Origin of the sequence: Streptomyces rapamycinicus NRRL 5491, from assembly GCF_024298965.1 — a bacterium.
Taxonomy (GTDB): domain Bacteria; phylum Actinomycetota; class Actinomycetes; order Streptomycetales; family Streptomycetaceae; genus Streptomyces; species Streptomyces rapamycinicus.
In genome coordinates, this window is sequence record NZ_CP085193.1 from 748,716 (window position 1) to 861,507 (window position 112,792).

General features: G+C 71.0%; 109 protein-coding genes and 3 pseudogenes (2 of these 112 only partly in view). 64 read left to right on the forward strand and 48 right to left on the reverse strand.

Annotated elements, in window-relative coordinates:
• The 3 genes from LIV37_RS03350 to LIV37_RS03360 all read left to right on the forward strand — a co-directional run.
• A protein-coding gene (locus LIV37_RS03350) for an aminotransferase class V-fold PLP-dependent enzyme (RefSeq protein WP_020865682.1) crosses the window boundary here: on the forward strand, positions 1–649 show its 3' portion. Its footprint begins 659 nt before the window's first position; only the last 649 of its 1,308 coding nucleotides appear in the window; its start codon lies off the left edge, out of view; the stop codon is at positions 647–649.
• Between the two features lie 252 nt (positions 650–901).
• Complete coding sequence (locus LIV37_RS03355) at positions 902–3,304, forward strand: MFS transporter (RefSeq protein ID WP_121825860.1); 2,403 nt, start codon at positions 902–904, stop codon at positions 3,302–3,304.
• A gap of 244 nt (positions 3,305–3,548) precedes the next feature.
• Positions 3,549–4,523, forward strand: coding sequence for an Lrp/AsnC family transcriptional regulator (locus LIV37_RS03360; RefSeq protein WP_020865685.1), 975 nt, complete (start codon positions 3,549–3,551; stop codon positions 4,521–4,523).
• Positions 4,524–4,563: 40 nt separating this feature from the next.
• On the opposite strand, the pseudogene LIV37_RS03365 reads toward LIV37_RS03360, so the two are convergent.
• Both LIV37_RS03365 and LIV37_RS03370 read right to left on the reverse strand, forming a co-directional pair.
• Positions 4,564–6,020, reverse strand: a pseudogene (locus LIV37_RS03365) (aminobutyraldehyde dehydrogenase).
• Positions 6,013–7,188, reverse strand: a complete 1,176-nt coding sequence (locus LIV37_RS03370) for a thiamine pyrophosphate-dependent enzyme (protein ID WP_020865687.1) — start codon at positions 7,186–7,188, stop codon at positions 6,013–6,015. The pseudogene LIV37_RS03365 and the gene LIV37_RS03370 overlap by 8 nt, the downstream one beginning before the upstream one ends.
• Before the next feature lie 63 nt (positions 7,189–7,251).
• Here LIV37_RS03370 and LIV37_RS03375 point away from each other — a divergent pair, with 63 nt between their 5' ends.
• Complete coding sequence (locus tag LIV37_RS03375; protein WP_020865688.1) at positions 7,252–7,515, forward strand: helix-turn-helix domain-containing protein; 264 nt, start codon at positions 7,252–7,254, stop codon at positions 7,513–7,515.
• A 222-nt stretch (positions 7,516–7,737) separates the two neighbouring features.
• Here LIV37_RS03375 and LIV37_RS03380 read toward each other — a convergent pair whose 3' ends face one another.
• From LIV37_RS03380 to LIV37_RS03400, 5 genes are all read right to left on the reverse strand, one after another.
• Entirely contained in the window at positions 7,738–9,006 is a 1,269-nt protein-coding gene (locus LIV37_RS03380; RefSeq protein WP_243146414.1) for an alpha/beta hydrolase family protein, read from the reverse strand.
• A gap of 433 nt (positions 9,007–9,439) precedes the next feature.
• Positions 9,440–9,655, reverse strand: coding sequence for a hypothetical protein (locus LIV37_RS03385; protein WP_020865690.1), 216 nt, complete (start codon positions 9,653–9,655; stop codon positions 9,440–9,442).
• On the reverse strand, positions 9,634–9,879 hold the full coding sequence (locus tag LIV37_RS03390) for a hypothetical protein (protein WP_020865691.1): 246 nt from the start codon (positions 9,877–9,879) through the stop codon (positions 9,634–9,636). Before LIV37_RS03390 ends, LIV37_RS03385 begins: the two co-directional genes overlap by 22 nt.
• 28 nt (positions 9,880–9,907) lie before the next feature.
• Positions 9,908–10,060 (reverse strand): hypothetical protein, encoded by a 153-nt coding sequence (locus LIV37_RS03395; protein WP_202979662.1) that lies wholly within the window; start codon positions 10,058–10,060, stop codon positions 9,908–9,910.
• Positions 10,061–10,135: 75 nt separating this feature from the next.
• Positions 10,136–11,080: an NADP-dependent oxidoreductase gene (locus tag LIV37_RS03400; RefSeq protein ID WP_020865693.1), complete on the reverse strand. Its 945-nt coding sequence runs from the start codon at positions 11,078–11,080 to the stop codon at positions 10,136–10,138.
• A 512-nt stretch (positions 11,081–11,592) separates the two neighbouring features.
• Between LIV37_RS03400 and LIV37_RS03405 the strand changes: the two genes are divergently transcribed.
• The 3 genes from LIV37_RS03405 to LIV37_RS03415 all read left to right on the forward strand — a co-directional run bounded on the left by LIV37_RS03405 (position 11,593) and on the right by LIV37_RS03415 (position 13,171).
• Complete coding sequence (locus LIV37_RS03405) at positions 11,593–12,093, forward strand: MarR family winged helix-turn-helix transcriptional regulator (RefSeq protein WP_020865694.1); 501 nt, start codon at positions 11,593–11,595, stop codon at positions 12,091–12,093.
• Positions 11,993–12,355 (forward strand): maleylpyruvate isomerase N-terminal domain-containing protein, encoded by a 363-nt coding sequence (locus LIV37_RS52025; RefSeq protein WP_309471131.1) that lies wholly within the window; start codon positions 11,993–11,995, stop codon positions 12,353–12,355. Before LIV37_RS03405 ends, LIV37_RS52025 begins: the two co-directional genes overlap by 101 nt.
• A gap of 204 nt (positions 12,356–12,559) precedes the next feature.
• Positions 12,560–13,171, forward strand: coding sequence for a YdcF family protein (locus LIV37_RS03415; RefSeq protein WP_121825857.1), 612 nt, complete (start codon positions 12,560–12,562; stop codon positions 13,169–13,171).
• A 615-nt stretch (positions 13,172–13,786) separates the two neighbouring features.
• Here the strand turns inward: LIV37_RS03415 and LIV37_RS03420 are convergent.
• Positions 13,787–14,719, reverse strand: a complete 933-nt coding sequence (locus tag LIV37_RS03420) for an NADP-dependent oxidoreductase (protein WP_020865697.1) — start codon at positions 14,717–14,719, stop codon at positions 13,787–13,789.
• Positions 14,720–14,810: 91 nt separating this feature from the next.
• On the opposite strand from LIV37_RS03420, the gene LIV37_RS03425 reads away from it, so the two are divergent.
• From LIV37_RS03425 to LIV37_RS03440, 4 genes are all read left to right on the forward strand, one after another.
• Positions 14,811–15,197, forward strand: coding sequence for a winged helix-turn-helix transcriptional regulator (locus LIV37_RS03425; RefSeq protein ID WP_121825856.1), 387 nt, complete (start codon positions 14,811–14,813; stop codon positions 15,195–15,197).
• A 187-nt stretch (positions 15,198–15,384) separates the two neighbouring features.
• Positions 15,385–16,215 carry a COG4705 family protein gene (locus LIV37_RS03430; RefSeq protein WP_020865699.1) on the forward strand — a complete coding sequence of 277 codons (831 nt, stop codon included), beginning with the start codon at positions 15,385–15,387 and terminating at the stop codon, positions 16,213–16,215.
• A gap of 156 nt (positions 16,216–16,371) precedes the next feature.
• Entirely contained in the window at positions 16,372–16,638 is a 267-nt protein-coding gene (locus LIV37_RS03435; protein ID WP_243146413.1) for a COG4705 family protein, read from the forward strand.
• A gap of 14 nt (positions 16,639–16,652) precedes the next feature.
• Positions 16,653–17,264: a COG4705 family protein gene (locus LIV37_RS03440; protein WP_243146412.1), complete on the forward strand. Its 612-nt coding sequence runs from the start codon at positions 16,653–16,655 to the stop codon at positions 17,262–17,264.
• Here the strand turns inward: LIV37_RS03440 and LIV37_RS03445 are convergent.
• The 4 genes from LIV37_RS03445 to LIV37_RS51675 are packed head-to-tail and all read right to left on the reverse strand — an operon-like array spanning position 17,245 to position 20,111.
• Entirely contained in the window at positions 17,245–18,636 is a 1,392-nt protein-coding gene (locus tag LIV37_RS03445) for a sensor histidine kinase (protein WP_121825855.1), read from the reverse strand. The two genes, LIV37_RS03440 and LIV37_RS03445, sit on opposite strands and share 20 nt — an antisense overlap.
• Complete coding sequence (locus LIV37_RS03450) at positions 18,633–19,295, reverse strand: response regulator transcription factor (RefSeq protein ID WP_020865701.1); 663 nt, start codon at positions 19,293–19,295, stop codon at positions 18,633–18,635. Before LIV37_RS03450 ends, LIV37_RS03445 begins: the two co-directional genes overlap by 4 nt.
• The gene (locus tag LIV37_RS03455; RefSeq protein WP_020865702.1) at positions 19,264–19,986 is read right to left on the reverse strand and encodes a phosphatase PAP2 family protein; all 723 of its coding nucleotides are present in this window, start codon (positions 19,984–19,986) and stop codon (positions 19,264–19,266) included. Before LIV37_RS03455 ends, LIV37_RS03450 begins: the two co-directional genes overlap by 32 nt.
• Positions 19,983–20,111: a hypothetical protein gene (locus tag LIV37_RS51675; RefSeq protein ID WP_020865703.1), complete on the reverse strand. Its 129-nt coding sequence runs from the start codon at positions 20,109–20,111 to the stop codon at positions 19,983–19,985. The genes LIV37_RS03455 and LIV37_RS51675 overlap by 4 nt, the downstream gene beginning before the upstream one ends.
• 519 nt (positions 20,112–20,630) lie before the next feature.
• On the opposite strand from LIV37_RS51675, the gene LIV37_RS03460 reads away from it, so the two are divergent.
• Together LIV37_RS03460 and LIV37_RS51680 are read left to right on the forward strand one after the other, a co-directional pair.
• A complete protein-coding gene (locus LIV37_RS03460; protein WP_020865704.1) occupies positions 20,631–21,188 on the forward strand; it encodes a nitronate monooxygenase in 558 nt (185 codons plus the stop codon).
• A gap of 66 nt (positions 21,189–21,254) precedes the next feature.
• Positions 21,255–21,386: a hypothetical protein gene (locus LIV37_RS51680; RefSeq protein WP_020865705.1), complete on the forward strand. Its 132-nt coding sequence runs from the start codon at positions 21,255–21,257 to the stop codon at positions 21,384–21,386.
• Between the two features lie 55 nt (positions 21,387–21,441).
• Here LIV37_RS51680 and LIV37_RS03465 read toward each other — a convergent pair whose 3' ends face one another.
• On the reverse strand, positions 21,442–22,608 hold the full coding sequence (locus LIV37_RS03465) for a DSD1 family PLP-dependent enzyme (protein ID WP_020865706.1): 1,167 nt from the start codon (positions 22,606–22,608) through the stop codon (positions 21,442–21,444).
• Positions 22,609–22,824: 216 nt separating this feature from the next.
• Between LIV37_RS03465 and LIV37_RS03470 the strand changes: the two genes are divergently transcribed.
• From LIV37_RS03470 to LIV37_RS03480, 3 genes are read left to right on the forward strand one after another with little or no spacing between them, the layout of a single operon-like run.
• Positions 22,825–23,343 carry a DinB family protein gene (locus tag LIV37_RS03470; RefSeq protein ID WP_020865707.1) on the forward strand — a complete coding sequence of 173 codons (519 nt, stop codon included), beginning with the start codon at positions 22,825–22,827 and terminating at the stop codon, positions 23,341–23,343.
• Positions 23,340–24,542, forward strand: a complete 1,203-nt coding sequence (locus tag LIV37_RS03475) for a MalY/PatB family protein (RefSeq protein WP_020865708.1) — start codon at positions 23,340–23,342, stop codon at positions 24,540–24,542. Before LIV37_RS03470 ends, LIV37_RS03475 begins: the two co-directional genes overlap by 4 nt.
• A gap of 42 nt (positions 24,543–24,584) precedes the next feature.
• The gene (locus LIV37_RS03480; RefSeq protein ID WP_020865709.1) at positions 24,585–25,202 is read left to right on the forward strand and encodes a TOPRIM nucleotidyl transferase/hydrolase domain-containing protein; all 618 of its coding nucleotides are present in this window, start codon (positions 24,585–24,587) and stop codon (positions 25,200–25,202) included.
• A gap of 26 nt (positions 25,203–25,228) precedes the next feature.
• Here the strand turns inward: LIV37_RS03480 and LIV37_RS03485 are convergent, their stop codons facing one another.
• The 5 genes from LIV37_RS03485 to LIV37_RS03505 form a co-directional block, all read right to left on the reverse strand.
• Positions 25,229–26,248: an NADPH:quinone reductase gene (locus tag LIV37_RS03485; RefSeq protein ID WP_020865710.1), complete on the reverse strand. Its 1,020-nt coding sequence runs from the start codon at positions 26,246–26,248 to the stop codon at positions 25,229–25,231.
• A gap of 102 nt (positions 26,249–26,350) precedes the next feature.
• Positions 26,351–27,244 (reverse strand): aldo/keto reductase, encoded by an 894-nt coding sequence (locus tag LIV37_RS03490; RefSeq protein WP_020865711.1) that lies wholly within the window; start codon positions 27,242–27,244, stop codon positions 26,351–26,353.
• Entirely contained in the window at positions 27,241–27,798 is a 558-nt protein-coding gene (locus LIV37_RS03495) for a TetR/AcrR family transcriptional regulator (RefSeq protein ID WP_020865712.1), read from the reverse strand. The genes LIV37_RS03490 and LIV37_RS03495 overlap by 4 nt, the downstream gene beginning before the upstream one ends.
• A 195-nt stretch (positions 27,799–27,993) precedes the next feature.
• Positions 27,994–28,563, reverse strand: a complete 570-nt coding sequence (locus LIV37_RS03500) for a CGNR zinc finger domain-containing protein (RefSeq protein ID WP_020865713.1) — start codon at positions 28,561–28,563, stop codon at positions 27,994–27,996.
• Between the two features lie 149 nt (positions 28,564–28,712).
• Positions 28,713–29,357, reverse strand: a complete 645-nt coding sequence (locus LIV37_RS03505) for a Rossmann-fold NAD(P)-binding domain-containing protein (protein ID WP_020865714.1) — start codon at positions 29,355–29,357, stop codon at positions 28,713–28,715.
• 12 nt (positions 29,358–29,369) lie between these two features.
• Between LIV37_RS03505 and LIV37_RS03510 the strand changes: the two genes are divergently transcribed.
• A complete protein-coding gene (locus tag LIV37_RS03510; RefSeq protein WP_020865715.1) occupies positions 29,370–29,768 on the forward strand; it encodes an acyl carrier protein in 399 nt (132 codons plus the stop codon).
• Entirely contained in the window at positions 29,765–30,553 is a 789-nt protein-coding gene (locus LIV37_RS03515; RefSeq protein ID WP_020865716.1) for a thioesterase II family protein, read from the forward strand. The genes LIV37_RS03510 and LIV37_RS03515 overlap by 4 nt, the downstream gene beginning before the upstream one ends.
• Here LIV37_RS03515 and LIV37_RS03520 read toward each other — a convergent pair.
• Both LIV37_RS03520 and LIV37_RS03525 read right to left on the reverse strand, forming a co-directional pair.
• Positions 30,550–31,535, reverse strand: a pseudogene (locus tag LIV37_RS03520) (amino acid permease). The gene LIV37_RS03515 and the pseudogene LIV37_RS03520 overlap by 4 nt on opposite strands.
• 50 nt (positions 31,536–31,585) lie before the next feature.
• On the reverse strand, positions 31,586–32,584 hold the full coding sequence (locus LIV37_RS03525; RefSeq protein WP_020865718.1) for a LysR family transcriptional regulator: 999 nt from the start codon (positions 32,582–32,584) through the stop codon (positions 31,586–31,588).
• Positions 32,585–32,757: 173 nt separating this feature from the next.
• On the opposite strand from LIV37_RS03525, the gene LIV37_RS03530 reads away from it, so the two are divergent.
• The 5 genes from LIV37_RS03530 to LIV37_RS03550 all read left to right on the forward strand — a co-directional run bounded on the left by LIV37_RS03530 (position 32,758) and on the right by LIV37_RS03550 (position 38,180).
• Positions 32,758–33,930 carry an NAD(P)/FAD-dependent oxidoreductase gene (locus tag LIV37_RS03530; RefSeq protein ID WP_020865719.1) on the forward strand — a complete coding sequence of 391 codons (1,173 nt, stop codon included), beginning with the start codon at positions 32,758–32,760 and terminating at the stop codon, positions 33,928–33,930.
• A gap of 29 nt (positions 33,931–33,959) precedes the next feature.
• Positions 33,960–35,357, forward strand: a complete 1,398-nt coding sequence (gene hglS, locus LIV37_RS03535; RefSeq protein WP_020865720.1) for a 2-oxoadipate dioxygenase/decarboxylase — start codon at positions 33,960–33,962, stop codon at positions 35,355–35,357.
• A gap of 24 nt (positions 35,358–35,381) precedes the next feature.
• Positions 35,382–36,911, forward strand: coding sequence for an L-piperidine-6-carboxylate dehydrogenase (amaB, locus tag LIV37_RS03540; RefSeq protein WP_020865721.1), 1,530 nt, complete (start codon positions 35,382–35,384; stop codon positions 36,909–36,911).
• A 132-nt stretch (positions 36,912–37,043) separates the two neighbouring features.
• Positions 37,044–37,661, forward strand: coding sequence for an MPN domain-containing protein (locus LIV37_RS03545; protein WP_121825853.1), 618 nt, complete (start codon positions 37,044–37,046; stop codon positions 37,659–37,661).
• 108 nt (positions 37,662–37,769) lie between these two features.
• On the forward strand, positions 37,770–38,180 hold the full coding sequence (locus LIV37_RS03550) for a VOC family protein (protein ID WP_020865723.1): 411 nt from the start codon (positions 37,770–37,772) through the stop codon (positions 38,178–38,180).
• Between the two features lie 44 nt (positions 38,181–38,224).
• On the opposite strand, the gene LIV37_RS03555 is transcribed toward LIV37_RS03550, so the two are convergent.
• Complete coding sequence (locus LIV37_RS03555; RefSeq protein WP_020865724.1) at positions 38,225–38,755, reverse strand: GNAT family N-acetyltransferase; 531 nt, start codon at positions 38,753–38,755, stop codon at positions 38,225–38,227.
• 256 nt (positions 38,756–39,011) lie between these two features.
• On the opposite strand from LIV37_RS03555, the gene LIV37_RS03560 reads away from it, so the two are divergent.
• From LIV37_RS03560 to LIV37_RS52475, 6 genes are all read left to right on the forward strand, one after another.
• Positions 39,012–42,086 (forward strand): AfsR/SARP family transcriptional regulator, encoded by a 3,075-nt coding sequence (locus LIV37_RS03560; RefSeq protein ID WP_020865725.1) that lies wholly within the window; start codon positions 39,012–39,014, stop codon positions 42,084–42,086.
• Positions 42,087–42,283: 197 nt separating this feature from the next.
• Positions 42,284–43,882 (forward strand): FAD-binding oxidoreductase, encoded by a 1,599-nt coding sequence (locus LIV37_RS03565; protein ID WP_121826251.1) that lies wholly within the window; start codon positions 42,284–42,286, stop codon positions 43,880–43,882.
• Positions 43,883–43,997: 115 nt separating this feature from the next.
• A complete protein-coding gene (locus LIV37_RS03570; RefSeq protein WP_158634945.1) occupies positions 43,998–44,978 on the forward strand; it encodes an MFS transporter in 981 nt (326 codons plus the stop codon).
• Positions 44,927–45,274, forward strand: coding sequence for an MFS transporter (locus LIV37_RS03575; RefSeq protein ID WP_121825851.1), 348 nt, complete (start codon positions 44,927–44,929; stop codon positions 45,272–45,274). The genes LIV37_RS03570 and LIV37_RS03575 overlap by 52 nt, the downstream gene beginning before the upstream one ends.
• Before the next feature lie 120 nt (positions 45,275–45,394).
• Complete coding sequence (locus tag LIV37_RS03580) at positions 45,395–45,727, forward strand: Glu/Leu/Phe/Val dehydrogenase dimerization domain-containing protein (RefSeq protein WP_020865727.1); 333 nt, start codon at positions 45,395–45,397, stop codon at positions 45,725–45,727.
• On the forward strand, positions 45,694–46,134 hold the full coding sequence (locus tag LIV37_RS52475; RefSeq protein ID WP_373920766.1) for a Rossmann-fold NAD(P)-binding domain-containing protein: 441 nt from the start codon (positions 45,694–45,696) through the stop codon (positions 46,132–46,134). The genes LIV37_RS03580 and LIV37_RS52475 overlap by 34 nt, the downstream gene beginning before the upstream one ends.
• Here the strand turns inward: LIV37_RS52475 and LIV37_RS03585 are convergent.
• From LIV37_RS03585 to LIV37_RS03600, 4 genes are all read right to left on the reverse strand, one after another.
• Positions 46,070–46,510 carry a DUF7919 family protein gene (locus LIV37_RS03585; protein WP_020865728.1) on the reverse strand — a complete coding sequence of 147 codons (441 nt, stop codon included), beginning with the start codon at positions 46,508–46,510 and terminating at the stop codon, positions 46,070–46,072. The two genes, LIV37_RS52475 and LIV37_RS03585, sit on opposite strands and share 65 nt — an antisense overlap.
• Positions 46,511–46,598: 88 nt before the next feature.
• Positions 46,599–47,468: an ABC transporter permease gene (locus LIV37_RS03590; protein ID WP_020865729.1), complete on the reverse strand. Its 870-nt coding sequence runs from the start codon at positions 47,466–47,468 to the stop codon at positions 46,599–46,601.
• Positions 47,428–48,282 carry an ABC transporter ATP-binding protein gene (locus tag LIV37_RS03595; RefSeq protein WP_020865730.1) on the reverse strand — a complete coding sequence of 285 codons (855 nt, stop codon included), beginning with the start codon at positions 48,280–48,282 and terminating at the stop codon, positions 47,428–47,430. Before LIV37_RS03595 ends, LIV37_RS03590 begins: the two co-directional genes overlap by 41 nt.
• Complete coding sequence (locus tag LIV37_RS03600; protein WP_020865731.1) at positions 48,279–48,734, reverse strand: MarR family winged helix-turn-helix transcriptional regulator; 456 nt, start codon at positions 48,732–48,734, stop codon at positions 48,279–48,281. The genes LIV37_RS03595 and LIV37_RS03600 overlap by 4 nt, the downstream gene beginning before the upstream one ends.
• 151 nt (positions 48,735–48,885) lie before the next feature.
• On the opposite strand from LIV37_RS03600, the gene LIV37_RS03605 reads away from it, so the two are divergent.
• Positions 48,886–50,856 (forward strand): alpha-L-arabinofuranosidase C-terminal domain-containing protein, encoded by a 1,971-nt coding sequence (locus tag LIV37_RS03605; protein ID WP_020865732.1) that lies wholly within the window; start codon positions 48,886–48,888, stop codon positions 50,854–50,856.
• 101 nt (positions 50,857–50,957) lie between these two features.
• On the opposite strand, the gene LIV37_RS03610 is transcribed toward LIV37_RS03605, so the two are convergent.
• The 4 genes from LIV37_RS03610 to LIV37_RS03625 form a co-directional block, all read right to left on the reverse strand.
• Positions 50,958–51,830, reverse strand: a complete 873-nt coding sequence (locus LIV37_RS03610; protein ID WP_020865733.1) for an ABC transporter permease — start codon at positions 51,828–51,830, stop codon at positions 50,958–50,960.
• Positions 51,831–51,832: 2 nt separating this feature from the next.
• Complete coding sequence (locus LIV37_RS03615; protein ID WP_020865734.1) at positions 51,833–52,777, reverse strand: ABC transporter permease; 945 nt, start codon at positions 52,775–52,777, stop codon at positions 51,833–51,835.
• Between the two features lie 10 nt (positions 52,778–52,787).
• Positions 52,788–54,350: an ABC transporter substrate-binding protein gene (locus LIV37_RS03620; protein WP_158634944.1), complete on the reverse strand. Its 1,563-nt coding sequence runs from the start codon at positions 54,348–54,350 to the stop codon at positions 52,788–52,790.
• Between the two features lie 124 nt (positions 54,351–54,474).
• Positions 54,475–55,731, reverse strand: a complete 1,257-nt coding sequence (locus LIV37_RS03625; protein ID WP_020865736.1) for an ROK family transcriptional regulator — start codon at positions 55,729–55,731, stop codon at positions 54,475–54,477.
• 244 nt (positions 55,732–55,975) lie between these two features.
• Between LIV37_RS03625 and LIV37_RS03630 the strand changes: the two genes are divergently transcribed.
• The 12 genes from LIV37_RS03630 (at position 55,976) to LIV37_RS03685 (ending at position 66,837) form a co-directional block, all read left to right on the forward strand.
• Positions 55,976–57,412, forward strand: a complete 1,437-nt coding sequence (locus LIV37_RS03630) for a sulfatase family protein (protein ID WP_020865737.1) — start codon at positions 55,976–55,978, stop codon at positions 57,410–57,412.
• A 118-nt stretch (positions 57,413–57,530) separates the two neighbouring features.
• The gene (locus tag LIV37_RS03635; protein ID WP_121825849.1) at positions 57,531–57,689 is read left to right on the forward strand and encodes a twin-arginine translocation signal domain-containing protein; all 159 of its coding nucleotides are present in this window, start codon (positions 57,531–57,533) and stop codon (positions 57,687–57,689) included.
• 8 nt (positions 57,690–57,697) lie between these two features.
• Complete coding sequence (locus tag LIV37_RS03640; RefSeq protein ID WP_020865738.1) at positions 57,698–58,435, forward strand: hypothetical protein; 738 nt, start codon at positions 57,698–57,700, stop codon at positions 58,433–58,435.
• Positions 58,420–58,782 (forward strand): alpha-L-arabinofuranosidase C-terminal domain-containing protein, encoded by a 363-nt coding sequence (locus tag LIV37_RS03645; RefSeq protein WP_158634943.1) that lies wholly within the window; start codon positions 58,420–58,422, stop codon positions 58,780–58,782. Before LIV37_RS03640 ends, LIV37_RS03645 begins: the two co-directional genes overlap by 16 nt.
• Before the next feature lie 10 nt (positions 58,783–58,792).
• Complete coding sequence (locus LIV37_RS03650) at positions 58,793–59,260, forward strand: DUF6924 domain-containing protein (protein ID WP_020865740.1); 468 nt, start codon at positions 58,793–58,795, stop codon at positions 59,258–59,260.
• A 48-nt stretch (positions 59,261–59,308) separates the two neighbouring features.
• Positions 59,309–60,703, forward strand: a complete 1,395-nt coding sequence (locus LIV37_RS03655) for an FAD-binding oxidoreductase (RefSeq protein ID WP_020865741.1) — start codon at positions 59,309–59,311, stop codon at positions 60,701–60,703.
• Positions 60,704–60,774: 71 nt separating this feature from the next.
• On the forward strand, positions 60,775–61,500 hold the full coding sequence (locus LIV37_RS03660) for a GntR family transcriptional regulator (protein ID WP_020865742.1): 726 nt from the start codon (positions 60,775–60,777) through the stop codon (positions 61,498–61,500).
• 127 nt (positions 61,501–61,627) lie between these two features.
• Entirely contained in the window at positions 61,628–62,707 is a 1,080-nt protein-coding gene (locus LIV37_RS03665; protein WP_020865743.1) for an ABC transporter substrate-binding protein, read from the forward strand.
• The gene (locus LIV37_RS03670; protein WP_020865744.1) at positions 62,704–63,897 is read left to right on the forward strand and encodes an ABC transporter ATP-binding protein; all 1,194 of its coding nucleotides are present in this window, start codon (positions 62,704–62,706) and stop codon (positions 63,895–63,897) included. The genes LIV37_RS03665 and LIV37_RS03670 overlap by 4 nt, the downstream gene beginning before the upstream one ends.
• A complete protein-coding gene (locus LIV37_RS03675) occupies positions 63,858–64,781 on the forward strand; it encodes an ABC transporter permease (RefSeq protein WP_020865745.1) in 924 nt (307 codons plus the stop codon). Before LIV37_RS03670 ends, LIV37_RS03675 begins: the two co-directional genes overlap by 40 nt.
• The gene (locus LIV37_RS03680; RefSeq protein WP_020865746.1) at positions 64,778–65,656 is read left to right on the forward strand and encodes an ABC transporter permease; all 879 of its coding nucleotides are present in this window, start codon (positions 64,778–64,780) and stop codon (positions 65,654–65,656) included. The genes LIV37_RS03675 and LIV37_RS03680 overlap by 4 nt, the downstream gene beginning before the upstream one ends.
• A gap of 23 nt (positions 65,657–65,679) precedes the next feature.
• Positions 65,680–66,837: an NAD(P)/FAD-dependent oxidoreductase gene (locus LIV37_RS03685; protein ID WP_121825845.1), complete on the forward strand. Its 1,158-nt coding sequence runs from the start codon at positions 65,680–65,682 to the stop codon at positions 66,835–66,837.
• A gap of 210 nt (positions 66,838–67,047) precedes the next feature.
• On the opposite strand, the gene LIV37_RS03690 is transcribed toward LIV37_RS03685, so the two are convergent.
• The 4 genes from LIV37_RS03690 to LIV37_RS03705 form a co-directional block, all read right to left on the reverse strand.
• Complete coding sequence (locus LIV37_RS03690) at positions 67,048–68,250, reverse strand: SGNH/GDSL hydrolase family protein (protein ID WP_020865749.1); 1,203 nt, start codon at positions 68,248–68,250, stop codon at positions 67,048–67,050.
• Complete coding sequence (locus tag LIV37_RS03695) at positions 68,247–70,670, reverse strand: glycosyl hydrolase family 95 catalytic domain-containing protein (protein ID WP_020865750.1); 2,424 nt, start codon at positions 70,668–70,670, stop codon at positions 68,247–68,249. The genes LIV37_RS03690 and LIV37_RS03695 overlap by 4 nt, the downstream gene beginning before the upstream one ends.
• Positions 70,671–70,739: 69 nt before the next feature.
• The gene (locus LIV37_RS03700) at positions 70,740–72,560 is read right to left on the reverse strand and encodes an alpha-galactosidase D (protein ID WP_020865751.1); all 1,821 of its coding nucleotides are present in this window, start codon (positions 72,558–72,560) and stop codon (positions 70,740–70,742) included.
• Between the two features lie 133 nt (positions 72,561–72,693).
• A complete protein-coding gene (locus LIV37_RS03705) occupies positions 72,694–73,869 on the reverse strand; it encodes an ROK family transcriptional regulator (protein ID WP_020865752.1) in 1,176 nt (391 codons plus the stop codon).
• 233 nt (positions 73,870–74,102) lie between these two features.
• On the opposite strand from LIV37_RS03705, the gene LIV37_RS03710 reads away from it, so the two are divergent.
• Entirely contained in the window at positions 74,103–76,238 is a 2,136-nt protein-coding gene (locus LIV37_RS03710) for an alpha-galactosidase (protein ID WP_020865753.1), read from the forward strand.
• On the opposite strand, the gene LIV37_RS03715 is transcribed toward LIV37_RS03710, so the two are convergent.
• On the reverse strand, positions 76,213–77,097 hold the full coding sequence (locus tag LIV37_RS03715; protein WP_020865754.1) for a LysR family transcriptional regulator: 885 nt from the start codon (positions 77,095–77,097) through the stop codon (positions 76,213–76,215). The two genes, LIV37_RS03710 and LIV37_RS03715, sit on opposite strands and share 26 nt — an antisense overlap.
• A 95-nt stretch (positions 77,098–77,192) precedes the next feature.
• Here LIV37_RS03715 and LIV37_RS03720 point away from each other — a divergent pair, with 95 nt between their 5' ends.
• From LIV37_RS03720 to menE, 4 genes are all read left to right on the forward strand, one after another.
• Positions 77,193–77,555: a DoxX family protein gene (locus LIV37_RS03720; RefSeq protein WP_020865755.1), complete on the forward strand. Its 363-nt coding sequence runs from the start codon at positions 77,193–77,195 to the stop codon at positions 77,553–77,555.
• An 87-nt stretch (positions 77,556–77,642) separates the two neighbouring features.
• Complete coding sequence (locus tag LIV37_RS03725; RefSeq protein WP_020865756.1) at positions 77,643–78,620, forward strand: hypothetical protein; 978 nt, start codon at positions 77,643–77,645, stop codon at positions 78,618–78,620.
• Between the two features lie 96 nt (positions 78,621–78,716).
• Positions 78,717–79,211, forward strand: a complete 495-nt coding sequence (locus LIV37_RS03730; protein ID WP_020865757.1) for a DUF5709 domain-containing protein — start codon at positions 78,717–78,719, stop codon at positions 79,209–79,211.
• 177 nt (positions 79,212–79,388) lie between these two features.
• Positions 79,389–80,546, forward strand: a complete 1,158-nt coding sequence (menE, locus tag LIV37_RS03735; RefSeq protein ID WP_121825844.1) for an o-succinylbenzoate--CoA ligase — start codon at positions 79,389–79,391, stop codon at positions 80,544–80,546.
• Between the two features lie 82 nt (positions 80,547–80,628).
• Here menE and menC read toward each other — a convergent pair whose 3' ends face one another.
• The 8 genes from menC to LIV37_RS03775 form a co-directional block, all read right to left on the reverse strand.
• Positions 80,629–81,741 carry an o-succinylbenzoate synthase gene (gene menC, locus LIV37_RS03740; RefSeq protein WP_020865759.1) on the reverse strand — a complete coding sequence of 371 codons (1,113 nt, stop codon included), beginning with the start codon at positions 81,739–81,741 and terminating at the stop codon, positions 80,629–80,631.
• A gap of 61 nt (positions 81,742–81,802) precedes the next feature.
• The gene (locus LIV37_RS03745; protein WP_020865760.1) at positions 81,803–82,582 is read right to left on the reverse strand and encodes an SDR family oxidoreductase; all 780 of its coding nucleotides are present in this window, start codon (positions 82,580–82,582) and stop codon (positions 81,803–81,805) included.
• Positions 82,579–83,340, reverse strand: a complete 762-nt coding sequence (locus LIV37_RS03750; RefSeq protein WP_020865761.1) for an enoyl-CoA hydratase/isomerase family protein — start codon at positions 83,338–83,340, stop codon at positions 82,579–82,581. The genes LIV37_RS03745 and LIV37_RS03750 overlap by 4 nt, the downstream gene beginning before the upstream one ends.
• Positions 83,325–85,091: a 2-succinyl-5-enolpyruvyl-6-hydroxy-3-cyclohexene-1-carboxylic-acid synthase gene (gene menD / locus LIV37_RS03755; RefSeq protein ID WP_020865762.1), complete on the reverse strand. Its 1,767-nt coding sequence runs from the start codon at positions 85,089–85,091 to the stop codon at positions 83,325–83,327. The genes LIV37_RS03750 and menD overlap by 16 nt, the downstream gene beginning before the upstream one ends.
• A complete protein-coding gene (locus tag LIV37_RS03760; protein ID WP_148717873.1) occupies positions 85,091–86,533 on the reverse strand; it encodes a glycoside hydrolase family 88 protein in 1,443 nt (480 codons plus the stop codon). Before LIV37_RS03760 ends, menD begins: the two co-directional genes overlap by 1 nt.
• 18 nt (positions 86,534–86,551) lie before the next feature.
• Positions 86,552–87,679 carry an isochorismate synthase gene (locus LIV37_RS03765; protein ID WP_158634942.1) on the reverse strand — a complete coding sequence of 376 codons (1,128 nt, stop codon included), beginning with the start codon at positions 87,677–87,679 and terminating at the stop codon, positions 86,552–86,554.
• Between the two features lie 157 nt (positions 87,680–87,836).
• Positions 87,837–88,328 (reverse strand): LamG-like jellyroll fold domain-containing protein, encoded by a 492-nt coding sequence (locus LIV37_RS03770; RefSeq protein ID WP_020865765.1) that lies wholly within the window; start codon positions 88,326–88,328, stop codon positions 87,837–87,839.
• 160 nt (positions 88,329–88,488) lie between these two features.
• Entirely contained in the window at positions 88,489–89,856 is a 1,368-nt protein-coding gene (locus tag LIV37_RS03775; RefSeq protein ID WP_202979659.1) for an MFS transporter, read from the reverse strand.
• 127 nt (positions 89,857–89,983) lie between these two features.
• Here LIV37_RS03775 and LIV37_RS03780 point away from each other — a divergent pair.
• The 12 genes and pseudogenes from LIV37_RS03780 to LIV37_RS03830 all read left to right on the forward strand — a co-directional run.
• Positions 89,984–90,184 (forward strand): annotated as a pseudogene (locus tag LIV37_RS03780) (hypothetical protein); the annotation flags it as partial.
• A gap of 198 nt (positions 90,185–90,382) precedes the next feature.
• On the forward strand, positions 90,383–91,246 hold the full coding sequence (locus tag LIV37_RS03785; RefSeq protein WP_121825841.1) for an IclR family transcriptional regulator: 864 nt from the start codon (positions 90,383–90,385) through the stop codon (positions 91,244–91,246).
• Between the two features lie 253 nt (positions 91,247–91,499).
• Positions 91,500–92,498 carry an agmatinase gene (gene speB / locus LIV37_RS03790; protein ID WP_020865769.1) on the forward strand — a complete coding sequence of 333 codons (999 nt, stop codon included), beginning with the start codon at positions 91,500–91,502 and terminating at the stop codon, positions 92,496–92,498.
• A gap of 180 nt (positions 92,499–92,678) precedes the next feature.
• A complete protein-coding gene (locus tag LIV37_RS03795; protein ID WP_020865770.1) occupies positions 92,679–93,326 on the forward strand; it encodes an HD domain-containing protein in 648 nt (215 codons plus the stop codon).
• On the forward strand, positions 93,323–94,342 hold the full coding sequence (locus tag LIV37_RS03800) for a GlxA family transcriptional regulator (RefSeq protein WP_243146484.1): 1,020 nt from the start codon (positions 93,323–93,325) through the stop codon (positions 94,340–94,342). The genes LIV37_RS03795 and LIV37_RS03800 overlap by 4 nt, the downstream gene beginning before the upstream one ends.
• 326 nt (positions 94,343–94,668) lie before the next feature.
• A complete protein-coding gene (locus tag LIV37_RS52480; RefSeq protein WP_369293940.1) occupies positions 94,669–94,728 on the forward strand; it encodes a putative leader peptide in 60 nt (19 codons plus the stop codon).
• A 277-nt stretch (positions 94,729–95,005) separates the two neighbouring features.
• On the forward strand, positions 95,006–96,046 hold the full coding sequence (locus LIV37_RS03805) for an ABC transporter substrate-binding protein (protein ID WP_020865772.1): 1,041 nt from the start codon (positions 95,006–95,008) through the stop codon (positions 96,044–96,046).
• Positions 96,047–96,050: 4 nt separating this feature from the next.
• A complete protein-coding gene (locus LIV37_RS03810) occupies positions 96,051–96,875 on the forward strand; it encodes an ABC transporter ATP-binding protein (RefSeq protein ID WP_020865773.1) in 825 nt (274 codons plus the stop codon).
• Positions 96,872–97,807 (forward strand): ABC transporter permease, encoded by a 936-nt coding sequence (locus LIV37_RS03815; protein WP_020865774.1) that lies wholly within the window; start codon positions 96,872–96,874, stop codon positions 97,805–97,807. Before LIV37_RS03810 ends, LIV37_RS03815 begins: the two co-directional genes overlap by 4 nt.
• A gap of 27 nt (positions 97,808–97,834) precedes the next feature.
• Positions 97,835–99,427: an FAD-dependent oxidoreductase gene (locus LIV37_RS03820; RefSeq protein ID WP_020865775.1), complete on the forward strand. Its 1,593-nt coding sequence runs from the start codon at positions 97,835–97,837 to the stop codon at positions 99,425–99,427.
• The gene (locus tag LIV37_RS03825) at positions 99,427–99,795 is read left to right on the forward strand and encodes a 4Fe-4S dicluster domain-containing protein (protein WP_020865776.1); all 369 of its coding nucleotides are present in this window, start codon (positions 99,427–99,429) and stop codon (positions 99,793–99,795) included. Before LIV37_RS03820 ends, LIV37_RS03825 begins: the two co-directional genes overlap by 1 nt.
• 34 nt (positions 99,796–99,829) lie before the next feature.
• On the forward strand, positions 99,830–100,732 hold the full coding sequence (locus LIV37_RS03830; protein ID WP_020865777.1) for a TauD/TfdA dioxygenase family protein: 903 nt from the start codon (positions 99,830–99,832) through the stop codon (positions 100,730–100,732).
• 79 nt (positions 100,733–100,811) lie between these two features.
• Here LIV37_RS03830 and LIV37_RS03835 read toward each other — a convergent pair whose 3' ends face one another.
• The 3 genes from LIV37_RS03835 to LIV37_RS03845 all read right to left on the reverse strand — a co-directional run bounded on the left by LIV37_RS03835 (position 100,812) and on the right by LIV37_RS03845 (position 104,736).
• Positions 100,812–102,176 (reverse strand): MFS transporter, encoded by a 1,365-nt coding sequence (locus tag LIV37_RS03835; RefSeq protein ID WP_121825839.1) that lies wholly within the window; start codon positions 102,174–102,176, stop codon positions 100,812–100,814.
• 35 nt (positions 102,177–102,211) lie between these two features.
• A complete protein-coding gene (locus LIV37_RS03840) occupies positions 102,212–103,690 on the reverse strand; it encodes an NAD-dependent succinate-semialdehyde dehydrogenase (protein ID WP_020865779.1) in 1,479 nt (492 codons plus the stop codon).
• Positions 103,691–103,863: 173 nt separating this feature from the next.
• Positions 103,864–104,736, reverse strand: a complete 873-nt coding sequence (locus LIV37_RS03845; RefSeq protein ID WP_020865780.1) for an IclR family transcriptional regulator — start codon at positions 104,734–104,736, stop codon at positions 103,864–103,866.
• Positions 104,737–104,946: 210 nt separating this feature from the next.
• Here LIV37_RS03845 and fae point away from each other — a divergent pair, with 210 nt between their 5' ends.
• The 5 genes from fae to LIV37_RS03870 all read left to right on the forward strand — a co-directional run bounded on the left by fae (position 104,947) and on the right by LIV37_RS03870 (position 110,342).
• Complete coding sequence (gene fae, locus LIV37_RS03850) at positions 104,947–105,486, forward strand: formaldehyde-activating enzyme (RefSeq protein ID WP_020865781.1); 540 nt, start codon at positions 104,947–104,949, stop codon at positions 105,484–105,486.
• Complete coding sequence (locus LIV37_RS03855; RefSeq protein ID WP_020865782.1) at positions 105,483–106,595, forward strand: mandelate racemase/muconate lactonizing enzyme family protein; 1,113 nt, start codon at positions 105,483–105,485, stop codon at positions 106,593–106,595. The genes fae and LIV37_RS03855 overlap by 4 nt, the downstream gene beginning before the upstream one ends.
• Positions 106,592–108,112: an aldehyde dehydrogenase gene (locus LIV37_RS03860; protein ID WP_020865783.1), complete on the forward strand. Its 1,521-nt coding sequence runs from the start codon at positions 106,592–106,594 to the stop codon at positions 108,110–108,112. Before LIV37_RS03855 ends, LIV37_RS03860 begins: the two co-directional genes overlap by 4 nt.
• 78 nt (positions 108,113–108,190) lie before the next feature.
• Positions 108,191–109,126 (forward strand): NAD(P)-dependent oxidoreductase, encoded by a 936-nt coding sequence (locus tag LIV37_RS03865; protein ID WP_020865784.1) that lies wholly within the window; start codon positions 108,191–108,193, stop codon positions 109,124–109,126.
• A gap of 46 nt (positions 109,127–109,172) precedes the next feature.
• Complete coding sequence (locus tag LIV37_RS03870; protein ID WP_020865785.1) at positions 109,173–110,342, forward strand: iron-containing alcohol dehydrogenase family protein; 1,170 nt, start codon at positions 109,173–109,175, stop codon at positions 110,340–110,342.
• Between the two features lie 86 nt (positions 110,343–110,428).
• Here the strand turns inward: LIV37_RS03870 and LIV37_RS03875 are convergent, their stop codons facing one another.
• The 3 genes from LIV37_RS03875 to LIV37_RS03885 all read right to left on the reverse strand — a co-directional run.
• Positions 110,429–110,887 (reverse strand): MarR family winged helix-turn-helix transcriptional regulator, encoded by a 459-nt coding sequence (locus LIV37_RS03875; protein ID WP_020865786.1) that lies wholly within the window; start codon positions 110,885–110,887, stop codon positions 110,429–110,431.
• 102 nt (positions 110,888–110,989) lie between these two features.
• The gene (locus tag LIV37_RS03880; RefSeq protein WP_020865787.1) at positions 110,990–111,853 is read right to left on the reverse strand and encodes an SAM-dependent methyltransferase; all 864 of its coding nucleotides are present in this window, start codon (positions 111,851–111,853) and stop codon (positions 110,990–110,992) included.
• Between the two features lie 88 nt (positions 111,854–111,941).
• Positions 111,942–112,792 carry the 3' portion of an amidohydrolase family protein gene (locus tag LIV37_RS03885; protein WP_243146411.1) on the reverse strand. It continues 406 nt past the right edge of the window, so the window shows 851 of its 1,257 coding nt (coding positions 407–1,257); its start codon lies beyond the right edge, outside the window; it ends in the stop codon at positions 111,942–111,944.

The following is a 112,792-nucleotide window of genomic DNA, read 5'->3' on the forward strand; positions in this document are numbered from 1 at the left end:
GCACGGCGTGCTGGACGTGCGGGCCTGGGGCGTGGACGCGGCCAATATCGCCCCGTACAAGATGTTCGGGGACCGCGGGAACGCGTTCACCTACCTCTCCCCCCGCCTCGCCCGGCTCGACCACGAACAGTTCGCCGGGACAAGCGCGCGGACCTGGGCTGTTGGCAGCGCGGCGCCCGCCGTCTACGCGGGCTTCAGCGCGATCATGGACTACCTGGCCTCGATCGGCGGTACCCCCGCCGGATCCGACCGGCGCACCGCCATCACCGATGGCCTGCGCGCAATCCAGCAGCACGAGCAGACCCTGCTGCGAGCCCTGCTCGGCGGCACGGACAACCAGTCGGGCCTCATGGCGACACCGGGAGTGAGAGTGCACTTCGCGGACCAGACCGTCACCGCGCGGCCGCGCGATCTGATCGTGGCGCTCACCTTCGACGACCTCGAGTGCGCCGAAGCCGTCCGCGCGTACGAGGAGCGCGGCATCGTCGTTTACGAGCGCGTCGCCACCAGCCACTACTCCGAGCGGATCCTGCGCTCACTCGGCCTGGAGGGCGTGGTCCGCGTCTCTCCCCTGCACTGCCACACGCTCACCGAGGTCGACGCCTTCCTCGCCGCCACCCGGGCCATCGCGGAGCGCGCGGCCGGGTAGTCCGTGAGACCGCGGTCATCTCCCGCGCACCCGCACGGTGCAGTCGCGCGGCACCGTGCGGGTGTCGGAAAACCGTCGAAACAGCCGCCTCGATGTCGGTTCTCCGAGCTCCGCGGGCTGTGGCTGGCTCCTGGACGGGACTGGCTGGAAAGTGATCGCCGTGTCGGCGACCGGCCGCACCGAAAGGGAGGATTTGTGAACGTCGGAGCAACTGCGACCGGGCCACGGCAGAGTCCGAAAGCCACGCTCGTCATGGCCTGCGTCGGGGTGTTCGTCGCCTATCTGCCGGTCACCAGCGTCTCGGTGAGCCTGCCCGCCATCCAACGGGCCCTGCACGCGTCGACATCCCAGCTGTCGTGGATCACCGATGCGTTCGTCCTGCCCATGGCGGCCCTCATCCTGAGCGCCGGTGTCTTCGGAGACGTACACGGCCGCAAGAAGGTCTTCCAGGCGGGCTTGTCGTTCGCCGTCATCGGAGCGGCCGTCGCCCTGAGCGCGCAGTCGGTCCAGGTGCTGTGGGCCGGGCAGGCTCTGGCCGGGCTGGGCGCGGCCGCGCTGCTGCCCACCACACTGGCGCTGATCAGCCACGTGGTGCCCGATCCGCACCAGCGCGCGAAGTTCGTCGGGCTGTGGGCGGCGGCCCTCATGACGGCACTGGCCGTCGGCCCCCTGATGGCAGGGGTCATCCTCGACCACGCCGCCTGGCGCTGGATCTACCTGCCGACCATACCCGTGGCCGTCCTCACCATGATGATCGCGGCGCCGCTGGTGGCCGACTCCCGGGCGCCCGGCTCCCGCCGGCTGGACTGGCCCGGCCAGATCACCGCCGCGTTGGCGATCACCTCGCTCGTCTACGGCGTGATCGAGGGCGGCGCCGACTCCTTCTCCGAGCCCCGGGTGATCGTCGCGCTGGCGCTCGCTGCCGTCAGCGCCCTCGCCTTCGTCCTGGCCGAGCGGCGCAGTGCCAGCCCGATGCTGGACCTGGCGCTCTTTCGCAGCCCGGCGTTCAGCGCCACCACGCTGATCGCGATGATCAGCTTCCTGGGGCTGATCGGTTTCTTCTTCGTTCTCAGCCTCTACTTCGGCATGGTGCAGCGGCTCGACACCCTCGACGCGGGGTACCGGCTGCTGGCGGTGACGGCGGTGTGCCTGCTCGTCGGGGTGGTGGTCGGGCCGTTGATGCGCCGGATTTCGGCGCGCGTCCTGATCACCATCGGCCTGTTGATCACCTCGGGGGCCCTGGTGTCCCTGACCGCGCTCGACGCGCACACGGTGTTCGGTGCGCTGGCCTGGCGACTGGCTCTACTGGGCCTCGGCCTGGGCCTGGTCGTCACGCCCATGACCGCCACCGCCGTCGCCTCCGTGCCGCACCGCCTGGCCGGTATGGCGGCGGCGGGCAACAACGCCTTCCGTCAGGTCGGCGGCGCCCTCGGCCCGGCCGTTCTGGGCGTGCTGCTGACCACCAGGACCACCGACACCCTCCCCGGCCATCTCGCGGCCGCCGGTGTCGACGGCGCGACCGCGCGGCGCATCACCGCGGCCGTGGACGCCGGCGGGCTGGGGACAGTGGCCCGGATGGACCTGGGAGCGGACACCGGCCGCGCCCTGGGCGCCCTGTCCGCGGCCTTCCTCGACGGCCTCCAGCTGTGCCTGATCGTGGCCGCGGCCCTCGCGCTGCTCGCCGCCATCGTCGGGGCGGTGCTGCTGCGCACCCCGCGGGCCCCGGTCCCGGCGGCACCCGAGGAGGCGAAACCCTCGCCCGCGGTGGAGCCGGAGCCGGTGTTGGCCGGCGCGGCCGCCGCGCACGGTGCGGCGCGGGCCCCACTCCCTCAGCCGGGCGGACGCGGCTCCGCGAGCGACACCGCCGGCGTCTCGACCGGGGCCCGTCCCGGACCACTTCTGAACGGCCGGGTCCGTGACGCCGCCGGCGATGGCATGGCGGGCGCCACACTCACGCTGATCTCGCCGACCGGGCGCCAGGTCGGCCGGACGGTGGCCCACAGCGCCGGCCGCTACGAGCTGACCGCCCCGGCAGTGGGGTCGTACGTGCTGATCGCGGCGGCGGATGGCCACCAGCCCCAGGCGACCACGGTGGTGCTCCACGAGGAGCCGCTGCCCCACGACGTCGTCCTGGCCGGGGCCGGCAGGCTCGCCGGCAACGTGGTCTCGGCCGGTGACGGGGTGCCTGTGGAGGGCGCCATGGTCATGGTCACGGACGTACGCGGCGACGTACTGGCCAGCGGCATGACCGAGGCCTCCGGCGGGTTCGGCTTCGACGAGCTGCCGGCCGGCGACCTCACCATCACGGTGAACGCCCCCGGGTTCCGGCCCGTCGCGCTCCCGGTTCAGCTGTCCGGCTCCGGAGTCACCGCGCTGGAAGTGCCCCTGCGGCCGGGCTCGCGGCTGCGGGGCGTCGTGCGGGCGGGAGCCAGCCGCCTGGCCCTCACCGACGCGCGGGTGACGCTGGTGGACGCGGCCGGAAACGTGGTGGGCACCACGACCACCGGCTCCGACGGCGCCTACTCCTTCACCGACCTGGACGCGGGCAGCTACTCGCTGATCACCGCCGGATACCCGCCGGTGGCCACCACGGTCACCCTGCACGGCCAGGGCATGGACAACGTCCACCTGGAGCTGGCTCACCCGGACAACTGAAGCGACGGCCCAACCGGCCGCTCACACACTTACCGGATACGGTCACACCAGGGCATGCGACGGCCGGGCGCGGTACAGGGCGCCACACTTGAGACAGGAGCGCGCCCGGTCGAGGTCCAGGTCCACCCCGAAGACCCCCCACAGTCACCGGTCACCGGTCACCGCTCACCGGTCACCGCTCACGGAGGAGCACCCGCTGGACAGATCGTTTCACTGACATCCGCCCCAACAGCAGGAGAAGCCAGTGCAGTCCCAAGCGCCCGACCCACTCGACCTGAAGCTGCTGCAGGCGCTGCAGCTCGACGGTCGGGCGCCGTTCAACCGGATCGCGCACGCCCTGGGCGTCTCCGATCAGACCGTCGCCCGCCGCTACCGCCGGCTGCGCACCACTGTGCAGCTGCGCGTGCTCGGCATCACCGACGAAAGCCGACTCGGCCGCAGCACCTGGCTCCTCCGCCTGCGCTGCACGCCGGACGCCGCCGAACAGCTGGCGGGCGCACTCGCCCGGCGCCCGGACACCTCCTACGTCAGCGTGATCTCGGGCGGCACGGAAGTGATGTGCGCGATGAAGCCACGCACCCGGCAGGCCAGGGACGAACTCCTCCTCGACCGCCTCCAGCGCACCCCCCGCGTCATCTCGGTCAGCGCCCACTGCCTGCTGCACCACTTCTACGGAGGCCCCGTCGGCTGGCTCAGCAAGATCAACGCCCTCAGCCCCGGCGAACGGACCGCCCTCAGCCCGCCACCCACCGAACCCGCCCCCACCCCCGTCGTCCTGGAGGACGCCGACGAAGCGCTGCTCGCCATCCTCAGTCGCGACGGACGGGCCCCGCTCACCGAACTCCAGGCGAGCACCGGCCTGCCGGAATCCGCGGTCAAACGGCGCCTGGACCGCCTGCGCTCCACCGGAATCCTCTATCTGGACGTGCAGTTCGACCACGAGCACCTCGGCAACGACGTCGTCGCCATGCTCTGGCTCACCGTCGCCCCGGCCGCCCTCGCCGACGTCGGCCACGCCCTCGCGACCCATCCCGAAGTGCGCTTCGCAGCAGCCACCACCGGCCAGGCCAACATCGTCGCCGCCACGCTCCACGCCGACGCCGGCGGCCTGTACACCTATCTGAGCAACAAGATCGGAGCCCTCGACGGAGTCCACTCCATCGAGACAGCCCTCACCGTGCGCGAGGTCAAGCAACTCACCTACGAACCTGGCCGCTGACACCAACCGCACCAGCCCCGCGTCATGACGTCTCCCCGCGCTATCGGATCTCAGTGCCGGCCGGGGGACCGAGCGGGCTCCGGTGCGCGGCCATGACGTGCTTGACGCGGGTGTAGTCGTCGAATCCGTAGCGGCCCAGATCGCGGCCGACACCGGACTGCTTGTAGCCACCGTGCGGCAGTTCGGCGAGGATCACCTGGTGGCAGTTGAGCCAGACGCAGCCGAAGTCCAGTTCGGCGCTGAGCCGCGTCGCGCGGCCCAGATCGGCGGTCCAGACACTGGAGGCCAGCCCGAAGTCGACGCCGTTGGCCAGCTCCACGGCTTCCGTCTCGGTGTCGAACGGCTGCACCGTGACCACCGGGCCGAAGGTCTCCTGCTGGACCACCGCGTCGTCCTGGCGCACACCGGAGATGGCGGTGGGCTCGAAGAAGTAGCCCGGGGCTCGAGCCGCTTGCCGCCGGTCTCGACCACGGCGTGGTCCGGCAGCCCGGCCAGGACGGAACTCACCCTGTCGGCCTGGGCGGCACTGTTGAGGGGGCCGAAGAACGCCTCCCCGGACGGAGGCCCGGTACGGGTGGTCCGGGCCGCTTCGACGAGCGCCGCGAGCACCGCGTCGTAGGCAGGACGTTCGGCCAGTACCCGGGTGACGGCGGTGCAGTCCTGGCCCGCGTTGAAGAAGGCCGCGTCGGCGAGGGCGCGGGCCGTGCGCCGCGGATCGACGTCGGCGAAGACGACGGCCGGGGCCTTGCCGCCCAGCTCCAGATGGACGTTCTTGACCTCCGCGGAGGCCGCGGCCATCACCTCGGAACCGGCCCGGGTCGAGCCGGTGATGGCGACCATGTCGACGCCCGCGTGCCCGGCCAGGGCGCGCCCGGTGTCCCGGTCGCCGCAGACGACGTTGACGACGCCGGGAGGGAGGACCCGGGCCGCGAGCTCGCCGAGCAGCACCGTGGACCACGGGGTGGTGTCGGAGGGCTTCAGCACGACCGTGTTGCCCGCCGCGAGGGCCGGTCCGAGCTTCCATACGGCCATCATGAAGGGGTAGTTCCAGGGGGTGACCTGGGCGACCACTCCCACCGGCTCGCGGCGGACGTACGAGGTGTGGCCCTCGGTGTACTCGCCCGCCGCCACGCCCTCCAGGACCCGGGCGGCTCCGGCGAAGAAGCGCAACTGGTCGGCGCCCCGGAGGATTTCGAGGGCCCGGGTGGTCTCGCGCGGCTTGCCGGTGGCGCGTACCTCGGCGTCCAGCAGCCGGTCCGCGTGCTCGGCCACGAGATCGGCGAGGCGCAGCAGCGCCTCCTGACGCTCGCCCGGGGTGGAGCGGCGCCACGAGGCGAAGGCCCGGCGGGCGGCGGCGACGGCGGTGTCCACGTCGGCGGCGGAGGAGCGCGGCGCGGTGCCGTAGACCTCGCCGGTCGCGGGGTCGGTCAGCTCCATGCGCGCGGCCACCATCGCCGGTTCGCCGTCGATGATGTTGTGCAGGGCCAGATCAGACATGCTGGTGTTCCTCACGGAGGGAGTCGACGGTGACACCGGGAGCCAGGAGGCCGTCGGTGACCTTCAGTTCGATCAGCGCCGCGGTGCCGGAGGCCAGCGACCGCTCCAGGGCCGCCGGGAACGCGTCGAAGGTGGTGACCGTCTCGCCGTGGGCGCCGAAGGCCCGGGCGAGGGCGGCGAAGTCCGGGTTGACCAGGCCGGTGCCGCTGACCCGCCCCGGGTAGCTCTGCTCCTGGTGCTGGCGGATCGTGCCGTAGGTCGAGTTGTTGAGGACGAGGACGAGCGGGGCCGCGCCCTCCGCGACGGCGGTGGCCAGCTCCTGGCCGTTCATCAGGAAGCAGCCGTCACCGGCGACCGAGACCACCTGCCGGCCGGGTTCGGCGATCGCGGCGGCGACGGCGGCGGCGGGGATGCCGTAGCCCATGGAGCCGTTGCGCGGGGCGAGTTGGCGCCATCCGTCGCGGTAGGTGAGAAAGCGCTGGGCCCAGACCGCGTGGTTCCCGGCGCCGAAGGTGACCACGGTGTCATGGGGCAACCGTGCGTCCAGGTGGGCGAACACGGCGCCGAGGTTCAGCGGGTCGTCGTCCGGCACCGGGGTACGGAACTCCAGGTGCGCGGCGCGGTCCTGCTCGGTCCGTGGGCCCCAGGGCACCGCGGCGTCTGGGTGCAGACCGCGTACCGCCACGCCGAAGGCCTCGGGGACGGCGAGCAGTGCGAGGTCGGCCGGATAGAGCGGGGCGGGCGGCTGCGGTGCGGGCAGGGCCTGAACCAGGCGCGGGCCGGTCCCGTCGGTGGGGAGCAGGGTGAAGCCGTCGGTGCACACGTCGCCGGGCGCGGTGCCGACGCAGATCAGCAGGTCGGCCACGCGTACCCGCTCGGCGACGGCGTCGGCCCGTCCGTAGCCCAGCGCCCCGATGTAACTCTCGCTGTCGTTGACGACGAGGTCCTGGCAGCGGAAGTCGACGGTGACGGGCAGCGACCACGCCTCGGCCCACTCCCGTACGTCGGCGCGGGCCCGGCCGGTCCAGCGGCTGCCGCCGAGCAGCAGCAGCGGGCGCTCGGCGGCGCCCAGCAGTGCGGCCAGCCGGTCGCGCTCGGCGGCGGAGACCGCTCCGGCGGGCACGGGCAGCGGGGTGGCGTCGGGCACCTGGACGGTGTCGGTGAGCATGTCCTCCGGCAGGCCCAGGACGACCGGTCCCGGGCGCCCGCTGCCGGCGATGGCGAAGACGACGTGCTCGGCGGACTCGACCGACCGGACGTCACCGACGCCGAGAAGGACCGGCTGCTGCGCACCGTGCGCGTCCACCTGGCAGGGAACGGCTCGATAGCGGACACGGCCAAGGCCGTCTACTGCCACCGCAACACCGTGCAGCACCGCTTCGCCCGCTTCTGCGAGCTCACCGGTCACGACATCCGCCATCCCGAGGACGCAGCCCTCATCGCCCTGGCCCTGCGGGCCACGGACCGGCGCGACCGGACAGAGGAAACCGGCTGACCCAAGCGGCCTGCTGCGTGAGCGGGAGGCATACTTCCAGCTCATGCAGCAGGGCCTGGGCAACAGCAAGGCATGCCAGGTCGTCGGCATCAACCCGAGCGCCTGCACAAACTGCTCGCTGCCTGACCAACACGACCAGGTGTTCCGACGCTCCCTGGGCGCCCTCACACCCGAGGGGCGGGCACCGGCCTCCGAGGTCGGAACACCCGGTAGCCGGCTTGCCTACCGCAGGGAACGGAACCACCGCACCACGGCGGCGGTTCCCGCCTGCTGGGATCCCAGATGGCGCGAGCCGCCATAGTCAGGAGTGCCGAGGCCGATCAGCGGAGCATGGATGCCGCGGGAGCGCAGGGCGGCGTGGCAGTGGTCGGTGTTCGCGGTGACGGCCTGCTCGTCCCCATCGGCGTAGTAGAGCCGGATCGGAGCCCGCGGCGTCCAGTCGGCGCACACGCCGTCGGCGATCCGCAGGGCCGCCGCAAGCCCTCCGGTGGGGTGGGCCAGCATCGCCCGGCCGCGGGGGGTGAGGAGCGCGTCGATGGAGTCGGGGGTGCCGGCCACGGCCTCCTGACCGGTGTGTGTGCCGTCCAGCAGACCCTCGATCGTCTGGTCATACGGCGCCTGGAACACCTGGGCCGGCGTGTCGTACAGGTGGTGCAGGCGGTTGAAGGCGACGAGGGCCAGCGCCGAGTAGATCACGCTTGCCTTCGGCTCCGTCCGCCCGGCCAGCAGCGCGGGCAGCTCCGCGTCACGGAACGCGTACGCGCCGCTGATGGGTGCAACGGCGCGCAGCCCGAACCATGCGTCGGTGCCTTCCCGCAGCGACCGGGCCAGTCCCAGTGCCGCCGAGGCGCCCTGTGAGAAGCCGGTGACCAGTACCTCGCGGCGCAGTTCCCGGCCCTTCGCCGCCACGACGGCGCGGGACGCCCGAAGCAGGTCCAGGGCGGCCGTCGTCTCCGAGGGGACGTCCATCCAGGGGTGCGGGCCTGGCCCCAGGCCCAGTCCGAGGTAGTCGGGGAGTACCGTGGCGAATCCGGCGGAGGCGTAGGTCAGGGCGGGGGCCTGGTCCCAGACGCTGGTCGATACCGAGGCGACGTCGTCCTTGAACAGTTCCGTGCCGTGCGTGAAGGACACGGTCCGCAGCCGCCGTTCACCGCTTCGAGGCAGGGCCAGCAGTCCGCTGGCGGTCGTGGGCCGGCCGTGAGGGTCAACCGTGCGGTACACGATCCGGAAGGTGTCCAGACCGTACCGTACGGCGCCGGTGTCCCAGGCACCCGCCTTGTCCCCCGCCAGCTCGGCCGCGACCTCGCGGGCGGTGAACGTGCGCAGGTGCTCGACCGACACGAGCGTGCCCCGCGGCGAGTCCGTGGCGACCGGCGCAACAACGGCGGCCCGGGGTTCCCCCGCTCCCTGTGCGACCACGGCCGTCGTGCCGCTCGCCGTCAGCGCCACCGACACCGCCGAGACCATCAGTAACCTGCTCGTTCGCTTCATGCCGTGACCGTACGTATCCGCCGGCACAGCCGACCATCCGGCCAACCCTCCGACGTGTGTGGGGTTTTCCCGAGGGTGCGTTCGGTGCTCGCCGTCGCTTTCCGACGACGTTCCCCGCCAACTTGATCCGGCACATCTGCAACGACCTCGACGCTGTCACCACCGAACTCAGCAGTCGCCCACGCAAGACGCTCGGCTGGAACACCCCAGCCGGGCGTCTGTCTGCACTGCTCGCGGTTCGATCGACGCACCGCGGTGTCGCAACGACCCCTGGAAAGCGTCCCGCTGCTCGGAGGGCCTTCGTCACGGCGCGGCCGAGACCGCTTACAGCCAGGGCCCACAGGCCGGAGGAGCCGTACCTGCCTGAGTTCCTCCAAACGGCCCCCGGCCCGGGGTGGCCGGCGCGGGTCTTGCCGCCGGGCAGGGGACCAGGTCAGTCGCCACACACCTCTTTCTCCATCGGCCGCGTCCGCCATCCCGGTGCGGTGCCCGCGGCCCGGATCCCCGCCACGAAACATTCCAGCAGCCGGTCCAGGTCCAGCCGGGTGGCGACCTCGATCGGCGGGTGCGGGGGCGCCGGCTTATTGGCGACGAACGGCCGCCGGTCGGCCAGTGTCGCTCCCCGGGTCAGACCGGGCGCCGGCTCCACTTGGACGCTCCACCGCCCGTACTCCCGTACTCGGAGAGCAGCCGGTCGGCGAGATCCACCCTACGGACGCTCTCAGGGAAGGGCTGGGCGGCACAGGAGGCGACGAGGATCGGCTCCCGGAAGGTTCGACGGCCTTCGACGTCGTCGCGCGACGGCTGGAACGCGTCGGTCCCGCCCAGCTGGGCCAGGACGTCGGCTGCTTCGGGGTCGAAGCTGAGCGTCATGATCTCGATCTTTCAGTGAGGGGGCGGCTCAGATCGACTTGAGCACCCGGACGCGGTCGGCGATGGCGCGCCGGGCGGCGTCGGAGGTGAAGGCGATCGAGTCGAATTCGTGCGGGGCGCCGGGGTGCAGGGCAGCGCCACGACGTCCCCCACCGCCGGCGGTGTGGCGGGCGTCCGCCATCGCACCGGCCACCGGAGCCGGCCCCGCGGCGATTTCGGGTTCCAGGCCGAGTGCCGCGGTTCCCGCCCTCCGGGGTCAGGCGGCGGACGGGACGACGATGACCTTGCCGTGCACCGCGCCCTCGGCGGCCCGGGCGTGCAACGCCGCCAGTTCGGCCAGCGGCGCCCGCTCGGCGACGGCGACGCGCAGCTCACCGCGGTCCACCAGTGCCACCAGCCGCGACAGCTGTTCGGCGTCGCTGCGGACGAACAGGTCGATGCCGCGCACGCCGCGCTCTTCGTCGCTGGGCGCGGGCATCCACACCGTCGTGTTGACCACGACACCGCCCGGCCGGACCAGGGTGACCAGTGCGGCCAGCTGCGCCGGGTCGACCGGCGCGAGGTTGAGCACCACGTCGACCGGCTCGCTCACCGCGTCGGGCACGCTCGTGGCCGTGTGGTCGATGACCTCGTCGGCACCGGCCGACTTCACCGCCTCCGCACTGCGGGGGCCGGCCGTGGCGATCACGTGGGCCTTGGCGCCCTTGGCCAGCTGCACGGCGTAGCCGCCGACCGCTCCGCCGGCACCGTTGATCAGCACGCGTTGCCCGGCCGTCAGCTTGCCGTGGTCGAACAGCGCCTGGTACGCGGTGAGCCCCACCACCGGCAACGCCGCGGCGTCCGGCAGCGGGACTCCCTTGGGTGCCGTTGCCAGAACCTCGGCCGGCGCGAGGACGTACTCCGCTGCGGCGCCGCTCTTGTCCATCGGCAGGAACCCGATGACCTCATCGCCGACCACGAGGCCGTCCACGCCTTCGCCCAGCGCGTCGACCGTACCGGCGACATCGAGGCCGGGCGTGTGCGGCAACTCCACCGGGATCGGGCCGCGCATGAAGCCACCGCGGATGTTGCCGTCGACGGAGTTGAACGACGTCGCGGCGACGCGGATCCGGACCTGCCCGGGTCCGGGGACGGGCTGCTCCAGGTCCTCGTAGCGCAGGACCTCGGGGTCGCCGTACTCGTGGAAACGCACTGCCTTCATCGGAGTTCTCGCTTTCGCATCATGTCTGCTTGCTTCGAACTTGAAGCAACTGCGGGACACGCTACTGCTGCTTCGAATTCGAAGCAAGTGACACCGTTCAGGCCGTAGGCCCGCGCCCGTCGCCGCGACGAGCTCCACGGCGAGCTCCGCGGCGACTCGGTCGATGTGTTGGCGCGATGCGGTAGCCGTCCGGGACGCGCCGGGGCAGGAAGCCGACGCCACCCTCTTGCAGCTCGTGTTCCTCATCGCGGGCCCACACCAGCGCGGAACCGGACAGGAGCAGGAAGACTCCGCCCTCGCCACTCCAGCTGCTGCTGATCTTCCCGCTGGGCGAGGGAGGGGGATGCTCATGGCCGATCCTCGGGATCCGCGGACGGCGGCGCCGTCCTCCTGCCCGCCACCCTGCACCGCGCCACCGCCCGAACTCCACGTCCTGCCGTGCTCGGCCGGGCCCAACACTGTCCACCCGCACCACACGCCAATCTTCGAATTCGAAGCAGTACACTGGGGTCATGCCCAAGTCGCCGCCGTCGCTCGACCCCGTGCAACTCGGCGCCTACTTCGACCTCATGGAGGTCGCCAGCCTGCTCCGGCACGCCGTCGAGCAACAGCTGCGCGAAGTCGGCGACCTCAGCTACATCCAATTCCAGCTGCTGGCCCGCCTCGGCGACTCACCGACGGGCAGCCACCGCATGACCGACCTCGCCGACGGCGTTGTCTACAGCCGCAGCGGCCTGACCTACCAGGCAGGCCTGCTCGAGAAGGCAGGCCTGGTCGTGCGCACGCCCTCTGCGGACGACGAGCGGAGCGTCACGGTCACCATCACCGACGCCGGACGCGCGCTGCTCGGGAAGGTGCTGCCGGGTCACATCGAGGTGGTCAGCGGCCTCCTGTTCGAGCCGCTTGCGCGCGATGACCTCAAGGCTCTCGCCGGCCTGCTGGCGCCGGTGCGCGACCACATGCGCTCCACACCACCTCGTTCAGCCGCGCCGCGCCGCAAAGCCGGATCGTAAGGACCCGGCCCGGTCTACAAGGACCCGGCCCGGTCTGATCGCGACAGCCAGCGGGCTCACCGACGAACAGGTCGGTGAACCGTCGTTGCTGCCCGGCTGGACCCGCGGCCACGTCCTCATCCACATCGCCCGCGCCGCCGAGGCTCACCGAAACCTGTTGGAGGCAGTACGCACCGGGTCCGGCATCCCCGCGTACGCGAGTCAAGAAGCCCGCGACACATCGATCGAGAACGGTGCGAGCCGGCCAAGTCGTCCTTCGTAAACTTGTCGAGCTCGAACTGCATCACGTCGACCTGAACGCGGGCTACCGGCCGACCGACTGGCCTGCCACCTTCAAGCCGCTGGAATTGCCCGAACCCATGCGAAGCCAGGCCGCCGACCGCATGTCCTGGTTCACCACGACGTAACTCCAACCACTCCCGCCTGTCCTGCCGCAACCGGGCCGATGGTGCCCTAGAGTCGCCGCATGCGGCGACGGGCAGGATTGGCATTAGCTGGGGTTGCGGCCTTGGCTTGGGGCGAGTGGTTGAACTGGCGCTGGTCTCGAGTTCTGGTGGGGAACGGCGTGGGCGCTTCCGAAGCCGTGGTGGTGCTGGGGTACCGGAACCCCCAAGCGACGGCAAACTTGATCAACCGATGGCGAGTCCGTGCTGGAATTCGCTCCATCGCCGCTGACGGTGCGCATGGAACCCGCGTGATCTTCAGCGGCGGTGCGGTCGGCGGGTGCGGCGCCGCGGAGGCCCAGCTGATGGCCGACTACGCGAAGTCGGTGCTCAAATTCGACGGCACGGTGCTCCTCGAAGACCAAAGCGCGACGACGTGGGAGAACATCACGAACGTGATCCCACTGCTCGAAAACGTGGACCGCATCAAGATCGCCTCCCAGCCGGCTCATGCGCTCAAGGCCCGTGCGTACTTGCGGCGGCAGCGCCCCGATCTCGCAGAGAGGCTGGTGCGCGCGGATGACTACCGCCCCGGCGAGTGGATGGCCGTCAAACCGCTGCTGGCCCTGTACGGACTTTGGACACTCCGCGGTCTCAAGGCCGATGAACGGAAGGTATCGCTGTACTCGCTGTAAACGACGCCGGATTCCTTGAGGATTTCCATACGGTCGAGGCGGCCACGTTCCCTCCCAGTATGAGCAGTTCGCCGCGCGGACGCGTGTAGCCCCGGCTCGGGAGGCGGCATGTGCCGGTCCGACCCGAATCATGCTGACTGACGCCGTGGCCAGCGCGTTGGTGGAGGTGGCTCGGCGACTTCCTCCCGCGGCGCCACCAGTCCGGGCTGGTGTGCCTCGCGGCGGGTGTCCGACTGCTCTCCGCGGCCGCCCAGTTCGTCACCACCGGCCGGCGCGGGATTCTCCGCCTTGCCCACCACTGGCCCTGGAGCTCAGACCGCGAAAGGGCCCACCGACTCCGTCCGCGGACCCTCACGAATGACTTGTCGGTCGCATAGACGAACATCCGGCGTTGTGTGACGGCAAGCGAGTCATCCCCCGCGTCGAAGCGGCCCACGGTCAGGTTGCCCCCCGGTGGCGCCGGGAAACGGTGCCACCCGGTGGAAAACGCTCGACAGGTCGATGGGAACGATCAGCTACGAATTCAGCCGCTTCCGGGTCGTCGCTGGATTCTCACCGGCCCGCCCAGGCGGCTTCATCAGTGGGGCCTCGCGCACGCCAGGCCCCACGACGGGTTCAGACGGTGAGGACGAGCTTGCCCCGGAGGTGGCCGCCGTCGAGCAGCCGGTGCGCGTCGGCGACGCGCTCGAACGGGAACGTCTCCCGCACATGGACCCGGAGCCTGCCCTGTTCGACGAGTTCGACGAGACCTCGCAGGGCGACCGGATCGGGATCGACCGCGATGCCGCTGAAGCGCATACCGGCCGCCTCGTACTTGGCGGCGAGCCCCGAATCCTCCTCGGCGACCGCCGTCACCAGGTGACCGCCCGGTCGGAGCACGTCGAGCGACCGCTCGGCGGTGTCGCCCCCGATCGTGTCGAGCACGACGTCGATGTCGCGGACCGCCCCGGTGAAGTCGACCGCCGTGTAGTCGATCACCTCGTCGGCGCCGAATCCCTCCACGAACTTCCGCTTGCTCCCGCTGGCCGTCGCGATCACATGCGCGCCGAGCGCTTTCGCGATCTGGATCGCGACATGGCCGACCCCGCCACCACCGCCGTGGACCAGGACGCGGTCGCCCTCACTCACACCGCCGAGGTCGACGAGGCCCTGCCACGCCGTCAGCCCGACGACCGGCAGCGCCGACGCCTCGACGTGCGAGAGCGACGCGGGCTTGCGTACCAGGTGCAACGCCGGCGCCGACACGAACTCGGCGTACGCGCTCGCCGCCCGTGGGAACAACGGCATCCCGAACACCTCGTCACCGGGCCTGAACCGCCACGTCAGCGACCCCTCCTCGACCACGCCACTGATGTCCCAGCCGAGGACGAACGGCGGCCGGCCGAGCATCGGGGGAAACTCGCCGGCACGCAGGAGCGCCTCCAGCGGGTTCAGCCCGATCGCCTTGACGCGGACGAGAACCTCGGTCGGGAGGGGCTGGGGCTCGGGCGCGTCCACGATGGTGAGCACCTCGGGACCGCCGAGCCTCTGCTGGGTGATGACTCGCATGACTCTCCTGTGCTTTGGAAGGGGGAGAGAAACCAGGCTAGGTTTCCGATAGGAACCAGCAGGTACCTCTGGCACAGGTACCTTTGGCGCCATGAGCGGTTTCGGTCCTGGTGGTCCCTTTCTCGCCGACTGTCCGGGGCGTATGGCGATCGAGCTGCTCGCCGACAAGTGGGCGGCGGTCGTGCTCTACGGCCTCAGCAGGGGCCCGGTGCGCCATGGCGAGCTGATCGAGCTGATCGGCGGCATCTCCCGCAAGATGCTCACCCAGACGCTCCGGCGGCTCGAGGCGCACGGACTCATCCGCCGCCACGCCTACGCCGAGGCGCCGCCCCGCGTCGAGTACGAGCTCACCCCGCTCGGGGCGACGCTGATCGATCCGATCCACATGCTCACCGAGTGGGCGAGGACGAACGGCGACGCGGTGCTCGACGCGCTCGACTCCGCTCCCGCCGACGTTGTGCCAAGCCGGGACGGATGAGTACAGGGCGGCCGTGCCATCGGATGGCACCCGGTGCGACCAAGGGCGGGCGCGCCACCGAATGCAGACAGGTGGCGCCGCGGGCAGAGGTCCCGGCACGCCGTTATCCGCTCCCCGTTTGAGGGAGGTCAGATGCTCGCGGCTTGCTCAGGATGCGTTCAGGTATCCGGTGTCAGAGTCGGGCGCCATGACCTACGAGACATCTGAGCCCCTGCCGACCTCAGCGGCCGACGGGCCGGTCGCCCGGTCGCGTCACCGGCGACGCTGGAACAAGGTTCCCGAAGTCATCCTCTACTTCTGGATCATCAAGGTGCTGTGCACGACGGTCGGTGAGACCGCGGCCGATCTGTTGAGCGAGAAGGCGGGACTCGGCCTGACGGGTGTATCGGCCCTGATGAGCGCGCTGCTGGCCGTGGTGCTGGTCGTGCAGTTCCGCACCAGCGCCTATCGCGCGGGCGTGTACTGGACGGCCGTCGCCCTGATCAGCGTCGTCGGCACGCTGATCAGCGACAACCTGACCGACAACATGGGCGTACCGCTGGAGACGAGCACGACGGTGTTCGCGATCATCCTGGCGGTGGTCTTCGCCATCTGGTACCGGCGGGAGCGGACACTGTCCATCCACAACATCGACTCCACGAGCCGCGAATCCTTCTACTGGCTGGCGGTGCTGTTCACCTTCGCCCTGGGCACCGCGGCCGGTGATCTGCTCTCGGAGCGGATGAACCTCGGGTACTGGCTGTCCGCGATGCTGTTCGCCCTGGCCATCGCCGCCGTCGCGGTCGCTCACTTCGCCCTCGGTCTCGACGCGGTGTGGAGCTTCTGGATCGCGTACATCCTCACCCGCCCGCTCGGCGCCTCCGTCGGCGACTACCTCTCCCAGCCGACCGGCGACGGCGGCCTCGGCCTGGGCACGGTCGTGACGAGCGTCCTGTTCCTCGCGGTCATTCTCGGCCTGGTGGTGTTCCTTTCGGTGACGCGCAAGGACGTCACCGAACCGGAGCGAGTCGCCCAGTAGACGGCCTGAGCCACGGCAGGCGTTCAGGATCCGTTCAGGCCGCGGCTGACAGGGTCGTACACCGCCGCCGTTCGCGGTCGGCCCATCGCACAAGATCGCCCAAGGGCGCCTGGCCCCTTCGGCGCGGGCGCCGTATCCCCGATCGGACGGGAGCACATGACATTGGGGAAGCCAGAAGTCCTCACCGACCTCGACGTCGCGAGTACGAGCACGTCGGTGATGAAGAAACTGCCCGAGGTCACCCTGGCCTTCTGGATCATGAAGATCGCCGCGACGACGCTGGGTGAGACGGCCGGAGACCTCTTCGCCCAGACCCTGAAGCTCGGCTACTTCCTCACCACGATCGCGCTGTTCCTGCTCTTCGTGGTGACCCTCGTCGTCCAGCTCGGGTCCAGCCGCTACAACCCGTTCTTCTACTGGTGATCCTGTCGACCAGCATGGCCGGCACCACCATGTCCGACTTCATGAACCGTGACGCCAGCGCCAAGTTCCTCTCAGGCGGCGCCACGTCGCTCGGCTGGGGCCCGCAGGGCCTCGGTCTGGGCTACCCGGTGGGCGCGGCGATCCTGATCTCAATCCTGCTGGCGATCTTCCTGGCGTGGAAGGCGAGCGGGATGACGTTCCAGATCCGCGACATCGTCACCTTCCGGGGTGAGGCCCTGTTCTGGTCGGCCATCCTCGTCTCCAACACGCTCGGCACATCGATGGGAGACTTCCTGTCCGACAGCTCCGGCCTGGGCTACGCGGGTGGCGCGCTCCTGGTCATCGGGGTGCTGGCCGTCCTCGTCGCGATGATGAAGGTCTCCGTGGTGCCGAACGTGCTGCTGTTCTGGATCGCCTTCGTCCTCACCCGGCCGCTCGGCGCCACCGCGGGCGACTTCCTCACCAAGCCGGTCGCCAAGGGCGGCCTCGACCTGGGCACGGCGGGCTCGTCGGCTGTCCTGCTGGCCGTCCTGATCGGCCTGATGGCCTACGCCCACGTGCGAGAGCGCCGGGTCCCGGGCCCGCGGAGCGAGGAGCGGGAGCCGGTCACCCAACGGGCAGGGTGACGGTGAATCGCGCCCCGGGCGCGTGCCCGGCGTCGTAGGTCACCTCGCCGCCCGCGGAGCGGGCCAGACGTCGCGCGAGCGGCAGTCCTAGGCCCGCTCCGTGGTGACCGTCGCCGGGGTCGGCGCGCCGCCCCGGTTGGAAGAGCTCGCCGACGAACGCCTCCGGTACGCCCGGTCCGTCGTCGGTGATGTCGATGACCACGGCGCCGGGTGTGTGCCGCACGGACACGGTGGCGGTGGAACGGGCGTAACGGACGGCGTTGGCGAGCAACGGGCTGACTACGCGTTCGAGGAAGGCGGGTGCCACTCCCGCCTCGTGGTGCCCGCCCTCGGCCGCCACCACGGCTTTCACCCGGCCCGGTGTGTCCAGGCGCTGGGCCATGCGGCGCAGGACGGGTACGACATCGGCCGTGCCGGGGGCTGTCGAGGTGTCGGTTGCGGTGTCGCGGGCGTCGCGCAGAAGCGTGTCGCAGATGGTCCGCATGGACTGGGCGGCCTCGTCGATCACCTCGTGAGTGGCGCGGGTCTCCGCGGCCGAGCGGGGCCTGGATCGCCACCAGTCGAGTTCGGCGATGATCCGGGTGAGTGGGGTCCGCATCTCGTGGGACAGTTCCCCCGTCAGTTGCCGCTCATGACGCAGCACGCCACGTATGCGGTCCAGCAGCGCGTCCAGCGAGGTGCCCAGACGGGCCAGTTCGGCCGGGCCTCCCCCGGTGCTGAAGCGTTCGTCGGAGGCCACGGCACTCCACTGGGTGGCCTGGTCAGTCATCGTCCGCACCGGGCGCAGGGCCCGGCCGACCGCCAGACGTGTCAGCACGTAGGCGCAGACGAGCATGACCGCGTCCAGGATCAGCGACCCCCACAGCAGGGTGTCGGCCGAACTCTGGTACGGGGCGAGGTCGAGGGCTGTGACGACGGTGGCTGTGGCATCTCCACCGGACACGGGCCGGGCGCACAGGCGGACGGACCGTTGGCCCTCGGCGCGGACGGTCGCGCAGCCGGGCGCGCCCCGTGCGGCGAGCCGGTCGGTGGTCCGGGTCAGGGGGTTGCTCGCCGAGGTGGCGGGCGGCCTTTCCAGCAGGCGCTTCCCGGCGTAGATCCACACGTTTGTGTCCAGCAGCTGATCGTTGGCGGTCTCCAGGACGCGCACCTGTGGGCCGCTGGTGTCGACGGTCGCGGCGACGGCGGTCGCCCGGGCCCGCAGCTCGTCGTCCGCCTGCTGCCGCAGGTGTCGTTCCACCGCGGTGTTGAACACGACCGTCAGCGCCGTGATCAGCAGCGCGGCGGTGGTCAGCGCGACGAGCGAGAGTCGTCCGCGCAGGGTACGGGGCGCCAGCGCGCGGAGCACCGGTCGGTGCCAGGCCGATCTCATGACAGGCGGTGCCCGATCCCGCGCGCGGTGGCGATGGTCAGGCCGCTGCCCGTCTCGCGCAGTTTGCGGCGCAGCCTGCTCAGATACTGATCCAAGGTGTTGTCACTGACCTGTCCGCCTTCGGGCCAGCCCGCCCTGACCAGATCACGGCGGCGCACCAGGTCCCCGTCCGCGGCGACGAGCGTGGCCAGCAGCCGGAACTCCGTCGGGGACAGGGCGACCCGGGTGCCGTGCACCGTCGCACTGTGCCGGACCGCGTCCAGGACCAGGCCCCCGATCGAGGCGGCCGGCGGGGGCGCGGCCCGCTTGAGCGCCGCCCGCAGCCGGGCGGCGAGCTCGGCGAGGTGGAACGGCTTCGGCAGGTAGTCGTCACCCCCGGCCGAGAAGCCGGACAGCCGGTCGGTGAGGTGGTGCCGTGCGGTCAGGAAGACGACCGGGGCGTGGAACCCGCCCGCGCGCATGGCCTGGCATACGTCCCGTCCGTCCGCGTCGGGCAGGCCGATGTCCAGGACGACCGCGGCGATGTCGGCGCTGACCAGGCGCAGGGCGGTGGCGCCGTCGGTGGCCGGGACGGGGTCGAAGTCCTCGTCGTACAGACCGCGACGGAGCACATCACGCAGGGCGTGATCATCCTCGACGATCAGGATTTTGCGGCGCATGGTCCTCCGGCGCTCTCTCGGCGGTGGGGGCGGTATCGGCGGGGGTGAGGGAGAGGGCCGGCAGCCACCGGCCCGCGGCGTACAGGCACACCCCCAGCCAGCCGACGGCGAACAACCAGCCGCCGAGAACGTCCGTGAACCAGTGCACCCCGAGATAGACACGGGTCAGCCCGACCAGCAGACCCCAGCAGCCGATGACGACCCTGAACGACGTCGCTCCGCGCGGGGCGCGCAGGGTCAGCGCGATCATGAGCAGCCCGGCGGTCAGCGCTCCCGTGGTGGCGTGTCCCGACGGGAACGCCCAACCGCTCGCGTGCGCCGCCCAGTCGCCCCGCGGGGGACGGGAGCGGTGGACGAGTTCCATCACGCCGTACCGCAGTGCCTGCCCCACGCCGAGACAGACGAGGCAGAACACGGCGGCGAGCAGCCGGTTCCGCACGGCTCGTGCCACCAGGAAGCCGGCCAGTGCGGCGAGTACGTACGGGATGGCGCCGGTCCCGGTGTCAGTCACTCCACGGGCGAAGGTCCGCATCACGTCCGGGCGGTGGCCGACCGACCATCCGAGGGGGCCGTCGTCCAGCCACAACGGAGCACCGGCGCCGCCCACGACGACCATGGTCAGCACCCCCAGCGCCGCCCACGCGCCCAGAGCGACGCTTCCGGCCAGTCCGGTGGTCTCCCCGCGGTTCACAAGGCCACCAGCCGTGGTCGCGGTGGGATGGCGATCAGGTACCGGGCCGACGCCTGCGGCCACCGCCGCGCCATGAGCACCGACGCGAAGCCATCGATCGGCGCTCCGTCGAAGGACGAGGTCATCTACCGGCCTCCTCCGCTTTCGCGTATAGCGGGTGTGGTCATAGGTCTGGGTCCTTTCGCTACGCACGATCGGACACACGACCCCGCGTTCTACTACAAGCGTGTAGGTGCTCTACGTTACTGGCAGACGCTCGCGGGGCGAGGATCGTTCCCCACGCACTGCCGATTCGCGCAGATGACCGGCGGCGGGCATCGTGGTGACGGCGGTGGCTTCTCCGGGTGCTACGGCCGGCCCGCAGACGTCGCCTGCCCACATGACGGTGTCGGCTCGCGATCGTACGGTCGATGCCGAAGCGCCTGGAGCCGACCAGGACCCCGCACCGGGCGGAGGCCCTGGGACGGCATCACGGGCCGGGCGTTGTCGAGGATGTCGACTGTCCAGGGGCCTTCTCGGAAAGCGATGGCTCCCATCGCAACCAATCGTTGGATCTGGAACCTGGGCGATCCTAGGGTCCCCATAACAGCCACGCCGCCGTCGCCCAGTTGACAGGCGGATGCTCGGACGAAGGGGACTTCGCCTTGTTGACAACGCGCCTCACCCGCGCCTTCGGTATCGAGCACCCCATCGTGCTCGCCCCCATGGACCTCGTCTCCGGAGCCCGCCTCGCCACCGCGGTCACCGCCGCGGGCGGCCTCGGCCTGATCGGCGGTGGCTACGGCGACAGCGAATGGCTGAGGCGGGAGCTCGCCGCCGCGGGCGACGCCCGCGTGGGATGCGGCTTCATCACATGGAGCCTGGCCCGCCGCCCCGATCTGCTCGACATCGCCCTGGAGTACGAACCCGCCGCACTGATGCTTTCCTTCGGCGACCCGGCCCCGTTCGCCGGCCGGATCCGCACCGCAGCCGTACCACTGCTGTGCCAGGTCCACACCCTCGACCAGGGCTGCCAGGCCCTCGACGCCGGAGCGGACGTCATCGTCGCACAAGGTGGCGAGGCCGGCGGGCACGGAGCCGGCACCCGGTCGACGTTCTGCGATGACACCCTGCGAACCAGCGTCTACGACATCGTGTGCCGGTACGACTGGCCCACCGAATTCACCGGACGCCTGCTGCGCAACCAGTTCACCGACCGGTGACACGGCCAGGAATCGGAACTCAGCACACATCTGACCGTCTCGAAGCAGGACTTCGGCATCGCAAGCATGATCGTCGGCGAGGGCGTGGGCCTGATCCACGAGATCCTGCCCGCCGGGGACGTCGTACGCCGCATGGCCCAGGACGCCGCCACGCGGCTCAGCCCGACCACTCCGCAGACCACCTCGATCAGCGGCTGAGGCAGCGCCTGCCCGCCAGAGCCCCGCTGACGAACCACGACGCGTAAGGCCCGGTTCACCAGCCGCTGACGCGATTCCAGACGGCTTGGACGGCGGGTGCGTCCGCCGCTGTCCGGCTGCTGTCGATGACGTGGTAGCCACGGTGCTGTGCGGCGGTGGCGCAGGCGTGGTTGGGCAGGATGCGCAGGCGGGTGCCGATGGGCAGGTCGGGCAGGGCGGCGCCGTCGCGGGCGGTGATGGTGCCGTGCTCCTGGCTCGCGGCGCTCATGACCAGGCCGGGGATCGTGCGCCCCGTGAGGTCGGTGACCAGGCCGTACCCCTGGTCCTTGGGCTGGGCCGCCGTACCGCGGTCGCGGGACATCGCCATCCAGCCGCCGTCGGTGACGATCCAGCCGTACTCGGGGCGGTGTCCGATGACGGTGACGACGACCGACAGCGCGAGGTCGTCGATCCGGCACACCCCGAGACCGGCCATCACCAGGTCGAAGAACACGTAGTTTCCGGCGCGCAGTTCGGTGACGCCGGTGAGGTCCTCGGCGGCGTGCGCGGTGGGCGTCGAGCCGACGCTGACGGTCGCGACGGGGAGACCGGCGGCGCGCAAACTCTCGGCGGCGGCGACGGCGGTGTCGCGTTCGTTCTTCGCCGCCAGCCGCCGCTCATCCGCCGAGTAGGCGAAGTAGGACTCGCCCGCGTGGGTCAGCACACCGTCCAGACATCCGGCGTCGTGCAGGGTGCGGCCGACGTCGAGGAGTGCGGGGGCGTCGGTCTTGAGGCCGCCGCGGTGGCTGTCGCAGTCGATCTCGATCTGCGCGGGAACGCCGATACCGGACCGGCGGGAGGCCTCCGCGACGAAGGCGGCCTGCTCGGGGCTGTCCAGCAGCACGCGGAGGGTGACGCCGCGGCGCAACAGGGCGAGCACACGGGGCAGTTTGTGCGGGTCGATGCCGACGGCGTAGGTGATGTCGGCGTAGCCGCCGTCGGCGAACGCCTCGGCTTCGGCGAGCGTCGAGACGGTCACGGGGTTCGGGGCGGCACCGTGCATCAGGGCGGCGACGTCGAGGCTCTTGGCCGTCTTGACGTGCGGCCGCAGAGTGACGCCGAGGTGGTCGGCCTTGGCGGCGAGTCGGTCGATGTTGCGCAGCGCCTTGTGCACGTCGACCACCGCGAACGGGGTGTCGGGGTCGGCCAGCGTCCCGGCAGTGGTGGAGGGCGTGGTGGTCATGGAGTGACGTCCATCTTCTCGAGTAGGGCCGCGTCCCGCGCTCGCATCAATCGACCGAAATTCTACTTCTAGACAGTACCGCTAGATCCAGGTGCCCCGCCACGCCGGAGGGGTCACCTGTCAGTACGGTGATGACTTTCCCCTCTGCATGCGGGCGTCGAGGCGTTGACAGGCCAGCTCAGCGACCTCATCCTAATTGCGTCACCTGATAAACCGGTGACGGTCGCAGACCTCCTCCCGGCCTCCCCCATCGACGAGGACCCCACCTTGCGAGACCAGAACGAATACCTGTACTTCTTGCGCCGCGCCTTCGACGGCATGCTCGGCGCGCTGGAAGACCTCGGCGATGACGTGGGAAACGTCCGCCCACCGCTTCCGGGCGCCAACTCCGTCTACGCGATCGCGTACCACTGCGTTGGGGTCGCCGACTACTGGATCGGGCACATCGTCGCCGGGCGCGAGGTCGACCGTGACCGCGCCGCGGAGTTCACCGCCACGGGCAGCGCACACGAGCTGCGGCGGAACGTCGACGCGCTTTTCGAGCGGCTGGGCACCGACCTCGAACCGGCGACGCCGACGGCGCTCCCGCGCAACACACCGCCCGCCGAGTTCGAGGGACCGGACCGCCCGCTGAGCGTCCAGGGCGTCCAACTCCACGTACTCGAAGAGCTCGCCCAGCACCACGGCCACATACAGATCACCCGTGATCTGCTCACGCGGGGAGCGCGTTCATGAGTGTCACCCCGCCCGAGCCGGTGCCCGGCTTCGATGACCTCGGCCTCGACTGGCTGCGCGCCCGCCGCAGCGTCAAATGGCACCGTCCGGGACCGCGGGTGCTCCCCGCATGGGTGGCGGACATGGACTTCCCCACCCCTCCGGTGGTGGTCGCCGCGCTACGGGAGGCCATCGACCGCCGCGATCTCGGCTATCCGGACTGGCCGGAGGGCAGTCCGCTCCGGCGCGCCTTCGCACGGCGGATGATGGACCGCTACGCATGGACGGCGCCCGCGGACCGCGTACGCGAGCAGACCGACCTGATCCAGTGCCTCCAGCTCGTCCTGCACCTCGCGACGAGCGCGGGTGACGCGGTGGCCGTACAGACGCCCAACTACCCCCCGTTCCTGGCCACGTTGGCGACGATGAACCGGCGTGCCGTGCCCATTCCGATGCACGACTCCGCCGACGGCTGGCGCATGGATCCGGCCGCTCTCGACGCCGCGGTGGCAGAGTCGGGCTGCAAGGCACTGGTGCTGGTCAACCCGCACAATCCGACGGGCCGCGTGCTGACCCGTGCGGAGCTGGAGGAGATCGCCGCGATCGCGCGTCGGCACGATCTGCTGGTCATCAGCGACGAGATCCACGCCGAACTGGTCCATGAGCCGCATCGCCACATACCGTTCGCGAGCCTGTCCGCGGACGCCGCCGGCCGCACCGTCACGCTCACCTCCGCCACCAAGGCGTTCAACCTCGCGGCCATTCGCTGTGCGGTCACCCACTACGGCCCGGACCGGCTGCTCGCGCTGCGCGACGCGCAGCCGCCCGACCTGTACGGCGCCCTATCTCCGCTCAGCGTCATCGCCACCGAGGCGGCGTGGCGAGAGGGCGACGCCTGGCAGCGCGACCTGCTCACCGTGCTGGACCGCAACCGCCGACGCGTTCATCGGGTGGTGAGCACCGAGCTCCCGCAGCTGCGTCACCACCTGCCGGAGGCCACCTATCTGGCCTGGTTCGACGCACGGCCGCTGGGGCTCGGCGAACCGCCCGTGGAGAGAGTGCTGAGGGAGGGTGATGTCCTGCTCGACGGGGGCAGCCCCTTCGGCCCGGACGCCGACGGCTTCCTGCGGCTGAACTTCGCCACGTCCCATGCCGTCCTCGAGGACATCCTGGACGGACTCGTCCGAGCGCTGCGACCGGGGCTGAATCCGGGTAGGTGAAATCCCCTGGCGTGGCGGCCGGAAGGGCCGGAGACTCATCCCATGGCTGACATGGGGGCGTTCCGGGAAGCGGTCACCGCGTGGGCGGCCGGTGGCCCCGGCGGCCCCGCGCACGAGCTGGCCGCGCGGCTGCCCGTCCGGGCGGTCGTCCTGCTCGAAGGGCCGAGCGACGCCGCGGCGGTCGGCACGCTGGCCGCCCGCCACGGCCGGGACCTGGCCGCCGAAGGAGTCTGCGTCCTGCCGATGGGCGGCGCCATGAGCGTCGGACGCTTCGCCCATCTCCTCGGGCCACCCGGCCTGGGCCTCCGCCTCACCGGGCTGTGCGACGAGGCGGAGCGCCGCTTCTACACCCGCGGTCTGGAGCGGGCCGGCGCGGCGCGGCAGGAGTTCTTCGTCTGCTCGGCGGATCTGGAGGACGAGCTCATCCGCGCCCTGGGCGTGACACGGGTGGCGGAGCTCGTCCGGGCGGAGGGCGATCTGCGCGCCCTGCAGACCTTTCTGCGCCAGCCCGCACAGCAGGGCCGCACCTCACAGCAGCAGTTGCGGCGCTTCCTCGGTACGAAGAAGGGGCGGAAGATCCACTACGGCCGCGTCCTCGTCGCGGCCCTCGACGACGACCGCGTACCCGCGCCACTCGACGCCCTGCTCACCAGCCTCTGACCCCGGAAGCCGTGGCCGACCGTACGTCATGTCGTGACGTCCACCAGGACCTTGCCGACCGCGCCGCTCTCCACCGCTCGGTGCGCGTCGGCGGTGCGGTCGAGCGGAAAGCGGACCAGCGGCAGGCCGTGCTCCTCGCCGACCGGCAGCGCGCCGCCGCGCACCGCTGCGGCGACGTCCTCTACGGCCGCGGCGAGCGGCCCTGAGCCGACCGTGTAGAGCACCACGAACTGGAAGCGTGTGTTGAGCACCATGTTCCGCATCACGTCGAGCTCGACCGGCTTGCCACCGTCGTTGCCGTAGGTCGAGATCGTGCCGCGGGTCCGCAGCACGGCCGTGTCCAGTGCGAGGTTCGCGCCCAGCGCCACCTCGGCGACGATGTCGACGCCGTCCGGGGCGATCTCGCGGATCCCGGCGGCCGGGTCGCCCTCGCGATAGTTGATCACGTGGTGGGCCCCGGCGGCGGTGGCCAGCCGGGCCTTCTCCGGGCCGCTGACCGTGCTGATCACGGTGGCGCCGGCCCATCGGGCGAGCTGGATCACCGCGTGCCCGACCGCCCCGGCCCCGCCCGCGGCGAGCACCACCTTCCCGTCGAGCGCCCCGGGCCGCAGACGGCGCGGCCCGTCCTCGGCGACGGTGAGCGCGCGGTGCGCGGTGAGCGCGGGGACGCCGAGTGAGGCGCCGACGTCGAAACCGGCCTCGTCGGGCAGCGGCACGGCCCGCTCGGCGGGCACGACGGTGAACTCGGCGGCGGTGCCGGTGGGCCGCCCGGCGGCGGCCAGGAACAGCCAGACCCGCTGACCGACCCGGCTCCGGTCGACCCCCTCACCCACGGCATCGATCGTGCCGGCGCCATCGAGGTGCGGGGTGACCTCGGGGAATTGCTTGGGGCCCGAGGCGCCGGAGCGGGCCTTCCAGTCGGTCGGGTTGATCCCGGACACGGCGATCCGGACACGAACCTCGCCCGGGCCGGGCGCGGGCAGGTCGCGGTCGACGAGCCGAAGAACGTCGGGGTCGCCGTTGTCGCGGTAGATGATGGCCTTCATGATCCGTCCTCAGAGCCTGGTGGAGCGGGGTTTACCGGCGCGGCCCGACGTTCGGTCAGGGCGTCCGGCGTAGGGTCGCGACCCTGGTCGTGTTGGTTCCGGTCAGCCGATGGGGGCCTCGTTGGAGCGGGACTCGATGGCATCGAGGGCGGCGAGGGTCGCGGCGTCGATTGTGATCCCGCTGACCGCCATGTTGGCCTCGAGGTGGGCGGGGTCGGCGGTGCCGGGGATGAGCAGCACGTTCGGGGCGTGGTGCAGCAGCCAGGCGAGGCCGACCTGGGAGGGCGTGACACCCAGGGACTCGGCCGCGGCCTGAACGGCCGGTTCCTCGGTGGCCTTGGGCAGACCGGGGAAGGCCCCGCCGAGCGGGAAGAACGGCACCCAGGCGATGCCCTCGGCCGCGCACAGTCCGAGCATGTCCTCGTCGTCGCGGGAGGCGAGACTGTACGCGTTCTGCACGCAGGCGATACCGGCCGGCAGGGCGCGGCGCAGGCCGCCGAGGGTGACGCTGCTCAGGCCGATCGCGCCGATCTTGCCCTCGTCGCGCAGGGCGGTCATCGTCGCGAGCTGGTCGTCGAGGTCTACGACCTGGTCGCCCTCGGGGCGCAGCCCGGGGCCGGTGTCCAGGCGGCGGAGGTTGACCACCGGGAGCCGGTCGACGCCGAGGCCGCGCAGGTTGTCCTCGACACTGGCGCGCAGTTGCTCGGGCCGCTGTGCCAGACGCAGCGGCAGCTGCCCGCCGGGGTCGGGGTCGGCGCCGACCTTCGTGACGACCAGGACGTCGTCCTCGGGGCGCAGCGCCTCGCGGATCACGTCGTTGGCGAAACCGAAGCCGTAGAACTCGGCGGTGTCCACATGGTCGACGCCCAGCTCGACCGCGCGGCGCAGCAGCGCGACGGCCTCGCCGCGGCGGTCGCGCAGTCGCTCGAGCTGCAGCGCGCCATAGCCGATCCGGGTAACGGTACGCCCGGCGAACGAAGCGGTCGGGGTGGTCATGGCGCTGTCTCCTCGGTCGGTGATCGCAAGGCGGTGTACAGCAGTTCGGCCTGGTAGAGCGCCATCACCCGGTGAGCGATCGGGGCGGCCCGCTCCCGGGCCCCGGCCGGCTCGTGCCGCTCGACCTTGACCAGCCACGCCGTGACGCAGTCGTGCAGCATCGCCCGCATCCGGTCCGTCATGTCGACGACGATGTCGCGGATGGCCGGGTCGGTGGTCGCCTCCCCCCAGGTCTGCACGCCGACCCGGGCCTCGGCGGGGTCGACCGCGGCGATCAGGCGGGCGAGGAGTTCGTCGGGGCCGGGCGGGGTGTCGCTCGCGGCGTACTCGCCGATGACCTCGGCGCGCTTGACGAGCACCTCGCGGGCGGCGGCCCGGACCAGGTCGGCCTTGTTGCGGTAGTGCGCATAAATCGACCCGGCCGAGAGGCCGGACTCGGCCGTGATGTCGGCGATCGAGGTCCGCTCCAGGCCGTTGCGGCCGAAGCAGCGCACGGCGGCCTCGGCGATCTGGGCACGCCGGAGTTCCTTGCGCGCGTCGGTGAGCCGCGGCACCACACACCCCCCCACAAAAAGAATGGCAGTTCTGCTTGCGCGAGTACGCTAACAGAATCGCTGTTCTTTTTGTGGTCGGCAACACGCACTCGGGCCGGCCCTCGGCACCCGCCCAGCCGTCCGCGGAGCTGATCGGCCGTCAAAGGAACGCCCCCAGTCGCGCTCGGCTCGGACTCGGGGCAGCAGGTTTCAGGCTCAGGTTTCCATGACAGCCTGCTGCTTCTTCCGCATCCGGTAGCTGGCGGCCTTGTGCTTGTTTCCGCACTCCGCCATCCCGCACCACCGCCGGGCCCCGGAGCGCGACACGTCCACGAAGAGGCGGGTGCAGTCGGGGTTCGCGCACTCCTTGGTCTTGCCGAGCTGGGCCGAGCTCAGCAGGTCCACGGCGTCGCGGGCCACCGCACCGAGGACCTCGTCCACGCCGCCGGTCCGCGTCAACCGCCCCGATACGTCGAGCTGATGCCTGAGCAGCGGCAGCCGGGCCGCCTCGTTCACCTCGGCGAGGGCGTCCCTGAGCCCGGCGTCCGAGGGATCTCCCGGCGGCCAGGAACGCACCAGTGTGCAGATCGCCTCGCGCAGACGGCGGACCCGCTCCCATCCCCGGGTGTCCATCGGGCCGGGGTCGTCCAGCAGCCCGGCCTGGCGGATCCAGTGGCTCACGTCGCTCGGGGAGGTCAGCAGCTCCGTACGGAGGCTGCGTCGCCACAGCTTCGTACCCACCAGGTCGAGGCAGAGGCGACCGCTCACAAAGACGAACTCATCCACGTGACCATATTGCCGGGTAACGTCCTGGTTGTCGACGCCCACCCCTGCGCAGGGGCCTCCCTCCCCCACCAGGCCGAATGGGAATCGCCGTGATCGACCTCGGCCTGCCGTCCCTGCGGCCGTCACCTGCCTGGCAGGTAACACAACGATCAGGGGCCGATGCGGCCCTTGCTGCGCATGGCGGCGCGGACGCGTTCCTCGGCGAGCCCGCGCCCGGCGATATGCGGTGTGGTGGCGCGGCGCTGGGCCGCTTCGAGAACCGTGACGGCGTTGGTGCGCAGCCGTTTGGAGATCGTCTCGAAGATGGTGGAGGTCTCGGGCCGGAATCCGGAGTAGCGGGCGTCCATGGCGAAGGCGGCGGCGACGCCACCGGCGTTGGCCACGAAGTCGGGCAGGAGGGAGATGCCACGTTCCGCGAGGATGGACTGGGCCTGCGGCGAGGTGGGCAGATTGGCGCCCTCCACGACCAGTTTGGCCTTGATCTGGTGGGCGGTCGTCTCGTCGATGACGTCTTGCAGGGCCGCCGGGACGAGGATGTCGCAGTCGACGGTGAGTTCCTGGCCGGGTCGTCCGGCGATGCCCTGGTGGTGGCGGGTGACGAAGTCGTCACCGTGTTCTTCCCGCGCGGTGCGCAGCGCGGCGACGTCCAGTCCGGCGGGATCGTGGAGGGTCCCCTTGGCGGTGGAGACGGCGACGACGGTGGCACCGAGTTCGGCGAACCGCACGGCGGCGGCGTGGCCGACGGCACCGAACCCCTGAATGGCGACCCGGGCGCCGCCGAGGGGCAGCCGCACGCGGACGTCGTCATGGTGGGGAACACGGACTGGGCGCAGACCGCGAAGCTCCTCCCGGCCGTCGCCGCACCGCGCTTCGCCGAGATCCTGCCCGACCCGGACGCCGATCCCCATGACGCCGACCGGAACATACCGGGGCTGGTGCGCTCGGCGGACGAGCCGGAGGCGCTGGCCATCGTCACCGAGGTGCTGGTCTCGGCGCTGGCCGCGGTATTGCACACCGCTCCGGAGCGGATCGACCCGGACACCCGGCTGGACCAGCTCGGTCTGGAGTCGCTGATGGCGGCCGAGCTGAGCTCCGTACTGCAACGCAGGCTGGACTGCGTGGTCCCGACGATGGAACTGGCCACCGCGGCCGGTGTCCGGCAACTCGCCCCACGCCTCCTCGGGCGGGTCAGGCGGGGCGCATGACACCGCGAGCGCCGATCCCCGCCCCGGAACTCAATCGGCTCACCGACCGGCGGACCGCGCGGATCCGGCTCTACTGCGTGCCGCCGTCCGGCACCGGATCGGAGTTCTTCCTGCCCTGGGTCGCCGCGTTCTCCGAACTCTTCGACCTGGTCGCCGTCGACCTGCCGGGCCGCGGCACCCGCACCGGGGAACCGTCGATCACCGACATCGGCTGGTCCGCCACCGGCATCGCGGAAGCCATCGCCGCGGACCTGCGGCACCGGCCGCCCGCCGACGGCTTCTACGCCGTCTTCGGCCACAGCTTCGGGGCGCTGCTCGCGTTCGAGGCCACCCACCGGCTCCGGTCGGAGTCGCGCACCGGACCGAACCTGCTCGCGCTGTCCGCCGTTCCACCACCGGGCCGCGACGGACTCGACGACCACATCGCGCGCAACCTCGGCGCCGGGATCGCCGTCATCACCGAGATCATGGGCTGGGAGCAGCCGGCCGACGACGCGCTCACGCGGACCGTCTACACCCCGTTCCTCGCGGACGCGGTGGCGCTGCTGCAGCATACGCGGCGGGAATGGCCGCCGCTGGGCGCGCGGCTGAGCGTCTTCGGCGGACTGGACGACCCGATGGTCGACCCCGAGACGCTGCACGAGTGGGGCGCCTGTACGACGGCCGACGCCCGGGTCCACCGCTTTCCCGGTGGCCACCACTATCTGCGCACCCAAGTGGCCGAGGTGGTCGGCCGGCTGACGGACGATCTGCTGGCCGCGTACCGGAGTCCGGCATCCGGCTAGGCCCCCAGGACCCCCTCCGTGTCGTCCAGGTCGTCCAGGGTGTCGAGGTCCACCGACCCTCCGGGCATCACCTGGCGGGTGCGGCGGTAGCCGTAGGCTCCGTAGACGACCAGCCCGGCAACGAGCCATGCCCCCACCCGCACCCAGGTCTCCCACTGCAGGAACGGCATCAGCCAGCCGGAGAAGATCATGATGAAGGAGAACGTCACGGTGACGATGCCGATGACCGCTCCGACGGCGATGACGTTGGCCAGTCCGTTCAGGCCCACGTCGGCGAAGGCGCTGGAGATGCCGCTGTTCGGGTTGAGCTCGCTGTAGTGCTGGATGCCGGTGAGCACGACGCACACCAGCACGTACAGGACCATGGAGGTGAAGGCCCCGCCGAGTCCGAAGGGCGCGAACGGGGTGAGATTCCCGCTGTCGACCTTGATGAAGCCCACCACGATCACCACGAGAACGATGGCGATCTTGACGATGGTCAGCACGGTCTCGACGCGGGCCGAGGTACGGGTGCCACGGGCCAGCAGCCACGCGACGGCCAGACAGATCGCCACGGCCAGCAGGTCGATCCGGTGACCGGCGCCGGTGCCGGGCGCGCCCAGTGCCCAGGTGGGCAGGTGGATCCCGACGGCGTCCAGGAGGAAGCCGAGGTAGCCGGACATGCCGATCGCGACGACCGCGACGACCGCGACGATGGCGGTGGACTCCAGGAGGAGGTCAAATCCCACGATCCACCCCACGACCTCCCCGAGGACCGCGGCGCAGTAGGTGTAGGAGGAGCCCGCTTTCGGCACCTGCCGGCGAACTCCGCGTACGCGAAGGCCGCGCACAGCGAAGCGGCTCCGGCGACGAGGAACGAGATCAGTACGGCGGGACCGGCGACGCCCCTGGCGACGGCGGCTGCCAGGCTGAAGATACCGGCCCCGATGATCGCGCCGACGCCGATCATCGTCAGCTGGGTGAGCCCGAGGGTGCGCACCATGCGCTCGCCCGCGGGCGACCAAGGAAACCTGGGCCCTCCGCGTGGCCTCGTCAGCGGGTGAGGAGCGTGTTCCCGCTTTGCCGCTGACCGCCGGGTGGCGGCCGCCCCGCCGAGGTGCGCAACACATCCACCAGCGCGGACACCGTCGGCCGGTGCTCGGCGAAGGAGCGGCACACCACCACGATGTGGCGTTCCATCGTCTCGTGCAGCTCCAGGACGTCGAGGCAGGACGGGCGCAGCCGGAGCATCAGATCCGTCACCACGCTGACCCCGACCCCAGCCTCGACCAGGGCCAGGGTGGCGGCCGTGTCCGTCACTTCGTGCAGCACCTGCGGTTCGAAACCGGCGCGGCGACAGGCGGTGAACACGGCGCGGCCGTAGTAGCTGCCGGCTGACGGCAGGATCCATCCGAGGTCCCTGGTGTCGGCGAGCGAGACCTTCTGCCGACCGGACCCGCCGGACTGACCGGACCGCCCGGACCTGCCGGACCTGCCGGACCTGCCGGCCATGGCCCCGGTGGGCACCGCGAGCGAGAAGCGCTCCCTGGACAGCTCCCGCACCCGCAGGGACGGATCCCGCGGGATGGGCACGTCCGGGTAGTCCAGCCCCAGCGCCAGGTCCACGCTTCCACCGGCCACCGCGTCGTACACCTCGTCCACGTCCATGTCCCGGCTGCGCACGGTCACTCCGGGATGGGTCTCGCGCACCTGCCGCAGGGCGGGCGGCAGGATCTCGGCGGCGGCGGTGGCGAAGAGCCCGACCCGCAGCGTTCCGGAGATTTCGTTCCGGGTGCGCTCCAGCGCTTCGACGGCCTCGGCCTCCGTGGTGAGGATGCGCTCGGCGTGCAGGGCCAGGGTCGCCCCGGCGTCGGTGAGCTCCACCCGGCGTCCCACCCGCCGCAGCAGTTGCCTGCCGGTGGCCTTCTCCAACGCGGTGATCTGCTGCGATACCCCGCCGGGCGTGTATCCCAGGGCCTCGGCGACGGCGGTGATGGTGCCGCGTCTGGTCAGTTCCACCAGCGAACGCAGCTGCGCACTCGTCCAGTCCATATAGGGATCCTAAAAGATCGGAAGCATGGACCGTTGATAGACGTCAACGTTTGGTGTGCTGCACGATGACGCACAGATAGCTGATCGGCATCGCTCTGTCCTGACAGCCCCGCCGCCCCCGGACGTGGACCCGTCCTCGTCCGGCGAGGTGGCCTCTGGAAGGGAGTGGCCTGTTGTCCTCCTCCGCCTTCCGCACCGTTCCCGCCTCCGCCGACGTTGTGATCGTCGGTGGCGGCGTGATGGGTGCGAGCACCGCGTTTCACCTCGCCGAGGCCGGGGTGACGAACATCGTCGTCGTGGAGCGCGGCGACCTCGGCCGCGGCAGTTCGGGCAAGCCGATCGGCGGCGTACGCACCCAGTTCTCCGATCCGCTCAACATCGAGCTGGGCAGCCGCAGCCTGCGTGCCTACCAGGAGTTCCGCCACCGGCCCGGCGCCGACATCCGGCTCGACACCGTCGGCTACCTCTTCCTGCTCGACAGCGCACAGCAGGCGAGTGACTTCGAGGCCGGGGTCCGGCTCCAGAACAGCCTGGGCGTGCCGAGCCGCATGATCGCCCCCGACGAGGCCCAGCGTCTGTGTCCCTATCTCAGCACCGACGGCCTCGTGGCCGCCGCCTACTCCCCCACCGACGGACACGCCCGCCCCGCGCTGGTCGTCCAGGGGTACGCCCGGGCCGCGGCCCGGGCCGGCGTCACCATCGCCACCCACACCGCGGTATCCGGTCTCGACACGGCCGGGGACCGGGTCGTCGGTGTGCACACCAGTCACGGCCGCATCGCGTGCTCCACCGTGATCTGCGCGGCGGGGGCCTGGTCGGCGCGGATCGGGGAGATGGCGGGCGTCAAACTCCCGGTCCGGCCGGTGAAGCGGCAGCTGGCGTTCACCGCGCCGATCGCGCCGCCCGCCCCGCGCATCCCGTTCACCATCGACTTCTCCTCGACCGCCTACTTCCACAACAGTGACGACGGTCTGCTGCTCGGGCTGGCCGACCCCGGCCAGGAGGAAGGCTTCGACACCACCTGGACCCCGGAGTGGCTGGAGCTGTTCCGCACCGTCGCCCGCCACCGCGCCCCGGCCCTGGCCGGCCTGGAGGCCGCCGGTGGATGGGCCGGTCTGTACGAGGTCACACCGGACCACAACGCGCTGATCGGCCGCTCCGCGGAGCTGCCCAACTTCCTCTACGCGGCCGGGTTTTCCGGCCACGGCTTCCTTCAGGCACCCGCGGTCGGCGAGGTCGTGCGCGATCTGTACCTGGAGCGTGCGCCGTTCACCGACACCTCCCCGCTCAGCGCCGCCCGGTTCCACCACGGCGCCGAGACCCGCCCCGAAGCACACGTGGTGTGAACCGTGAATCCCGATCGAAAGGCCGAACCATGTCAACGCTCAGCCAGTGGCAGCTGAGGGCCGCGTTCGCGGCGCGGCTGTCGGAGATGTACGGGCAGGAGGTTCCCGCCTACACCACGCTCGTGGACGTCTCGCGCGAGGTCAACGAGGACGTCCTGCGCGCACGGGGAGCCGATGCGACACGTCTCGGGTCCATCAGCCGGGTGACCGCCGAGCGGCACGGGGCCATCCGTGTCGGCACGCCACGGGAGTTGGGGCAAGTGGCCCGGATCTTCGGCGCCCTCGGCATGCACCCGGTGGGCTTCTACGACCTGCGGGAGGCCGCGGCCAGCGCCGTCCCCGTCGTATCCACCGCCTTCCGGCCGGTGGACGGCGAGGAACTGGCGCGCAATCCCTTCCGGGTGTTCACCTCCATGCTCACCCCGGCCGACCCCCGTTTCTTCGACACCGGACTGCGCTCGCGCCTGGAGGCCTTCCTCGCGGACCGCGAGCTCTTTCCCCCCGAACTGCTCGCCCTGGCCGACCGTGCCGCCGCCGAGCGGGAGCTGCCCCAGGAGGAGGCCGAGCGTTTCCTGCACCTCGCCGTGCGGGCATTCGAGCTGTCCGCCGAGCCGGTCGACAAGCGCTGGTACGAGACCCTGGAGCGGATCTCCGCCGTGGCCGCTGACATCGGCGGTGTGCGCAGCACCCACATCAACCACCTCACCCCGCGCGTCCTCGACATCGACGAGCTGTACCGGCGCATGACCGACCGCGGCATCGAGATGATCGACACCATCCAGGGCCCACCGGCCTGGAAGGGCCCCGATGTGCTGCTGCGGCAGACCTCCTTCCGGGCCCTGGCCGAACCCCGCGCGATGCGGACCCCGGACGGCAGGGTCATCAGCGGCGCCCTCAGAGTCCGCTTCGGTGAGGTCGAGGCCCGCGGCATCGCCCTCACCCGCGAGGGCCGGGCCCTTTACGACGAACTCCTCGGCCACGTGGACGAGCAGACGTCCCAGAACCCCTCGGCAGCCCGCGGCGAGATCGCCCGCGCCGTATGGGAGCGACACCTGCCCGACAGCGAACAGGAACTCGCCGCCGAGGGGCTGGCCTACTTCACCTACCACCTCCGCCCCGACCGGCCCCGCGACGGCGGCGGGCCGCCCACCGGCGTCGGCGAACTGCTGCGGCAGGGCTGGGTGCGCGCCGAGCCCATCGTCTACGAGGACTTCCTGCCCCGCTCCGCCGCCGGGATCTTCCAGTCCAACCTCAGCGGCGAGGGCACCCGCCACAGCGACCAGCAGGGCACGGCGTACGACGCGGACTGGCTCTCCGGCGCCATCGGTCGCGACGTCCTGGACCCCTTCGCCCTCTACGCGCGGCAGCAGAGCGCCTCCCTCGCACACGTCGCCCATGAGCTGGGCCTCACCGGCACCCTCAGCTGACCCCTCATCCCCCGGAGGACCGCCATGACCAGCACCGCACTGCCCACCACGGACGACCTGCGCACCCGCGCCCGTACCGCCCTCGACAACATCGGCGTCGACGTGGCCGAGGGCGGCGACTTCTCCGCCCGCACACCGCTCACCGGCGAGGACCTCTTCGGGCTCACGGCCGCCACCGACGCCGACGCCGAAGACGCCATCGCGGCGTCCCGTACGGCCTTCCTCGTCTGGCGCACCACGCCCGCGCCGCGCCGCGGTGAACTCGTGCGCCGCCTCGGTGAGTTGCTGCGCGAGCACAAGAGCGACCTGGCCGACCTCGTCACCATCGAGGCGGGCAAGATCCGCTCCGAGGCGCTCGGCGAGATCCAGGAGATGATCGACATCTGTGACTTCGCGGTCGGCCTGTCCCGGCAGCTGTACGGCCGTACGATCGCCTCCGAGCGTCCCGGCCACCGGCTGGCCGAGACCTGGCACCCGCTCGGCGTGGTCGGTGTCATCTCCGCCTTCAACTTCCCCGCCGCCGTGTGGTCGTGGAACACCGCCGTCGCCCTCGTCTGCGGCGACACCGTGATCTGGAAGCCCTCGGAGCTCACCCCGCTGATCTCCCTGGCCTGCGACCATCTGCTCGGCCGGGCCGCCGGTGAGGTCGGCGCGCCCCGCGACGTACACCGTCTCCTGCTCGGTGACCGCGCGGTCGGTGCAAAGCTCGCCGACGATCCACGCATCGCCCTCGTCAGCGCCACCGGCTCCACCCGCATGGGCCGCGAGGTCGGCCCCGGCGTCGCCGCCCGGTTCGGCCGCAGCCTGCTGGAACTCGGCGGCAACAACGCGGCGATCGTCGCCCCGTCCGCCGATCTCGACCTCGCCGTCCAGGGCATCGTCTTCGCCGCGGCCGGCACCGCGGGCCAGCGCTGTACGACGCTGCGCCGCCTCATCGTCCACCGCGACATCGCCGACACCCTCGTCGGGCGGCTGACCGCCGCCTACGGCAAGCTCCCCATCGGCGATCCGTTCGCGGACACCACGCTGGTCGGCCCGCTCATCTCCGCCGCGGCTCTCGACACCATGAACGGCGCCCTCACCCGCGTCCGGGCCCAGGGCGGCAAGATCCTGGCGGGCGGGAACCGGCGCCTGGCCGAGGCCGCCCCCGCGGCCGCCTATGTCGAGCCGGTCCTCGTCCGCGTCGACGCGCAGACGGACGTCGTACGGGAGGAGACCTTCGCCCCGATCCTGTACGTCCTCACGTACGACACCCTGGAAGAGGCGATCGCGCTGCACAACGACGTCCCCCAGGGCCTGTCGTCCAGCATCTTCACCCGCGACCAGCGGGAAGCCGAGATCTTCCTGTCCGCCGCGGGCTCCGACTGCGGCATCGCCAACGTCAACATCGGCACCTCCGGGGCCGAGATCGGCGGTGCCTTCGGCGGCGAGAAGGACACCGGCGGCGGCCGGGAGTCCGGCTCCGACGCCTGGAAGGCGTATATGCGCTCGGCCACCAACACCATCAACTACTCCAGCGAGCTCTCCCTCGCCCAGGGCGTCAGCTTCCTCTGATCAGGCGCCTCTCCCCCTCATGCGGGGAGAGGTCCATGGATGCCGTTTGAGTCCAAAAGAATACCGGGGTACAGTACGACGGCTCCGCTCCCCCACCGCATTCGACATCCACACCCCCATAGGTGGTTTGACATGCGCGCGTCGCACTTAGGCGAATGTTGCACGGTCCTGGTAGAGGATCAGGCGCTCGATGAATTCCTCGAGGTGGCCGTCGGTGAGTACCAGCGCATCACCTCCGAAGCACCGCTGCCGTGCTTCGCCCTCCTCGTGGGTTCGGCGGACCAGGCGACCATGACCGTCGAGCGCGTCGCGTTCGGCCGCAATGCCCGCACCACCGACCCGGCCGCGCGCCGTGAGTTCACCGAGTCGATCGTGCCGCTCTTCGGCCCGGCGTACGAGAACGAGACACGTGGCTGGTGGATCGACTCCCACGACCTGTTGAGGGCCTCGCGCGAGGCCGAAGCCGATGGTCTGGAAATCCTGGGGTCCGTCCATATGCACCCCGACTGGCATCGCATCGGCCCACCGGAGGAGCGGCAGCTCGTCCTCAGCGAGCGCCCGACCCCGATGGATCAGCACGTCTTCGGCAACACCGGCTGGCCCGTCAATCTCATCTGCTACCTGGAGCGTCGCGGCGAGGTCATGTACCACGCCCTCGCCGCCTGGGCGCCGCCCCCACCCGAGAGCCCTCACCTTCCGTGCGCCGAACTCCCGCTGCGGATACGGACCCGGTCCGTGGTCGGGGTGTGAGGTCGATGCTCCCACCACGTTCCACACCATGATTCCCGCCGTTCCACACCATGATTCCCGCCCCCGACCGGCCACCCCGCCGGTTTCCAACCGCTGGAGGAATTGCCCATGTCCGACGCGTCCACCCCGGATCGGCCCAAACTGCGGCATCTGGCCATTATCGCCCGTGACCCCGAGAAGCTGGCCGAGTTCTACGGCGGAATCTTCGAGATGGAGCTCTTCCACCGGGATCCCGACGGCAGTTGCTTCCTCTCCGACGGCTATCTCACCCTCGCGCTGATCAAACATCAACTCGACGGCGAAACCCCGTTGGGCATGAACCACTTCGGTTTCCATGTCGCCGACACATCCGAGATATCCGCCGCTCTGGTCGCCTCGGGCGCCGATGAGCCCGCCGAGCGCTTCACCAACCGCCCGTTCGCCGAGTACCGGGCCATCGACCCGGAGGGCAACTGGTTCGACCTCTCCGCCCACGGCTTCGGCGGCCCCCGCCCGGCCACCGAAACCGACGACGCGTAACGGGGCCCGGGGCGCCGGCCGTACGGGGCGGCGCCCCGCACACGTCAGTCGACCCGCCGTGCCAGCACCTGCCCCGGCCACGCCCCGGACAGGAAGCGCTCGGTGGGCGTGAAACCGTTGCGCTCGTAGAACGCGACCAGTTCGCCCCCGCCGCCCGCCCAGCAATCCACCCGCAGCAACTCCACCCCGGCCCGCCGGGCCTCCTCCGCGGCATGGGCCAGCAGCGCCGCCCCGATGCCCCGGCCGGCCCACCGGCGGTCGGAGACCAGCAGCCGGACGTATCGCTCGGGTTCGCCGGCCGGGGCGATCGGCATCTGCGCACTGGGCCCGGAGTCCAGCACCAGGGCTCCGACCGGAGCTCCGCCCAACTCCGCGATGAACGGGGCGTTCTCGGTCAGATACCGCTCGACCCGCGCCACTCCCCCGGGCCGCCGCGAGTACGGCATCGTCCCCCACTGCTCGGTGTTGCCGCGATCGTTCATCCAGACCACCGCGGCGTCGAGCATGTCCAGCACCGCTGGCGCGTCGGCCGGATCGCCCGGTCTGATCCGTATGGTGTGTGTGTTGTCGTTCACGGCGGAAGTCTAGGCAGAAAAATGCACGGAACCGCCGGTCGATCGAATAGACGTTCAAGCGGATTACGAAATTCCCCGGGTGAGCGGGAGTTTTGCATCAGACTTTCGGCCGGTTGTGTGCTGCGAGTGGTTCGGCCTGGGACTACGGTGTTTTCGAGGGTCCGGCAGAAGGAAATCGCGGCACCGGGGCGTGGCGGCATTGGGGCAAACCGTATTCGGACGACTGTGTGAGGAGCGCCAGTGGAGTCACCCCGCGGTGTTCCTCGCGGTCTACGCCAATGTCGCCGCCCGTCTGGGAGAGCCGGAGCAGGTGACGGCCCGGCAATTCCACCGATGGCGTGAGCCTGATCCACCGGACCCGGGGCCGTCGGGCCAACGCGTGCTGGAGGACATGTTCGGCGCGTCGCTGGAACACCTCGGGTTCCCCCTCCCCCAGCGGCACCGCGGCCCATCGGCATCCGGTGGCGCCGGCTCGGCGTTGCGGTTCGCCGTACTGGGGCCCGTTCGCATCTGGCGTGGCGAACAGGGGCTCCCGGTCCTCAGGCCGCTGGAGCGCGCCGTGCTGTGCGTGCTCCTGCTGCGGGGACGCACCGCCACCGCGAGCGAGCTGGTCGACGGGGTGTGGGGCGAGACCCCGCCACCTCAGGCGATCGCCAGCTTACGCACCCACGCCTTCCGCCTTCGCCGAGCGCTGGGGCCCGGCGTACTGGTGTCGGAGGCAGGTGGGTACGCGCTGCGGATACGGCCCGGGACGCTGGACCTCGCGGTGTGCGAGGACTACGAGGCACGAGCGGAACGTGCCCTGGCGGAAGGGGAGTTGACCGGCGCGCGGCAGCTGCTGCACATGGCGGTGGAGCTGTGGGAGGGGCGGCCGCTGGCCGGAGTTCCCGGCCCGTACGCCGAGGCCCAGCGCGCCCGTCTGGAGCAGTGGCGCCTGTCCCTGCTGGAGGCGCGCCTCGATCTCGACCTGGAACTGGGCCTGCACACCGATGCGGTGTCGGAGCTGACCGCGCTGACCGCGGAGCACCCGCTGCGGGAGCGGTTGCGCACGCTGCTGATGGCGGCGCTCTACCGGAGCGGGCGGCAGGCGGAGGCGCTGGGTGTGTACACCGACACCCGCCGCCTCCTGTCCGAGGAACTCGGCGTGGCGCCCGGCGCGGAACTCGCCCGGCTCCATCAGCGCATCCTGCGCGCGGACCCAGCGCTCGCCGGGCCACGAAGGCTCCCGGCCGGGGCCAAAGCCGCGCCCACGGCCACACCCGCGCCACGTCCGGCACAACTTCCGGCGAAATTGGCCGACTTCACCGGACGCACCACCGTCATGGACACCTTGCGGAAGCGGCTGCGGCTCGCCCAGGGGACGGCGATGACGATCTCCGTGGTGCAGGGGCTCGGCGGGGTGGGCAAGACGGCCCTGGCCGTGTGCGTCGCGCAGACGGTCCGGGAGCGGTTCCCCGACGGGCAGCTGTTCGTCGATCTCATCGGCCACAACGCCCAGCCCGCCGACCCCGCGGCCGTACTGGGCACCTTCCTCCGTGCGCTGGGCACCCTGCCGGCGGAGATCCCGGAGGGGTTGCCCGAGCGGGCGGCGTTGTACCGCTCGGTCCTGGCCGACCGCCGGGTGCTGGTCCTGCTGGACAACGCCCACGACACGGCGCAGGTGCGCCCGCTGCTGCCCGGCTCTCCGAACTGCGCCGCGCTGATCACCAGCCGCACCCCCATGACCGGGCTCGACGGCGCCCGTGTGGTCGACCTCAGCATCATGGACCGGCCCGAGGCGCTGGCCCTGTTCACCCGCATCATCGGCGACGAGCGGGCCGCGGCCGAGCCCCACGCCTGCCGCACGGCCGTCGCTGCCTGCGGCTATCTGCCCCTGGCCATCAGGATCGCCGCCGCCCGGCTGACGACCCGCCCCGCCTGGACCGTGCGCAACCTGACCGACCGCCTGGCCGACGCCCACCGCCGCCTGCACGAACTGCGGGCCGGGGACCTGGCCGTCACGACGAGCTTCGAGTTCGGATACACGCAGTTGGGGCCCTCGCAGGCGCGGGCCTTCCGGCTACTCGCGCTCACCTATGGACCGGACATCTCCCTGGCCGCGGCCACCGCCGTCCTCGGCGTCACCACGCAAGAGGCCGAGCGATTACTGGAGTCACTCGTCGATACCAGCCTGCTGCATTCGCCCGAACCCGGCCGCTACCGCTACCACGACCTCGTTCGCATCTACGCGCGCGACCGCGCCGAGCGGGATGAACCGCCGGCGGGCCGAGCGGCCGCGATGTCGCGCATGCGGGACTTCTACGTGGCCTCGGCGGCGCGCGTGTACGCGATGGGACGACCGGGAGACCGGCTCGTCGACCACCTGATCTCCACAGACCACCCCGGGCAGGCCTTCCCCGACGCCCGCACCGCGCTGGACTGGCTCCTCAGCGAAGCGGACTGCCTCCTCACCTGCGCCCAGCAGGGCGCCAAGTCCCCGGAGCGAGGCGCCGTCCGCCGCGCGGCGGACCTCCTCCTGGTCACCCGGGACCTGGTCGAGTCCGGTACGCACTATCTCCAGTACGAGGCGGCGGCCCGTTCGGTGGGCAATGCCGCCCAAATCGCCGGGGACACGGCCGCGGAGGGCCGGGCCCGTCTGGCGCTGGCGGGGATGTTCCCCGTCACCAGGGGCCAGCAGCAGGCCGACGACGAGGCCCGCCGCGCGGGTTTGCTCGCGACTGCCGCGGGAGACCTGACCGCCGCCTGCCACGCGTTGAACATACGCGGCGTCGTGGCGATCTACCAGCAGCGCTACGACGACGCGGAAGCATACCTCCGCGAGGCACTGAGTGGCTTCCGGGCCGATGACAACCTCGCCTGCGTGGCCGGTGTGTTGTCCAACCTGTCCCGTGTACACGCCGCCACGGGCCGGGCCGACAGCGCCGTCGACCTCGCCACCCGGGGAGTCGGCCTCCGGCGGAGCCTGGGCGGCACCTGGCGCATCGCCAATGGCCAACTCGCCCTGGGAATCGCTCTGCACCGGGCAGGACGGCATGCCGCGGCCGTGAGCGAACTGCTGGAGGCGCTCAGCACCTTCCGCGACAACCGGCAGCGGCTCTGGGAGGGATCCACCCACGCCCGGCTGGCCGAGGTGTACCTCGCGTCGGACCAACCGGCCGAGGCGGCCACACATGCCGAGCAGGCACTGGCGCTCGGCTCCATCGGCAACAAGTGGCGCCGCGGGTCCATCCTGAGCGTGCTGGGCCAGGCATTGGAGCGACTGGGGCAGCCGGACAGGGCCCGCGCGTGCCATCGCAAGGCCGGGATGTCCTGGGTCTGGTGGAGCCCCTGATCGCGTGGCGAGCGGCTCCCGGGCGGCTGAGCCTGCTTTTCGTACCGGCCGGGGCATTCAGCGGCAGGTCGGCATCCTTTCGGGTTGCGGGCCCGTCGGCGGCAGCCGATTTGCGGCTGTGCGGACCGAGGATCGGTTGACTTGGCGCGGGCGGAGGCGAACGCGTCTCCGGAGCACGTCTTGTGAGGGCGGCCACGTTGATCAACAGACGGAACGTACTGCGGGCAGGCACGGCCGGAGCTCTGGGCGCGGAGATGGTGGCTTCGCAGTCACCGCCCGCCGCTGCCACGCCACCACCCGATGTGGCGGAGCGGGTCAGCCGGCGCGACTGGGAGCTGCTGGACCAGGCGCTGTCGTCGCGTTCCACGCTCTACCGGCCGGGGGATTCCGGCTATCCGCCGCTGGCGCTTCCGTTCAACCACCGGTACGCCGGGATCCGGCCGGCCGGAATCGTGGCGTGCGGCACCACCAGGGACGTGAGTACGGTGGTCCGCTGGGCCCGTACGGTGGGGCTGCCCGCCGTACCCCGCTCCGGGCCGGGCCACAACTACGCCGGGTACTCCGCCACCACCGGTCTGCTGCTCAACATGGCCCGTATGAAGAGCATCGACTCCACGCCGGTGCCGGGTCCCCGCTCCCGGACCCGGACATACGGGCGGATCAAGGTCGTTCATGATGCGGGCACCGTCACCGTCGGGGCCGGGGTCACCAACGGCGATCTGCACCCGTTGCTGGAGGACCGCGGCATGTTCGTGCCGACCGGCCGCTGCCCCACCGTCGGGGTGGCCGGGCTGGTGCTCGGCGGCGGGATCGGCTTCAGCGACAAGATGTTCGGCCTGACCTGCGACCGGCTGGTCTCGACGACCGTGGTACTGGCCGACGGCGACGTGGTGGAGGCAAGTCAGAACTCGCACTCCGACCTGTTCTGGGGCTGCCGCGGCGGCGCGGGGAACAACTTCGGCGTCAACACCTCCTTTACGTTCCAGTACGAGCGGTTCCAGGGCGACGTGGGCTTCTACCGGCTGAACTGGAGCCTGGACTCGGCACTCCCGGTGATGGCCGCCGCGCAACGGATCGCCGTGGACACCCTGCACGACAAGCGGTTCCATCTCCGCGTCGGCATGGGCACTCATGGGCACACCAGCGACGAGATCCGCGCCAACGCGGGCGTCAACGCCATCGGCCAGTACTACGGCGACCTGGCGGAGCTGCGCGACATCCTGGCTCCGCTGCTCGCCATCGGCACGGCCGACGAGCGGGCCGCCAACGACGCGTCGGTCCGCGAGGTCACTCCCGGTGAGGCGAGCGTGCTGCTGAGCGCCACGACGCCGGTGCAGCAGTTCGCCGCCAAGTCCGCGGTGCTGACCTCCCGGACGCTCCTGACCGATGACCAGGTCGCGGCCGCCGCCGAGCACCTGCTGGAATGGCCTGGCAGCGACAACGAGGACGGGGCCGGGTTCGCCATGTTCGCCCTCGGTGGCGAGATCAACCAAGTGCCGCCGGACGCGACGGCGTTCGTCCACCGCGACGCCGTGTTCATCCTCGCCGCCGAGACCTCATGGGCGGACTACGACCCGCCCCGCGTCGCCACCGCGAACCTTCACTGGCTCCCCGAGTTCTACCACGCCATTTTCGGCGGTACGCCTCCTCCGCACTCCTACCAGAACTTCCCGGATCCGACCCTGAAGGACTGGCGGCGGGCTTACTACGGTGCGAACTACGACCGGCTGGTCCGGGTGAACCGCACGTACGACCCGACCAACTTCTTCAGCTACCCGCAGGCGATCGGCACCTGACGTCTCACGGGGCTTGACAGCCGATCGGGGCCCTTCATACGTTGCTCATCTTGCCCTTTTCGGGGCGGGGTCGCATGAACCGTGGTGCGGCTGGGACGTCCCGAAGGGTTCCGCGGTGCGCGCATGGCTCCCCGACGCTCGTGGCCACCGGCGCCTGTTCTCCGCGCTGTCCATCGATGCCCTGGGCACCGGCCTCTTCCTGCCGTTCTCCATCCTCTACTTCACCGCGACGACCGACCTGACCCTCGGCGGCGTGGGACTGGCCCTGTCCATCGCGGCGTTGGTGCGCATTCCGGCGACACCGGGTGCCGGGATGTTCTGCGACCGGTTCGGCGCGCGGAACACGGTGGTGGTCTCCAACCTCACCCAGGCGGTCGGGTTCGTCAACTACCTCTTGGTGGACTCCTTCGGCCATCTGCTCATCGCCGCGGTCGTCGTGCAGATTGGCAACTCCGCGTTCTGGGTGGCCTATCCGGCGCTGGTACATGACGTCGCCGAGGGGAAGCGCCAGGAGTCCTGGTTCGCCCTGATCACCTCGCTGCGCCATGCGGGACTCGGCGTCGGCGCTCTCGGCGCGAGTCTCGCTGTCGCGATCGGCGGGTCGACCGGATACACCGCGATCGTCGCCGTCAACGCCCTGTCGTTCGCCGTGGCGGCGGTCCTGACCCGGCTCGACACCTCGGGCAGCACTCACGCCGTTTCCGCCGACACCACACCGGAACACGACGCCCCCTCGGAACCCGCGCCCACGAGCGGCTGGGCGAGCACCCTCCGGGACCGGCCCTTCCTCGGCTTCGTCGTGCTCAACTTCGGCCTCGCCCTGCTCTCGCTCGCCTTCGGCCTCGGCGTTCCCGTCTTCCTGGTCGACACGGTGCACCTGCCGCCGTGGATACCCGGCACCGTCCTCGCGGTCAACGCCGTACTCGGCGCGGCGGGCGCCACACCCGTCGGCGCCGCCATCACGGGGCGCAGCCGAAGCGGCGGCCTCATGGCCTCGCAGGCCATCGTCGGCTGTGCGTTCATGGCGGTGCTGTGCTGCGCTACGTGCCGTCGGCTTTCGGCGTCTGCCTCGCCCTCGCCGCGGTCGTCCTGGTGACCCTCGGCGAACTCATCCAGAGCCTGATCGTGTCCCCCATCGTCAACGACTGTGCCACCGCGACGAGTCGTGGCCGATACAACTCGCTCTCCCAAATGGCCTTCAGCATCGGCGACGTCGTCACACCCGCCCTCATGACCACGCTTCTCGCCCACGGACCGGCCGCCGCCTGGATCCCGATGGCAGCGCTCGCCGCAGCCAACATGCTCGGCATCGCCCTGCTCGCCGGCCACCTCCCCGCGATGCGGCGACGCGTCAACCACCCGGCCCCCGCCGAAGCCGACGGCCGCGGGTAGACACCGACGGGCGGGAGACGCCGACGGGCGAGGGACGCCGACGGTCGCGTATCGGCCGGGACGTCCTGGTGCAGCGGGGGCGTCGGCCACTTGTCAGTGCCGCCGGTGAGAATGCCGGGCATGATGACACCGCTCCACGCCGACGGCTTCGAGCAGGTCGCGCTCTGCCGCGATGAGGAAACCGGGCTCCGGTCGGTCGTCGTGATCCACGACACGACGCTCGGACCGGCCCTGGGCGGGGTGCGGATGCATGCGTACCCCGACGAAGACGCCGCCGTGGTGGACGGCCTGCGCCTGGCCGAGGCCATGACGCTCAAGGCCGCGGCCGCCGGGCTGGGACTGGGCGGGCGGACGCCGTCGCGGCGCGGCACGGCGCCCGGGTCGTCGCACCGGAGGCGGCGCCGACCGTGGCATGCGATGTGCTGGCGCCCTGCGGGCTGGGCAGCGTCGTGACCGACGAGACGCTGCCGCGGCTGGACTGCCGCATCATCGCCGGTGGCGCCAACAACGTCCTGGCCACGCCCGCTCACGCCGCCATGCTTCAGGCGCGCGGAATTCTCTACGCACCCGATTTCTGTGTGAACGCCGGTGGCCTGATCTTCCTGGAGGAGCAGCTCCTCGGCCACGACAGCGCACGCGCCGAGGCCCGCGTCCGCCAAGTCGGTGTCCGCGTGGCCGAGGGATCGACCGCTCACGGCGTACGGGCGCGACCACCGTGGACGCCGCCACCGAACTCGCCCGGGCGCGACTGCGTCCGTGACGCGCCGCGCGGACGGGCCCGGCGGCCGCCAATGGCTAGAAGCGCGGCATTCCGGAGGGCGGTTCCGGGATCGCCCGCCTGGCCGTCACCGCCTCGATGAACTCCCCTGGCGGGAGGTAGCCGTGGGCGGTGACGTAGTGGAGGACGAGATTGGGTGCGATGAGCCATCGGCCGTCGCGGGCCAGGAGTCTGATCTCGGCGCTGCCGAGGGCCACCTCGGTGCCGTCCACGTTCGCCACGACGGGGTAGGGCGGCATTCCCTCCGGGTGCGGGAGGGTGCAGCTCTGCCAACCCCGCATACGGTTGCTGGAGTTGTCCCGGCAGAGGACCGCGAGCGCGTGGACGAACTCCGTCGGCGCCTCACCGCGGGGAAACTCCTCCTGCCGCTCCAGCCATCCGACATTGATCGCCTGGACGCCCTGGGGCACCCCGATGCCGGGGGTGTAGGCGTAAGGGGAGCCGTCCTCGTACCGCACCGCGTGTTCCTCCCGTACTCGTGGGGCATCGCTGATCGCCGCTGCCCCGGCGACCGTACGGTGTGGCGCGCTCAGAACACCGAGCGGGTCACCGGGCCAGCCGCCCGAGCAGCGAGGAGGCCGCGGTGATACCGGCCGCCGCGGCCAGCACCAGGACGGCGTAGTCGAGTGCGAGGTGGTGCGGGGTGCCCAGCAGCAGTCCACGCAACGCGTCGACCTGGTAGCTCAGCGGATTGGCCTTGCTGACGGCCTGGAGCCAGCCGGGCATCAGCGCCACCGGGTACAGCGCGCTGGAGCCGAAGAACAGGGGCATGGTGATGGCCTGTCCGATGCCCATGAGCCGGTCGCGGGTCAGCACGATCCCCGCGATGGTCATGGACAGGCAGGAGAAGAAGGCCGAGCCGAGGACCACTGCGACGGCCACCCCGAGGAGCCGCAGCGGATTCCAGGTCAGCGCCACCCCGAGTGCGGCCGCGATGGCGATCACCACGACCGCCTGGATCAGCGCCTTGACCCCGGAGGCGAATGCCTTGCCGGTGATGAGGGCGGCTCGCGGGGTCGGGGTGACCAGCAGTTTGGTGAGGATCCCGGCGTCCCGCTCCCAGATGATCTGGATCCCGTAGAAGATGGCGATGAACATCGCGGACTGGGCGATGATGCCGGGCGCGAGATAGTCGATGTACGGCGTGCCGCCGGTCGGTATGGCCTTGAGCCGGGTGAAGGTCTCACCGAAGATCAGCAGCCATAGGGCGGGCTGGACCGCCCGGGTGTACAGCTCGGTGCGGTCGTGCCGCAGCTTCTGCAGCTCGACCACGCACATCGCGACGACCCGCGCGGGCAGCATCCGCCAGCCGGTGCGGGCGCGCGGCGGGGTCAGCAGGGGATCGGGGCGGCCGTCCGGCCCGGTCCCGGCGTCGTCAGCCGACCCGGGACGCGGTGCGGCGGGTGCTTCGGACATCGCGGAAGTCTCCTCCCTGCTCGTCGAGGCCGCTGCCGGCGACGTCGCGGAAGACGTCCTCCAGGGTCGGCTTGGGATCGGCCTCGCCCTCCGCCCGGCGGCGGTCGGCCAGCTCGGAGCGGAGTTCGTGGGGCGTTCCGAGGGCGTGGATCCGGCCGCGGTGCATCAGCGCGACCCGGTCGCAGTACTGATCGGCCTCGTCCATGTAGTGCGTGGTGACCAGCACGGTCATCCCGGTGGCCGCCCGTACCGCGTTGATGTGCTCCCACACGCTGGTCCGGGCGATCGGGTCCAGGCCGATCGTCGGCTCGTCCAGCATCAGCAGCCGGGGCGCGCTGACCAGCGCCTGGGCCAGTTCGAGGCGGCGGATCATGCCGCCGGAGTACGTCTTGGCGAGCCGGTCGGCCGCCGCGGTGAGGTCGACCGCCTCCAGCACCCGCGCCACGCGGTCGGCCCGCTCCCGCCGGGTGATGTCGAAGACGCGGGCGAACAGCTCCACGTTCTCCCGGCCGGTGAGCCCGGCGTCGGCGGACAGCTGCTGCGGTACGTAGCCCAGCAGCCTGCGGACCGCCATCCGCTCCTTCGCCGCGTCGTGCCCGAACACCCGCACCATGCCGCCGGGGACCGGCAGCAGTGTGGTGATGCAGCGGATCGCGGTGGTCTTGCCCGCTCCGTTGGGTCCGAGCAGGCCGAAGACCTCGCCCGCCCGGACCGTCAGCTCCAGGTCGTCGACCGCCTTGGTCTCCCCGAACGCGTATCGCAGGCCGTCGCAGGCGAGCGCGACGGAAGCGGTGCTCTCCGGGATGCCGGTCATATCCCTTCCACCTCCTCATGAAGGTTCTCGGCCAGTTTGCGCAGCGCCGGAACGGCCGCGGCCAGCGCCGCCCGGTCGCTCTCGGACAGCTTCGCCACCTGCTCACGGACCAGCTCACCGCGCCGTGCCTGCCACTCCCGCAGCCGGGCCCCGGCGGCGGGGGTGGCCGTCAGCCGGGCGGAGCGCCGGTCCTCGGGGTCGGTCTCGCGGTGCAGATAGCCCCCCTTCACCAGCTGGTTGACCAGGGTGGAGACCGAGTTGCCCGCGAGGTAGAGCTCCTTGGCCGCGGCCGACACCCGGATCCCGGGGTGGGCCATGACCAGCCGCAACAGCTCCACCTGGGCACCGCGCAGCCGCGGCTCCGTCATCCCGGCGCGCAGCCGCCGCCGGATCAGCCGCTGGACGCCGCCCAGTACGTCGGCGAACGAGTCGGGGAACTCCTCTGTGGCCATGTCTCCAACTTTACCTCTCAGTGAGAGGTAATTTTCAAGCAGCCGGACCAGCCGAGGTCCGGCAGATCACCTCACAAGAACCACACAAGGCCATCCCCTACCGTCCCGTGCCCACGGAAGCAAAGATCGTCCAGGGAACAGAGGGACCGATATGAGCGAGACACGTCGGCACGGGATAGGCCGACGCCACTTCCTGTACGGCGCGGCCGCGGTGGCTGCCGGTGTCATGGGCACCGGATGCACCCCCGACGACGCGCAGGGGGCAAGCGGCTCGGATGGCGAGCCGGTCATCGCCATCGACGCCCAGCGGCGATCGTTCGAGGTGAGTCCGTACATGACCGGGGTGAACGGGGCCAAGTGGTACGACGACGCCTACGGAATGTGGGACTCGGAGCACAACCGTCCCGCCCCGGGCATCGTCGGAAAGATCAAGCAGTCCGGGATCGGGATGATCCGCTATCCCGGCGGCACCTCCTCCAACCTCTTCAACTGGAAGGGCGCCATAGGTCCGCTAGAGGACCGGACCCGCCAGGTCGAGGGAAAGCAGGGCGCCACCGTCGACAGCCGGTTCGGGCCGGACGAGTACATGGCCTTCATCCGGCAGGTCGGCGCCGCGCCGGAGATCATGGCGCCGTTCGCCAACTCGACCCCGGAGGAGATCGCCGACTGGGTGGCGTACATGAACGCCCCGCAAGGGACCAAGTGGGGAGACCTGCGAGCGCGGAACGGCCACCCCGAGCCCTACGGCGTGCGCTACTGGGAAATCGGCAACGAGTTGTTCGGCAAGCACCAGCGCTACTGGATGAGCGCGGACGACGACAAGGCCATGCGACAGTACGCCTTCGGCGGCACCCAGCGGCAAAAGCGCCAGCGCGTGGGCACACCCACCGACCACCGACCCTCCGCCTCGGTCAGCGACGGCCGGCCGAACCAGACCTTCACCGTCCGGTACCCACCCGTCGTCCCCAAAAGCCAGACCATCCGCGTCGGTGACACCACATGGCGCGAGGTCGCCAACCTCACCTCAGCGGGGGCCGACGACCGCGTCTACGCCTTCGACCCGCGCAGCGGCACGATCCACTTCGGCGACGGCCGCCACGGAGAGGTCCCCCGGAAGGGGGCGAAGATCACCGCCGACTACGACTCCGGTCCGCACGCCGGATTCGTCGACTACTACACCAAGATGAAAGCCGTTGACCCCTCGATCGACGTGCTCGCCGTCTGGGCGCCCATCGAGGCCGGGAAACTCGCGGGCGGTACGAGCTTCCCCGAACTCCTCGCCCAGCACGGCCACGCCGACAAGTACGACGGCATGGCGATCCACCCCTACACCAACTTCTCGCGGGACCTCAAAACCACCAGCTTCCCGGACAAACGGTCCGGACACGACTACCAGATGCTCGGGGACGCGGCCGCCGCCAAGATGGTCTCCGACCTCACCACGCAGATACACGAACACGGCAAGGAAGAGGCTTACGTCGCCGTGTCCGAGTGCGGCGCCCTCTTCTTCGGAGGAGAACGCGACTCCGGCGCCTATCCCCAGTTCTCCTTCGCCATGTCGCACGCGCTCTACATGGCGTCCCAGTGGGCCCGGTTCGCCGACCTCGGCGTCCGCTGGACCGCAAGCAACGACCTGATCGGCGAGAAGCCGGGCCTGTCACGCACACTCTTCGGCGGCGCCCCCAGCTTCGTGCGCACCCCCGACGCGATCGTGCGCGAGCAGCTGAGCGGGTTCTTCCACGGCGGTGGACACGTCGTGGACAGCGAAGTGAAGAGCAACGCCGAGGTCTCCACCCGGGAGACACCGCTGGGCTCCTCCTACGAAGCGCTGGTCACCACGGCCGCCGTCGACAAGGACGGAGCCCTCGGCGTCCTCGTCGTCAACCGCTCACCGGACAAGGACCTCAAGTCCCGGGTCGATCTGGGGAGTTTCCGGCATGCCGGTACGGTCGACGTGTCCGTGGTGGCGGGCACGGCCTACGACGACTTCAACAACGCCGAACACCCCGACGCCGTCACGATCAAAAAGTCCCACGCCACGGCGAAGGGCGACTCCCTGAACTGGACCTTCGCGGCACACTCGGTCACGCTCCTGCGCTTCCCACCGCCCACTTCCCACTAGCCGTCCGCCCCCTCCGCCGGAGGCCTGGAGGCGGGGCCCGCCTCCAGCAGACTCGAGCAGACTCCAGCTGAGGGGGCGGACCCCGTCGGGGCGGCTTCGGTTCAGCGGCGCAGCAGGCTCGCGGTGAGCCCGTCGGCCACGAGCTGGAATCCCAGCACCAGCAGGGTGACGGCGGCCATCGGACCGATCGCGTACCAAGGGTTCTGCGCGAGGAAGTTCATGCTTCCTTGCAGGAGCGAGCCCAGGGAGGGGGCCGGTGGCCGGATGCCGAGGCCGACGTAACTCATGCCGCCCTCGATGAAGACGGCGGTCGACATGGACAGGGCGAACTGGACGATCAGCGGGTCGAGGCCGTTGGGCAGGATGTGGCGCACCAGTATCCGCACCCGGCCCGAGCCGATGGCCGTGGCCGCGACGACGTAGTCGCGCTGTCGTTCGCCGACGACCGACGACCGGATGAGCCGTCCGAACAACGGCACGTTGACCAGTGCGATGGTCACCATGACCGCGGTGCCCCCGGAGCCGATGATCATGGCGACGGTGACGCCCGCGATGAGCGCGGTGAACGACAGCATCACGTCGAACAGCCTCTGTACGACGGTGTCGAGCCACCGGGCCAGTCCGCTCGCGAGACCGATGAGGATTCCGGCGATCGCACCGATCGGGACGGCGATGACGGTGGCGAACACGTCCTGGCGCAGCCCGTACAGCACCCGGGAGAACAGGTCGCGGCCGTACTCGTCGGTGCCGAGTGGATGCGCGGCCGACGGATGGGCGAGGGCGAGCGGTCCCTGTTGCGTCGGCGAGGCGGGTGCCAGCAGCGGGGCCAGCACACCGGCCAGGACGAGCACCACGACGAGCCCGAGGCCCATGCTCAGCACCGGCCGGCGCAGCAGCCGCGACCAGCCCCCGCCACGGACGGCGGTGGTGGTGACCGTCGGCGGTGTCCCGGTGGTGGCGGTGGTGGCGGTCATGCTCACTCCATCCTGAGTCGGGGGTCGACGGCCGCGTGCAGCAGATCGGTCACGGTCTGCAGGACGACGAACACCGTGACCGTGACGAGCAGCAGATTCTGGACGACGAAGTAGTCGCTGCTCTTGAGGGAGTCGATGATGAGCTGGCCCACCCCCGGCCAGGCGAAGATGGCCTCCACCACGATCGCCCCGCCGAGCATCTGGCCGATCTGGATGCCGAGAACGGTCAGCACCGGTGGCAGGGCGTTCGGAAGCGCGTGGCACAGCACGATCCGCCGCCGCCGCAGGCCCTTCGCCGTGCCGATGCGGATGTAGTCCTCGCCGAAGACCCGCCGGATCGACGTCGACAGGAAGCGGGCGAGCACGGCGGCGGCGGGGAGGGCCAGGGCCAGGGCCGGCATGATCAGGTACTGCGCCCCGATCTCCGGGTCCGCGAACACGGAGACATGGCCGCCCGCGGGCAGGATCCGATGGGTGATGGCGAACACCATCACCAGGAGCACTCCGCTGACGTACGGCGGTATCGCGAAGGCCAGTGCGGTGGCCGCGGCGGTCGCGCCACGGACGAGCCGGCCCTTGGCCACGCCGAGGACGAGCCCGGCCAGGCCACCGAGCAGGACCGCCAGGACGACGGCGCCGAGGGTGAGTTCGAGGGTGTTGCCGAGACCGTTGCCGATCAGGGTGGCGACCGGCACGCCACGTACGTAGGAGTCGCCGAGGTCGCCCGTGAGCACACCGCCGAGCCAGGTCAGATACTGCTGGGGCAACGGGGCGTCCAGCCCCAGCTGGTGCCGGACGGCGGACACGGTCTTGGCGGAGGCGTCCGGGCCAGCGGCGAGCACGGCGGGGTCGCCGGGCGCCAGGTGCAGCACGCTGAAGACCACGACCGATGCGATGGCGAGCACCGCGAGGGCCGAGGGGACACGCCGGAGTGCGTAGCGGAGCATGAGGTCCTCCTCATGCCAGGTAGGCATGGTCGAGGTCGATGCCGTCGTACATGGTCCAGGCCAGACCTTTGAGCGACGCCTGAATGGCATACGTATGGGTGCTGTTGATCAGGTCGATGACGAATTGCTGCTCGAGGAACAGCTGGTTGAGATCCCGGTAGGCCGTGGTCAGGGCGTCGCCCTTGCCTGTCCAGATCTCATCGGCCAGGCGGCGGTACTCGGGATCGCGGAAGTTGGACGCGTTCTGCTGGGCGTTGAACGGCCAGGAGCCCTTGACGAGCGTCGACGGAGTCAGCTGCCCGAAGCCGTGGCCGTTGACGAACAGGCCGGGGATCTTCCCGCTGACGAACATCTTCTGGTACTCGGCGTCCTGCTTGGGCTGCAGTCGGCAGGTGAGGCCGACGTCCTCGAGGTTCGACTGCACGATCTGGGCGATCGCGGCGTTCGTCGCCAGTGTGTTGCTGTAGTACAGGTCAACCTTGGCGCCGGCCGCGCCGGACCGTCGCAGCAGACGTTTCGCCTTGTCCGGGTCGAGTGTGTAGGCCGCTGCCCGACCGGGGTCCCACGCGGCCGTTCCCGGTGACCACGGCAGGCTGCTCGGGCGGCCGATCCCGCCCAGCGCCTGGGCGAGGACCCGCTCCCGGTCGATCGCCCAGGCCACTGCCTGCCGTACCTCGACCTTGTCCAGCGGGGGGACCTCCACGTTGGCCCCGATGTAATAGGTGAGGTCGTGGGCGTCGGACTGCACGAGGCGGAACCCGGGCCGGTCGCGGATACCGGCGGCGTCGAGCGGCGACAGGTCGAGGGCCAGATGTGTCTGCCCGGAGCGCAGGGAGGCCACCGCGGACGACGACTGCGCGGCGATCGCGATCTCGATGCCGTCGAGGTACGGACGGCCGGGCTTCCAGTAGTGGCGGTTGCGCTTCAGCGAGATGGACGAGCCCGGCTTGTAGGACTCGACGGTGAACGGCCCGGTGCCGATGATCTCCCGTCCCGAGGCGAGATCGGTCACCGACTCCCGGTCGATGAGGATCATCATCTCGAACATGTCCCACACATTGCTGACGGCCTTGCCGAAACCCACCGTGACCTCGTGATCGCCGGTCCGCTCGGCCGAAGTCACCTGCTGGGCCACGGCCTTGACCTGGGAACTGGTGGTGTCCTTCGTCAGATGGTCCAGGACGAACACGACATCGTCGGGGCCGAAGGGACGGCCCGAGTGGAACGCCACGTCGTCGCGCAGCTGGAACACGTAGGTCCGTCCGCCGTCCGACACCCGCCAGCTCTTGGCGAGCGACGGCCCGGGCCGCAGAGTCCTGTGGTCCAACTCGGTCAGTGTGTTGAAGACGGTGCGGCTCACCGAGAAGTTGGGGTTGATCTGTGACAGCAGGAACGCGGGCAGGATGTCCGTGCCCTGGACCATGCGCAGGGTGCCACCGTGCCGCGGCCCGCCCCCGGATCCTTGCTGTTCCGCGACGGCACTGCGGCAGGCGGTGTTCAGCAGTCCCGCCCCGAGTGAGAGTCCCGCGGCCAGGACGGTGCGGCGTGCTGGCTGACCACGTTGTCCGGTCACGCTGGCTCCTACCCGGTTGCCCATTTAAATCAGAGTACTTTATTTAACTGCGCTGGGCTGACCTTGCAACCGAAACCTCCGGGAGGTCAAGGGTCAGGACGCGCGGGACCGGGGCCGGAGGGAGTCAGGCCGCAGGAGCGGGGGCGAGTGGGTCGAGGAAGTCCGTCTCGGCGGTGTCGAGGGCGAGGCGTACGGCACCGGTGACCACGGCTTGCTCGCGCAGGGGCGAGGCTTCGACGCGGGGCACGCGCGGGACGAGCTCGGTCAGCCGGCGTCGCAGCGGCGGGAGCAGAACGTCCCCCGCCGCCGCGACGGCACCGGTGATCACCACCAGTTCGGGGGCGAGCAGCATGGTCAGCGTGGCGATCGCACGGGCGGCCGCCTCCAGCCCCTCCTCCAGGGCCCCGGCGGCGCCGAGGTCGCCCCGGCGGACGGCCTCGAAGACCTCGCTCGCGCTCACGCGGCGCGGGTCACCGCCGGTCAGTGCGCGGAGCTCGGCGCCCGGCGTCCCGGGGAGCGGTGGTGTGTCACGGGCCGCCACCTCGGCGAGCAGCGACGCCCCGCGCCGCCGGACCGTCCCCGCGATGCCGTCGTCGCGGGAGTAGTCGCCCATCAGGGAGAGGAAACCGAGGTCCCGGGCGCTGTTCGCCTGGCCGCGTACGAGGGTGCCGCCGGTGCACATGCCCACCCCCAGCCGCTCCCCCGCCAGCAGACACACGATGTCCTCGGAGGCGCCCGCGCGGCCCCGCCAGCGCTCGCCGACGAGGGCCAGGTTGCAGTCGTTCTCCACGCACACCCGCGCGGAGAAGTCCCTGGCCAGCGCGGCGCGCAGATCCACCCCGAGGAACCCGGGGATGCCGGTGCGCTGCTGTACGACACCGTCGGCGTCGACGGGACCGCTGGTGCCGACGCAGACCGCCAGCACCTGCTCATCGCGCAGACCGGCCGTCCGCACCACCTCGACGGCGAGCTTCCTCACCTGTGTGATGCGCCGCTCCGGACCGACCGAGGGGTCGCCGAACGCGATCCGCGCCTCGGCGACGAAGACACCACGCAGATCGGCCACGGCGACGCGGACGCTGTGCGCGCCGATGTCGATGCCCAGGACATGGCCGGCGTTCGCCACGAAGGAGAAGACCCTCGACGGCCGACCGCGCCCGGCGAGACGTCCGTCGGCGCGATCGGTGGTCTCCCGGACCCAGCCGAGCTCGACGAGGTGGTGCGCGGCGGCGTGCACGGTGGGCCGCGACATGCCCGTGGCGTCCACCAGGTCTCCGGAGGACATCTCCGCCCGCTCCGGGGGGCGTTCTCGCAGCTTTGCCAGGATGCGGGCGGCGTTGACCCTCCGGGCCAGGGCGGATGTGGCGATGTCCCCCGGCATCTGCTGCGGCGCTCCTCTCCTGCTGCGCGCTGGGACCTTGACGAGCACGGGATCTTGACCTCGGCACACGCAGCCTGGAAGTCTAGCGCACGCCTTAAATAAAATTCTTTCATAAAAAAGATACAGCAGCTCGGACGCAGGCGCTCAACCCATACGGCGCATCCGGTGAACCCGGCCGCTTCAGGACGGCCGACCGCGGCAGAGCGGTCGGCCACCTCGCCACCGACAGGAGGGCCACGCACCCATGACCCCCAGCGCTTCTCCCTCCGGCCCCGCCACCTCTACGCGGCGCCCGAACGTCCTCGTCTTCTTCACCGATCAACAGCGCTGGGACACCACCGGGCTGCACGGGAACCCCCTCGGACTCACCCCGGTCCTCGACCGCCTCGCCGCGGAGGGCGTGAGCGTGGACCGCTCCTTCACCTGTCAGCCCGTGTGCGCGCCCTCCCGCGCCAGCCTCCAGACCGGGCAGTACCCGACCACCACCGGCGTCTTCCGCAACGGTCTTCCCCTCCCGCGGGACACCCCGTCCCTGGCCCGCTCCTTCCGGGACGCGGGCTACGCCACCGGCTACATCGGCAAGTGGCATCTCGCGGGCGACCACACCTCCGGGCCGGTGCCGGAGGAGGACCGGGCCGGATACGACCACTGGCTCGCCGCCAACCTGCTGGAATTCACCTCGGACGCCTACGAGACCACGCTGTACGACGGCAGCGGCGCACCGCACCGATTCGGGGGCTACCGTGCCGACGCGCTCGGCACCGCCGCGATCGACTTCATCGACCGCGACCGCGACCGGGACCGGCCGTTCTTCCTCTTCCTGTCCTTCCTGGAGCCCCACCACCAGAACTCCCGCGACGACTACCCCGCCCCGACGGGCTATCGCGACCGCTACGCCACTCCCTGGGTGCCATCCGACCTCGCCGCCCTCGGCGGCGGCAACTGGGCGGAGCACCTGCCCGGTTACTACGGGATGGTGCGCCGCCTGGACGAGGTGCTCGGGCGTGTCGTCTCCGCGCTGGAGCGGCGTGGGGAGCTGGACGAGACCGTCATCCTCTTCACCTCCGACCACGGCTGCCACTTCAAGACCCGCAACGACGAGTACAAGCGCAGTGTGCACGACGCCTCCCTCCGCGTGCCCACCGTGCTGCGGGGGCCTGGGCTGTGGGGTGGTGTGCGGCTGCCGGAGCTGGTCAGCCATGTCGACCTGCCGCCCACGCTGTTGCGGGCGGCCGGGGTGCCCGTGCCACCGGAGATGCAGGGGCGTTCCCTGCTGCCGTTGCTCCACGGCGGGCACGGCGGAGACGGCGGGCACGACGGGCACAACGGGCACGGCGGAGACCGCGACGACGCCGAGTGGCCACAAGAAGTGCTCTTCCAGATCAGCGAATCGGAAGTCGGACGAGGGCTGCGGACGGACCGCTGGAAGTACGCCGCGACCGCGCCGGGCGCCGACGCCTGGAACGACCCGCGGGCCGAGCGGTATCAGGACGCCTACCTCTATGACCTGCACTCCGACCCCGACGAGTTGATCAACCTTGTGGCCGACCCGGCCTATGAGAACGTCCTGGAGGAGCTGAGGCGGCGACTGGTGCGGCGCATCGTGGACTCCGGTGAGCCACGCCCCACGGTCACCGCGCACGAGCCCGCCCCGAAGGCCGTGTCCGAGGACACCGTCTAGGCCCGGCAGGCGTCTCACAAGAATCCCACAAAGACATCTTTTAAGTTCCTATCGGCGGAGACACCACAGCTCATAGGGGGTTGCGTCACACATCCCGCGGTAAGGAGCGAGAGCGAACATGGGCGCGATAGGTCGGCGTCACTTCCTGTACGGCGCGGCCGCGGTGGCCGCCGGTGTCATGGGCACCGGATGTACCCCGGAGGGTCTGACGAAGTCGAGCGACCCGGGTGGCGTGCCGGTCATCGCCATCGGCCCCAGCGCAGATCGTTCAAGGTGAGTCCGTACATGACCGGGGTGAACGGGGCCAAGTGGTACGACGACGCCTACGGAATGTGGGACTCGGAGCACAACCGTCCCGCCCCGGGCATCGTCGGAAAGATCAAGCAGTCCGGGATCGGGATGATCCGCTATCCCGGCGGCACCTCCTCCAACCTCTTCAACTGGAAGGGCGCCATAGGTCCGCTAGAGGACCGGACCCGCCAGGTCGAGGGAAAGCAGGGCGCCACCGTCGACAGCCGGTTCGGGCCGGACGAGTACATGGCCTTCATCCGGCAGGTCGGCGCCGCGCCGGAGATCATGGCGCCGTTCGCCAACTCGACCCCGGAGGAGATCGCCGACTGGGTGGCGTACATGAACGCCCCGCAAGGGACCAAGTGGGGAGACCTGCGAGCGGAGAACGGCCACCCCGAGCCCTACGGCGTGCGCTACTGGGAAATCGGCAACGAGTTGTTCGGCAAGCACCAGCGCTACTGGATGACCATCCGCCTTGGTGACACCACATGGCGCGAGGTCGCCAACCTCACCTCAGCGGGGGCCGACGACCGCGTCTACGCCTTCGACCCGCGCAGCGGCACGAGCCACTTCGGCGACCTCACCGCGCAGATACACGAACACGGCAAGGAAGGCGCCTACGTCGCCGTATCCGAGGGCGGCGCGCTCTTCTTCGGGAAGAATCGGGGCGCCGAGGCGAGCAGTCGAGCGGCTTCTTCCACAGCGGCGGACATGTCGTGGACAGCGAAGTGAAGAACAACGCCGAGGTCTCCCCCCGGAAGACGCCGCTGGGCTCCTCCTACGAAGCGCTGGTGACGAATGCCACCGTCGACAAGAATGGAACGCTCAGCGTCCTCGTCGTCAACCGCTCACCTGACGAGGACGTCAAGTCCCGGGTTGACCTAGGGGGGTTTCGGCATGCCGGCACGGTCGACGTGTCCGTGGTGGCGGGGAGGTCCTACGACGACTTCAACAACGCCGAACACCCCGACGCCGTCACGATCAAAAAGTCCCACGCCACGGCGGAGGACGACTCCCTGAACTGGACGTTCCCGGCGCACTCGGTCACGCTCCTGCGGTTCCCACCACAAGGTAAGTAGAGGATTTCCCATGCCCAGTCCCTCCATGCTCCCGGCCATCGATTTCACGCATCACGATTTCGAATCCGAAGCCCTTGTCGTACGCACGGACCATTCGGACGACGAAGCATGGCGGGCCGTCGTCGACCTGCTCAATCGGCCCGACCGCAACGGGTTCGAGGTGCGCACCCACCTGGTCGACAACCGTGCGTTCACCGGGGCGAGTCCGGATGACGTGCTCTCCGCTGCCGCCGCCGAACCAGCGCTCGAGGTGGTGTTCCTGGCCGATGCCGCCACCATGACGGGCGAGCACACCCTGCTCGCGGTGTCGACCAGAAGCCAGGAGCTGGAGGACGGAGACATGGAACTCGCCCGCGACTTCCGTCTGTTGCCCCCGGAAGTCAATCTGGTGCACGTGAACCTGGCCATCGGACATATGGACTTCTGGGAATTCGCGTATCACGCGTCACTCGCCACGGATGGCATTCTCCGCCTGTGATCGCATATCGAAGTTCCACAGGCACCACATGTACCAATGGAGCAAGGCATGACAGTCGACTCACAGACTCCGCGCAGAGCGGTGGCGGAACTCGAGAGGCTCCTGCCCGCCGAACGGGTCATCACCGGGGGCCCCGAGTACGCGGCGGGCACCGCGCTGTGGAACGGCGCGGTGGCCGCCAGGCCCGCGATTCTGCTGCGCTGCACATCGACCGCCGAGGTGCGGGCAGGAGTCCGGACGGCTCGTGAGTTCGGTCTGCCGCTGTCGGTACGGAGCGGAGGCCACGACTGGGCGGGGCGTGCGCTCAGCGACGATGGGCTGACGCTGGATCTGACCCCGATGTGCTCGGTGCACATCGATGTGGAGGCCGGTCGGGCGACCGTCGGCGGAGGGGCCAGGGCGAACCATGTGCTCGCCGCCGCCGACCGGTACGGATTGGTCGCCGCCACCGGCACCATCGGCACCGTGGGCATGGCCGGGCTGACCCTGGGCGGCGGATACGGCCCGCTGGGCGGCCGATTCGGCCTCGCCGCCGACAACTTGGCGGGCGCCGAGGTGGTGCTGGCCGACGGATCCGTCGTCTGGACCGACGCCGAGCACGAGCCGGACCTGTTCTGGGCGCTGCGTGGCGGAGGTGGCAACTTCGGCGTGGTGACGTCCATGGAGATCCGGCTGCACGCGGTGCCCACCGTGGTCACGGGGAAGGTGTTGTACTCGCTGCGGCAGGCCCCGAAGGTCTTCGCCCGGCTGGAGGACGTCCTGTCGGACTGCCCGGACGCGTTGACGGTCCGGACCGGAGTCATCAACGGTCCTCAAGGGAAGCCCATGGCCATGCTGTGGCCGACCTGGTCCGGCGATCCGGTCGTCGGCACGGATCCGGCAGGTCCGGTACGGCGGCTGACGCGCCTGGGCACCACCGCGGTGGCCGAGTTCGAGACCGGTTCGTACGCGGCCGCGACGGCGGCACGGGACACCATGTTCCCGGACGGGCGGTACGTCACCATCCGTACGCGTTCCCTGCCGCGCCACACCCCCGAGGCGGTGGACGCCCTGGTGCAGGGGGCCAAGGCGATGACATCGCCCCTGTCGGCCTTCTCCCTGCACCATTTCCACGGGGCGGCCGCCCGTGTCCCGTGGTCGGACACGGCCTTCGCGTTGCGCAAACCGCATATGATGGCCGAGGTCATCGCCGTGTGGACGCCGGAGAAGGACAGCGGCCGGCACGCCGCCTGGGCCGATGCCGCCTCGGCGGCGCTGGAGCCGCACGCCTTCGCCGGCGGCTACGCCAACTTGATGGGGCCCGAGGCCACTGACCAGATCCCCTATGTCTACGGCGGCAACACCGCCCGGCTGCTCGCGATCAAGGAAACCGTCGACCCGGACGGCGTGTTCCAGGGCATTCCCCTGCCGAAGGCGGCTTCCCGCGCGCTGAGCCACAGGTGACAGGACCGCGCCCGCGAGGCATATCCATCCAACGTATTGACATATCAATTGGGTGAGATCACTCTCTTCGCATGGCCGAACGTGACCTCCCGCTGTACGAGCAGATCCGCCGGGAGCTGGAGGGCAACATCCGGGACGGCCGGTGGCAGCCCGGGACCCGGGTGCCCACCGAGGCCGAGCTCGGAGAACAGTTCGGTGTCTCGCGGATCACCGTGCAGCGCGCGCTGCGCGAGCTCGTGGACGCCGGGCTGGTCGTCCGGTACCGCAGGCACGGCACGTTCGTGGCGCAGACCACCGATGAGGAGAATCTGCTCCGCTCCGCGGGCGTGCTGACCAGCGGGCCCGAGGCCCACGGCGACCACCGGGTGATCAGCGCCAAGGTCCTGCCCGCGGGCGGGGCGGCCCTGCGGCTGCCCGGCCTGGACGACAACGACGCCGTCGTACAGCTCCGTCGCCACAAGCTGAGCCCCGACGGCAGCCGCGTGACCGGCACGGAGCTCGCCGTCCTGCCCTTCCGATTCGCCCCCGACCTGCTCGACCAGGATCTGGTCACCATCACGAGCCATATGTATCTCCGCGACCGCGGCGTGCCACTGCAACGCTCGCGGCTCTACGTGGAGCCGTACTCCCTGGACGAGGAGCACGCCGAGCTCTTCGGCCTGAAGCCGGGTACCGCGGTCTTCCGCTGGCTGCGCACTACCTGGGCGGAGAACGACGAGGTGGTCGAACACCTCGAAATGATCCTGCCGACCGACACATCCCGCTTCTACGTGGAGACCTCTCTCCAAGGCCGCTGACCCCCGTTCGCCTCCCCGCCGAACCGTTTCCCGCGTCCTCTCCCCCGGTCACCCCTCGTTTCCCCCTCCCTCCCGCCTCCTCCGGTCGCGGGAACGGCACTTCCATCCCTCATCGCAGGAGGTAGCCATGCCATCCCCCCGATCAGCCCTGCCCGCCCTGTGTGCCGTGACCAGTGCCCTCGCGCTCACCGTCGCCGTCACCGGCTGCGGCGCCCCCAAACCCTCCGCCGGTGGCGGCAAGGGAGGCGCCCTGGTGGTGGCGGGCTACGGCGGCTCGTTCGAGACGGCGTTCCGCGATTCGGTCCTGCCCGCGTTCGAGAAGAGCTGCGGCTGCAAGGTCACCTACATCCCCGGCTCGTCCACCGACACCGTCGCCAAGCTCAAGGCGCAGCGCGCCAATCCGCAGATCGACGTGGCGCTGGTGGACGACGGTCCCCAGGCGCAGGCGCTGGAGGCCGGGCTGCTCGCGTCGATCGACACCGAGGTGGTGCCGGTGGACGACGTGGTGAAGATCGCCCGGATGGAGAACGACTCGGGGGTCGGGTTCGGGCTGACCGCCACGGGCATCGCCTACAACCCCGAATGGTTCGAGGACCATGGCATCCCCAAGCCCACCACCTGGGAGGATCTGGCCAATCCCAAGCTGAAGGACAAGGTGGTCCTCCCCTCGATCACCAACACCTACGGGGTGGGGCTGCTGGTCGGCGCGTCCAAGGCGAACGGCGGCTCGGAGAAGGATGTCGACCCCGGTCTCACGGCGATCAAGAAGATCGCCAAGAACGCGGCGACGTTCGACACCACCGCCGATGTGTCCAACTACTTCCTCCAGGGCCAGGCCGCCGCCTCGGTGTGGGGGGTGTCGCGCACCTCGACGCTGGCGGAGAAGGACTTCCCGATCGAGTTCGTCTATCCCAAGGACGGTGCGATCGGCCTGGTGACCACGGCGAACGTGGTCAAGAAGGCACCGCATGAGGAGCTGGCCCAGAAGTTCGTGGCGCATCTGCTGAAGCCGTCCGTCCAGCGGGCGCTGGCCAAGGCGACGTACGACGGCTCGGTGGTCCGGGGCGTCAAGGAGGACCCCGTCCTGAAGAACAAGGTCGTCAGCACCGACAAGGTGGACTCCCTGCTGAAGCTCGACTGGAAGACCATCAACAAGAACCGCTCCGCCTGGACCGACAAGTGGAACAAGCAGGTGGAGAGCAAGTGACCGCGGGGACGGACACCGTGGGCGAGGAGAGCGCACCGGCCGGGGCGGACACCGCCACGCGGGCGGGGAGCACCCGCGGACGGCTGGTCCTCAAGGGGATCCACAAGGCCCTCGGCGGCAAGGAGGTCGTCCGTGGCATCGACCTGACGATGGAGCCCGGGGAGTTCCTCACCCTGCTCGGTCCTTCGGGGTGCGGCAAGAGCACCACGCTGAACATGGTGGCGGGCCATCTGCTGCCCGACTCCGGCGTGGTGGAGGTGGACGGCCGCGACATCACCCGGCTCCCGGCGAACCGGCGGGCCATGGGCATGGTGTTCCAGTCCTACGCCCTCTTCCCCCATATGACGGTGGCGGAGAACATCGCGTTCGGCCTGCGGATGCGCAAGGTCGGCGCGGCCCGGCGCAGGCGCAGGGCGGCCGAGGCCCTGGAGCTGGTGGGCCTCGACGGCATGGGCGAGCGCTATCCGCGCCAGCTCTCCGGCGGGCAGCGCCAGCGCACGGCCCTGGCCAGGGCGCTGATCGTGGAGCCCGATCTGCTGCTGCTCGACGAGCCGTTCTCCAATCTCGACGCCCAGCTCAGGGTGCGTCTGCGCGAGGAGGTCGCCGCCCTCCAGCGCCGGGTGGGCACCACCACGATCCTGGTCACCCACGATCAGGACGAGGCGCTCGCGGTGTCGGACCGGATCGCGGTGATGGCCGAGGGGGCGATCCATCAGCTGGACGTCCCCGAGACCGTGTATCTGCGCCCGGCCACGGACTTCGTGGCGCAGTTCGTCGGCGAGGTCAATGTGCTCGACGGGATCGCGGCGGGGGCGGCCGCCGAAGGGCACCGCTGCCGGATCGATGACACCCACCTCGTCACGGCGACACCGGTGGGCACCGCGCCGGGCGACGGCGAGGCGGTACGGCTCTATGTGCGGCCGGAGGCCGTACGGGTGCTGGCCACACCCCAGACCGGGTCCGGGACGGGCCGCCCGGCGAGCACACCTGACCGTACGGCGGCGGAGCCGGGGCTCCCCGGCACCGTCGAGGCCACCCGCTTCCTCGGCACCCGGGTGCGCTGCGTCGTGGCCACGGCCGCGGGACGTGTCGAGGCCACGCTGCCGTTCGGTTCCGAGGTGCCCGGGCTGGGCGAGGAGGTGATCTGCGCATGGCAACCACAGCACGCGTCGCTGACGGCACGGCCCTGAGGTCCGACGGTTCGGCGCCGACGCCGGGGGTTCCCGAGCCGGTCAGGAAGCGCGGCCCGTGGCGCACCGGTCTGCTGCTGGCCTCCCCTGCCATCGCGGTACTCGCCCTGCTCTTCATCGCACCGCTGTTCATGCTGGTGTACAACAGCTTCCGCACCCAGGCGGGTGATCCCACGCTGCACAACTACACGCGGTTCCTAGGGGATTCCTTCTACCGGGATGTGCTGTGGCACACCTTGTGGATCGGCGCGCTGACCACCCTCGGCTGCCTCGTGGTGGGCTACCCGTTCGCCGTCTATCTGCGCGGCCGCTCCCCCAGGGCGCGCAACTACCTCTCCCTCGTACTGCTGTCGCCGCTGCTCATCTCCATGGTGACCAGGGCGTACGGATGGCTGGTGCTGCTCGGGCCGAAGGGGCCGATCGCGGACGGGTTCCACGCCCTGGGCCTGGACGCGCCGAAGATGCTGTACAACGACACCGCGGTCGTGGTCGGCATGGTGCATGTGATGCTCGCGTACATGGTGCTGCCGCTGATGGGCAGCCTGGACCGGATCGACCCGGCCCTCACCCCCGCGGCCAAGGGCCTGGGGGCGAGCGGCTGGACGTGCTTCTGGCGGATCACCGTCCCGCTGTCCCTACCGGGGATGCTGGCCGGTTCGCTGATCGTGTTCAGCCTGACCGTCTCCAGCTTCGTCACCCCGGCGATCCTGGGCGGGCCCACGGTGAAGCTGATGCCGTACTTCGTCTACACCGAGGCCACGTCCAATCTGAACTGGCCGTATGCGGCGGCGATCGGCTTCGTCCTGATCGTGGTGACGACGATTCTGACGGCCGTGTACGCCCGGCTGCTGCGCGGGCGTGGTGGCAAGGAGGTGTTCGCATGACCACGGCAACGGAATCCGAAAGGTCGACGGCGACGGGCAAGGCCGCGGGCAAGCCGATCGCCGCGGCCGCGGGCGGGCGCGCACGGCGCCTGCTCGGCGCCGCGTTCGCCGCGCTCGTCGGCCTGTTCCTGCTGGCGCCCGTGCTGGTGACCATCGCCTCCTCGCTCACCACGACCAGCTACGTCACCTTCCCGCCCAAGGGGCTGACCCTGCACTGGTACGCGGAGCTGCTGAACCGCCCCGAGTTCCTGGACTCGTTCCTGCTCAGCATCGGCGTGGCGGCGGGAGCGGCCGTGGTGTCCACGGCGCTCGGGCTCGCCGCGGGGCTGGCCATCCACCGCTATCCGTTCCCGGGGAAGTCGGTGCTGGACAGGCTGTTCTCGAGTGCGTTCGCCGTGCCGACGATCGTGCTCGGCATCGGGCTGCTGCAGTGGTACGCCCAGCTCGGCATGGCGTCCAGCCCGCTCACCCTGCTGCTGGCGCATCTGGTGCTGACCGTGCCGTACACCGTGCGCCTGGTGCTGGCCGGGCTCGCCGGGCTCGACCGGTCGGCGGAACTGGCCGCCGCCGGGCTGGGTGCGAAGGCGCCGCGGGTGTTCTGGCATGTGACGCTGCCCGCCGTGCGCGGACCGCTGATCGCGGGGGCGTTCTTCGCCCTGATCACGTCCTTCGACGACCTGACGATCGCGTTGTTCGTGGTGACCACGGACATGCAGACCCTGCCGGTGCGGATCTTCAACTACCTCCAGTACAACTACGACCCGACCGTGACCGCCGTCGGCACCGTGATGGTGCTCTTCGCCGCGGTGGCCGTCGTCATCATCGAGCGCGTCGTGGGCGTCGCGCATCTGTTCGGGGCCGACCCCGAGCAGTGACCTTCGTGCCAAGGAGGATTCCCGTGCGAGTTGTGGTCATCGGAGCCGGAGTGGTGGGCGCGGCGGTGGCGGCGGAGCTGGCCGCGCGTGGCGCCCGGGTCACCGTGCTGGAGGCCGCGCACCCCGGAGCGGGCACCACGGCGAACTCGTTCGCCTGGATCAACAGCGCGAACAAGGAGCCGGAGCCGTACTTCGCGCTCAACCGCGCCGGTATCCGCGCACACTACGAGTTGGCCGGGGACGGGGCGCCATGGTTCTTCCCCGCCGGAAACCTGGAGTGGGCGGTGACGGACCGCCACAAGGAGGTGCTGGCCGGGCGGGTGGCGCGGCTGACGGCCAGGGACTACCCGGTGGAGTGGATCACCGCTGAACGGGCCCGGGAGCTGGAGCCGGACCTCGCGGGCGCACCGTCCCACGCCGTGTTCGCCTTCTTCCCCGAGGAGGCGTACACCCTGCCCGTGCCGCTGCTGTCCCGGCTGCTGGGCGCCGCCAGGGACCGTGGCGCTACGGTGGCCGGCGGCGCCAGGGTCACCGCGATCGAACACGGCCCGACCGGAGCCACGGTCATCTGCTCCGACGGCGGCCGCCACCCGGCGGACACGGTGGTGAGCTGCGCGGGCCGGTGGACACAGGAGGTGGCCCGACTGGCCGGTGCGCACGTCCCCATGGCGGATCCGGATCTGGCGGGCTCGGCCACGGTGGGCTTCCTCGCCACCACCGCACCGGCGCCCGCGCGGCTGTCGCGCGTGCTGACCGGCCCACGGCTGAACGTCCGCCCGGACGGCGGCGGTCGCCTGCTGCTCCAGGCCCTGGACCTGGACGCGACGGCGGACCCCGGCAAGCCGTACGCGCCCGACGGTGAGATCGCCACCGCCATGCTGGCCCGCCTGCCCGAGGTGCTGAACGGCGCCGAGGGCACCGTGGTGGAGAAGGTACGGGTCGGCCAGCGCGCCATGCCGGGCGACGGCTTCACGGTGGCGGGCTTCCCCGCCACCGGCGTTCCGTTCTATGTGGTGGCGACCCACAGCGGCATCACCCTGGCCCCGCTGCTCGGCCGCCTGGTCGCGGAGGAGCTCCACGGCGATGAGTCCCCCCTGCTGAAGGACTTCCGGCCCGGCCGCTTCACCTCGGGCGCGGTCCTGCCCCCACCGCCTCCGGCCCGCCGCCCGGGCGAACAGTGAGACAGGCGCCCGGAGCTGTGCTCCGGGCCGCCATCCAGTCGATGGTCGACTGGAGCGAATCACCGGCATCGTCCGGGCTGACGTGCTCGATGAACTGCGCCTGGCCGCCGTCCCGCCAGGCGGACACGATGACGCGCCGGGCGGTTCGCGCGGCCACGAGCAGCTGCTGGCGTCCTGCCCGTGGGAGGCCTGACCCGTTTCAAGAGGGTCTCAGGGGCCGTCGGCGCAGTCGAGTGCCGTGAGGTCGATGGCATCGGCCAGCGCCTGCATCCCCTTGTCGTTGGGGTGCAGATGGTCGCCGTTGTCGAAGAACGGCAGGATGCGCTCGGGGTCGTAGGGGCTGCGCAGGGCGCGGTCGAAGTCGGTCACCGCGTCGAACTCACCGCCGCTTCGGACGAAGGCGTTGACCTCCTGGCGCACCCCCTCCGCGGCGGCGTCCCATTCGCTCCAGCCCTTGAAGGGCCCCACGGTGGCACCGACCACGCACCGGCCGGCCGCGTGCGCCCGCTCGATGATCCGGCGGTATCCGGCGATCATGTCCGCGGCGGTGACACCGGTGTGCGCCTTGATGTCGTTGACCCCCTCGAAGAGGAACACCGTCCGCACGCCCGGGAGGGACAGGACATCACGGTCGAGCCGGTTCAGGGCGCTCCGCCCGGCACCGTCGGCGAGTACCTTGTTGCCGGAGATCCCCTCGTTCGCCACTCCCTCGACGTCGGTGGCCGCCTGCCGCAACCGGCGTGCGAGGTAGTCGGGCCAGCGGCGGTTGAGGTCGGTGGTGGACTGCCAGCCGTCGGTGATGGAGTCGCCGAGCGCGGCCACGGCACCGGTCGCGGCGGACGTGCGGACGGTGACGGCGTCGAGGTAGAACCAGGAGCCGGTGGTATCCGTCCAGTGCGCGGCGCTCTCCTCCTCCGTGTGGTCGCCCTGGGTCGTGTACGACGTCTGCATCGCCATCCCGTGCCCCGTCGCCGGACCGGCCGCGTCGGGGGTGTGGAGGCTGACGACCAGGTTGGTGGCGGCGGGCAGGCTGCCGGGCAGGGCGTCGCTGAGCGCCACCTCGCCCGCCGGGATGGTGACGGTGGGCCCGCCGCCGAAGGTCAGCCGACGGTTGCTGCCCCGCCTCAGCTCGGCGCCCGACTTCTGGACCCCGGCATAGACGCTGTCGAGGGTCAGCGGCCGGTCGCCGAAGGCGTTGGAGAGGCGGATGCGCGGATCGCTTCCGCCGACACTGGTGTGCACGACCATCCGGTAGCCGCGGTCCGGTGTCCCGCCTCCCGCGCGATCCGCGCTCGCCGCCCAGGTGACGACGTCATGCCGGCCGCCCGCCGCCGCGGCGGGTGTGGCGTGCAGCGCGGCGGCCGCGAGCAGTACGGCGCCGAGGCCACCGATGGCGGCGCGGCGAGCCGTCATCGGGCGAGCCCCTTGAGCGTGACGGACGCGCCGGGCGCCAGGCGGACCGTACGGGAGGTGGAGCCATGGGCCACCGTGGTCGTCCGGCCACCGACGCTGCGGATCGTGACCGACGTCGGCACCCCCTGCTCCCAGCGCAGATCGACGACGAAGCCGCCCCGCGCGGCCAGTCCCGTGACCGAGCCGGACGCGGCCCAGGCGTCGGGCAGGGCGGGGAGCAGTTCCAGGTGGCCGGGGCGGGAGTACAGCAGCATCTCGCTCATCGCGGCCGGGGTGCCGAAGTTGGCGTCGATCTGGAAGATGCCACGGCCCTTCTCCACCTCGTAGATGTCGAAGAGGTTGAACGCGGTGCCGTTGCTGCCGTCCGTGGAGGGGCGGAGGTTGTTGGCCACGAGCTGATATGCCGTGTCGGCGTCCTTCAGCCGCGCCCAGCACGCGGCCCGCCAGGCGTTGGCCCAGCCGAAGCTGTTCATGCCGCGCGCGGTGAGCAGGGCGGTGGCCCCGTCCACGAGCTCCTGGGGAGTGGAGCCGTCGGGGCGGATGCGGTCGCCGGGGAACAGGCCGATCAGCGGCGACAGATGGCGGTGGGTGGTCTCCCCGAGGTTGTCGGGGGACATCCACTCCTGGAGCCAGCCGGTCTTCGGGCTCACCTCCGGCAGGTACAGCTTCTTCCGCAGCGAGGCGATGGTGTCCGCGTAGCCGGTGTCCTTCTTCAGCTCGGCGGCCGCGGCGGCGAAGTTGCCGAACAGCGCCCACACCAGCTCCTGGGCGTAGGTGATGCCCTTGGCGTCCTGCGGGCCGTGTTCTGGCGACCAGTCCTTGTCGTCGATGAGCACCTCCCTGGAGGTGTTGGGGAGGGTGGTGGTGAGCAGCCGCGCCTCCCAGAACTCGCAGGCGCCCTTGAGCAGCGGGTAGATCTTCGCCAGATACGCCCGCGACTGGGTGTACTCGTAGTGCTCGTACAGGCTGTTGCTCAGCCAGGCGTTGCTCGCCGGATGCCACCACCAGCCGCTTCCGCCGTGGATGTTGGTGGAGAAGGCGACGGTCCAGCCGGCGACCTTTCCGGTGGAGTTGCGGTAGCGGTTGCGCGGGTCGTTGAAGAGTTCGTGGGTGAGCCCGGCCCAGGACGGGAGTTGGGCGAGGCAGTAGTCGGCGAAGGCGTCGAAGCACGGGGACAGGCCCGCGCGGTCGGCCATCCAGTAGTTCATCTGGATGTTGATGTCGGTGTGGTAGTCGCCCATCCAGTCCGGGTCGTTGCCGTCCAGCCACAGGCCCTGGAGGTTCAGGGGGAGGCCGTCGCGCGAGCCGGAGATCATCAGATAGCGGCTGAACTGGAGGTAGGCCGCCTCCAGTTCGGGGTCGGGCACACCGTCCCGGGCGCGTGCGACGAGGCGCGCCCAGGTGTCCAGGGAGCGCTGGGCGTCCGTGGAGGTGCCGAGCGAAAGGGTGAACCGCTCGTACAGGCGGCGGTAGTCGGCGACATGGGTGCGCCGCAGAGTGTCCGCCGAGTGCCGGGCGGCGGCGAGCACCTTCGTACGGGCCAGCTTCTCGGGGTCGAGGGTGGGGTCGCGGTAGCCGCGGTCGGCGTCGGGCGCGTAGTTGGTGCCGCCGCTGACCACAACGGTGAGGTCCGCGCAGCCGGAGAAGTCGACGCGGGTGCCGTTGACACGGACCCGGCCGCCGCTGCCGTACGCCGTGACCGCCGCGCCGTATCGCAGGCCGTTGGGGAAGGACGCGCCGAACGACTCCGCGCTCGCGGGCTTTTCGCCGTGGGTGCCCTCCAGGATGACGCTTCCGGTGTAGCGGCCGCCACCGCTCTGTGTGAAGTGCAGGACGATCGCGTCATCGGGGTGGCTGGCGAAGATCTGCCGCCGGTAGGTGACGCCGGAGCGGACGTAGGAGCTGGTGACCAGCCCTTGCGCGAGGTCGAGGCTGCGGCGGTAGCCGTTGACACCGGACAGGTCGTGGTCGGGGATGTCCACGGTGAGCCGGGCCAGCAGGGTGAACGAGCCGAAGTCGCCGCGCCCGTAGGGGAATTGGCCATCGGCGTCGAGGGTGTCGTTGAGGCCGCCGGTCCACATCGTGGCGTCGGTGATCAGCAGCAGCTCGTGGCCGGGGTCGTTGCTCGCGAGGGCGCCGAGGCGGCCGTTGCCGACCGGCAGGCCCTGCTCGATCAGCGAGCCCTCGTCGCCGGGGGCCCGCCACCACAGCTCGTCGTGTGAGGTGCCGGCGAGCGGCGGGGTGTCGGCCGGGCGCCGGGGCGCGGCGGATGCGGTGAAGGCGGGCAGGGCACCGAGGGTCAGGGTGAGTCCGGCCGTCGCCACGAGGGACAGCGCGGTTCGTCTGCTGGGGTCCGTGCCGGAGCCTCCGCAGAGGTCTCCGTCGGGGTCTCCGCCGGTGTCGGTCGGGCGGGGGTTCATGGCGGCTCCGGGCGTCTGAGATCGGCAGATCGGCAAGGGGCCCGGCCGAGGGGCCGGGCCCCTTGGGGTTCAGGAGGACTTCGGTACGTCGATCCGGTCGATGTCCGGTGCGTAGCCGGAACCGCTGTCGAACGTGATGGTGTTGGAGCCGGCCTTGAGCGTCACCGGAACGTAGACACTATTGACGGTGGACCAGTCGCCTGTCGAGGGGAACTTGTGGCGGGTGGCGCCGCCGCCGTTGGCCGAGACTTCGGCGGAGCGGGCGTCACCGCTGACGTAGCCGACCTTGATCTGGTAGGTGCCGGTCTTGTCCGCGACGACGTTGTTGATGGTCAGCTTGGACCCGGTGTAGAGGTTGCCGACCTTGTGGCCTTCGGAGCAGGCCGGGCAGTCGGCCACGGAAGCGTTGCCGCCGAGGGTGTTCGCGGGGGACTCGGCCTCGATACCGGTCCACGTGAGCGCGTCACCGCGCGGGGTGACCGTGAAGAGGCGGGAGCCGTGGGCGGGCAGGGCCTGGGTGGTCCGGTTCTTGTGGGTGCCGAGGTTCTCGTGGTTCCACAGATCCCGGACCGCGGCCTTGCCGGTGAAGCCGAGCGCCGACCAGTCCGCGGTCACCGAGGCGGGCCTGTCGGCGAGGTTGAACAGGGCGACGGTGTAGCTGCCGTCGTGGTTCTTCGCGGCCCACACCTGCTGGGGGTCGGACGGTGTGACCGGCCGCGCGGGCGGGGTGTCGCCCTGGTTGACGGCGATGACCTCACGGTTGGTCAGCAGCGACAGCCCGTAGGCGTCCAGTTTGGTCACATCGTCGCCGGTGTAGAGCGGGGACTTGGCGATCGCCCACAACGTGGCGTAGCTCTGCCGCTCGGCCTTGGTCAGGCCGTCCATCTCGCCATTGCCCACATCGAGGGAGTCGAGGTCGTTCCAGCCGCCGGGGCCGGCGTGCCGGGTCCAGGCCGGGGTGTCGTCCCAGCGGTCGTCGACGGAGTTCTCCCAGCTGACGAGCGTGTTGCAGTAGCACTCGACATCGGTGTCGACGCGCCAGCCGTTGGAGTGCTTCTTCCAGTCGTCGGCGTGCCCGATGTCCAGGGACCAGGACAGCTCCAGGTGGATGGGGCGGCCGGTGGCGGAGATCGCCTTCTGCCAGGCGGCCACGTCGGCGACGTTGTCGTAGTTGTCGCCGCTCTTGAAGGAGCCGGGGCCCACACCGTCGAGCTTGAGGAAGTCATAGCCCCAGTCGGCGAACATCCGCGCCTGGGAGTCGATGTACTTCTGTGCGCAGGGATCCGAAAAGTCGATCTTGTACGCGCTGTCCCAGCCGTTGGTGGTGCGCAGATCGTCGTAGACGATGTCGGCGGTGGTGCAGCCCTCGGCGTTCCAGATCGGCACCCTGCCCCCGCCGTACGCCTCCTTCTCCAGGCCGACGGGCAGATAGATACCCGCCTTGAGGCCCTTGGAGTGGATGCGGTCGGCGACCGGCTTCATGCCGCTGGGGAACCGCACCGGGTCGGCCTTCTGCCGGCCGTACTCGTCGAACTCGGGTGTCCACGCGTAGTCGCGCCACCAGCCGGCATCGATGTTGACGTACTCGTATCCGTACTTCTTGAGCTTGGTGGCGAGGGCGTCGGTCTGCTTGAGGACGTTCGCCTCGGTGAGGTAGCTGTAGTCGCCGTTCGGGTTGAGGCCCGGGTACTTCGACGACTGCATGCTCCAACTGGACCAGCCCATATAGGGCTTGGCGGCGACGGTGGCCGAGGATGCCGGGGTGGCGTTGCCGTTGCCGGGCTGTGCCCGCGCGGCCGGGGCGGCCGTGCCGAGGCCCGCGGCGAGGGCCAGGACGACGAGGGATCTCAGCCCGCGTACGGGCATGACGGGGTACGAGGGTGACCGCATGGGTCTGCCTCCTGGGGTGCGGTTCGGGGAACGGGGTGGCGGGAGATGCGGCGGGATCCGGGGCGCGCGGCGGCGGAGGCTGCCCTTGTCCCGGCCGACGGCGAGGGGGCTGCTGCTCTCCTCCTCGTCCGCGCTAGTTCGCGTCCGATCTGATGAAGGACTGGATGGCGGTGGCCGCGGCTCCACGGGCCCACTCGTCGAAGGGCAGTGGCCTGGTCCGTACATCGCACTGCGCCGCGGAGCCGAAGGCCGCCGTGGCGAAGGCGGCACGGATGTGGTCGGCGAACAGGTCGTAGGCGGCCAGCCCCTCGCCGGAGATGATCACGCGTTCGGGGCCGAGCAGATTGGTGACGGTGGCGATACCGCGGCCGATGGCGTCCCCTGCCCGTGCGTAGACCTCCCGTGCGCCGACGACGCCGTCGTGGGCCAGTCCGGCGGCCTCGACCGCGTCGGCCACCTGGACCCCCGTGGCCGCGCGGACCTGGCGGACGATGGCGTCGTCGCTCGCGATGGCCTCCACACAGCCGCGGTTGCCGCAGTGGCAGCGGGGGCCCGCCGGGTCGACGGTGACGTGTCCGATCTCGCCGGCCACGCCGTGGGCCCCGGCCACCACCCTGCCGTGGACCACGAGACCGCAGCCGATGCCCGCGCCGACCGTCACGACGGCGAAGCCGGACAGTCCCACGCCCGCCCCGAACCACTGCTCGGCCACGGTCAGCGCGCGCACGTCGTTGTCGACGGTCACCGGCAGACCCGTGGTCATGGCGGCGAGTTCGGCGAGTGGCACATCGCGCCACTCCAGGAAGGGCGAGTAGCGCACCACGCCCTCGGCCCGGTCCACATCGCCGGAGACGGCCATGCCCAGGCCCGCGACGCGCACGCCGAGGCCGTCCGCCTCGATGAGCAACTCCCGGACGAGTTCCGCGGCCGTCCCCAGCACCGCCCTGGGGTCCCGGGCGGGGAGCGGGATGTGCCGGGCGACGAGGATCCGGCAGCACAGGTCGGTGAGCACACCGATGATCGTGTCCCCGGTCGCCTTGACCCCGATGAACAGCGCGCGGCCGCCATCCACCCGCACCAGGTTCGCGGGCCGCCCGAGTGCCGGGCGCGCGCCCTCGTCCACGTCCTCCACCAGGTAGCCGGCCTCGATCAGGGGACGGACCGCCTTGGTGACAGCCGCGGCCGACAGCCCCGCCCGCCGCGCCACTTCCAGGCGGGTGAGGGGGCCCTGCGACAGGACCGTGGTGAAGATCTGCGAGGCGGCCGACGTGTGCGCCGGGAACGACTCGACAGCGGGGGGCGAGGACATGGCCGGGAACCTAGGCTCCTTATTTTCCGCTGTCAATGAAAGAAGCAGGAATCTCCTGAGGATTGCCTGTGAGCCCCGATTCCGATTCCAAAGCATGACTCATGCCGGGGTGTTGACATGCGTTCGAAGGTCTCGTTGGCTTACTGGGCGACCCTCTTCTCCCACTCGCCGAGCGCCCCGCATCCGTACGCCGCACCCGCCGCTCCCCCGCCGCCCTTCGAACGTGAGGCCCGATGCCGACGATCTCCCGTGCCCCGGACACCGGGGTCTGGCTGCTGACCACGCCCCGTACCTCGTACGCCGTGCACATCGACGAGACGGGCGCGCCCTGCCACCTCGCCTGGGGGCCGCGGCTGACGCCGCGGGAGGCGGCGGAGCTGGTCGTGCCCGCCGGGGAGGCGGCGAGCAGCTTCGAGGGGCGGCCCGCGGTGGGCGAGGAACTGCCGGTCGACGGCGGCACGCGCTACGGCACGCCGTCCCTCCAGGTCCGCTACGCGGACGGCTCACGCGGCTTCGAATGGCAGCCGACCGGGCACCGCGTCCTCACCCCCTCCGACGGCGTCGGCGAACTCCGTCTGGAATTCCGCGATCGCCACTATCCGCTGTACGTCGCGCTCCACTACCGGGTGCGGGACGACACGGATGTCATCGAGCGCTGGACGGTGCTGCGCAACGACGGTGAGCAACGGGTCAGCCTGGAGCGCGCCGACTCGGCGGCCTGGTCCCTGCCACCGCTGGCCGACTACCGGCTCAGCCATGTCACCGGCCAGTGGTCCGCGGAGAGTCAGCTGCGCCGCGAGCGCCTGCCGCACGGGGAGACCGTGCTGACCAGCAGGCGTGGCATCCCCAGCCACCACGCCGGTCCCTGGGTGATGGTGGACGGGGGCGACGCCGGCGAGGAGCACGGCCGGGTGTTCGGCGCGGCCCTCGCCTGGAGCGGGAGTTGGCGCATCACCACGCAGCGCACACCGGACGGACGCGCGGGTTTCACCGGTGGCGTCGGCCATGAGGGCATATGCGTACCGCTCGCGCCGGGCGAGGAGTTCACCACCCCGGTGTTCGCCGGGCTGTTCACGGACGGCGGGTTCGGCGCGGCGAGCCGGGCCTGGCACGCGTACACGCTGCGCCACGTCCTGCCGCACGGGCGGGAGGTGGCGCCCGTGCTCTACAACTCCTGGGAGGCCACCGGCTTCGACGTGGCCGAGGCGAACCAGAAGGCGCTTGCCGAGCGGGCCGCCGCCCTGGGCGTGGAGCTGTACGTGGTCGACGACGGCTGGTTCGGGGCCCGGCGCGGCGACCACGCGGGGCTGGGCGACTGGACCCCGGCCCGGGAGCGCTTCCCGCGGGGCCTCGGCCCGCTGGCGGACACGGTGCACCGCCTGGGCATGCGCTTCGGCATCTGGGTGGAGCCGGAGATGGTCAACCCCGACAGCGACCTCTACCGCGAGCACCCCGACTGGGTCCTGCACACACCCGGCCGGACCCGCAGCGAGCTGCGCAACCAACTCGTCCTGAACTTCGCCCGCGACGACGTGGCCGACTGGGCCCACGGCTGGCTGACCCGGCTGGTCACGGACCACGGCATCGACTTCCTCAAATGGGACATGAACCGCGCCTTCAGCGAGGCCGGGTGGCCCGGCATCCCGGACGGCCACGACCGGCTGTGGACGGCTTACGTGGCCAATCTGTACGGCGTCCTCGACCGGCTCCGGGCCGACCACGCCGGGCTGCGCATCGAGACGTGCAGTGGCGGTGGCGGACGCGTGGATCTGGGCATCCTCACCCGTACGGACCAGGCGTGGGTGTCGGACAACACCGACGCCGTCGACCGTCTGGTCATCCAGCACGGCTTCGGTCAGCTCCACCCGGCGCGCACGATGTCCGCGTGGGTGACCGATGTGCCCAATCAACTCACCTCCCGCACCGTGCCGTTGAGGTTCCGCTTCCATGTGGCGATGTGCGGGCTGCTGGGCATCGGCGGGGATCTCGCCCGCTGGTCCGAGGCGGAACTCGCCGAGGGCGCCGAGCTGGTCGCCGAGTACAAACGGGTGCGCCACCTCGTCCAGCACGGCGCCCTGTACCGGCTGTCCGGGCCGCACGGCGAGGTGCCGACCGTGGTGCAGTACGCCGCCGAGGACGGCACCGAGACCCTGGTGCTGGCCTGGCAGCGCGGTCCGCGCCACGGAGTCCCGCGGCTGCCGGTACGGCTGCGCGGGCTCACCCCCGGCGCCCGCTACCGCGACACCCGCACCGGTGAGGTGCACCACGCCACCGTGCTCGCCGAGTACGGACTCCGCCCGGACCTCCCGTCCGGCGACTGGGCGAGCACGGCCGTGCACCTGGTCAGGATGGGGCGGGACGAGACGTGACACCGCCACTGCCGCGGTAGGCGGCGGTGGCGATTTCGACGAACGAGCGGATCAGGGGGTTCGTGTCGGCCTCGTTCCACGCCACCACCACGCGGCTCGGCTCCATGTCGGCCAGCGGCACCACGGTGAGCCCGTCCGGCGGCTCGTGGTCCACGAGCGTCATGCCGACCGTGCCGTTCCACAGCACGGCTTGGCGGCATTCCTGGACGCCACGCACCACCGGGCCCTCGCGAGGTTCCCCGCCGTTCCAGTACGACTGCCAGACGGGGTCGGTGCCCTCCGGGAACAGGAACCAGCGGCGGTCGGCCAGGTCGGCCAGTTTCAGGCCGTCGCGGCGGGCCAGCGGATCGTCGGCCCGCAGCAGTGCGCCCACCGGGTCGGCGCGCAGCTCGTGCACGGTCAGCCCGGTCTCGTCGAACGGCCCGCGGGTCAGGGCGATGTCCACCAGCCCGGCGTGCAGCCCGCAGGTGGGATCGGTCAGGTCGGTCTCGCGGATGTGGACCTCGATGCCCGGGTGCCGCCGGTGGTAGGCACGGGCCAGCCGGGTGGCGTCCGGGTCGGTGCTGTCCCCCAGGATGCCCACGGTGAGGCTCGTGGTGCCGGTTGCCGCCGCCACGCGTACGCGTACCCGGTCGGCGTGGTCGAGCAGGGCGCGCGCCTCATCGAGCAGCACGGCCCCCACCGGAGTGAGCGTGACACCGGCGGACGAGCGGCGGAACAGCGCGGCGCCCAGCTCGGCCTCCAGCTGCTTGATCGCCCGGCTCAGTGGCGGCTGGCTCATATGCAGCCGGACGGCGGCCCGGCCGAAGTGGAGTTCCTCGGCGACCGCCATGAAATAGCGCAGCGTGCGTAGCTCCATGGTGCAACGATACCCATCCGGTATCGGCACCACAGAAGAAGTCTTGGACGGTCACGGCGGCCCGGCAGTGGAATCGCGGTGTGACTGAAGAAATCGTGAACGTGGCGTATTGGATCGTCGCCGGTCTGCTCGCCCTCTTCTACCTCTACGGGGGCGGGGTGAAGGTGGTCCGGAGCCGTGAGCGGCTCCGGCCGATGATGGCCTGGGTGGACACCACGCCGATGGCGGCCGTCAGGGCCATCGGCGTGATCGAAGTGCTCGGCGCGATCGGGCTGATCCTCCCGCCGCTGACCGGCATCGCGCCCTGGCTGGCCCTGGCCGCGGCCATCGGGTTCGTGGTCCTGCAGATCGGCGCCACCAGGGTGCACCTGCGCCGGGGAGACCGCCAGGTGGCGCTCAACATCACGCTCCTTCTCGCCGCGGCCGTGACCATCTGGCCGGCGACGGCATGGCTGTGACATCGGGCAGGGCCACTCATGGGCCCGCCCATCCAAAAGGTGACAAAATAATCCCAGGAGGTTGATCCACGCCGGGCAGGAGGGCTGGTGGACCTGGACGCCGTCGCCGATGAGCTGTACGCCCTGCCACCTGCGGACTTCACCGCCGCCCGCGACAAGCGCGCCAAGGACGCCCGAACCGCGGGAGACCGGAAGCTGGCCGAGCGGATCCGCCGCTTGCGCCGCCCCACCAAGGCGGCGTGGGCGAGCAACCTGCTGGTACGGCGGCAGCCGGACGAGGCCGAGCAGGTCCTTCGGCTCGGAGAGGCCCTGCGGCAAGCACACCGGGATCTGGACGGCGGGCGACTGCGGAAGCTGTCCGCACAACAGCGCCAGGTCATCGCGGCGCTCGCCCGCCAGGCCAGGGATCTGACCACCCAGGCCGGGCAACCGATCGGCGAGGGCGCCCGGCGCGAGGTGGAGGAGACACTGCGCGCCGTGCTGGCCGACCCGGAAGCGGGCCGGGAATGGGTGCGGGGGCGACTGACCAAACCGCTCACTGCGCCGACCGGATTCCCGCTCGTCGCCGGCGCCGCCCGGTCCGCGCCACCCACCTCGCGCGACGGCGAGCGGGCCGCCGGCAGCCGGGTGGCCGACCTGGACGCCGCTCGTTCGCGGCGCCGCGAACGACAGGAGCAGGAGCGGCGCCATGAACAAGAGCGAGAGCGGCGCCGCGCGGAACAGGAGAAGCGCCGCGAACAGCGGGAGCGGCGGGCCCGCGCACACCGGGAGGCCGAGGACGCCGAGCGCCGGCTGCGCGCCCGCGAGGCGGAACTCACCGCGGCCGAGGAGGAGCAAGGCCGGGCCGCCCAGCGAAGACACCAGGCGCAGCAGCGTCTGGCGGACCTGAGAAAGCGGCTGAAAGAGGCCGAGGGCGAGCAGCGGGAGGCCGATGACGCGGTCCGGGAGGCCCGCACGCGGGCACGGAAGGCGGACCGGGCGGTCCATGAGGCGAGGCGGCGGGCCACGGACGCGGCGGCACAAGCCGAACAACTCACCGGTCAAGGAGAACCGCCGACGGTGTGAGGAACAGGCAGGACAGGAAACCCGGCTGCATGAGTTCGCGCCGGACGGCCCAGACCGGTCGAAGGCCGGACGAAGCACCATGCGAGGGAGGCAGCGATGATGAGCGACGACAGGGCAGACGACGTCTACCAACCGACCGGCACCAATGAGGAGCAGCAGGACGCGGCCCCCCTGGACGCCCAGGACTCCCTGGACGAGCGCGGCTACGACGAGATGCTCGACGAGGGCTACTCGCCACCGGAGAAGCCACTGGGTGTCACCAAGCACGGCACCACCGCGGCCGAACAGCGCGAGCGCGAAACGCTCGACCAGCGGCTGGCCGAAGAGACCCCCGACGTCGAGGCTCCAGCGGGCGACGGGGTGGGGGATCTGCAGGAGGGCGAGGGCGAACCGATCGACCCCGAGGCGGGAACGGACCGCGCGGGCCGACTCGTCGCCCCCGACGAGGGAGCGCACACCGACACCACCAAGGAAGCCATCGCCAGGGACGAAGGCATCGACGCGGGCGCCGCCGGTGCCGAGGAAGCCGCCGTGCACACCGTCCCGGATGAACAACTCGAAGCGGCGGACGACGCGGAACCGGATCGTTGATCCAGCTACAGCGCGCGGCGGAACGGATGCCGTGGCAGCTTCCTGACAGAACGTTCGGCTGACGTCGGCACGCCCCGCCACCGGGCCGTAGCGTGGCCGGAGGGGTGAGCGGTCTCGCGGTGCCGAGGCGATCGCTCGCGTGATGACGGACATCTTTTCGCGGAGGGGGCGACCGCGATGCTGATCCTGCCATGCGACGGTTCGGTGGAGACGGTCGGTGCGCTGTCGCGTGCGCTGGCCGTGGCGGTCGAGGGGAACGGGGAAGCCGTACTGCCGGTGGCGGCCACTGGGGGCTCGCCGGGATTCGGCACCCACGGGCCCGTGCCGTCCGGAACGGCGGTGGTGGTCGGCACCTCCGGATCCACCAGCGAACCCAAGGGGGTGCTGCTCTCCGCCCGGGCGCTGCGCGCGTCGGCCGAGGCCACGCACACCAGGCTCGGAGGCCCCGGGCGCTGGTTGCTGGCGCTGCCCGCACACCATGTGGCGGGCGTGCAGGTCCTGGTCCGCTCGCTGCTGGCCGGGGCGGAGGCAGTGGTCCACGATCTGCGGCAGGGCTTCCGGCCCGAGCGGTTCCGCGCCGCGGGTTGCCGCTACACCGCGCTGGTGCCCACGCAGATCCGGCGGCTGCTGGACGCGGGCGGCCCCGGCCTGGTGGCGTTACGGGAGTTCGACGCCGTACTGCTGGGCGGCGCCGGCACACCCGAGCCGCTGCTGACGCGGGCGCGTGAGGCGGGTGTCAGGGTGGTGACCACGTACGGCATGACCGAGACCGCCGGCGGCTGCGTCTACGACGGGGTGCCGCTCGAAGGGGTGCGGGTGCGGATCGGTCCGCCACCCGAGGGGGCGGCCGGGCCCGCCGCGGGTGGCCCGATAGCTCTCGGCGGACCGACCCTGGCGTCCGGCTATCTCAACCGGCCCGAGCTGACGGCCCGTTCCTTCGGCGACGGCTGGTTCCACACGGACGACCTCGGGTGCCGGCGGGAGGACGGCGGTCTTCAGGTGCTGGGCCGGGCGGACGACGTGATCGTCACCGGCGGTGTGAAGGTGTCCCCGTCCGTGGTGGAGCAGGTCCTGCGGGAACAGCCCGGTGTCGGGGACGCGTGTGTGGTGGGGGTGGACGACCCGGAGTGGGGGCAGATCGTCGTGGCCGCCGTCATTCCGCGTGAACCGGGGGCGTTGGGGCAGACGGCCGTGGGCGTGCTGAAGGGCGCGGTCCGGGAGCGGCTCGGGCGCGCCGCCGCGCCCAAGGCCATCCGGGTCGTCGAGGCCCTGCCACTGCGTGGCGTGGGGAAGCCGGACCGGCCGGGCGTGCGCCGCCTGTTCACGGCGGAGTGAGGCCGGGGACGTACGCCCCGGGCGTCATCCACGGCCCGGCCCTACGGCCTGGCCCCCGGCCCTCACCGGCCGGGCCCCGCTCTCAGGCCGTGACCTGGGTGCGGCGCCGGGTGTGCGCCTTGAGGAAGTCCTCCTTCACCTCGTACGGCACGGCCATGGCCGGAACCTCGATCAGGCCGTCCACCGCCCGCGTTTCCGGTGTGACGATGTCCTCGCCGAAGTACTTGTCGGAGCCGGAGTTGTCACCGGGCAAGGTGAAACCGGGCAGTGCCGAGAGCGTCACGTTGGCCGCTCGGCTGATGCCGAAGTCGTGCATGCCACCGCACCACACCGGTACCCCGGCCGCGACGCAGGCGTCATGGACCCGGACGGCCTCCAGGAGGCCGCCCAGCCGAGCGGGCTTGATGTTGACCACGCGGCAACTGCCCAGCGCCAGCGCCTCCCGGGCCCGTCCGGCGGAGGTGAGGCTCTCGTCGAGGCAGAGCGGTGTGGCCAGCTCCTTCTGGAGCGTGGCATGGTCCAGCAGATCGTCCACTGCCAGCGGCTGCTCGATCATCATCAGGCCGAACGCGTCCAGATCGCGCAGCCGTGGAAGGTCCTCGAGGGTGTAGGCGCAGTTGGCGTCGGCCATCAGCGGCAGCTCAGGGAACCGGTTCCGGATCGCCTCGAGCACCTTCACATCGGCTCCTGGGCCGATCTTGACCTTCACCCTTTGGTAGCCCTGCTGGACGTAGCGCCCGATGGTTTCGCACAGCCGGTCGTCGTCACTGTCCATGCCCACACTCACGCCGGCGGGGACACGGGTGCGCGCCGCGCCGCCGAGCAGCGTGGCCAGCGGCCGGCCGGTGGTGGCGGCCAGCAGGTTCCACGCGGCCATCTCCAGGCCGCAGCGGGCGAAGTTGTTGGCCTTGACCCGGCCGTAGAGGGCCGTGAACTCCTCGATGGTGTCCCAGGAGCGGCCCAGCACCGCCGGGGCGAGGAAGTCGCGGGTCACGGACCACACCGTGTCGGTCGTCTCGCCCAGGTAGTACGGGTCCACCGGCACCGGTGCCTCGCCCCATCCGGTGAGGCCGTCGGCGGTGGTGGCGCGGACGACCACATGCAGCAGGGTCTTGGCGCTGTGGGTGCTGGCGGTGAAGCCGTGGGTGAGCCGCAGCTCCACCACGGAGAGGTCGATCCGGTCGATGCGCGGCACGGTGGTCCCCTTCCCGTTCGCCGGGAGACGGCGTCGTCGAGAGATGAAGTGGTGGTGTTCTCTAGGGCCTGAGGGTGGAGCCGCCGTCCACCGTCACGGTGGTGATCGTCATGTGGGCCGCCTGGTCGGACACCAGGAAGCCGATGACGGAGGCGATGTCCTCGGGCTCGGCCAGGGTGCCGCGGGGAATACCCACCCGATGGCGTTCGGGATCTCCCTCCAGCAGCGCCTGTCTGCGGCCGGGCAGATGTGCGTTGGCGCGGGACATCGGGGACTCGGTGGTCCCCGGCGCCACGACGACGGATCGCACGCCGTGCCCGGCGAGTTCCAGTCCGGCGCAGTTGGTGAGGTACTGGGCGGCCGCCTTCGAGGCCCCGTACAGCCCCTGGTCGTACTTGACGATTCCGGCGCTGTTCGACGCCACGGTGATGACGCAGCCGCGTCCGCGCCGCGCCATCCGCCGGCCCACCGCACGGACGCAGTTGAAGGTCCCCCGGACGTTGACGCCGAACACCCGCTCCCACTCGGCGTCCTCCTGCTCGGTCAGCGGGGCGGTACGGCCGAGCACTCCGGCGGCGTTGACCAGGATGCCGATCGGGCCGAGCCGGTCCTCCACGTCCTGGACGGTCCGTTCCACCTCGCCGGAGTCGGTGACGTCGAGGCGCACGGGGTGTGCCGTGCCGCCCAGCCGCCGGGCCACGGTGTGTGCCCCGTCCTCGTCGACGTCCGCCACGGCCACGACCGCTCCCTCGGCGGCCAGCTGACGGGCGGTGGCGGCGCCGATGGCTCCTGCCGCGCCGGTGACCAGGGCCGTGACCTCGGCTATGCCGGTCAGCCTCATGCTCCTCGCCCCGTTTCGCGCCGCGTGCCCCGTCGCGTGCCCCTCCGCGCTTCCGGCTCAGGGCCGGTAAAGGACTCCGCGGCCAGCAGCTCGGCGTCGATCCGCTCCAGCACCCCGGAGAAGCGCTGGAGCTGGTGCTTGAGCAGCGCCGTCGTGCTCGGGTCGTTGGCGGAGATCTCGGCGGCACACGCGGTGGCCTCCGCACCCGCCCGGCCCGGTGGTACGAGCCGCTGCAACAGCCCCAGGCGGCAGGCCTCGTGTGCCGTCACCCAGCGGGAGGTCAGGAGCAGGTCCTTGGCGGCGCCCAGGCCGACCAGCCCGATGAGTTTCGCCGCCCCGACGGGGACTCCCAGGCGGGAGCCGGGGAAGCGGTACACCGAATCCTCGGCGCCCACCCGGATGTCGCAGGCGGCGGCCAGTTCCGCACCGGCGGCGACACAGCGTCCCTCGATCGCGGCCACGGTCGCCTTGGGCGCGGCGGCCACCGTGCGCTGCAACCGCGCGAAGACCCGCAGCCGGCCCGCGCTGCCCTCGTCTCCCAGCTCCTCGTCGCGGTCGCCCCCGACACAGAAGTCCGGTCCGCTGCCGCTGAGGACGAGCACGCGCACCGCGTCATCGGCCAACGCGTCTTCCACGGCCCGGAGCAACCGTGCGGCCGCCTCGGTGGTCAGCGCGTTGCGCGCCCGGGGGCGGTCGATCCGCAGCTGTGCCACTCCGGTGGCGCGGTCCCGCTCGACGCCGATCACCGGGCCGGCCACAGCTCTTCGAGGGCGCGGGCCACGGTCCGGTGGGCCCGGTCGTGCACCGCGACATTGGCCGCGCGGTCGGTGCACAGATGGATCATCGACACGCCCGGGGAGCCCACCCTTTCCTTCAGCGCGGACCGCAACTCCCCCTCGTCCGCGACGCGGACGACACCGACTCCATAGGCGGCGGCCACCGCGCACACATCGGCGGCCTGCGGGGTGCCGAAGAGCAGCTCGAAGGTGTCCTCCGGGAGGCGTGACGCCTGCGGCAGGAACGAGAAGATCCCACCCCCGTGGTTGTCCACCACAACGAGCGTGCAGCTCACATCCGGTGCCTCGGCCGCGCCCAGCAGCGCGCCCGCGTCATGGAGGAAGGTCAGATCACCCAGCAGCACGGCCACCGGACCCCGGGCCGCGGCCACGCCGAGCGCGGTGGCGATCGTGCCGTCGATCCCGTTGACACCGCGGTTGGCCAGCACGGCGGGGGGACGGTGGCGGGGCGCGGCGAACCACTCGAGGTCCCGTACGGGCATCGAGGATCCGACCACCAGCGTCGCCTCGGCGGGCAGGGCGTCGAAGAGCGTACGGGCCACGCGCGGTTCGGTGAGGTCGGCTCGGCCGTCCAGGGCATCTGCCATGGCCGCCTGCGCGGTGGCTTCGGCCGATGTCCACGCGGTGCGCCACTCCGGCCCGGCCAACGGCTCCGGCACCGCCTCGGCCACGGCGCGGCACAAGGCCGTGGGATCGGTGCGCAGCACGGTGGCGGCCAGCCGGTCCGGGTCCCGCCACCGCCAGTCCGGGTCGACGAGCACATGCCGGATGCCGGGCTGCCGCAGCCAGTCGGCCACTGCCCGGGAGGCCCAGCGCTCTCCGAGGTGCACGACCACCTCGGGACACAGCCGGTCACGGGCGTGCGGGCCGCGCAGGACGGCGTCGGCCGCCGCCACGGTGCCGGGGCCCGGCGTACGGGCGCCGGAGCGCGGATCGGCCAGCACCGGCCAGCCCAGTGCCGCGGCGGCCTCGTGCACGGCGGCCGGATCGCCCGCACCCGCGCCCACGAGCAGGACACCCCGCTCGTGCCCGTCCGCGACGGCGGCCACGTCCGCCGGGGTGGCGGTCAGGACCGGGCGGCCGATGTGGTGCCAGGGCTGCCCGTCCGGCCGACCGGGGGGCAGGGGGCCGGGGCGCGCCACCAAGGGGTCGCGGAAGGCCAGGTTGAGGTGGACGGGGCCGGGCCCGGACGGTCCGGCCCCGGCCTCCGCCACGGCGCGCGCGGCCAGGGAGCGCCACATGCCGTCCTGGCCCCGCTCGGGAACCGCCACGGCCACGGCCCAGCGCACCGCCGATCCGTACAGGCCCGTCTGGACCATGGTCTGCGGGGCGCCCACTCCCTGGAGCTCCGGGGGGCGGTCGGCGGTGCACACCACCATCGGCACTCCCGCCAGATCGGCCTCGGCGACCGCCGGATGGAGTTCGGCCGACGCCGTACCGCTGGTGGTGACCACGACGGTGGCGCGCCCGGTGGCACGGCTCAGCCCCAGGGCAAGGAAGCCCGCCGCGCGCTCGTCGAGGCGTATGTGCAGCCGCATCCGGCCGTCCTCGGCGAGGGCGAGCGCGAGCGGGGTGGAGCGGGAGCCGGGCGCGATGACGGCTTCGCTCAGCCCCGCACGGACCCACTCGTCGACGAGGGTGGCGGCGAAGGCCGCCTGTGCGCCGCCCTCGGTGTCGGCTGCGTATCCGTCCATGGATTCACGGCCCCCCATCAGCGTGTCCAATCCTTCACCGCACCGAGCCGGGTCAGCGCCGCGCCGAGCTGGCCCAGCAGTCCGGAGCCGACGCCGGAGAGCATGCGGTAGCCGCTGCGCTGGAGCTCCTCACCGCCCTTGTTCGACGGGGAGGAGCCGTCGAGCCAGCCGTCCGGTGTCAGCCGGTCGCACAACACCTCCCATGCCTCCTGTGCCACCACGCCCTCGCGATCGGCGGCGAAGCGGCCGCGCTCCACACCCAGCGCCAGGGCGGCGGCGATACCGGCGGATCCGCAGGTCTCCGCCCCGGTGGCGGGCTCCGCCAGGTAGCAGTCCCAGATGCCCGCGGCGTTGCGCCTGGACACTGCGAGCCGGGCGGCCCTCGCGGCCTCGTCCCACAGGTCGTCGGTGTCCGGCCGGTCGCCGAGTTCGGTCAGGGTGCGCACCAGACCGAGCAGATACCAGGCATACGCACGGGCCCAGTTGCGGTAGACACGGCTGCCGTCGGGCAGCAGCCTCAGGTAGAGGTCGTCGTCCCACGTCAGCCGCCTGCGCCGAACGCGGAGCTGACGGGCGGCCGCCTCGCGCAGCCGGGTGTCCCCGGTGGCCTTCGCGAGGACGGCCATGGGGTAGGCGACGGTGTAGCACCCCTCGGCGGTGGTCGGGTCGTCCTTGACGCATCCATGGGGATCGGTCCGGGCGTTCCAGGACTCGACGGCCAGCCGGAGCGTGGGGTGCCGCGGATCCCGCTTCGCGACCACCGCGAAGGGGAGCGTGGCCTCGATCCCGTAGACCCGGTCGTTCGCGGGGCGGCCGCGCGGATCCTCGTAGCGCAGCCGGGTGCCGTGGACATAGACGGCGAGGTGGTCGCGCAGCGCCGTCTCGGCGCGGGTGTCGCCGGGGAAGGTGGTGTGCAGGTCGTACAGCGCGTCCAGCACACATCCCTCCATCCATCCGAACGACTGCACGCTGGCCAGGCCGGTGAGGTGGCGGTGGAGTGCGGCGGCCGGGGCCGGTGGGTCCGCGGCGTCCAGCAACAGCGCGGGCCGCCGTTCGACGGGGGCCTCCGGGCCGGAGAAGATCCACAGTGGCTCGGTGGCCGGTTCCGCGGTGAGGGTGAGCCGTACGCCCTCGTCCAGCACGGCCCGTACGGCCTCGGTGTCCAGCGGCAGATCGTAGGGCTGGTGGCAGTCGGCGTACCGGATGTCGAACGCGCCGAGCGGCCGGCCGGTGCCCGCCGAGACGGCCTCGACGCGGCGGACGTCCCGCACGTCGCAGGCGACGAACAGGCGGAGCCGCCCCGGGGAGAGGGGTGCCGTGGAGTGCCACCCCAGCACTGTGGGCGTCCGGCCGCTGACGATGGCCGCTGTCGACCATGTCAGCGGGGTGCGCCGGTCCGACGGGAAGGGGACGCCCGGCGCGTCCACAGTGCTCGCGGGAACATGATGTGCGCTTGCCATTGATGATCCCTCGCCTGTTCAGGGCGCAATGAGCGCGGGCAGAATGGCGCCCAGCTTCGCGCGGGTCTCGGCCAGTTCCTCTTTCGGATCGGAGTCGGCGACAATGCCGTTCCCGACGTACAGGGTGGCGTTTCTGCCGTGTATCTCGGCGCAGCGAATGGTCACGCAGAGACAGCCGTTTCCCTCCGCGTCCACCCAGCCCAGCGCCCCTCCGTAAAGTCCTCTGTCCCAGCCCTCCAGGCGCTCGATCACTTCGTACGCCTTGTCGCGGGGCCATCCGCACACGGCCGGTGTCGGATGAAGCATGGCCGCCAGTTGGAGAAATGGCGGGTGGTCGGCTTTGAGCTCGGCCCGGACCCGGGTCATCAGATGCTGGACGTTCGCCAGTTTCAGCATCTCGGGCCGCTCGTTGGCTTTGATCCAGGTGGTGCTGGGCGTCAGGGCGTCCAGCACCACCTCCCGCAGGACCCGGTGTTCCTCCTGGTTCTTGTGGGACTCCTGGAGCCAGGACGCGAGCCGGCGGTCGGACTCGGCGTCGCCGCCACGGCGGATGGTGCCGGCCAGGGCACGCGACTCCACCATCCGCCCGCGCTTGGCGAGCAGCAGTTCCGGGCTGGCGCCCACCAGGCCGAAGGCGGAGAACAGATAGGCGGAGGGAAAGGTGTGGGCCAGCCGCCGCAGCACCACCGGCGGCTGGATCTCGGTGTCGCACTCCATCTGGATGCGGCGGGCGAGCACCGCCTTGCGCAGCTCTCCGCGGCGCACCGCACGCGCCGCGTCGGCGACGCTGCCGCACCACTGCTCCGGCGGTTCGCTGGGCCGCAGCGCGTATGCGCCGGGTTCACCGCCTTTGGCGGAAGGGGCCGGGACCGAGGCGAGGAGGCGACGGTGGTCGGGCGTCCCCTCCAGGCTCAGTGTCCGGGCGGGAACCGCGAGCCGGATGGGCTCTTGGCGCTGAAACGGAAAGGCCACGAAGCCGATTCCCCCGCCAGCCGCCAGCGCTTGGGTTATGTCTTCCCCGGAATCGACCAGATGGTGTGTGATGGGTTCAATTCCGAGGAGTGTGCGGTCCGGCCCGGAAAAGAATAATCGGCGATTATCCAGAAGGTCGATCGCGTCATCGACGACTTCTTGCGAACGTGCCACCAACGGAACGCCCCCGTCCGTTCTGGTTGGGTTATGATCTTTTACGTAAAGCGTCCCAACAGCCTTGCATTGACTGGTAAATGCGTCAAGAACCGATCAATGCGATAGTTCACTTGATGGACACTTACGCATCGCCGGAACGGCCGGTGCCGTACGGTCAGGAGGACATGAAGTCGCACACCGGCAGCGCCCGGTCCACGACACGGACATCGCCGATCCGGCCGTACATGATCTGGTCGATCTTCCCGCCGTACTCATAGCCGCCCAGCAGCCAGGGCAGCCCGAGCGTGGTGAGGCCGCCGGCCGGGGCCGAGGGGTTGCGCGCCACCGGGCAGCCGTCCACATACATCGTGGTGTGCCGTCCGTCGTTCACCACCGCCGCGCGCCACCAGGTGTGGAAGGAGAGGCTGCCGTGTCCCGGCCGGACCGGGTGGTGCTCATCGGACCAGATGAGGGCGTCGGCGGGGCCGCCGGGGATGGTGACCTTGGTGAGGTGGTTGCCGCGGCCGGAGTGGTCGCTGATCCGGACGGAGTCCTCGACGGGCGCGCCCTCCCGCTCGCCCAGGAGCCGGAAGGCCCGGTCGACCGGTCCGACGGGGACCGCACATGGCGCTGCTCCACGCGGTGGGACGGAAGGGATGGAGCGCACGTTATGGAGCCCGGGAACCCGGCCACAGGAAGATGCCCGGCAACGGACGGGGAAGAGCACATGAATGGCTTCCGTGTGCAAGGGGCGACACCGGCCCGGGGCGGGCCGGTGTCCGTGGGTGATGTGAAGTGTCCGCAGCCTCCGCGCCGGCGGACGCGGTTCAGTGGTGCAGGTCCTCGGCGGTGAGGGTGTCCCGGGTCTCCGGCGCCCAGGCCAGGCTGACGGCCGTACCGAGCAGCAGCACCAGCGCCATCCATCCCATCGACCAGCCCGCGCCGAAGTGGCTCAGGCTGACCGGCAGGACGAAGGTGCCGATGGCGGACGCGACCCTGCTGGTGCCGTTGAGGAAGCCGACCCCGGAGCCGCGCAGCGCGGTGGGGAAGAGCTCCGCCGGATAGACCTGGGTGATGGTGGAGGCACCGGCCATGACGAAGGTATAGATCAGGAAGGGGACCATCAGCGCCCCGCTGGAGCCTTCGCTGAGCACGGCCATGGCCCCCAGAGACAGCGTGAGGATCGCGAAGGTGCCGATGGTGAACGGCCTGCGGCCCAGGCGCTGCACCGGCCACAGCCCGATCACCCCGCCCAGCAGCAGGGCCAGGTTGAGCACCAGGTTCTGGATGTCGGCCCCGGAGATGTTCAGGGTGGCCAGGATCTGCGGCATGAAGGTGTAGATGGCGAAGTAGGGCAGCACCTGGGCGCTGTAGAAGATGACACCGAACCAGGTCTTGGTGGCCTGGCCGCGGGCGAAGAGCTCGCGGTAGCGCGCCGCGGGTGGCTGCGCGGCGGCCGCGGCCTCCGCGTCGGCGGCGGTGGCCTCGGACTGCCCCAGGTAGGTGCGGCGGATCCGGGCGGCCTCGGTGGCGCGGCCGCGGGCGGCCAGCCAACTCGGGGATTCGGGGATGCCGATCCGCAGCAGCAGCACCAGCAGGGCGGGCAGGGCTCCGCTGGCCAGCAGCCAGTACGCGGTGGTGCCGTTGATCGGGATGTAGGTGCCCAGGATGTTGGCCAGTACGTAGCCGACGGTCCACAGCACGGTGAGCGAGCCCAGGAGGACACCGCGCAGCCGGCCGGGGACGAACTCGGAGAGCAGCGTCGGGCCGACGGCGTAGTCCGCGCCCAGACCGAAGCCGATCGCCAGCCGGAGCAGGAAGAGGACCAGCGGACTGTGGGCCCAGAACTGGGCGGCGGAGGCGACCGCGATGAGTACGAAGTTGTAGAGGTACAGCTTCTGGCGTCCGATCACGTCCGCCACCCGCCCCAGCAGGATGCTCCCGAAGAACAGGCCGATCAGGGCGGACGCGCCGAGCAGACCCTGCCAGACGCCGGACAGGTGCATGGTCTCGCCGAGCGCGGGCAGCACCGCGCCGATGACACCGAGGGCGTAGCCGTCGGAGAAGTTCGCCCCGAAGGTGGTCGCCGTCACCCGGATGTGGAACCCGGTGAGTGGCTCGGTCGAGGCGGAGCCCGGCGCCGCCTCCCGCTCCCCCGCCATCCGTGCGTCCGCCGCCTCCGTGTCCACTGCCACGCCTTGCCTCCCGACCGACCGGTTCACCGCTTGGACGGCCCAGCATGCATGAATTCATACAGTCAAACAATAGGTTGATTGCAGATTCTCATTCATTGACGGTGAAGATCCATATGCGGCCGGCCGGAATGGTGTGGAGCGCCGCGCGGAGGACTTCGAGGTGGTCCCGTACCCCACCACACGCGGCTGCGCCGCCACGTACTACCCCGAGACCAACGTCCTGGTGCCGCTCGACAGCGTGGCCGAGATCAGCAACCAGCCGACGTCGAAGGGGGTCGTGGTCCGCCTGGAGGCCCGTGCCACCGCGGAAGGGCTTCCCCGCTCCTGACCCGGATCACCCGTCCGACCAGGCCCGTCGCCCGGCCCGAGCACTCCCCGGAGGCCGGGTGGGAGGGGATCGGTACCCGGTTCTACGATCGGAGACGACCAAGGTACGTGCACGGGCCAGCGGTTGCCCGGCCGACCGTGTCGTGCCGTGAGGAAGGGCGGCCGCCTGTGGCGGCGGGGGACCACAAGGATGTGAGACGTGAGTGAACGCCGGACGGCATCAAGTGCCTCGCCGGCCGTGGGGCGGGCGCTGGACGTCCTGCTGCACCTCGCCGGCCGCTCGGGGCCAGTTCGGGCATCGGCGCTGGCCAGAGACCTGGAGATGCCCCGCTCATCGCTCTACCACATCCTCGCGGTGCTGGTTGATCGCGGGTTTGTCACCTATGTCCCGGAGGAGCAGGCATACGGTCTGGGCGTCGCGTCCTTCGAAATCGGCTCCGCCTACTTGCGGCACGAGCCCCTGAAGCGACTCGCCCGCCCCATTCTGCGCACCCTGTCGAACCGGCTCGGCCAGTCGGTGCACCTGGGCATCCTCTACGGCGCCGAGACGGTCTACCTCCTCAAGGAGCGGCCGACGAGCGGCCATTCGGGGTACACCGACGCCGCTCCCGTCACCGACGTCGGCGTCCGGCTGCCGGCCCACCTCACGGCCAACGGCCGTGCGATCCTGGCCCACTCCAGCGAGGCGCACCTCCGGGCGGTCTTCCCCCGGCCGGGGGATCTCTGCACCCGTACCGGCAGAGGCCCCCGGTCGCTGGCGGAGCTGCGGAACCTGCTGGCGCGGGACCGTGAGCGCGGGTGGTCGGAGGAGGTCGAGCTGGTCTCCGACGGGCTCCGGTCGATAGGGGTGCCGGCGTTCGATCACAACGAGCGGCCCATAGCGGCCGTCAGCAGCACATGGCGCCGCCACCACCACCGGCATGGAGCGGACCATGTGCGGGACATCCTGCAACAGGGCGCGGCGCGGCTGACGGCTGCGGTGGCCGGCCACGCGCCCCATGCCCACGGAACGGACGGCACACAGGGCGGCTCACAGAGCGGCCCGCAGGGCGGCTCGCGGTGAGTGACCGTCGCAACTGCCTTCGCCACGTGGCGGAAAGATGAAGGGCCGCTGACCGAGGCGTTCACGGAACGGGCTTCTCGGATCCGAGAAACCCCGGCCGCATGGCTGGCTCCCGGCGTATGCGCCACGTGTCATGGGCACGGAACTCTCCTGCTCGTCCACGCACCACGGCCTCCCACGGGCCGGCACTCCCCCACACAGATGCACACCCCCACACAGCTGCCCCCCACAGATGAAGGATCCAGCGCCGACCATGACCGCGAACTGTCCCGACGCGCCCAGGCCCGTCCCGCCCCAGGAGACGGACGCCACCCTGCACTTCACGGGCCCAGCAACATTCGGCCGCGTCCCCCGCCTGGACCAGGTCGGCACCGCGGACATCGCCGTGGTCGGGGTGCCGTTCGACGCCGGTGTCTCCTACCGGCCCGGGGCCCGCTTCGGGGCGAACGCCGTCCGGGAGGCGTCGCGCCAGCTGCGCCCCTACAATCCGGCCCTGGACGTGTATCCGTTTCACTACGCCCAGGTCGCCGACGCCGGTGACATCACCGCCAATCCGCACAACATCGACGAGGCGGTCGAGAGCATCGAGGCGGGTGCGGACGCTTTGCTGTCCACGGGCGCGCAGCTGATGACACTGGGCGGCGACCACACCATCGCGCTCCCGCTCCTGCGCTCGGTGGCCCGCCGCCACGGCCCGGTGGCACTGCTGCACTTCGACGCGCACCTGGACACCTGGGACTCCCACTTCGGCGCCCAGTACACCCATGGGACTCCGTTCCGCCGCGCGGCCGAGGAGGGCATCCTCGACACCTCCGCACTCTCCCACGTCGGCACCCGCGGCTCGCTGTACAGCAAGGAAGACCTGGACGAGGACACCAAACTGGGCTTCGGGATCGTCACCGCGGCCGATGTGATGCGGCGCGGGGTGGACGAGGTGGTCCAGCAGCTCAAGGAGCGCATCGGCAAACGGCCGCTGTACATCTCCGTGGACATCGATGTGCTGGATCCCGCACACGCCCCCGGCACCGGCACCCCCGAGGCGGGCGGCCTCACCTCACGCGAACTGCTGGAGATCGTGCGCGGGCTCACCGACTGCTATGTGGTCTCCGCCGACCTGGTCGAGGTCGCCCCGGCGTACGACCACGCCGAGATCACCGCCGTGGCCGCCTCGCACACCGCGTATGAGCTGATCACCCTCATGTCCCGGCAGATCGCCTTCTTCCGCTGGATGGAGGAGAACAAGCCGTCGTAGACACGCGACCTCACGTCGCGTTTTCGGCGGATCAAGAGACCAGCTCACGCCATGGCGTTTCCTGTCGCAATCCGTGGGATACAGGGCGCTATCGTCATGGCAGCGGTCCGGCCGCCGCGCGAGGCTGTGGACAGCGTCCCACCGCCGGGGCGTACTGCTACGGACACGGAGAGCGGATAGATGACGACTGACCTTGATATCGCGGCGGGTGTGAAGGTGCCGTCCACGGCGCTGGCGCGCGAGGCGACGGAGCTGATCCGTGACACGACGAACGAGCTCATCTATCACCACTCACGGCGGGTGTACTTCTTCGGCAGTCTGCGGGGCCGCGGGCGCGATCTGAGCTTCGACCCGGAGCTGCTGTATCTGGGGGCGATGTTCCACGACGTGGGCCTGAACGAGGCGTTCCATGCCAGCGGCCGCCGTTTCGAGGTGGACAGCGCGAACGAGGCGAAGCGGTTCCTGCAGGCTCATGGTGTCCCCGAGGACAGCGTCCGCCGGGTCTGGACGGCGATCGCCCTGCACACCACTCCCGGCGTCCCCGAGTTCATGGAACCGGAAGTGGCCCTGGTGACGGCCGGTGTCGAGTACGACGTGCTCGGCATCGGATATGGGGATCTCGCCGCCGAGGACCGGGAGGCGGTCGTGGCGCTGCATCCGCGCCCCGACTTCAAGAACCGGATTCTGCGGGCGTTCACCGACGGCGTCCGTTCCAAGCCGGAGACGACGTTCGGCAACGTCAAGGCGGATGTCCTGGAACACTTCGTGCCCGGCTTCGAGCGGGGGGACTTCGTCCGGACGATCCTGGATTCCCGGTGGGCGGAATAGCCCGGCGGGCGGCGGGACCATCGCGGACACCACGGGCGTCCGGTGGTGTCCGCACCGTCGCGATCGTCGCGTTCGACGGGGTGCAGCTGCTGGATGTCACCGGCCCGGTGGAGGTCTTCACCACGGCCAATCACTACGGTGCCGACTACGACGTACGGGTCGTCTCCCTCGCCGGTGACGCCGTCACCACCTCGTCCGGGCTGGTGATCAGTGCCGATGGCGCGCCCGGCACACTGCCGCGACGCCTGGGCACCCTGCTGGTCCCCGGCAGAAGGGACTGGCGCTCGGCGGTGGCCGACACCGGCCTGATCGGGCTGGTGACCGACCTGTCGACGCGGGCGAAGCGTGTGGCGTCCGTGTGCGCGGGGGCCTTCGTCCTGGCCGAGGCCGGCATCCTGGACGGCCGCCGTGCCGCCACGCACTGGGAACTGGCCTCCCAGCTGGCCGCCGCCTATCCGCAGGTGCGGGTGGACGGCCATCCCGTCTTCGTCCGGGACGGTCAGGTGGCCACATCGGCCGGTATCACCGCGGGGATCGACCTTTCGCTGTCCCTGGTCGAGGAGGACTGGGGAGCGGACGTGGCACGCGATGTGGCCAGACAGCTGGTGGTCTTCATGGCCCGCCCGGGCGGGCAGGCGCAGTTCAGCGCGCGGCTGACCCCGCGGGAACCCCGGCATCCGGCGGTGCGCCGGGTGATGGACCGTGTCACCGCGGACCCCGCGGGGGGCCATACGCTCGCCACGCTGGCCGACGAGGGCGGTGTGAGCGTCCGTCACCTTGAGCGGCTGTTTCGCACCGAGGTCGGCATGACCCCCGGCCGTTACGTCGAATCGGTCCGTGTGGAGGCCGCCCAGACCCTGCTCGCCGATGGCACCGGCACGGTCGAGGAGGTGGCGCGGCAGGCGGGGTTCGGCTCCTCGGAGTCGCTGCGCCGGGTCTTTCAGCACACCCTCGGGGTCTCACCGACGGTGTACCGCGCGCGCTTCCGCAGCACTCTCGGCGACCGGACGCGCTGAGGGACATCGGCCGACGGTGGGCCGACAGCAAACGGCCCTCACCGACGGGGGAACGGCGAGGGCCTACGTTCAGTGTGGCACGAATCAGTGCGGAAGAATCCGTTCCGAGCGACAAACATTGCATATATCTGCCGCCCGGCTCCCCATCGGTGCGACCGGTGCCCCGCCGGGCACCATCCCGCCGTAGCTCCTCCCGAGGCGGAGGGTCCACCTCCACCAGGGTGCGCGCGGGGCGCCCACGTCCTGAGACGGAATCCCGAAGTCGTTGACGGGGACTGTAAGGCGCTGCCATCCTGCTGAATGTGAGCCAAGCCGAGAAATTCGCCGTGCGTCTGCACGTCGATCTGCGACGCCAAGCCAGCGCCATCTGTGCCGCCGGCCGTTGAGCCATTCGCGCTCCGCTCTTTCGCTCCTCTTTCCGCTCGGCATCTGACGGTATCCGCTGCCCTCTGAGCACGGCCGGTCCTGCCTGCGTCCGCTCCCCTGCCTTCCGCTGATTCCCCCTCACTTTGTGACGGCGGAAACGCAGGGAAAGTCTTCATCGCGTCCCAGGACTCCGTGCGCGGTTTTTCGGATAACTGCCGTGCGGTGATTCGGCCTGCCCTCCGCGTCCCCTTACGCAAGGACCTCGTTATGCGTACAGCTAATTCCAGGCGACAATTCATGACCCTGCTCGGCGCCTCGGTCGCGGCGGTGAGCTGCGGTACGGCCACGGGCAACCCCTCCGGGAAGCAGACCAAGAAGCTCCGGTACCAGGGGTGGGCGGGCCAGGTCACCGTGCCGGAGCTCGCCGAGGACCTGGGATATCTGGGCGATGTGAAGCTGGACTGGGTGGGCAACACCATCAGCGGTCCGCAGGACATCCAGTCAGCGGCCACCGGGCAGATCGACTTCGGAGGGGCCTTCAACGGCGCCGTCGTCAAACTGGCCGCGAACGGCGCCCCCATCACCTCCGTCATCAGCTACTACGGATCCGATCGCCATGCGTACAACGGCTTTTTCGTGCTGGCGGACAGCCCCATCCGGTCGGCCCGCGACCTCATCGGGAAGAAAGTCGGGATGAACACCCTCGGCGCCCACTCCGAGGCGATGCTCGATATCTATCTCAAGCGCCATGGACTGTCCAAGGCGGAGATCGGCAAGGTACAGCCCCTGGTGGTGCCCCCGGTCAATACCGAACAGTCGCTGCGGCAGCACCAGATCCAGGTGGGCGTGCTCGGGGACATCCTGCGGGACAAGGCCGTGGCCCATGGCGGCATGCGCCCGCTGTTCACCGATGTCCAGCTGCTCGGGGCATTCAGCGCCGGAACGTATGTGATGACCGATCGCTTTCTGCGGCAGAACCCGGACACGGCCACAACCTTCGTCACCGGCGTGGCCCGCGCCATCGAGTGGGCCCGCGCGACACCGCGCGAGCAGGTGATCGCACGGATGACGCGGATAGTGCGGAAGCGCGACCGGAAGGAGGACGCCACACCACTGAAGTACTGGAAATCCTTCGGAGTCGCCGAGACCGGCGGCCGGATCACCGACAAGCAGCTCCAGCTGTGGATCGACTGGCTGGAGGAGCGCGGCGACATCAAGCGCGGCAAGGTCACGGCGTCCGACCTCTACACCAACCAATACAACGACTACCGCCCCGGGAGCCCCGGGAGCGCCGCGTCCGGCTCCCCCGCTCCCTCCCCCGCGACGAACCGGAGCTGATCCCATGACCGTCAAAATCGCCTTTGAGCAGGTCCGCAAGGTGTTCCCGGTGCAGGGGACGGCCGGCTCCCGCCGGGCCGGTGAGTTCACCGCCCTGGACGGGATCGACCTGGAGATCTCCGCCGGTGAGTTCATGGTGGTCGTCGGGCCCAGTGGATGCGGCAAGTCCACACTGCTCGACCTGCTCGGCGGCCTCGCCCGGCCCACCAGCGGGCGGATCCTCCTGGACGGAGAGCCGGTCACCGGCCCCGGCCTGGACCGGGGCATCGTCTTCCAGCAGTACGCCCTGCTTCCCTGGCGCACGGCCCTGGGCAATGTGGAGTTCGGCCTGGAGGCCACCGGAGTGCCGCGGCGCCGGCGCGCCGAACGCGCCAGGGAGTACCTGGACCTGGTGGGCCTGTCCGGGTTCGAGGACCGGCACCCGCATGAGCTATCCGGCGGGATGCGGCAGCGCGTGGCGATCGCCCGCAGCCTCGCCTACGACCCGGATGTGCTGCTCATGGACGAGCCGTTCGCCGCCCTGGACGCCCAGACCCGGGAGCTGTTGCAGGACGAGCTGTTGCGGATCTGGGAACGCACCGGCAAGACGGTGGTCTTCATCACCCATGGCATCGAGGAAGCGGTCTACCTCGGACAGCGGGTGGCCGTCCTCACCTCCCGCCCCGGAGTCGTCAAAGAGGTCGTACCGATCTCGCTGGACGCCCGCACCACGGCGGACGACGTGCGCTCGAGCCCGGAGTTCGCGCGCCACCGGCATCGGATCTGGAGCCTCCTTCAGGACGAAGTGGCCCGCGCCCAGCAGCTGGAGAAGGAGAGTGTTCCCGCATGAGCCCCGTGACCGGGACGACCACCGCGACAGCGGACCACACCGCCCCCGGCACCCCGGCCGAAGCCGCCTCCGAGCCACGTACCACCGCGGGCCCGACGGCACCGCGCGAGGCGCCACGCCGGGCGGCACCGCTGGCGGCCGTGGCCCGGACCGCCGGGCGCAGGCTGCCCGGCCTGCTGCTGCGCGCCCTCACCAAAGTGGCGGCGATCGCCGCCCTCCTGGCCGTATGGGAGACAGCGCCCCGCGTGGGCCTGGTGGACCGCACCTTCCTGCCGCCCTTCAGCGAGGTCGCCCGCGCCTGGTGGGGGCTGCTGGGCGACGGGCAGCTCACCGACAACGCCGAGGCCAGCCTGGTGCGTTCGTTCGCCGGATTCGGTCTGGCCGTCGCCATCGGCGTGCCACTCGGGTTGCTGATCGGCCGCTACCGGCTGGTCGCGGACCTGCTGGGACCGCTGCTCGAAGTGTTTCGCAACACCGCCGCGTTGGCGCTGCTCCCGGTGTTCGTCCTGCTGCTGGGCATCGGTGAGACGTCCAAGATCTCGATCGTGCTCTACGCCTGCACCTGGCCGATCCTGCTCAATACCATCAGCGCGGTGCGCAACGTGGACCCCACGCTGCTGAAGCTGGCGAAGTCCATGGACCTCCCCGCGCTCCGGCTGTTCCAGAAGGTGATCCTGCCCGCCTCCGTACCGACGATCTTCACGGGGATACGGCTGGCCGGGGCCTCTTCCATCCTGGTGCTGGTGGCGGCGGAGATGGTCGGTGCCAAGGAGGGGCTCGGCTATCTGATCAACACGTCCCAGTACAACTTCGCCATTCCGCAGATGTACGCCGGGATCCTCACCATCTCCGTCATCGGCGTGGCCTTCAACCAGCTGCTCGTGGCCGTGGAGCGCCGGCTCAGCTCCTGGCGCGTCCCGGTGCGGAGCTGATCCGACGAAAGCGAGAGGTGCTGTCGTATGACCACGCTCGATCTGACCACTGACGTCCTCGTCGTCGGTGGCGGCCCGGCCGCCACCTGGGCCGCCCTGAAAGCGGCCCGCGCCGGTGCCGACGTCGTCCTCGCCGACAAGGGGTACTGCGGTACCAGCGGCGCCACCGCCTCCGCGGGCACCGGCGTGTGGTACGTCCCGCCGGAGCCCGCCGCACGCGAGGCGGCCATGGCGAGCAGGGAGGCGCTCGGCGGTCACCTGGCCGACCGGCGCTGGATGACACGCGTCCTGGACCAGACGTACGAGAGCGTCAACGAGCTCGCGGACGAGGCCCGTTACCCCTTCCCGACCGGTCCGGACGGACGGCCGCTCAGGAACGGTCTGCAAGGCCCCGAGTACATGCGGCGGATGCGTGTGCGCGTCCGGCGCACGGGCGTACGCGTCCTGGACCACAGCCCGGTCCGCGAACTGCTCGCCGACACCTCGGGCGCGGTGGCGGGCGCCACCGGATACCGGCGCCAGGCGCGGCAGCCGTACCGGGTCCGCGCGGGTGCAGTGGTCCTGGCCACCGGCGGCTGCGCGTTCCTCAGCGGTGCCCTCGGATGCAACGTCAACACCGGTGACGGCGCCCTGTTCGCCGCCGAGGCCGGAGCCGAGCTGTCCGGGATGGAGTTCTCCAACGCGTACGCCATCGCGCCCGAGCACACCTCGGTCACCAAGGCCGCCTTCTACACCTTCGCCACCTTCTTCCACGAGGACGGCACGGTGCTGGAGGGTGCGGCGAGCCAGGGCGGACGCTCGGTCATCGCCCGGGCGCTGCTGGAGGAGAAGGTGTACTGCCGCCTGGACCGCGCCGACGCGGCCGCGCGGGCGGCCATGCGCCTGGCCCAGCCCAACTTCTTCCTCACCTTCGACCGGCTGGGCATCGACCCCTTCACCCAGCGCTTCGCCATCACCCTGATCGCCGAGGGCACCGTGCGCGGCACCGGCGGGATCCGCCTCACCGGTGACGACTGCGCCACCACCGTGCCCGGGCTCTACGCGGCGGGTGACGCCGCCACCCGCGAGCTGATCTGCGGCGGCTTCACCGGCGGCGGCAGCCACAACGCGGCCTGGGCCATCTCCTCCGGCGGCTGGGCGGGGCGGGCGGCGGCGCGCCACGCGCGCTCGCTCTCCGGCGGCGCCCGCACCCGGTGGACCGTCCCGGTGGGTGGCGCCGGGCTGCGCCCGACCGGTACGCCGGGACCGGCCGACGGCTTCCGCGAGGTGGTCGCCGCCGTCCAGGGCGAGGTCCTTCCGTACCGGAAGAACTACCTGCGCCACGGAGACGGCCTCGCGGCCTCCCTGCGGGCGCTGGACGACACCTGGCACCGGCTGCGCGCCACGCTGTACGCCGGTGACGGGGATGCCGTACGGGCCCGGCAGGCCGCGGCGATGGTGGCACACGCCCGCTGGATGTACACCGCGGCGCTCGCCCGCACCGAGACCCGGGGCATGGCCAAGCGGCTCGACTTCCCCGCCCAGGACCCGGGACAGCACCACCGCATCGTGACGGGCGGTCTCGACCGCGTATGGACCCGCCCGGAGCCCCTGACCACCGCACCACGGGAGGTTGCCTGATGATCGAGCTGGTCTCGGCCGAGCGCTGTATCGCCTGCGACAAATGCGTGAGGGTGTGCCCGACGAACGTCTTCGACCGGGGCCCGGACGGCGTGCCGCTGCTCAGCCGCCAGGAAGACTGCCAGACCTGCTTCCAGTGCGAGGCGAACTGCCCGGTCGACGCGCTGTTCGTCGCGCCCGTCACCCATCCGCTGCCCGACGACCGCGCGGTGCGCGACGAGCGCCATCTGGACCGCACCGGCCTGCTCGGCAGCTACCGCCGCCACATCGGCTGGGGCCACGGCCGGACGCCCGGGGCACTGCGGGCCGTGGGCCCGCGGCTGCCCGCACCGGGCGGCAGACCGCCCGCACCGCCCATCACCTCCTGAATCCTGAACACGCCACCGAAGGGAAAGAGCCCGTATGAGCACCAGCACCGGATTCGACATCCGGCGGATCGGCGGCCGGATCGGCGCCGAGGTCCTCGGTGTCACACTCGCCGACGTCATCGATCCCGCGCTCGTCTCCGACCTCAACTCCGCGCTCCTGGAGCACAAAGCGCTCGTCTTCCGTGACCAGCACCTGGACGACGCCGCCCAGCTCCGTTTCGCCTCCCTCTTCGGGGAGCTGACCACCGCGCACCCCACGGTGCCGTCCGTCGAGGGGCAGCCCAGCATCCTGCCGGTCGACGCCGAGGGCACCCGCGCCAACCGCTGGCACACGGACGTCACCTTCGTCCGTACGCCCCCGAAGCTGTCCACCCTGCGCGGCATCGTGGTCCCGCCCTACGGCGGCAACACCCTCATCGCCAACACGGGCGCCGCCTACCGGGACCTGCCCCGGCCGCTGCGCGAGCTGGCCGACACGCTGTGGGCCGTGCACACCAACGACTACGACTACGCCGCGCCGCCGAGGAACGAGAAGGCGGCCGAACACCGCAAGCGGTTCGTCTCCCGGAAGTACCGCACCGCCCACCCGGTCGTGCGCGTCCACCCCGAGAGCGGCGAACGCGGTCTGTTCATCGGTGGTTTCGCCCAGAGTTTCGTCGGCCTCGACCCGTCCGAGTCGCGCGATCTGCTGCGGATCTTCCAGTCGTATGTCATCCGCCCGGAGAACATCGTGCGCATCGCCTGGTCCCCGGGTGATGTGGTGGTCTTCGACAACCGCATCACCCAGCACTACGCGCCGGACGACTACGGCGATCTGCCGCGCCTGCTGCACCGGGTGACCGTGGCGGGCGATGCCCCGGTCGGTGTGGACGGCGAGCGAAGCCATGTCCTCGAAGGGGACGAGGCCGGCCACTACACCCCGGCTGCCGCCGCCTGAGGACCACCGTCCTCCCACGCCATGAGAGTGCCCGCCCGGTGTGCGCGATCCGCACACCGGGCGGGCCCGGCGGGTGCCGCTACGCCCCTTCGCGGGCCGTGCGCGCCGCGCGGGCCAGGTCCAGGTCGGTGGTCTCCGGCGCCAGGAACTGTGACACGACGGCGCCGACCACCAGCACTCCGGCGCCGACCAGCAGCACGAACTCCGCTCCGAAGCGGTCGAGCCCCATCGGCAGCAGGAACGTACCGATCGCGGCGCCCACCCGGCTCATGGCCGTGGCGAAGCCGACGCCCGTGGTGCGCAGGGACGTGGGGAACACCTCCAGCGGATAGACCGCGGTCAGCGCGGAGGAGGCGGCGTTGAGGAAGATGAAGAACAGGAAGCCGACGACGATGACGGGGGTGGAGGACGGCCACACCGCCACCAGGGCGAGACACGCGGCCGTGATCCAGAACGGCGGGATCAGCAGCTTGCGGCGGCCGATCCGCTCCACGACCAGGCACCCCGCGGTGACACCGGCCACGGCGGTGAAGGAGTAGACGAGCAGCGCCGCCACCGCGTTGTCCCCCATGTGCAGAGCCTCGAAGACGTCCGTCCAGAAGGTGCCGATGGCGAAGTACGGCAGCACGAGGGCGGCCCAGAAGACGCTGGCGAACACCGTGGAACGGATGTGCTGCCGGCTGAAAAGCGCACGGAACCCGTCCCGCCGCACTTCGTCGCGCTCGTCGAGTTCCGCGGCGACATCCACCTCGATGCCGTACTTGTCGATCAGCGCCTGCGCCTCGTCCCGGCGCCCCTGGCTCAGCAGCCAGCGCGCGGACTCCGGGATGCCACCGCGCAGGGCCACACACACCAGCGCGATCACCGCGCTGCTCGCCAGGGACCAGCGCCAGCCGCCGTCCACGGAGGTGAACAGCGCGCCGACGACCGTGGCCAGCGCGTACCCCAGGTACCAGCTGATCTCCAGGCTCGCCAGCAGCCGCCCGCGGCCGCGTCGGCCCGCGTACTCCGAGAGCAACGGCGCGCCGATCGCGTACTCACCGCCGATCGCCACGCCCATCACCAGCCGGATGAGGAAGAGCTGTGTGCCGTCCACGACGAAGAACTGCAGCACCGAGCCGACCAGGAAGATCAGCATGTCGATGAGGAACACCGGCCGGCGTCCGAACCGGTCGGCCAGCCGGCCGAAGAGCGGCCCTCCGACGAAGATGCCGATCAGCGGTGCGGCACCGACCAGCCCCTGTTCCACTGAGGTCAGATGGAGGTCGTCGGTGATCGCCCCCATCGCCAGGCCGATGCCACCGATGATGTAGCCGTCGATCCCCTGGCCGATCTGGGTGGCCAGCTTCAGCTTGGTGTGCAGCCGCTTCCGTTCCCGTTCGGTGGCGGGTGCGCCCGGCGGTGTGCTGGGCTCGTCGTGCTCGGTCACAGGCGTCGTTGCCATGCGCGGGTCCTTACCTAGAGGGGAGGGAGAGGGCGTCAGCCGGTCGGCCAGTCGAGGGCGATGTACTGCGTTTCCAGGAACGCCTCGATGCCCTCGCGGCCGCCCTCCCGGCCCAGACCCGACTGCTTGACGCCGCCGAAGGGCGCCGCGGGGTCGGAGAGCAGGCCACGGTTGAGGCCGACCATGCCGCTCTCCAGGCGTTCGGCGATGCGCAGGGCCCGGGCCACGTCGCGCGAGTAGACGTACGAGGCGAGACCGTGCACCGTCGCGTTGGCGCGGGCCACCAGTTCGTCCTCGTCGGCGAAGGTGGCGAGGGGCGCGACCGGCCCGAAGACCTCCTCGTTCATGATCCGGGCGTCCTCGGGGACGTCCACCAGGACGGTCGCCGGATGGTAGCAGCCGGGGCCCTCGGGCACGCTGCCCCGCGCGGCGACCTTCGCGCCACGCCCGACCGCGTCGTCGACCAGGGAGCGGATGGACTCCACGGCGGTCCGGTTGATCATCGGGCCGAGGGTGACGCCCTCCTGCAGACCCGCTCCGGCGCGTGCCGCGGTCATGGCCGCCGCGAACTTCCCGGTGAACTCGGCGGCCACCGACTGATGGACGTAGAACCGGTTGGCGGCGATGCACACCTCGCCACCGCCCCGCATCTTGGCGTCCATCGCACCGCGCACCGCGGCGTCGACGTCGGCGTCCCCAAGGACGATGAAGGGGGCGTTGCCGCCCAGTTCCATGGTCACGTTGACGACGTTCGCCGCCGCCTGCTCCAGGAGTTTCCGGCCGGTGGCGGTGGAGCCGGTGAAGGAGAACTTGCGGACCCGTTCGTCACCGAGCCAGACCGGGACCACCTCGGGTGCGCGGTCGGTGGGCAGCACGTTCAGCAGCCCGTCGGGCAGGCCCGCCTCGCTCATCAGGGCGGCGATCGCGAGGGCGGTGAGCGGGGTGTCCGGGGCCGGTTTGAGGAGCACCGGGCAGCCGGCGGCGAGCGCCGGGGCGATCTTCCGGGTGGCCATCGCGGCCGGGAAGTTCCAGGGGGTGACGAAGGCGGTGACGCCCACCGGATGCCTGCGTACGACATGGCGGAAGCCGCCACCGGGCGCGTCGCCGAACGAGGAGCCGATCCGCACCGCCTCCTCGGCGAACCAGCGGAAGAACTCCGCCGCGTAGCCGACCTCGGCCACCGCGTCCCGGTACGCCTTGCCGTTTTCCAGGACGATCAGGCGGGCGAGCGTGTCGGTGTGCTCGCGCATCAGCGCGAAGGCGGTGTGCAGCACCTCCGAGCGGCGGCGAGGTGGCGTCGACCGCCATCCGGCGGCGGCCTCTTGGGCCGCGTCGACCGCCGCCATGGCGTCGCCCGGGCCCGCAGCGGACACCTCGCGGATCAGCTCCGCGGTGGCCGGGTCGTACACGGGAAACGTCCGTCCGTCCCCGGCCGCGCACCAGCGGCCGGCGATGAACACATCGCCTTCGGCGAAGGGCGCCTTGACGAGGGTTTCTATGCCGGGGAGGTTCATGAGCTGCTCTTTTCTCCGTTCCGAACGAGGGCTGGTCCGGTTCGCGGTGAATTTACGAGCGCGTCATACGGCCGACAAGGCCACTTCTCGGATCGCAATGGTGGTTGCTGTCAGGGCAACTCACCGCATACGACAGGGAGTGGACGGGGCGGAGCCACCCGGCGCGGGCGCCCTCAGGTGAGCCGTGCCCGGGGGAACGGGGTGTGCCGCGGCTCCCAGCCCAGCAGCGCGGAGACGCGTGCCGCCGCCCTGGCGGTGGTGCGGCCCGCCTGGTCCAGGCGGTCGCCGAGCCGGGACTTGGGCGCCGAGATGTTGATCGCCGCCACGACCCGTCCCCGGAAGTCGCGCACCGGCGCCGAGACTCCGACCAGACCGGCCTCGAACTCCTCGCTGACCCTCGCGTAGCCCTGGCGCGACGCCTTCTGGATCAGCGCCCACAGCTCGGGAATCGGCGGGGTGGAGGTGGTGCCGAAGCGGACGTACAGCTCGTCGGGGGTGGCATCGGCCAGCAGCACCCGCCCGGCCGAGGTCTGCCACGCGGGCACTCCGCGCCCCTCCCAGCCGTGGACGCGGAAGGAGTGTCCGGAGACCGAGAGCAGGGTGAGCACCTCGCGGTCGCTCAGGACACACAGATGGCTGGTCTCCTCCACGTCCGCCGACAGCGCGTGCATCACCGGCTCGGCCATGCGCACCAGCCGGTTCTGCGAGGTCCGCGCGACCAGTGAGAAGAGCCGCCAGCCCAGCCGGTACTCCAGGGTGTCGGGGTCCCGCTCCACGATCCCCGCGGCGGCCAGGGCCTTGAGGGCCCGCGAGACCTGGGTCTTCTCCCGGCCCACCAGCTGCGCCAGCCGTACGACACCGAGCCCGCCGGCGTTCTGCGCCTCGTCGGAGGCGAGCGCCTCCAGCAGGTCGATGTCACGGCGCAGCCCGTGGCCGCGCGGGGCGGTGGTGTCTCCGGGGCCGGAGGAGTCGGCTCGGGGGCCCGCGCCATGCGGATCGGCGGGGTCCTCGGGGCCGTCGGCGCCGCGAGGGGGGAGGTTCGTCACGCGCGCCATCCTAAGCGCGCGGCCCTGGGAACCCCCAGGTCAGCCGCCGGGTTGTCGGGAGAGCAACCGGCATTTCGATTCCGGCTGGTGCCTTGCGAGGGGGTGGCGGCGGTTCTAGATTCGCCGCATCGGACCGGATGAACTGCGGTGAATGCGAGGTTCATCCCGTCGGTCCGCCGATTCCCCGCTCCCGGAGATCCAGGAGATCCCATGCCATCGCCTTTTGCCCCGACCGCCCTGATCGGCGAGTCCTTCGTCGGGGAGGGTGCCAACGCCGCGCACACGAACGTCGTGATCGGACGCAAGGGCGGGCCCGTCGAGACGGCCTGGGCCACGGCGCTGGCCACGCCCAGCGCCGGACACGTCCCGTTCCTGACGATCGTGCGGCCCTCGGTCCCGGTGAAGCCGCTGACGCTGTTCGTGACGAAGGCAGCCGCCGACGGTGAGCTGCACCAGCGCGCCACGTGGGGCTCCGCCCAGGCCGGTCTGGCGCAGGGCGTCACGGACGCGGTCCGGGACGGTCTGCTGCCCGCCGAGGAGGCCGACGACCTGCTGATCATCGCCGCGATCTGGGTGAACCCGGCCGTCGACGACCTGGACGTGTCCTTCCGCAACCAGCGCTCCGCCGCGTACGGAGCGGTGCGGGCCGCGGTGAACGCCACCCCGACCGTGGCCGATGTCCTCGCGACCGCCGAGGAAGGCCCGGCCAACCCGTTCTACGCCCCCACCTCCGAGGCGCTCGCCCGATGAAGATCACGGACATCACCCTGGACCGGCTGCGGCTGGAGCTGGACCCGCCGTTCCGGGCCGCCTGGGACCCCGAGCCGCGGCGCCACTTCGACGCGACGATCGTCCGCGTCCACACCGACGAGGGGATCACCGGCATCGGCTCCGGTGACCTCATGGACGGCTTCGACACCTATAAGCACCTGTTCGTCGGCGAGGACCCGCTCGACATCACCCGGCATGTCAAAGCCATCGAGACCGCGAACTTCCACGGCGCCCACTACTGGCCGCTGGAGGCGGCGCTGTGGGACATCATCGGCAAGGTCCACGGCCGCCCGGTGGCGGAGCTGTTCGGCAACGCGGCCAAGAAGCTGCCCGCCTATGCCTCCTGCGGTGAGCTCAAATCACCCGGGGAGCGCGTGGCCACCGCGCTGAAGGTCCGCGAAGCGGGCTTCCGCGCGATGAAGATCCGCATCGACCGCAACCGGGTGGACGAGGGGGTCGCCGCGGTCCGCGCGGTGCGCGATGAGCTGGGCGCGGACTTCGAGATCATGGTGGATCTGAACCAGTCGTGGCGCATGGCGGGCGACACCGCGGGCGCCACCGACCTCGCCCGGACCCGCAAGACCATCGCGCGGCTGGCCGAACTCGATGTGTTCTGGGTCGAGGAGCCGCTGCCCTACTGCGACGTGGCGGGCTTCAAGCGCCTGCGGGCCGAGAACCCCGGAGTGCGGATCGCCGCGGGCGAGATGCACCACTCCCCCACCGAGCTGCTGCGCTACCTCGAAGAGGACGCCCTCGACATCTACCAGATGGACGTGGTGCTCGCGATCGGCATGCACCGCGCCCGCACCCTGGCGGAACTGGCACAGCTCAAGCACCGCCACTTCACCCCGCACAGCTGGACCAACGGCATCGGTGTGCTCGCCAACCTGCACGTGGCGGCGGGAGTCGGCGGCGGCCCGTACTTCGAGTACCCCTACGACCCGCCCGGGTGGACCCCCGAGCGCCGGGACTTCATGCTCGCCGACCCGGTGCGGGTGGGCGGCGACGGCGACCTCGAGGTGCCCGCGAGGCCGGGCCTCGGCATCGAGCTGGACGAAGACGCGATCGACCGGTGGAGGATCACATGACGCATGGCATCGACGCCCTGCTCGCCCGTACGCACGACCAGTGGCTGGCCGCGGCCGACCAACTGACCTTCGAGACAAGGCCGTTCATCGACGGCCACTTCACCGACGCCCTCTCCGGCGACACCTTCACCAGCCACTCGCCGCGCGACGGCGCGGTGCTCGCCAAGGTGCAGGCCGCCGGCGCCGATGACGTGGACCGTGCCGTACGCAGCGCGCGCGCCGCCTTCGAGGACGGACGCTGGCGTGACCTCCCGCCCAGGGAGCGCAAGGGCGTCCTGCTGCGCTGGGCCGACCTGATCCGGGGACACGCGGCGGAGCTGGCCCTCCTCGACACCCTGGAGATGGGCAAGCCGATCACCGAGTCCGTGCGGATCGACGTGGACAAGGCCGCCGAGACCATCGCCTGGTACGCCGAGGCCATCGACAAGACCTACGACGAGGTGGCACCGACCCCCAGGGACGCGATCGCCCTGATCACCCGGGAGCCCCTGGGCGTCGTCGGCGCGGTCATTCCGTGGAACTACGCGCTGCTCATCGCCAGTTGGAAGCTGGGCCCGGCGCTCGCCACCGGCAACAGCGTCGTGCTCAAGCCCGCCGAGCAGACGTCCCTGGCGGCCCTGCGGCTGGCCGCCCTCGCCACCGAGGCGGGTCTGCCGGACGGGGTGTTCAACGTCGTCCCCGGGCGCGGCGAGGTCGCCGGACAGGCGCTGGGCCGCCACCCCGAGGTCGACAAGATCGCCTTCACGGGCTCGGTCGAGGTGGCCCGGCTCTTCCAGGTGTACGCGGGCGAGTCCAACGGCAAGCAGGTGGCCGTCGAGGCGGGTGGCAAGTCGCCCCAGCTCGTACTGGCGGACGCCGACATCGAGGCCGCCGCGTCGGCGGTGGCCTGGGGCATCTTCTACAACGCCGGGCAGACCTGCAACGCCGGTTCCCGTGTCGTGGTCCACTCCTCCGTCAAGGACCGGCTCCTGGACGCCGTGCGCCGGATCACCGACGACACCTTCCGGATGGGCGACCCGCTCGACCCGGCCACCGTCATGGGCCCCCTGGTAGACGAGAGCCAGCTGGCCTCGGTCCTCGGCCATGTCGAGCGTGGCGTGGCGGACGGGGCGACCGTGGTGTTCGGCGGTGGCCGCGCCCTCACCGAGTCGGGCGGCAGCTATGTCGAACCGACCGTCCTGGACGGGGTGGTGAACACCTCCGCCGTGGCCCAGCGGGAGATCTTCGGCCCGGTCCTGGCCGTCGTCTCCTACGACGGCGACGCCGACGAGGGGATCCGGCTGGCCAACGAGAGCGACTACGGGCTTGTCGCCTCCGTATGGACCCGTGACGTGGCCGTCGCCCACCGCGCCGCCAAGCGGCTGCGGGCCGGGACGGTCTGGATCAACACCTTCGACGCCAGTGATGTCATCACCCCGTTCGGCGGCTTCAAGGCCACCGGCGCGGGCCGTGACAAGTCACTGCACGCTTGGGACGCGTACACCGCGCTGAAGACCACCTGGGTCAACCTGGCCTGAACCGGACACGGTTCCCGGCCACCTCCACAACGCCCCTCTCCCCTCTTACTTTCTCTTCTCACCACAGCGAGGACAACGATGAGGATCGGTTTCATCGGCCTGGGCAACATGGGCCGCCACATGGCCCGCCACCTGATCGAGGCGGGTCACCAGGTCACCGTGCACGACATCCGCCACGAGGCCGCCGCGGAGCATCTCGCGCTCGGCGCCGGATGGGCCGATACGCCCGCCGCGTGCGCGGACGGCGCGGATCTCCTGATCACCAGTCTGCCGACCCCGCGTGTCGTCGAGGACGTCCTGCTGCGCGGCGGCGCCGCCGCGGCCCTGGCGCCGGGAGCCCTGTGGGTCGACATGTCGACCTCGACCCCGGCGGCCTCCGAGCGGATCGCCACCGAGGTGCTGGACGCCCAGCAGGTGCGCCGGCTCGACGCGCCCGTGTGCGGGATGTCGCACGGCGCCGACTCCGGCACCCTGCAGATCTTCGTCGGCGGTGCCGAGGACGACTTCCGGGCCGCGCTGCCCGCGCTGGCGGCCATGGGCGACCCGAAGCGCATCCTGCACGTCGGCCCGCTCGGCGCCGGTTACACGGTCAAGCTGCTGCTCAACCTGCTGTGGTTCAGCAAGCTCGTGGCCACCTCGGAGGTGTTCGCGATGGGCGCCAAGGCGGGCGTCGACCTCGGGCTGCTGCGTGATTCCCTGCTCAAGAGCTCCGCCGCGTCCTACTTCCTGGAGCACGACTTCATTCGCATCCTCACCGAGGGCGACTACGACGACTCCTTCGCGATGGTCCTCGCCTGCAAGGACCTCGGCCTCGCCATCGACCTCGGCCGCGACCTCGGCGTGCCCACCGAGCTGTCGGCGGTGGTCGAGCAGATCTTCCGCCGCTCCAGGACCGAGCACGGCGATCTCGCGGGCGAGATGAGCCCCGTCCGCCTCTACGAGGCCCTCGCCGGGCAGGAGTTCCGGCTGGCCATCCAGGCCACCGCACCGGTGGCCGCGACCGTCGCGGGCTGACGACGAGCGAACGCCACCCCGCACCACGACGTCAGGAGCCGCACCCATGACCTCTTCCGGGCCCGGCGGACCCACACCGCTGAGCATCGACCCCACCTGCCGCATCGAGTTCGGCCCCGGCCGCATCGGCCGGCTCCCCGCCCTGATCGCGGCAACCGGCCACGATCGCGCCTTCGTCGTCACCGACCGCGGTCTGCGGGCCGCGGGTGTCCTCGAGCCGGTCCTCAAGGCCCTCGGAGCCGCCGGTCTTGAGTACGCCGTCTACGACGAAGTGGCGCCCAACCCATCCACCGCCAACGTCGACGCGGGTGCCGCACGGGCCCGTACGTTCGGGACCGCCGCGGTCGTCGCCCTCGGCGGTGGCTCCGTACTCGACGCGGCGAAGGGCATCGCCCTGCTGGTCGGCAACCCGAGCGCCACGGCCGCCGACGCCGACGACCTCTGGGAGGCGGGCGACGGGCTACCGCTCGTCGCGATCCCCACCACCTCCGGCACCGGCGCCGAGACCAACGGCTTCGGGGTCATCGAGGACACCGCCGCCTGCCGCAAGGTGTACATCGGCCACCCGTCGGTGAAGCCGCGCGTCGCGCTGCTCGACCCCGAGCTCACCCTGGGCCTGCCCGCGCCCGCCACCGCCGCCACCGGCATCGACGCCCTCGTGCACGGCGTCGAGTCGCTCGCCTCGCGCGGCGCGAACCCGGTCTCCACCGCCTATGCCACGCAGGCCGTGGCCATGGTCAGCCGCGCCCTGCCCGCCGCGTACCGGAACGGTTCGGACCTCGACGCCCGCGCCGAGCTGATGCTGGGTGCCCACCTCGCGGGCCAGGCGCTCACCCTCTCCGGACTCGGGCTCGTCCACGGCATCGGCCATGTGCTGACCGCGCACACCGGCACGCCCCACGGCGTAGCACTCGCCGCCGTCCTCGAGGAGGTGATGGAGTTCAACGCTCCCGCCGCACAGGACGCCTATGAACAGGTTGCGCGGGCCATGCGCCTGGCGCCGCCCGCCGACGGGGACTGGGCGCGGGCGGCCATCGACGGGGTGCGCGAGATCGCGGGCGCCGTCGAGGTGAAACGCCCCCTGAGGACGCTCGGCGCCGACCGCGCCATGCTGCCCTCCATCGCCGCCGGGGCGGTGGCGGACCCGGTGACGAAGAACAATCCGCTGTCGCCCGATCCGGCGCGGGTCCTGGACATCCTCACCACCACGTACTGATCAGCGGCCCACGCCAGGCAGGCCGCCGCGGTGGGTGTTCCGGGCGGTGAGAACCGCCCGGAACACCCACGACCACGCGGAACGCGTCAGTGGTGCCAGCCGTGCCCGCCCGTGTTGTGGATGAAGCGCTGCAGCACCTTGACGGTCGTCAGGTACTCCTCGTCGGAGATGCCCGCGTGCCGTTCCGCCCACAGCTCGTCCTGGAGGGCCGCGGCCTTGTCGTACAAGGCCCGGCCCTCCTCCGTGATGCCCAGGCGTCCCCCGGCGTCCTCGGTGATCCAGCCCAGGGCGATGACCCGGTCCATCTCCGCCTCCATGACCTCCGGACCGGCGTCGAGGTAGTTGCCGAGGAGGCCGGACACCTCGCCGCGGGTCTTGACGGTGTCGGCGCGTGCGACCTGTGCGATGACCCACCACTGCGGCTGGGTGACGCCGACCCCGGCGAGAGCCGCCTGGATGCGGCTGACCACGGCCTTGTAGGCCGCCCAACTCCAGTAACCGATGGGCTGCTTGATCAGCTCGGCGTCGCTGTGGGAGTACTCCATGGCGGGTCCCTCCGTCGTTGCGTGAACTCGATCGACGATGGGATCGACGGTAGAAGTTAAACCAAGGTTGAAGTCAAGGCGTCACCTGGCGGTTGCGGTCGGTCAGCGGTCGGCCGTCAGCAGGCGGACGCGGCCCGTGCCGGGCAGGGCCGGGTCGAACGCCGGAGGGACGGGCCGGGCGTGGCGCTCCGCCAGGTCGGTGAGGGCTTCTTCCGCGGCGCTCCAGCCATGGTCCGCGAGCCAATTCGCGGGAGGCTGCGTCATCTCGTTCTTCCACAGGGAGGACAGCATGCCCATGATGCCCTCCGGTGAGGCCGACGCCGCCTCCTGGGCCTGGTCGGTGTTCACCATGGACCGGGTGACATGTTCCACCCCGAGGTGGCTGCCCGGCGCGGACAGCGCGGTGATCCGGTCGAGCAGACGGTCCGCGTCGCGCTCGGGCAGGTAGACGAGTATCCCCTCGACCAGCCAGGCCGTCGGCACGTCCTCGCGGAAGCCCTGCTTCGCCAGCAGCGAGGGCCAGTCCTCGCGCAGGTCGGCCGCGATCACCTCGCGTTCACAGCGCGGCTCCTCGCCCTGGAGGACGTGTTCCTTGAAGTCGAGCACATCGGGCTGGTCCAGTTCGAAGAGGCGTGTCCCGTCCGGCCAGTGCAGACGGAAGGCACGGGTGTCCAGGCCCGCCGCGAGCAGGACCGCCTGGCGGCAGCCCGCGGCGCACGCCTGGATGAAGTAGTCGTCGAAGTACCGGGTGCGCAGGGCGAAGTAGTCGCCCATGGCCTCGGTGAACAGCTTTCCCTGCCCCTCGGTCCAGACCGCCCGCTGCTCGGCGCCCGCCGCGTCGACAAAACGCGTGGCCAGGGTGTCCTCGAACAGCCGGTCCGGGCGCCGGCTCTCCTCGGCGCGGGTGATGCCCACGAACAGCGCGGTGCTGCTGACTCCCGCCAGGCGCTCGTGTCCGTCGGTCACGTGGTCCTCCGCTTCGTGTGGTTGTCTCTCATGTCCGCTCTCCCGTTCATGAGCGTGTCGCTCCCGCTCACGCGCGTGTCGCGCCCGCTCATGAGGCAATGCGCTCGCGGTACGCCTCGCGGTCGAAGCGGATGCCGCCGCGCCAGATCGCCTCGATCGACCGGGTGCGAGTGATGTCCCGTGTGGGGTCGCCCGCGACGAGGACGAGGTCCGCGCGCCGCCCCGGCGCGATCACTCCGCGGTCGGAGAGGCCGAAGTGCGCGGCGGGCGCCGAGGTCGCCGCCGTGAGCGCCTCCGCCGGCGTCAGTCCGGCCTCCACGAGGAGGGCCAGCTCGGTGTGGAGACTGGCGCCGTGGACGACCGGGCAGGCGCGGTCCGGCCGGTAGTTGGTGTCGGTCCCCGCCAGCACGGGCACACCCGCCCGGTGCAGACGGCCCACGCTCGCCAGGGCGTGGGTGAAGTGGTGCTCGGGGGACTCCTTCTCCACACAGAGGCCCTCGTGGCCTTCCGCGATCGCGGTACGGGCATGCTCCGGCAGGTAGGGGACGATGCGCGGATCGTCCGCCAGCGATCGTCCCGTACGGGGCCGGGAGGAGGTCTCCGGGGCGGACGCCTCCAGCATGGCCAGGGTGGGGATGGCGACCCGCTTCCCGTCCGCGGTCCGGCCGACGAACGCGTCGTCCAGCGCCGCTTCCAGCGGAAGGTGCGTCAGCATGTCCACACCGCCGGCCAGGGCGAGTCGCGCGGACCACCCGGCGGACACATGGGCCACGGTGAGCAGGCCACGGCGGTGCGCGGCGTCGGCGAGCGCCGTCACGGTCGCCCGGTCCAGGGCGGGCAGCGACATCCCGTGGTGCGCGCCGTCGTCCACAATGATCTTGATGAAGTGTGCGCCCTCCGCCTGCCGCGCGGCCACGAAGGCGTCGGCCTCGTCCGGCC

Coding starts and splice junctions, on each gene's coding strand:
- LIV37_RS03485 (WP_020865710.1), bottom strand. CDS start 26,248: ATGAAGGCCATCATCTACCGCGACAACGGCGACCCCGACGTTCTTCGG.
- LIV37_RS03650 (WP_020865740.1), top strand. CDS start 58,793: ATGCCCAGTCCCTCCATGCTCCCGGCCATCGATTTCACGCATCACGAT.
- LIV37_RS03625 (WP_020865736.1), bottom strand. CDS start 55,731: ATGCCGGGGGACATCGCCACATCCGCCCTGGCCCGGAGGGTCAACGCC.
- LIV37_RS03680 (WP_020865746.1), top strand. CDS start 64,778: ATGACCACGGCAACGGAATCCGAAAGGTCGACGGCGACGGGCAAGGCC.
- LIV37_RS03390 (WP_020865691.1), bottom strand. CDS start 9,879: ATGACGCTCAGCTTCGACCCCGAAGCAGCCGACGTCCTGGCCCAGCTG.
- LIV37_RS03690 (WP_020865749.1), bottom strand. CDS start 68,250: ATGACGGCTCGCCGCGCCGCCATCGGTGGCCTCGGCGCCGTACTGCTC.
- LIV37_RS03605 (WP_020865732.1), top strand. CDS start 48,886: ATGAGCGAGACACGTCGGCACGGGATAGGCCGACGCCACTTCCTGTAC.
- LIV37_RS03475 (WP_020865708.1), top strand. CDS start 23,340: ATGAGTGTCACCCCGCCCGAGCCGGTGCCCGGCTTCGATGACCTCGGC.
- LIV37_RS03515 (WP_020865716.1), top strand. CDS start 29,765: ATGACACCGCGAGCGCCGATCCCCGCCCCGGAACTCAATCGGCTCACC.
- LIV37_RS03610 (WP_020865733.1), bottom strand. CDS start 51,830: ATGACCGCCACCACCGCCACCACCGGGACACCGCCGACGGTCACCACC.
- LIV37_RS03415 (WP_121825857.1), top strand. CDS start 12,560: ATGCGGCGACGGGCAGGATTGGCATTAGCTGGGGTTGCGGCCTTGGCT.
- LIV37_RS03830 (WP_020865777.1), top strand. CDS start 99,830: ATGAGCACCAGCACCGGATTCGACATCCGGCGGATCGGCGGCCGGATC.
- LIV37_RS03465 (WP_020865706.1), bottom strand. CDS start 22,608: ATGACCACCACGCCCTCCACCACTGCCGGGACGCTGGCCGACCCCGAC.
- hglS (WP_020865720.1), top strand. CDS start 33,960: ATGTCAACGCTCAGCCAGTGGCAGCTGAGGGCCGCGTTCGCGGCGCGG.
- LIV37_RS03640 (WP_020865738.1), top strand. CDS start 57,698: ATGACCGGGGTGAACGGGGCCAAGTGGTACGACGACGCCTACGGAATG.
- LIV37_RS51675 (WP_020865703.1), bottom strand. CDS start 20,111: ATGACCTCGTCCTTCGACGGAGCGCCGATCGATGGCTTCGCGTCGGTG.
- LIV37_RS03545 (WP_121825853.1), top strand. CDS start 37,044: ATGCGCGCGTCGCACTTAGGCGAATGTTGCACGGTCCTGGTAGAGGAT.
- LIV37_RS03355 (WP_121825860.1), top strand. CDS start 902: ATGGCCTGCGTCGGGGTGTTCGTCGCCTATCTGCCGGTCACCAGCGTC.
- LIV37_RS03805 (WP_020865772.1), top strand. CDS start 95,006: ATGACCCTGCTCGGCGCCTCGGTCGCGGCGGTGAGCTGCGGTACGGCC.
- fae (WP_020865781.1), top strand. CDS start 104,947: ATGCCATCGCCTTTTGCCCCGACCGCCCTGATCGGCGAGTCCTTCGTC.
- LIV37_RS03820 (WP_020865775.1), top strand. CDS start 97,835: ATGACCACGCTCGATCTGACCACTGACGTCCTCGTCGTCGGTGGCGGC.
- menE (WP_121825844.1), top strand. CDS start 79,389: ATGCTGATCCTGCCATGCGACGGTTCGGTGGAGACGGTCGGTGCGCTG.
- LIV37_RS03440 (WP_243146412.1), top strand. CDS start 16,653: ATGGCCGGCACCACCATGTCCGACTTCATGAACCGTGACGCCAGCGCC.
- LIV37_RS03825 (WP_020865776.1), top strand. CDS start 99,427: ATGATCGAGCTGGTCTCGGCCGAGCGCTGTATCGCCTGCGACAAATGC.
- LIV37_RS03655 (WP_020865741.1), top strand. CDS start 59,309: ATGACAGTCGACTCACAGACTCCGCGCAGAGCGGTGGCGGAACTCGAG.
- LIV37_RS03550 (WP_020865723.1), top strand. CDS start 37,770: ATGTCCGACGCGTCCACCCCGGATCGGCCCAAACTGCGGCATCTGGCC.
- LIV37_RS03380 (WP_243146414.1), bottom strand. CDS start 9,006: ATGAAGCGAACGAGCAGGTTACTGATGGTCTCGGCGGTGTCGGTGGCG.
- LIV37_RS03615 (WP_020865734.1), bottom strand. CDS start 52,777: ATGCTCCGCTACGCACTCCGGCGTGTCCCCTCGGCCCTCGCGGTGCTC.
- LIV37_RS03745 (WP_020865760.1), bottom strand. CDS start 82,582: ATGAGGCTGACCGGCATAGCCGAGGTCACGGCCCTGGTCACCGGCGCG.
- LIV37_RS03695 (WP_020865750.1), bottom strand. CDS start 70,670: ATGAACCCCCGCCCGACCGACACCGGCGGAGACCCCGACGGAGACCTC.
- LIV37_RS03595 (WP_020865730.1), bottom strand. CDS start 48,282: ATGACCGGCATCCCGGAGAGCACCGCTTCCGTCGCGCTCGCCTGCGAC.
- LIV37_RS03660 (WP_020865742.1), top strand. CDS start 60,775: ATGGCCGAACGTGACCTCCCGCTGTACGAGCAGATCCGCCGGGAGCTG.
- LIV37_RS03630 (WP_020865737.1), top strand. CDS start 55,976: ATGACCCCCAGCGCTTCTCCCTCCGGCCCCGCCACCTCTACGCGGCGC.
- menD (WP_020865762.1), bottom strand. CDS start 85,091: ATGGGGGGCCGTGAATCCATGGACGGATACGCAGCCGACACCGAGGGC.
- LIV37_RS52025 (WP_309471131.1), top strand. CDS start 11,993: ATGACCTCAAGGCTCTCGCCGGCCTGCTGGCGCCGGTGCGCGACCACA.
- LIV37_RS03870 (WP_020865785.1), top strand. CDS start 109,173: ATGACCTCTTCCGGGCCCGGCGGACCCACACCGCTGAGCATCGACCCC.
- LIV37_RS51680 (WP_020865705.1), top strand. CDS start 21,255: ATGATCGTCGGCGAGGGCGTGGGCCTGATCCACGAGATCCTGCCCGCC.
- LIV37_RS03580 (WP_020865727.1), top strand. CDS start 45,395: ATGATGACACCGCTCCACGCCGACGGCTTCGAGCAGGTCGCGCTCTGC.
- LIV37_RS03715 (WP_020865754.1), bottom strand. CDS start 77,097: ATGGAGCTACGCACGCTGCGCTATTTCATGGCGGTCGCCGAGGAACTC.
- LIV37_RS03450 (WP_020865701.1), bottom strand. CDS start 19,295: ATGCGCCGCAAAATCCTGATCGTCGAGGATGATCACGCCCTGCGTGAT.
- LIV37_RS03480 (WP_020865709.1), top strand. CDS start 24,585: ATGGCTGACATGGGGGCGTTCCGGGAAGCGGTCACCGCGTGGGCGGCC.
- LIV37_RS03400 (WP_020865693.1), bottom strand. CDS start 11,080: ATGAAGGCAGTGCGTTTCCACGAGTACGGCGACCCCGAGGTCCTGCGC.
- LIV37_RS03855 (WP_020865782.1), top strand. CDS start 105,483: ATGAAGATCACGGACATCACCCTGGACCGGCTGCGGCTGGAGCTGGAC.
- LIV37_RS03430 (WP_020865699.1), top strand. CDS start 15,385: ATGACCTACGAGACATCTGAGCCCCTGCCGACCTCAGCGGCCGACGGG.
- LIV37_RS03405 (WP_020865694.1), top strand. CDS start 11,593: ATGCCCAAGTCGCCGCCGTCGCTCGACCCCGTGCAACTCGGCGCCTAC.
- LIV37_RS03435 (WP_243146413.1), top strand. CDS start 16,372: ATGACATTGGGGAAGCCAGAAGTCCTCACCGACCTCGACGTCGCGAGT.
- LIV37_RS03705 (WP_020865752.1), bottom strand. CDS start 73,869: ATGTCCTCGCCCCCCGCTGTCGAGTCGTTCCCGGCGCACACGTCGGCC.
- LIV37_RS03810 (WP_020865773.1), top strand. CDS start 96,051: ATGACCGTCAAAATCGCCTTTGAGCAGGTCCGCAAGGTGTTCCCGGTG.
- LIV37_RS03420 (WP_020865697.1), bottom strand. CDS start 14,719: ATGCGAGTCATCACCCAGCAGAGGCTCGGCGGTCCCGAGGTGCTCACC.
- LIV37_RS03700 (WP_020865751.1), bottom strand. CDS start 72,560: ATGCGGTCACCCTCGTACCCCGTCATGCCCGTACGCGGGCTGAGATCC.
- speB (WP_020865769.1), top strand. CDS start 91,500: ATGACCGCGAACTGTCCCGACGCGCCCAGGCCCGTCCCGCCCCAGGAG.
- LIV37_RS03370 (WP_020865687.1), bottom strand. CDS start 7,188: ATGCTCACCGACACCGTCCAGGTGCCCGACGCCACCCCGCTGCCCGTG.
- LIV37_RS03490 (WP_020865711.1), bottom strand. CDS start 27,244: ATGACCACCCCGACCGCTTCGTTCGCCGGGCGTACCGTTACCCGGATC.
- LIV37_RS03590 (WP_020865729.1), bottom strand. CDS start 47,468: ATGTCCGAAGCACCCGCCGCACCGCGTCCCGGGTCGGCTGACGACGCC.
- LIV37_RS03710 (WP_020865753.1), top strand. CDS start 74,103: ATGCCGACGATCTCCCGTGCCCCGGACACCGGGGTCTGGCTGCTGACC.
- LIV37_RS03730 (WP_020865757.1), top strand. CDS start 78,717: ATGATGAGCGACGACAGGGCAGACGACGTCTACCAACCGACCGGCACC.
- LIV37_RS03795 (WP_020865770.1), top strand. CDS start 92,679: ATGACGACTGACCTTGATATCGCGGCGGGTGTGAAGGTGCCGTCCACG.
- LIV37_RS03425 (WP_121825856.1), top strand. CDS start 14,811: ATGAGCGGTTTCGGTCCTGGTGGTCCCTTTCTCGCCGACTGTCCGGGG.
- LIV37_RS03860 (WP_020865783.1), top strand. CDS start 106,592: ATGACGCATGGCATCGACGCCCTGCTCGCCCGTACGCACGACCAGTGG.
- LIV37_RS03445 (WP_121825855.1), bottom strand. CDS start 18,636: ATGAGATCGGCCTGGCACCGACCGGTGCTCCGCGCGCTGGCGCCCCGT.
- LIV37_RS03760 (WP_148717873.1), bottom strand. CDS start 86,533: ATGGCAAGCGCACATCATGTTCCCGCGAGCACTGTGGACGCGCCGGGC.
- LIV37_RS03395 (WP_202979662.1), bottom strand. CDS start 10,060: ATGGCGGACGCCCGCCACACCGCCGGCGGTGGGGGACGTCGTGGCGCT.
- LIV37_RS03815 (WP_020865774.1), top strand. CDS start 96,872: ATGAGCCCCGTGACCGGGACGACCACCGCGACAGCGGACCACACCGCC.
- LIV37_RS03665 (WP_020865743.1), top strand. CDS start 61,628: ATGCCATCCCCCCGATCAGCCCTGCCCGCCCTGTGTGCCGTGACCAGT.
- LIV37_RS03510 (WP_020865715.1), top strand. CDS start 29,370: ATGGTGGGGAACACGGACTGGGCGCAGACCGCGAAGCTCCTCCCGGCC.
- LIV37_RS03635 (WP_121825849.1), top strand. CDS start 57,531: ATGGGCGCGATAGGTCGGCGTCACTTCCTGTACGGCGCGGCCGCGGTG.
- LIV37_RS03600 (WP_020865731.1), bottom strand. CDS start 48,734: ATGGCCACAGAGGAGTTCCCCGACTCGTTCGCCGACGTACTGGGCGGC.
- LIV37_RS03875 (WP_020865786.1), bottom strand. CDS start 110,887: ATGGAGTACTCCCACAGCGACGCCGAGCTGATCAAGCAGCCCATCGGT.
- amaB (WP_020865721.1), top strand. CDS start 35,382: ATGACCAGCACCGCACTGCCCACCACGGACGACCTGCGCACCCGCGCC.
- LIV37_RS03865 (WP_020865784.1), top strand. CDS start 108,191: ATGAGGATCGGTTTCATCGGCCTGGGCAACATGGGCCGCCACATGGCC.
- LIV37_RS03525 (WP_020865718.1), bottom strand. CDS start 32,584: ATGGACTGGACGAGTGCGCAGCTGCGTTCGCTGGTGGAACTGACCAGA.
- LIV37_RS03840 (WP_020865779.1), bottom strand. CDS start 103,690: ATGAACCTCCCCGGCATAGAAACCCTCGTCAAGGCGCCCTTCGCCGAA.
- LIV37_RS03835 (WP_121825839.1), bottom strand. CDS start 102,176: ATGGCAACGACGCCTGTGACCGAGCACGACGAGCCCAGCACACCGCCG.
- LIV37_RS03675 (WP_020865745.1), top strand. CDS start 63,858: ATGGCAACCACAGCACGCGTCGCTGACGGCACGGCCCTGAGGTCCGAC.